We start from the raw sequence: 115,343 nt of genomic DNA, 5'->3' as shown, positions 1-115,343 counted from the left end.
AACGCTCTTTTTGGCGTAAGCTTATCGGTACTGCCGCGGGGATCTTTGCAGTTAGCGTAGTTGCTCAATTGGGTATTTGGATCCATCAATCATGGATCACGCAAGATTGGACCGCTTTAGGTACCGCATCAGCTGGTGGCTTGATTGTCATTGCAGGGGCTGGCTCTATCGTGGGTGAGTGGCGTCGCTTATATAAACTGCGTGAGCGTGCTGAAGAACGTGATTTTGCTCGTGAATTATTACATAGCCATGGAATGGGGAAGGGGAAAGACTTCTGTGAGAAATTGGCGAAACAGTCAGCGTTGTCTACGCAACATCCCGCAGTCCAACGTTGGCAAGGTATGCTACATGACTCGCATAATGATCGCGAAGTGGTTGAGTTATATAGCCAAATGGTTCAGCCAATCCTTGACGAACAAGCACGAAAAGAAATTAGCCGCTGTAGTGCTGAATCCGCCATAATGATCGCAGTAAGTCCGTTAGCCATTGTGGATATGGCATTTATTGCTTGGCGGAATATTCGTTTGATTAACCGTATTGCGGCAATTTATGGCATTGAGTTAGGTTATTATAGCCGCATTCGTTTATTTCGTATGGTATTGATAAATATTGCATTTGCGGGGGCTTCAGAGCTTATTCGTGAAGTTGGCATGGATTGGCTATCGCAGGATATTACTGCGAGGCTATCGACGCGTGCAGCACAAGGGATTGGGGCTGGATTATTAACGGCACGCTTAGGGATTAAGGCCATGGAACTGTGCCGCCCATTACCTTGGATTGACAATAAGCCGCGGTTGGCGGATTTTCGCCATCAGTTAATTGGCCAATTAAAGAACGTTATTCCAAATAAAAAAGCAAAAAGTTAAGGTATTTTTAATGGCAGGGTGAGTTGACAGTTTTTGCTCACCTTGCAGTATTATTTCTTAATATTACGATTTATCCCTCCTAAAATGAATGAAAAACAGTCTAAAGTTGTTGTTTTATTCGGGCAAACTTGTCTGGGTTACAGTGTGTCAACAATTTGTGACACAAACACTGTCTTCTCACCGCAATTAACGTTAAAATACGCCCATTAAATCGACTTCATTAATAAGGTTTTCCTCCATGCGCCTCGAAGTGACTTGCCAAGACCGAATTGGTTTAACGCGTGAATTGCTGGATCTTTTAGTTCTGCAAAATATTGATCTTAAAGGGATTGAAATATCCCCACAGCGTCGCATCTACCTTAATTTTACCCCTGTCGATTTTCAAGTATTTAGCTCTTTGATGGCTGAAATACGTCGAATTAATGGCGTAATTGATGTGCGCCGTATCTTTTTTATGCCATCAGAGCGTGAACACAAAGCAGTATGGGCATTACTGAATTCATTCCCTGAAGCTGTTTTATCCATTGATAATAAGCTAAATATTGAATTGGTTAACCCAATGACACTGCAATTATTTGGCTATGATGAAGCAAAGATACGGGAAAAAACGTTTGCTCAATTAGTTGGAAACAGTGGGTTAGTACGTTGGTTTGAGCGTGAATCCCCTGAGCTATACAGTGAAAAAGTGGTGATCAAAGGCCAAGATTATTTGATGCAGGTCACCCCGATTATTTTAGCTGATGAAACAGGCAAATCACATTGCACAGGTGCTGTTTTACTGCTCAAGTCGGCGGCGGTTTTGGATAAGCAACGTCAGCAAGTGACTGAGGTGGATAATAGCGGGTTTGAGCAAATCATCGCGGTTAGCCCTATGATGTCGAATGTGGTTGAGCGTGCAAAACGCATTGCAATGCTGGATGAACCGTTGCTATTGGTAGGTGAAACGGGAACGGGGAAAGATATTTTAGCCAAAGCGTGCCATTTACACAGTACAAGGGGCAAAGAGCCATTCTTAGGCTTAAACTGTGCCTCAATGCCTGATGATGTGGTTGAAAGTGAGTTATTTGGCTACGCTGCAGGGGCATACCCAAATGCGGTTGAAGGGAAAAAAGGATTTTTTGAACAAGCCAATGGTGGAACAGTATTACTAGATGAAATTGCCGAGATGTCACCACAAATGCAGATTAAGTTACTTCGTTTTTTAAATGATGGGACTTTTAGACGTGTTGGTGAAGAACGTGAAGTGAAAGTGAATGTGCGGGTTATTTGTGCCACACAGAAAAATCTCCCTGCGCTGGTTGCAGAAAAAAAATTCAGGGAAGATCTTTATTATCGCTTAAACGTATTAACTCTGACTATCCCCCCTCTGCGTGACCGAAAAGAAGACCTCCTACCATTAACGAAAACGTTTGTTGCCAGCTTCTCTAAAGAATTACATATCGCCGAACCGAAATTATCACCGTCATTAATTGAATATTTAAGTAGCTATTACTGGCCTGGAAATGTTCGCCAATTAAGGAATGTGTTATATCAAGGGTTAACACAACTTGAAGGCAACACTTTAGATACAGATAATATCCAATTGCCAGATGTGGTAAATGCGCCTACGCTTGCTTTAGATTCACTAAATGGTTCTCTGGATGAAATAACCAAACGCTATGAAGCGTCGGTGCTTTCGCGTTTATATCGTGATTATCCGAGCACGCGAAAATTAGCAAAACGTTTGGATATTTCGCATACGGCAATAGCCAATAAACTCCGAGAATATGGTCTTAATGCAAAAAAAGAGCAAGATTAAATAAAATGAATAAACGTTTAATGTTTACATTTGCAGCAGTCCTGTTTGGTGCGAGTGCTTTTAGTCAGGCAGATACAACCATCCCAAACGACGGGTTGAATAAATATTGCCAAGATGAAAACCAAACTATGGATGAAATCTATGAAAATGGAGCTCTGACTAAATGTTATTTTATGGGTAGCACTTTATCTGAGGCGTATAAACACTACCGTAGTGGGTTAACTGAAGATGGCCCGCTATTTTTAGCTGAAAAATTAGTCATCAAGAAAAATATGGCAATGCCTTGTCCAGTAGAAGGCTGTATTGCAATTAATTACCGTTGGGATGGCGATAAAAAATTAAATATTGTTCAGGAATTTGAGGGTGGAGAAACACACCTACAATTCACGCAAGAGAATAAAGGCACTGTGTTAGAAATAACTCAGCATATGGATTAATCATTTTCTGCAATAGCACAACAATGAATAAGCCGAAAAGGGCAAGTCATCTATTTTAAACCCTTTTCGACCTATCTTTGCAGTTTATCTATTCTTAACACCTTTCTATCTGAGTAAACATTAAGCAATTTGCTTGATTGTTTCCTGTTTTTCCTGCTATATAACATAGACAGCTGCTGCATTAGGTACTTATCATTATTTAATGAGGTTAAGCCTACAGGGGGTTGCCATGGATCAATTCACGATTAATTTTGTTGTTAATATTAAGCTACGCGAATATATGGACCAATGTCATTATAAGAATGATATGTTTGAGTCAGCGGCGTCAGCAGCAGAGCTTTATTTAATGAATAAAGCGGCGGTTAAATACTTAACGAAGAAAAATCGTTTTACGTGGGAAGCGTTGGTCAAAAATGGGCGCAAGCCTCGTGATTTAATCATTGATATTCTGACGTCTTGCTGCCCAGTTACGCAGGATCAAGCGCTAAAAATTTTAAGTACGTTATCTCATACATTGATTAGTTACATGAAAGGTAATCAATTATTTATCAATGTTGTTAATGCTAAAAATCATTACCCTCTTTATTGGGCGTATGTTGATTAATATGAAAACAATTTAAAAATAGGCTTAAGCCTTAAAATATAAAAAAGCAAAAAGCAAAAAGCGGGAGAGTATCCCGCTTTTTTATTAGAGCCCCAATAACCCAATAAGCTTATTTCAGGCTGTTTAATGCGCTATCGTAGTCAGGTTCTTCAGTGATTTCAGGAACTAATTGGCTATAAATGACTTGGTCATTTTCATCCAACACAACAACCGAGCGAGCGGTTAAGCCTTTTAATGGGCCACTTGCAATCGCCACACCATAATCATCAGCGAAAGACGGGCTGCGGAAAGTGGATAATGTGACAACATTATCAAGGCCTTCAGCACCACAAAAACGTGCTTGAGCGAAAGGTAAGTCAGCAGAAACACACAGAACAACGGTGTTATCAAGGTCGTTTGCAAGCTGGTTGAATTTACGAACAGAGGCTGCACAAACACCAGTGTCAACACTTGGGAAAATATTTAATACTTTACGTTTACCGACATACGTTTCTAATGTGGCTTCGCTAAGATCTTTTGCGACTAACGTAAAAGGTTTTGCTTTCGTACCAGATTGTAAGAAAACACCATTAACTGCGATATCATTGCCTTTTAATTTAACTGTTTGCGACATGAATTTTTCTCCCGTTTATAAGTTGTATCAGTGCTAATTTAGCCTGTTTTTTAAGGAAAATCTTTGCGATAAAAGGTTTTCATCAGGCTAAGTTAGACCTTTTGAGTTTTACATTCTATGGATGACCAAAACAAACTGTATACCAAAAAACCTAACTGTATACCTTAACGTACAAGCGGCACAAGGACGTTACTTGTATGGCTGATTAGTTTTTCACAGTCAGTGATTATATAACTGATAATCACGAGTAGAGTTTACGTTTTTTATTATATTGTCTTTTAAAATACACTATTGAGTGTAACAAAAGTAAGGCTATAAGTATCGGTTTCTTTAACAATCATCAGTTTATCAGAGGAGTTATCAGGGATGCATGAATGTTTTAGAGGGCTATAACAATTAGGGCAAGCCAACTATTGAAAATTCGTACCAAAGGTTAATTTGTTACTCCGGCGCTATATTCATAAATTAAACAGGATGTATGGATTTTTAAAACATGAAAGCATATGATGCGAAAAGGAAAATATCTTACTCTGTATGGATGTAACCACGATAAATTCGGTAGTGCTGTTAATGTGTTAGTCTTTTTTCAATACTGTGTCGCTAGATATTTAGCTGATTTCGTTTATATTAACAAGATAGAAAATAACATGCATAAACCTTCATTCTCTCCTTTAGCTATATTATTCACTTCATTTTTTCTTGCTACACCAGCTATTAGTGCAATTATTCCTGCTGGGGTTATTTTAGCCGAAAATCAAACAGTAACTCGGCATTTGAAAGATGAGCCAGCGTCATTAGATCCCATTAAATCAGTCGGGTTGACCGAAGCACAAGTCATGCGTGATTTATTCGAAGGCTTAGTGAATCAAGATAGCCATGGAAAACCTGTTCCTGGCGTTGCGCTCAAATGGGATACCGTAGATAACCGTGTTTGGACATTTACACTTAGGCCAGATGCACGTTGGTCCAATGGAGAGCCTGTCACCGCAAGTGACTTTGTTTATAGTTGGCAGCGTTTGGTTGCACCTGCAAATACATCACCGTTTGCATGGTTTGCTGCACTTGCCGGAATTAATAATGCGCAAGATATTATTGATGGCAAGTTGCCCGTGGAGCAATTAGGTGTGGAAGCGGTTGATGAACACACATTAAAAATAACATTGAATAAACCCGTGCCATATTTTCCCTCTTTAGCTGCAAATTTTAGTTTGTATCCAGTTCATCGTGGAACGATAGAAAAATTAGGAGCGGATTGGATAAAAGTAGGGAATTTAGTTGGAAATGGCGCTTTTACGTTAGCTGACCGTGTTGTGAATGAAAAAATTGTTTTAACACCGAACCCGTATTATTGGGATCATAAAAATACAGTGATTACTCAAGTCACATTTATTCCTATTAACCAAGAATCTCATGCGACAAACCGTTATTTAGCTGGGGATTTAGACATTACTGAATCCTTCCCGAAACAGCGCTATCAAAAGTTATTGCAAGATATTCCTAATGAGGTTTTCACACCAGACCAATTAGGAACCTATTACTACGCATTTAATACGCAACGTGCGCCAACGAACGATGTGAGGGTGAGAAAGGCATTATCGATGGCAATTGATCGCCAATTAATTGCCAGTAAAGTATTAGGCACTGGTGAAAAACCTGCTTATTACTTCACTCCTGATGTGACAGATGGCTTTAAACCTGAAAAAGGGCTTTATAACAGCTATTCACAAAAAGAATTAGATCAACAAGCGAAAACATTATTACAAGAAGCAGGTTTTGGGCCAAATCACCCATTAGAGCTTACCTTATTATATAACAGTTCAGAAAATCACCAAAAAATTGCTATCGCTATTGCATCAATGTGGAAGAAAAAATTAGGTGTGAATGTTAAGTTAGTGAACCAAGAATGGAAAACATACATCGATAGCCGCAATACAGGGGATTTTGATGTTATTCGTGCATCTTGGATTGGTGATTTTAATGAGCCTTCAACATTTTTATCACTGTTAACATCACAACATAGTGGCAATATTCCGAAGTTTAATAGCCAGCAATATGACCAAGTTATGGCATCTGCAAGTATTGAAACAAATGCACAATTGCGAAATCGTTATTACAATAGTGCAGAGGCTATTTTGGCAAAAGAAGCGCCAATTGCGCCTATTTACCAATATACCAATGCACGATTAATTAAACCTTGGCTTAAAGGCTATCCAATTGAAAACCCAGAAGATGTAGCGTATAGCCATAGTTTCTACATTATTAAGCATTAAGTGAAAGTATTCGATATAACTTGCGGTCTGTACTGTGTATAGGCCGTTTTTTATTGTGGATATTGAAAAAAACTCCTTCCACTGGAGAATGGGAAGGAGGACCAAAAAGGAATAAACACTACCTTTTTATGATAAAAAATTTATAAGTAAGTTTATTGCTCGTTTGTGTCAAATTAGTGATGTTTTTTAACAAAAATGGCTATCTGTTTTTATTAAAGCTTATTGGATTATTTTTTTGTATCTTATTGATCTCATTAGTTAGCTGCGAATAACTATGAATAGATACGTAAAGCGTATGATCAAACATTTCGTTGAAATCATTGCAATATTTCCTCTATTCTATTAAAAATAACTTATTATTTATAAAAGGGAGATATTGCATGGCGTTGGTTTATGGTTCGTTATTTGAAAACTCAAATCCAGTACATGCATTTCAATTAAATGGAGACGGGGGGTTACTCCCGATTGACGTTAATGCGAGTGCAACACAACAATCTCCATTTTGGTTTCATTTTGATTATAAAGACCCGCAAAGTTTTAATTGGATCCAACAGTCTGAGTTATTTAATGACCAAGTTAAATCAGCGTTATCAGGGCAATCAGGGCGCTGGCGGTTGATTCGAGTTGGTGATGGTATTTTATTGACACTACAAACTTTAAATACCAATGCAGGACAACGTCCAGAGCAACTTGTCGCATTTCGTGTATTCATTAATAACCGTATTATTATTTCAAGCCGTCACCGTAAAGTGAATTCATTAGACACTGTTATTGATGATCTGAAAGAAGGTGTCGGAGCGCAAAGTACAGGCGACTGGCTTGTTGAAGTGGCTGATTCGATTACAGATGAAATTAGTGATTTCACTGACTCTTTGCATGAGCGCTTAATTGAAATTGAAGATGTCATATTAAATGGCGAAATTCCTGAACGTGGTGAACTAGCTTTATTACGTAAGCAGATAATTGTTGTTCGCCGTTACATGGCACCCCAAAGAGATATGTTATCCCGTTTAACCACAGAAAAATTACTTTGGTTGGATGACATTGACCGTCGTAGGATTCAGGAAGTTTCGGACAGATTAGGCCGTTGCATTGAAGATTTAGATGGCTTTATTGCGCGTACCGCAATTATTTCTGATGAAATCACTAATATGATGACTGAAATGATGAATCGCCGTATTTATACGATGTCGTTAATGGCGATGATTTTTTTACCGACTACTTTTTTGACAGGATTATTTGGTGTCAACTTAGGCGGGATCCCTGGCAATGAATTTCGTTTTGCCTTTAGTGTATTTTGTGTATTACTTGCAGTATTAATCGGAACGGTACTGTGGTGGCTACGAAAAAGCCGCTGGCTCTAAATTCGATGACTTATTTTGTATAACCAGACCTAGTTTGAGATAAATCAATAAAACTAATGGAGTTTTAGGGCACTATTACTCCCGCAGGTGAATGCAACGTTGAGCGATGAACGTTGTGCTCCATAATTGTAGTTTTTCTCATATTGAGTTCTTATACAGAATAATTGACCACTGTAATGCCGATGTAATTTACATCGGCTTTTTTTTTGCTTAAAATCTGATAGCAAAAAATAACCTCCAGTCAGGAGGTTATTTAAACGTTTATTTCACTTCGACAATATCTAAGCGCTGCGCAGTAAAATCGGGAGCATCATCTTCATCAATGAATGGTTGCGTTGGCATCTCTTCTCTATCAAAAGCTAAATCACCACCACCAATGACGTCATCACCATGAGAAATATTTTTGAAATCAAAAAGTTCAGTGTCACATAAATGAGAAGGAACAACATTTTGTGTTGCACGGAACATAGTTTCAATTCTGCCTGGATAGCGCTTATCCCAATCACGTAGCATTTCTTTAATCACTTGGCGTTGTAAATTCGGCTGTGAACCACACAGATTGCAAGGAATTATTGGAAATTCTTTTGCTTGCGCAAAACGTTCAATATCTTTTTCACGACAATAAGCTAGAGGGCGGATAACAATATGCTTTCCATCATCACTCATCAGTTTTGGTGGCATGCCTTTTAATTTACCGCCATAAAACATATTTAAAAACATGGTTTGTAAAATATCATCACGATGATGGCCTAACGCAATTTTTGTTGCGCCTAACTCCGTTGCTGTACGGTATAGAATACCGCGACGTAAACGTGAGCATAAAGAACAAGTTGTCTTTCCTTCAGGAATTTTGTCTTTCACAATACCGTAAGTATTTTCTTCAACAATTTTATATTCAACGCCTAAATTATCGAGATAAGCCGGCAGAATATGTTCAGGAAAACCAGGCTGTTTTTGGTCAAGGTTAACGGCGATTAACGAAAACTGGATTGGTGCGCTTTTTTGTAAGCTTTGCAAAATGGAAAGTAAAGTATAGCTGTCTTTCCCACCAGATAAGCAGACCATAATGCGGTCACCATCTTCAATCATATTGAAGTCAGCAATAGCTTGCCCAACATCACGGCGAATTCGTTTTTGCAATTTATTTAAGTTGTACTGCTCTTTATTGGTTGTCATTCTATAAGATTCTATTGCGGGTTGTCATTTATGTTGCTGATAGATAATGGTTTTATAAAGCTTAATTAATATTTTTATTGTTTGTTTATAAATCGCTATTAGCAAAAATCTGTGAAAAGAGGTTCATAATAACAGAATCGAGGGTAGGAGTGATACTTGTTAGTAAAAAGACATCTGGAACATACGAAACTCATTTAGCGAAAGGGTTATATATCGTGTTTATCTGATTGAATAAATTGGAGTTGGCATTTAAGCTGAAATAAAATGGAGGAGATATGCCAGCAACGAACCCTGTAGATCTTATTGCGTTGACACTCGCAAATACGATAAAAATGGTTGTTACCCCGGTCGATTATGCTTTTCAGAGTGGGGCGGTCGGGGATTTATTTTACATTAGTTGGTTTCTATTCAACTAGCTATAGATAAAATGATTGTCTGCAAGTACCGTCTAAAAAGGGGAAGCATATTGCTTCCCTTACTTGTCAGTATGATTGAATAGCGCTATTAAAATAGTTCAATTAATCCGCTAATTCATTACATAACGTCTGTAATTCATTCACAAAACGACCTACATGAAACCCATCACAAACAGCATGATGGACTTGAACTGAAAGAGGTAAGAGTATTTTGTCACCTTCACGATAGAATTTTCCCATTGTAAAAATAGGCGTGAAATTGCTAGCGGTATTGGCAATATTCAAATTAAAACTTTCAAATGAAACCCAAGGCAATGAAGAAATATAAAAAATATTTTCTGCCTGGTTTGGTTGAGGCGTTAGTTTGGCATCATCTTTATGTAGTGTTAACTGATGATGATAATTCCCCATAAAAGTCTGGATGTTATCGGAATACTCGCACCACAAAGATGAGAACGTCTCCGTTTGATTATGGAAAATAGTAAAACTCGGGTGTACTTTTTCCCATAAAATAAGCTCACCATCTTTTTTCGATAATTTAAATTCATCGTGTCTATTCACCAACGAAGAAAGTAAGTAAATCATCGTAGGATAAAAGCGATAGTCACGTAGTGATATAAAATTGACTAACGATGTTATGTCAATTTTGGCTGTTAGGCTGAACCCACAGTTTACGTGTTCACTATAAAGATGGTAGTGTTCTTTTCGTTGCCATTTTTCAACGTTAAACCGAATGTAACTCATTGTTTTCCCCTTCTAATAATAAAAAAATAACGTTATTAGAAGGGGTATTTTTCTGCTTTTGAAAACAACATAAATTGCCTCGCGATAGTCATGGATAATCTTATATTAATAATCCCATGAATATTGTCGAGAATAATATTAGTTACGTTATAAAAAGAGCATTTTTGACGCGAATCTTGCGTTTTAATTAATGTGGTTTAGTTTTACCTTTCTGAGTTTAGGTAAATGTTAAATAATAAGTTTAAATCAATGTTAAATATTTTAGAAAACAAAACAAGATGGTCAATAAATATTGATAATGAGCCATCTTCATACTTCAGATAAGTAGTTTCAGTTATAGAGACCTTTTTCGCCATTTCTTGAGGTGTTATTTGGCATTCTAAGCGTTTTTTCTTAATGAAATGCCCTAAAGCAATATTACCCGATTTTTTATTTGTCATAATGATTTTTCTAAAGTTAAATTTCATCCGATTATCATGGATAAAAATGAATATTCAATAGGAATAAATCTGTAAATCAAATAGACGGGAAAAATTGATAATAAAGGTATAAACCTTTGTAAGTAATAAAAAATCATAGATTAGTTTTTAAAAGATTTTGATTTTAATCATTTAATGAAGTTAAAATATATAAATATAGTTTTTTATTCTAAAGTTAGACTTGGATATTTGGCAGGGTTTATGAAAAAAAATGAAAAATATCAGATACTACCTTGATTTTTTTTATTTAAAGATAGTATCTTCACATTTTTATATTATATCGATAATGCAAGTTCGACTGCTTTTTCTGCATGAATGGCAGTGGTATCAAAAACTTTTACAGTTGTATCATTGGAGCCAACCAGTAGTGTGATTTCAGTACATCCTAAAATGATACCTTCAGCACCTTGTTGAACAAGTGATGCCATAATTCGTTGGTATTCTTTTTGGGATGAATTGTGGATTTTCCCTAGGCACAATTCATTATAAATAATGTCATGGATAATTTTTCTATCGTCACTATTTGGTATCAGTACATCTAATCCATATTGTTCCACTAATCTATCTTTATAAAAAGATTGCTCCATGGTAAATGCAGTACCCAATAAACCAATTTTTTTTAATCCAGCTTGAATAATACGTTCACCAGTGGCATCGGCGATATGTAGTAATGGAAGTTGTGCGTGAGTTTCAATTTCATTAGCAACCTTATGCATTGTATTAGTACATAGGACGAGAAAGTCTGCTCCAGCAAGTTTTAAGCGCTTTCCTGCATCTGCTAAACACTGAGCTGCAAGATCCCACTGGTCATGAGCTTGATAGTGTTCAATTTCAGCAAAATCAACGCTATAGAGCGAAATTTTAGCGGAATGTAGACCACCCAAATTTTGCTTGATTGATTCGTTTATTTGTTGGTAATAAAGTAATGTGGATTCCCAACTCATTCCACCAATTAAGCCGATTGTTTTCATTTGAAGACTCCGAGTAAATGATTTAGCTGAAGCCCTCACTATACTGACAACGCTTATATAAGCACAAGATAAGAGTATAAATGAATGAATAGCTAAAGTTATAAAGGTGTAAGTTATTAGTTGGTTTTATTTGAATATTTAGGTTAGGAAGTGTTTATTTATGAATTTAACATTAATAAATGTATGGTCATTAGTGGGTATAGAAGTAAAATTATATATTTAACTAACAAAGTATATGTTATTTACGTTTTTAATGATGGATTTTAAGCAATATACAGCTATTATCATGAATGAATATACATTATATCTACAATTAATGGCGAAAATAGAATGAATTTTTTTAAAGTGATCATCGCGATACTTATTTTTGGCGCTGCATTTTTGCTCGGCGCATTGTACATGAAGCCAACACAGATAAGTTTGGTTGAGCAAGTTAAAAAAAATGTAAATGATGTTCTTGCTTACCCACAAGCTGCAAAATTTAAAAATATTGAATACCATTTTTCTCGCTACACTGCGGATAATGGTAAGGTTGGTTATGTTTGTGGTGAAGTCTTCCGTTACAAAGCTGATAAACCAGACGGATATAAGCGCTTTATTGTAAAAGTATATAGCCATGATGATGAGTCACGACTGGATATTTCTATCCCTTTTGTTGACGGTGGCCATGAAATTCTATTACCAGAACAAGTTAATCAAATTTGGAATGAAAAGTGTTCTAGTCCTGCATCCCCATTAGAGTAATCGCAGATATCATTATTATATTTTGTTTCAAGGTGAAACTAATAAATTTAATTACCTTAAATAACATCAGATAGGTGCTATACTAGTAAAGTTACATTTTGTTTTATATTTGATGTGAAACAAAAAAATGCCCTTGTGGTCAACGATGACTATATTTTTGATATTCATGAAATTAATGAATTTAAATTGACTAGTATAAGGAGTCGATAATGGTTAGTAATAATAGTGCACGTCGTTTATTAGGAATGCCTTATAAGCAAAGTCGTTCTAGAAAAGATATTCGTGTATCAATAGGTTCACAAGATAATAAAACTGTCGCAGTTCAAAAAAATAAAGCGACAGAAAAGAAAACATACCATTCAGTTACAGTGTTTTACCCTGAATATGTTGTGAGTTAACTGCGTGTATGTAGCCCTCTAGAGCTTTCTAGAGGGTTAAATATGACTGAGAACTGTAAATTAAATTTCCATCCTCTTTATCCTTCCTCAAGATATTTTGATCACATTTTGTGATCGCCACTTTCAATTTTAGTTTCTTCAAAAATAAGTGATAGTCATAAATAATTTTAAACGATAACATTAGTATTCAACTAAAAATGTAGAATAGAATATTGGATGCTTTCGAATGAAGTCTCAATTTTTGCTTTGGTTTGTATTTTGTTTTTTCCTTTCAGGGTGCTCAACTCAACTCAAATCTGATGAAGAAACCAATCGTTTAAAATTTAGTATTCAACATGCAAATACTGTACCGATTAAAGATACTATAGAACCGTTAGCGGTATCAGATATGTTACCTGGCGATGTTCTACTATCATCCGCTACAGGATTGAATTCTTGGGGAATTCGTTTGTTTAGTATCAGTGGCGTAAGCCATGCCTCTATCTATTTAGGGAATGGGGAGGTTGCCGAGTCAGTAGGTAGTGGTGTTAGGATCATTACATTGCAGCAAGCGGTTAAAGATTCAAATAACATGGTGGTATTGAGGCAGGCAGGGTTAACTTCGCTTCATGCGGATAAGTTACGTGAGTTTTCAATCAGTAATGATGGCAATAAATATAACTATAAAGGCATTGTTATGATTGCGCCTTGGATGATAACTAAAAGGGTGTGTGAACTGCCATTAATCGGGGAAACAATACGTAATTTCTGTCTTAAAACACTTGCTACAGTTCAATTAGGTGATGATGTAGACCAAGCGAATGGTTTCTTTTGTTCGCAGTTTGTCCTCGATGCTTATAAATATGCAGGTATTCCACTATTTGAGGGAAACTCATCCTGGATAACCCCTGCGGATATATTGCATATGCGCACAGGTGATGTACCGACATTTATACCGACTCAGCGCTTAGTTTATGTCGGCCATTTAAAATCATGGAGCTTTAGTAGTGCAATACGTAAACAATAACAACATACTGAAAAATCAATAAAAAAAAAGGCCAACAATTAAGTTGGCCTGCTAAACTGGAAGCAATGTGAGCAATGTCGTTTGTGACAAACCTGAGTAATTTACTCAAGTATTCACGAGGTAAAAGATAACCATTCTCATTTAATAAATCAACCCCTTTTTTTGTATTGCTACTAATGGCTTTTTCGTGACCGAATTGCATTTTATTTCAAATAAAACAATGCATTATGTTTTTGTTTGCTACCTTCTCGAATTTTTTGACAAAAAAATTTTTTAAAAAATCATAATAATGAGATTATTCCCGTCTAGATAAATCACTTAAGGGCGAAATTAAGATGGGTAAATTAAAGATTGGAGTTATAGGTCTAGGAGGAATTGCGCAAAAAGCCTATTTGCCTATTTTAACCAAAGAAGAGAATTGGCAACTCGTTGGTGCATTCTCGCCAAATCAAGCAAAAGCAAAAGTCATTTGCGATAGTTATCGATTTCCCTTATTCAACAGCATTGATGCACTTGCCGCTCAATGTGATGCTATCTTTGTTCACAGTGCGACTTCGAGCCACTTTGAGGTGATACAACGCTTATTACAGGCTAATGTTCATGTTTATGTAGATAAACCGCTGACTGAACAGATTGCGCAATCTGAGCAATTGATTGAATTAGCACATAAACAGCGAAGAACCTTAATGGTTGGCTTTAATCGCCGGTTTTCCCCTTTCTATGCAGCGCTAAAACAAAATACACAACGTTTTGCTTCTATTCGTATGGACAAACACCGCACTCATAGTGTTGGGCCTAAAGATACAGCATACACATTGTATGATGATTACTTACATGTGGTTGATACAGTTCTTTGGCTCGGGGGTTTTGAGGCTGTTTTGAAAAGTGGAAATATTCTACAAACCAATAATGGTGAATTATTATACGCAGAACATCATTTACAGGCAGGTAGTTGCTGGCTAACAACCTCAATGCACCGTAAAGCCGGTAGCCAACAAGAACAAATTATTGCTGTCGCTGAAGATGCGCTGCACCAAATCACTAATATGAATCATTGGCGTAGTGAAACCGCCGCAGGGATCAGTGAAAAACAACCTAGCAGCTGGGATTCTATTTTGGTACAACGTGGTTTTGATGGGGCTGTACGTCATTTTATCAACTCAGTAGCAAACCAGACGCCACCTGTCATTAGTGCAGAGCAGGGCATAATTGCTCAACGAATGGTTGAATCTATGCTGTTACAGTTACAAAATGGCTGAATTACACAAAGTTGCGTGCGTTAAAGGCGGGGATTTTATTCGCTATGGTTAATTGATTCGAAAATACATTATTGAGGTCACATCATGTTAGATTTACAAGATAGCTCGGATGTATTGTTTATTGCTGGATTTGGCCCAATAGTGGCTGATTTCGAAAAAAGCCAGCATTTTTATCTAGATGTTTTAGGACTGCCATTAAAACCGATAGAAAATGGTAGCCAATATTTAATTTGCGAGCCAGAACATCTTGATGGTGTTAAACATTTTGCACTTTGGCCGCTAACTCAAGCCGCGCAATCGTGTTTTAACAAAGATCAATGGCCTGCAGATACTCCTATTCCGCAAAGTTGGATGGAGTTTGAGGTTTCAGATATTGAAAAAGTGACCCAAACTTGTCAAGAACAGGGTTATGAATTGCTGGTAAATAACCAGATGGAACCATGGGGGCAAACGGTGACTCGCTTATTAAGCCCAGAAGGAATGCTAGTGGGTTTAACGGTCACACCATGGTTAAGGGAATAGTGTTTGAATTTGTCGCTGGAGATCTCATTTATCTTTTAGAATAAGAGACATTTATGAGTAATTGTTTATAATTTTGTTGTAGAACTTAATTTTAACGACTATTTCTTAGGAGGGGTTATGTACAAAATGATTCTAGTCCCTGTTGATCTAACAGAAGAAGAGTTAACCAGCAGCGCCGTTCATTATGCGGTTAGCCTTGCAAAAGAATCTGGCGCTAAAGTTCATTTAATTCATGTTTTACCTATTTCTTCCGCCATTATTAATGCTTATGCTTTGGGTTACATGGAAATAAAAGATCGTGCGACGGTAAAAGCGGAAGAAGACATGAAAATGTTGATGGATACAATTGACTTACCTCATGAAGATGTCAGTTATACCATTACCTTTGGCTCGCCACGTGATGAAGTCAATAATACTGCCAAAGACATTAGTGCCGATATTATTGTGGTTGGTTCTCGCCGCCCTAACATTACCACTCATCTGTTAGGCTCAACAGCAGCGGGTATTGTCCGCTACGCTGAAACATCAGTACTTGTTGTTCGTTAATAAATAGAAAAGGAGCCTACAAGTGTTGTAGGTTCTTTTTTATTTATATTGATTAAGTTATAGAGGTAACGGCGTTTAATTTTATATTTGATCAATTTAGCTAATAATAAGGTTCCGCTAGGTTTATATGGAAAAATTTTCGAAAGAATTACTGCGTATTGAGCATTTTATTCTCAGAGTAATACGTTTTTATTTACTCGCTCTTTTGGTTTTTTTCCTTGGATTATTGCCAGGTATTATCGGTTTTTATTTTATTGAAGGGCACTCCATTATGGAATCAATGTTAAATGCACTTTCAATGTTGAGTGGGCAAGCTATTGAACCTGCACCGATAACACAGGGTGGTCGTTTTTTTATTGCGATTTATGGATTATTTTTGCAAAGCGTCTTTATTATCAGTATTGGGTTGCTTGTGACCCCATTTATTCATCGTATTTTGCACAAATGGCATTTAGAGGAATAAACTTTTTGCAGTAAAAGCAGGAAGCTTCACAGCTTTTTAAGTGTAGCAATACTATACTTTTAACTGCTTAATGATAATTATTCACCCGCAATACCTAGCAATCAAATTGTGAAAATGAACAAAAATGCGATTTGATAAGTAGGTTAAATACAATCAATGAGGGGCATCATATGTATAAAAAAATTTTGGTTCCCGTGGATATATCTGAAGATGTATTAACAGATAATGCATTAAAACATGCCGTTTATTTGGCGAAAATTTCGAATGCAACAATTCACTTATTTCATTCAGCTCCTGATATTTCAAGATTTTCAGTAAGTTATAGCTATCACTATGATATATTGTCTTCTTTTGCGAAAAAAGCGATTGAACACTCAGAAGAGCAGCTCAAAGCGATTATTGAAAAAATTGATTATCCCTCTGATAAGATCTCATATAAAGTCGAAATTGGCCCACCTAGAGATAAAGTATTGTCCGAAGCTAAGAATATCGGTGCAGATTTAATTGTAATAGGGTCTCGTAATCCGAGTATTTCAACGCATTTATTAGGTTCGAACGCATCTGGTATTGTTTCTTATGCAAAAATATCGGTACTTGTTGTACGATAGAATAAAAAACAGCCTGGTTACAGGCTGTTTTTTTGAATGTATAGAAGGTCAGTTTATTTTGTTTTAACCGCTTCTTTGGCTTGTTCAATTGCTTGTAACGCTTGGCTACAAGCTTGCTCTTGGGCATCATCTGGGTAGCTAGCTAAGGCTTTTTTTGCCTCTTCTAATTGGGACTTCATCAACGCAATTTGCTCTCCCGCGTTGGCTTCATCTTTATATTGTTCTTCAGCTTGTTTAACAAGTTCATTCATTTCTTTAAAGTAGGAATCACACGTTGCACCTGCATTCGCATTAAAGGTAACAGCGGCCACAAATAACCCACATGCAATCGGAAGAATTTTTTTCATCATATTTTCGCTTTCAAAAGTCACAATATAATCAGGATAACATTCCATATTAAAAAACGCACCATTCAACCTTTATTAATGTTTTAAGCGATAATAATTTTAGTCATATTGAGATTATTCCTGCGCAACAAACGGTTGAATAGCATATTTTGCAAAATACAAATGATAATCATTCTTGACTGCTCTTAAGTGTAAAATGTACAATCAAGTACACTTTAGTAAAGATCAGTGAGATTGTTATGCAGAATAAAATTATGGTGAACACTAACGATTGGCCTGTTTGCGTCATGAATGCATTCCCATCCTCAATGGACGAAACGCGTTTATGGTTAGAGGAAATGGATTTACTTCTTGCGCGAAGGGAACAATTTAGCTTGGTATATCCACCGATTACCCCGAAAGAGAAACCATCTGCAGAAGATATCGAGGGTATGAAATATGTGCGTCGTTGGTTAAAGCATGCCAAAGAATCGATGGAGAAACATTGCCGTGCGATGGTCGTGACATTACTGCCAGATGGAAGTGATAAGGAAGAAAAAGAGCGCCTAGCACCGATGCTATCTGCGTTATATGGCCCAGAGGTGCTATTGGCTAAAGATATCCATACCGCGAAAGCACAAGCTCAAGCTATTTTAGTCTAAAGGGCAGGCTAAGCGCTTATTTTACGAATATAACTGGCGATGATATCAACAGAGAGCGCAATTTGCTGGTTGATAAATTCATCGCTGGGTTTGAAATTTTCGACACAAAACGTGGTGATGAACACATCGGCTTTGAGCATTTCCAAAAACCGTGATGAAATACTTAACAATGTTTTTTCATCGACGTTAACGTCCGGCAATGCAAGGAGTTTTTGGGTTAATAAGCGGTAGCTTTTTACAGGGCCTTGTTCGAAAAAGGCTTGGCTGATTTCAGGGAAGCGGTTGTACTCCCCGAGGATCAATCGGTATAAACTGATTGATTGTGGTTTAAGCACACTAAGTAAGAAGCGCGATCCATAAAAAGCCAGTACAGATTCAATGGTATTGAAATGATGAGTTTCTTCATCGGATTCTGAAAAAATTTCATCAATCATATCAGCAATAACCGCAGCAAATAACCCTTCTTTATCCCCAAAGTTTTTATAAAGTGTAGAACGAGACCCTCCTGCACGCTCAATCACCATGTCCAATGTTGCACCTTCGAAACCATATTGAAGAAATACATCCGCGGCTGCAGCAATAATGGCTTGATGGCGGCGTCGACCTTTTGGTGTTTTGGCGGCGAGTGAACTATTCATGAATGATTGATCCTACCATTTCGTTTGAACAATGAAATAAAGTGGTAATTTTACCAAAAAAGTTTAAATCAGATGCCCTGAATCGTAGATTTACCTGAAAGAGATCATGATTTAAGCTAATGGTTGGCTCTATGATATTTGTAAAGACTAACATGTTTAAGAGAATTTCTGAATGCTTGTCATAATCTTGGGGGCGCAATGGCGGGATGTACATTAGATAAACAACGTTTTATAGAGGGAGATTCTGTTGAGATGCAACGGGAAATCACTCGGTTATGCATCGAATGTGGCTTGTTATTGCTACAGCATGGTGCAGAAAGCATGTTAGTGGAACAATTAACAACTCGATTAGGTATTGCACTCGGTGCTAGCCAAGTAGACAGTGCAATTTCATCAAACTCTTTAGTGCTAACGACAATTATCGATGGCCGCTGCTTAACTTCAACACGACGAATTATCGACCGTGGTATTAATATGCATGTGGTGACAGAAGTGCAACATGCCGTGATATTAGTTGAACATCATTTATTGGACAGAAAACAATTACAAAAGAAATTGTCTTCCATAAAACCCTTGCGTTATCCACGTTGGTTGATGGTGCTAATGGTTGCATTATCCTGTGCGTGCTTTAGTAAGCTTAATGGTGGTGGTTGGGAAAGTGCTTTAATCACGTTCTTAGCCAGTGGCTGTGCGATGTACATCAGGCAGGTTTTAACCTCCCACCAAATGAATCCATTGATTAACTTTTGTATTACTGCTTTTGTGGCAACCTCTGTTTCGGGGTTATTACTTAAAATTCCTTATTTGGCGGTAACAGAAACCATTTCTATGGCAGCGAGTGTCTTGTTGCTTGTACCTGGCTTTCCGTTGATTAACGCTGTTGCAGACATGTTTAAAGGGCATGTGAATACAGGTTTAGCTCGCTGGACTATGGCCAGTTTACTCACACTAGCAACCTGTATTGGTGTGGTGTTGGCGATGACTATCTGGAATCTAAAAGAATGGGCATAGAGTTTCTGTTAACGTTGATTGAAAAAATGGTGTTAGCCGCTATTCCGGCGATTGGTTTTGCCATGGTGTTTAATGTCCCTGTGCGGGCACTGAAATATTGTGCTTTGCTCGGTGCGATTGGCTATGGGTCTAGAATGATTTTGATGGCGTTAGGGCTGCAAATTGAGTGGGCCAGTTTCCTTGCTGCAATTCTCATTGGTATTATTGGTATCCAATGGTCACGCTGGTGGTTGGCTCACCCAAAAGTGTTTACAGTTGCTGCGGTGATCCCCATGTTCCCCGGTATTAGTGCCTATGTGGCAATGATCTCGGTAGTAAAACTTTCCCAGTATGGTTATAGCCCTGAGTTAATAGAAGTTTTAGTGACAAATTTCTTGAAAGCCTCTTTTATTGTAGGGGCATTATCTATCGGTATTTCATTACCCGGATTGTGGTTGTACCGTAAACGCCCAAGTGTCTGATATTCAATAAAACCTAAGTGGTATTTTTTGCTTTATTAAGCAGACTCCCACTTAGCGTTATTAACGATAAAAACTAACATAAACTATTAAATTTGCAGAAAATCCGATAGCGTAATTATTTAATAAAAATAGGCAATCGCTGATACCATAAATGTTTTAATTTGATTAGAATATACGATATTTTCTATATACATTAGGGTGTTAGCAATAACACTAACGTATCTCTATTAATTTTTCGCTTATATTCTGATTAGTGGTGTTATTTTGAAACAGTCCAGTTTTTTGTATTTCTCCCGTTTTATTCTACCTTTCTTTCTGTTTTTACCATTTTCTTTCTCTTTTGCAGCACCTAGCTCATTTACACAAGCTAAGGTACTCAGCAAAACCCAAGTCTATTCTGACCAAAACAAACAAGGGGAAGGGTCGATTTACTGCGGCTGCCAGTGGGAATGGGTAGGCAAAAGTGGCGGGCAAGTGGATTTAGCCTCTTGCGGCTATCAGGTACGTAAGCAGCTAAGCCGTGCGGAACGCATTGAGTGGGAACATATTGTGCCTGCGTGGGTCTTTGGCCATCAGCGCCAATGTTGGCAAAATGGTGGGCGAAAAAACTGCGTTTCGACAGACCCAGTTTTTGGTCGTATGGAAGCCGATTTGCATAATCTGGCACCTTCCATTGGTGAAGTGAATGGGGATCGAAGCAATTTTAGCTTTGGGCAATTATCTACAAATGCGCCTTATCCTTATGGAATGTGTCGCAGCCGTGTTGATTTTAAGCAAAAGGTATTTGAGCCTCGTGATGAGGTAAAAGGGCAGGTTGCTCGTGTCTATTTTTATATGCATGACCGTTATAATTTATCTATGTCACGTCAGCAGCAGCAACTCTTGATGGCATGGGATAAAAAATTCCCACCAAACCAGTGGGAACGCACCCGTGACGAACGCATTGCCAAAGTCATGGGGCACCATAATCCCTTTGTGACAGGGCAAAAGCAGTGGAGTTTAAACCACAAGAATGGTGGAGAGGGAGTGAAATTTTCTTCAGCTTCAACTGTATCAATACCTCAACAGCCTGAAAAGCAAACTAACTTAGAAAATTTAGCTGAAGTTAAAGGTAATACAAATTCCAAAAAGTATCATTTCCCCCATTGTTCGGGCTTTAAGACATTATCAGATAAAAATGCAGTTATGTTTGCTAATGAAAATGCTGCCCAAGAAGCGGGTTATCACCTAGCGGGTAACTGTAAACCGCGTTAATAACAACTTAAGCGTCAATAATGGATTGATTATTGACGCTTTTTTGGGTGAAAGTTTGATGTGATAAATAAAAAACAAAAAATGTGTTAAAAAAATGTTGCCTTCTGAAAAAAATTAGCGCTATATTTAGGGTAAGTAAAAACTGCAATAAAAACAGCGCCTCATTGAGTCGCAAAAAATATTGCAGTTTGTCATATTAGTGTCATACAGATTCATTAGTTTAACGTTATCGCTATCACAGGAGAAACTAATGGGAAGTAAGTATTTGTTAACACGAACACAAGACCGGTTAGCCTCCATCATGAAATTGTCATGGTGAGATGACTAACCGGTTTTTTTATGGCCTGTTAAAAAGCAAGAGGATTGAACCACATTACACTGTTTTATCGTTAACCAAGAGCTTGAAGGGAGCTCCTCTCTGTTCTGAATAGTTAGTCATCTGAAATTGACATCACTGATACCTGGAAGGGTTAATACTATGAGTAGACAGAAAGCTGCAACAAAAGCACGTCGTGAAATGAAACGCTCATCACGTAAAGAACGTTCTGGTCGGTTTGACATGAATAACGTTGCGTCCTTCGCTGAACTGACAGGCATTGAGCCTATCGGTATGGCAAAAGAGCGTCGTGATGGCTCTCCAATCCTGCCACGAAATGAAGCTCAAAAGCTCTATATTAATTCGATTAAACACAAGCAGTTAATTTTTGCCAATGGTGAAGCGGGCTGTGGTAAAACCTTCATCAGTACTGCGCTAGCCGCAGATGCATTATTTAATAAAGATATCAGTAAGATCATCGTGACAAGGCCAGTTCTTCAGGCAGAAGAAGACCTCGGGTTTTTACCGGGGGATATGTCAGAAAAATTTGCGCCATATTTTCGACCTGTGTATGACGTTCTAGCGAAACGGTTAGGGAGTTCGTTCCTGCAATATTGTTTGCGGCCTGAAATTGCGAAGGTAGAGATCGCGCCATTTGCCTATATGCGAGGCCGAACTTTTGAAAATGCCGTTGTGATTTTAGATGAAGCGCAAAATGTCACGGTCACCCAAATGAAAATGTTTTTAACGCGTTTGGGGGAAAACGTCACGGTTATCGTGAATGGGGATGTGACCCAGTGCGATTTACCTGATGGGGTGCAGTCTGGTCTTGCGGATGCGTTACAACGTTTCAGTAGTGATGAAATGGTCTCAATGGTGAACTTTACCATTGATGATTGTGTAAGATCCCAATTGTGCCATAAAGCGTTATTGGCCTATAACGACTAATTGATTTACCTCAATAGCAACGAATATATGCCCCATAAGTGATTACTGGGGCATATTTTTTATCAATTACTGATGATTAATGGTACAGCATTTCGTGAACAATTTGCTCATCAGTTAATGAATACGGGTAATAGGTTGGCCAGTTTTCTAATTGCCCCAGTAATTTTTCTTGTGACTCATTACCCATATATAAGTGGAAATGTCCTGACGTTTGCGGCTCAATGATATGGTCGCTAAATTGAATGTATTTTGGCGCTTTAGACTTAGCATCTTGACATTCAAACAGGTAGCGAACGCCTTTTTTACCCGAAGTATAATGTAAAATTTTATAGCCTGAATAGGCATATTGGCAGCTATTGACGACACCGTTTTGGGTAAATTCAATCACGTTATTTTCGATGCCAATACTGTCAACATCTGTGGCGTAGCCTTTTTTATAATAAGCGCGGTATTCTTCAACGGTTTTATCTTTATTTTTCTGCGCTTTACTTTCTAAAACAGCATCCAACTTTCCATTTAATAATAAAGGATTAACTGACTCCCATACGCCTTGCCAATCACTTAACGAACGGTCTTTGACATCAGAATCTTCAAAAATGCCTTTTGAAGCTTGAAGGGCTTTTTCTGATTGCGGATGTGCGTGACTGTGTGAGCCGTGTGCAATAGCAGAAAAACTGCTAATGGCAAAAATGGCACTGAGCGCGGTATTTAATAATGTGTGTTTATGCACTGTCATTTCCTATTTTGATGATGTCTATTTTTATTATGTTATAACATAACATTTATCGCAATAAAAAAATGCGTAGGATAGGGGGATTCGATACAAATAAACGAAAAATGAGCAGAGGCAACGGGTAGGGAGACGCTTATCAGCGATAACGCAACTGATAAGCGTTGAGGGTAATTTAAACGGAATTAATCGTCAGGGTTGTCCATTACTGCATGACGTTCATGGTGATAACCTTCTTCATCATAACCATGTCTCCAATAGGGAATTGCATAGATGTCATCGCGGCCAAACCCTTTTTCACGGCGAACAAAACGACGTAAATCACGAATAATCTGGTCTTCACCTGCTATCCAAAATGCACAATCAGTGGCGGGAATATCCCATGATTTAAATGTGCTAATTAATTCAGCGGTTTTGCTGATATCGCCACAAATCCAGATGATTTCAACTTGAGCCGGTTTTTTAAGTGAGCGTACATCCGCTGGGTTATCCATGCGTAGCACCACTTTTCCTTGGGCATCTGCTGGCATTTTTTCGAGTAATGCGCCAATTGCAGGCAGAGAACTGGAGTCACCAGCCATAAAATAGTGTTTGCGATTTGGTAGTAACGGGTCTGGGCCGCCAGGGTTAGTGATCCCCATCCAATGACCGGGTTTAGCATCACGGGCAAATAAATAGGCAGGCCCTGTCGCTCCATCATGCATGGCAAATTCAATGTCGATTTCGCTAACATCAGGGCGAATTGCTCTTACGGTATAGGTGCGCACAAATGGGCGAGGTTTATCTTCAGGCCAGCTGCGACCTTCTTTACTCAGGATAGGCAGAGCGGGTTGGCTGGTTAAGTCAGGGGCTAAAAAGATTTTTAAATGCCCGCCTTCGCTATCGGTTGGGTAGTCCGCAAGCTTTTCACCTGTGAAAGTGATGCTTCGAATAGAAGGGCTAACATCAGTAATGGATTTAACTTGAATAAGCTGCGGTGGCGCCGGGCGGTAGATATTTTTTTCAACGGGTTGTTCAGTAGCCACGGACGGTCTCCTTCGTTAATGATAATTTTATTATTTGGTAATTATTATCATTATCATATCACGATTATTAATTATTTAACCATTTATATTCATCCTATCTGCCTCACATAAAACAAAAAAGTGCCTTAAGTATCAACATAAGGCACTTGAGTTATCTACTTCACTTTCATCCCAGCGGCGGTCATCATCAACTTAAACACGGAAGAGAAAGCAAATAGCGCTAACACACTTCCTAGCCAGATAATTGCCATCCAACCGAGTTTTTTCCACCAAGGGGATACCACTGCAGTATCAATGGTAGCCTTGGTCTGGGGTAATTTTTCCTCTGAAGACATAGTAACTCCAATAGGTATAAACCAAAATAACAGGAATAATGAATAACGCGCCCACTAACATAAAGCCTAAACTTTCAGAGGGACCCGCCGCGTCACGGAAGCTAATTGCGGGTGGAATGAGCGTCGGCCAAATGCTAATCCCAAGACCAGTAAAGCCGAGGAAGATCAACATCAATGCGGATAAAAATGGCACGCTGTCATGTTGCTGGCGCTTCGCACTTTTTAAGATTAACCATGTACAACCCAGAACCAATAATGGAACAGGCAAGAAGAAGAACAAGTTTGGCAGCGTGAACCAGCGGTCAAAAATCGCTGTATTAAGCATTGGGGTCCATAAGCTGATAACCGCAATCACTGCAACCATCAATAAGGTTAGTGGGCGAAGAATGCGGTACATCGTGCGGCGTAGGTGCCCCTCTGTTTTCATGATTAGCCAACCGCATGCCAGTAAGGCATATGCGACAACTAAACCAAAACCACAAAACAGTGGGAAAGGGGCAAACCAATCAAAGTAGCCGCCCATAAAGGTGCGATTTTCCACGTGGAAACCTTGGATAAAGGCACCCACGACAACACCTTGAACGAATGTGGCAAAAATAGAACCCCAAATGAACGCGTGATCCCAATGACGGCGGTGAGATTCGTCTGCTCTAAAGCGAAACTCAAATGCTACACCACGGAAAATCAAGGCTAATAGCATAAAGGTCAGAGGAATTGATAACGCATCTAACACAATGGCATAAGCGAGGGGGAATGCACCAAATAAGGCAGCACCACCGAGCACAAGCCACGTCTCATTACCATCCCATACGGGGGCAACACTGTTCATCATTAAGTCACGGTCTTGGCTATCTTTTAGGGCAGGATAGAGAATACCAATCCCTAAATCGAAGCCATCCATAACGATATACATCAACATACTAAATACGATGATGACAAACCAAATGAGAGGTAAATCAATGCCCATGAGCTGCGTCCTCCGCGATACCTTTACGAATTAATTTCATCATGTACATGTAGCCGATACCGAACACCCCACCGTAAACCACAAAGAAGGCGATTAAACTGATGCTCATGTGCATTTCACCGTGGGCACTGACGGCGTCTGAGGTGCGCTGCAAACCATACACCACCCAAGGCTGACGACCAATTTCCGTGGTAAACCAGCCCGCTAAAATGGCAATTAATCCAGATGGTGCCATGATGAACATAAAGCGCAGGAAGGTTTTGGATTCATACAGATTTTTACGGTAACGCAGCCATAATCCCCAAACCCCAGCGGCTATCATTAATAAGCCTAAACCGACCATCACGCGGAATGACCAAAACACCATGAATACATTCGGTCGGTCTTCTGGTGCGTATTCTTTTAACGCAGGTACTTGTTTATCAATGCTGTGGGTTAAAATCAGGCTCGCAAGATACGGAATTTCGATGGCATATTCGGTTTTTTCTTTCTCTTGGTTTGGAATACCAAACAAGATAAGCGGTGTCGCTTCACCCGGTTTGTTTTCCCAGTGGCCTTCCATCGCAGCGACTTTAACCGGTTGATGTTTCAGCGTATTTAAGCCATGCGCATCACCAATTAACGCTTGGAGAGGCGCTAACACTAAAATCAACCACAGCGACATGGAAAACATTTTTTTCATCGCGCTGGATTTGTTGCCTTTGAGTAAATGCCAAGCCGCAGAAGCACCAATAAAGAATGCCGCCGCAAGGAACGCTGCCGTGGTCATGTGCAATAAGCGGTATGGGAAAGATGGGTTGAAAATGACCGCTAACCAATCAACGGGGACGATACGGCCGTCGATGATTTCGAAGCCTTGTGGCGTTTGCATAAAACTGTTGGATGCCAAAATCCAGAAAGTGGAAATGATGGTACCCAATGCAACCATGCAGGTGGCAAAAAAGTGCAGTTTTTCACCCACGCGGTTCATGCCAAACAGCATGACGCCAAGGAAACCCGCTTCAAGGAAGAACGCGGTTAACACTTCATAAGTGAGTAATGGGCCCGTAATTCCGCCCGCAAAATCTGAAAAGAAACTCCAGTTGGTACCAAATTGGTATGCCATCACCAATCCAGATACCACACCCATTCCGAAATTAACCGCAAAAACTTTGGTCCAAAAATGGAACAGTTTTATATAGTCTTCGTCACGTGTTTTTAGCCATAAGCCTTGTAGCACCGCAAGAAAGCTTGCTAGCCCAATCGTAATGGCTGGGAAAATAATATGGAACGAGACCGTAAACGCGAATTGTATACGGGCAAGTTCCAGCGCAGTTAGTCCAAACATATTGACCCCTGAGTGGATATGTTAATGGCACGCTGCATTTAAAGCCTTGGTGGTCACAATCGAGGCGCTTATCCCTAGCAAAAAAATTGCGTACACCGGAATGCTAAGTATCGCAATCCGACTAAAAATGTTTTGTGCTTATAGTTAAAAAAAGTCAGGTGAATGTGTGGATAAGTAGAACATGAGACGATAAACTATAATAGTAACAATTATTGAGTTATTAACTATAACAGTTGAGGCGGCTATGACGAGATATGAACAGTTAGCAGCGCAAATTCGTCAACAAATTGAAGACAATATCTGGCAAGTTGGTGACAGATTACCTTCACTTAGGGAAAGCGTTAAGCAATCAGGTCTTAGCTTAATGACCGTGGTACAAGCTTACCAATTACTTGAAAGCCAAGGATGGGTCGCCGCACGTCCACAGTCTGGGTACTATGTGGCCAACCGAAATAACGCTTTTGCGGCAGCTAAAGGGGGAAAAGGACTCCATTTAAATGAAAATGTAGAGATTAACGCCTCTATATTTGGGGTATTACAAGCTTGCAAGGATCCGGATATTATCCCATTTGGCTCCGCATTTCCAGAACCTGCCTTATTGGATGACCCTAAATTAGCCAAATCATTGGCATCTGTCGCAAGGCGTTTATCCAAATTTAATACGCCCGCTAACTTGCCGCCGGGAAATGAGCAATTACGCCGAAATATTGCCCAGCGTTATGCAACGCAAGGCATTCATGTCGCCCCGGATGAAATTGTGATCACTGCAGGTGCGATGGAATCACTGGTGCTAAGCCTGCAATCTGTCACCCAGCCAGGGGATTGGGTGGTGATTGAATCTCCTGCATTTTATGGTTCATTACAGGCTATAGAACGGTTAAAACTCAAAGCGATCGCTATTAAAACCGATCCTTTATTTGGTATTGACCTTGATGCATTAGAAGATATTGCCAGCAAATACCCGATTAAAGCCTGCTGGTTAATGACGCATTACCAAAACCCGCTGGGCGGGACAATGCCACAAACCAATAAAAAACGTTTAGTGGATATTTTAAATAAACATCAAATTGCATTAATTGAAGATGATGTTTATGGGGAATTATATTTTGGTAATAAGCAGCCTATTCCAGCAAAAGCGTTAGATACGAAAGGGCACTTTTTCCATTGTTCATCATTTTCGAAATGTTTAGCTCCCGGCTATCGAGTGGGATGGGTCGCTGCGGGGCATCACGCCACGAAAATTCAGCACTTACAGATGATGAGCACAGTGTCAGCCAGTGTGCCTACACAGCTTGCTATTGCGGAATACCTCTCTTTAGGGGGGTATGATGCCCATCTGCGTAAACTGCGACTCACGATGGAACAGCGACAACACCAGATGTTAGGGGCAATAGCCAAATATATGCCGTCTTCCGTGAAGGTGAATATGCCGAAAGGTGGGTACTTTTTGTGGTTAGAATTCGAACCACCATTTAATGCAATTCGCTTGTATCAATTAGCGTTAAAAGAAGGGATTAGCATTGCACCTGGGAGTATGTTTTCAACAAGTGACCAGTTTAACCATGCATTCCGTTTAAATGTCTCTTTTACGTGGACTGAGCTTATTGAAGAAGCGATGAAAACATTAGGTCGGTTATGTCACTATTTAATTAAAGAGAAGCGCGATTAGTCACATTATCGTTGTAAATTCATTGCCTTGAAAGATTAACTTTGCGACTCTAGGTAGAAATCTAAAACAGTGAATAACAACGTTTTGGGAGGTAATGTGAAAATTAAATGTTTTGATATCACCGATTTGCCAAACCTCAAGTGGAATGATGGAGGCGGGGCTAGCCAAGAAGTTTTTTGCTGGCCTGTGGCTTCAGATTATTCATTACGTGCAAGCATCGCGACGATTAATCAAGATAGCTACCTTAAACGCTACGCCGAAGGTGAAAGGTTAGCTATCCTGCTCAATAACCAAAACATAACATTAACTGATAATAAAAATTTTATGCAGCAGTTGAGCCATGTTGGAGAGAGCGCCCAATTTTCGGCCCAGCAATACGCGGCGATAAATGTGAGCCAGCCGAATACACAGCTATTGAATTTTATTTTCCGAGCGGATCGCTGGGTAGCAAAAAGCACTTTAGTGAAAGAAACGTGTAAATTACCGAATAACCAAGCTGGCTTAGTTTTTGTGCTAAGTGGCGAATGGGCGGTGTCTGGCGGGAACTGTAACCGAATGGGAGTTGGACAAGGTGGTTGGTGGTTACCAGATATCGGCGAAGGTGAAGTGACTCCCCTTAGTGCCGATAGCCTGTTGATTTGGATTGAATTATTACCGCGTTAGCTTGCGGCTAACCCTATGGCTGCAAAGGTTAACAAGCCACCAGCCACACCTTCTGTAATGCGGCGTTTATTGTCGTTATAACCTTGTTTTTTATGCATGGATGCAAACAACACGCCAATGACCCCATAAATCACTACACAAGAAATAATAAAAGTGGCAGAAAGAATGAGCGATTGGATCGCAACACTTTCGCTCAACTGAATAAAATTAGGCAAAATTGCAAAATACACCAGTAAACCTTTTGGGTTTAAAAAACTGGTTAAAAATGCCTTACCAATCACGGCTTTATTCGATACCTTTTGGATTTTGACGTCACTGGCTTTCATCGCAGACATGATCATCCGTACGGCAAGGTATGCCACATAGGCAACACCAACCCATTTTATTGTGTGAAATACCATCGGTGATGCTGCAACAATCGCAGCAAGGCCAAGTGCTGCGAGTATTGCATGGGCAACATAGCCTAAAATAATGCCAAAATTAGCCTTCCAAGCGGCACTTGCCCCTCCTGAAAGTCCCTGCGCTGAAATAAATAAAATATCTGGGCCTGGTGTACAAATCAGTGGGATCACGGTAGCACTGAATAATGCTAATGTGTGTAACTCCATACGATGACCTCTTTGGTTTTATTGTTGATGAGGCAACTGGCCAGCTGCGTAAAAATTATAACGATAATGCTGTAGTATAGGGTTGTTTTATTGCTTGAAAATAACAATAAATTAGCATTGGATATTAACATCTATTAATAAATGAGCGTTGGATGCCAATTAAAATGAATATGATAAAACTTGATGCCATTGATAGACGTATTTTACAGGTGCTACAGCGGGATGGAAAAATACAGAATGTTGAACTGGCTAAGGAAGTTGGGCTTTCCCCATCTCCTTGTCTGCGTCGTGTAAAACTGCTCGAAGAAGCGGGGGTCATAAAGCGCTATGTAGCGGTGCTTGATGGTGCAAAAATTGGGGCTGGGTTGTCTCTATTTGCGCGCATTTGGTTTAAAACGCAGGATGCGAAAACCATCAACCAATTTGTTGAAGAGATTAAACAGATGCCTGAAGTCGTGGAATGTCACCTAATGGCGGGGGAGTGTGATGCGCTAATCCGTATAGTGACTCAAGACCTTGCCTCGTATCGCCGTTTTCACGCCGATCATTTAACACAAATAAACAGCATCCAAAGTATTAAAACTGAAGTTCCCATGGAAACTGTTAAAGTCACTTACGCGTTGCCGCTGTAGCTATTATGGCTGGATAAACTTGGCGGGAACATGCTCAGTTAACCAAACATGGTTATCTGATAAGTAAAATAGATAACCTGACTCCATCATTTTTTTGGTTTCAATGACCAGAACGATGGGTTTGCCGTGCCGTGCGCCTACCTGAGTAGCCGTTACTGTGTTGTCCGATAAATGCACATGATGGCGATTACCCGCTAATAACCCTTGTTGCCTAATTGAATCGACAAAACGAGTCGCTGTTCCATGGTAAAGAAACTCAGGGGGAATTTGTGCAATGTGATTAAGGCTAACTTGCTGGCTTGAATGCCCTTGCGCTGCGCGGATCTGGGTATGTTCGGTATTGAAGGTAAAGCGCTTTTTATTGTTATTTTCGACAACATACTCTAATAGTTCACGGGTGAGTTTTTTCCCATGGCGATTAGCGTGTAATAATAAATCATCGACACTAACCCAACCATCTTGGTCAAGTGTGAGTGAAATAGATTCAGGTTTGTGACGTAAAACGTAGCTTAAGAACTTGCTAATTTGAATTGTTTTGTCTTGCATATACTGCCTGTTAATAATATTTATTTCCTTTAAGTTTAATTTAATTAATGACTAAGCGTGATTAATTAGTGAAATCATAACGAAGTCACACAACAAAAACGATGTAAATAATCCTAAAATATTTTTATGCCAAAAAATTATTTTTTCTAATCGATTAAAGACTAACTTCTGATTATTTCGTTAGCAATTGCCCTGAATTAGTTAAAAATATTTTCTATTAAATTCAAATAATGAATGAAAAACTGCAATAGGTAGTGTTAATGATATTTGTTATCTATTGGTTTGAAATTTAGTGTTACATTTTGAAAAAAAATAATATATTTTGAATGTTAGAGAAAATATTATTTTCCTTGATGTTTCTTAACGTAATTATAATTCGAAATATAAATTAATATATAACCATTCTTAATTGGTATGATAGTGTGTGTTTTTTGTAATGCTTTGAGTATATGAGGTATTTTTGATTGATTAATGTGAGGTGAAGACGCTGATATAGAATTTTTTGTTGATCCTGCGCAATTTCATTTTGCTTCAATTATTTATACTGGGTTTATTAATATAGCAAATGATAGCTGATTTTAATTTTCAGATAAAATAATCCCAATCTCACCAAGGGTAAGGTGTATATACCTGTTACTCTGCTATTAATATCAGTCTTAATTAGGCTGTTATTTCATTGTTATATTCTATAACAACGTAGGTTAATAAAGTTTCAGCCCTATTAAAGGTAAATGAATGATCTATCCGATGACAGATAGCATGCTGTCCACACTCAAAAATGATAAATTTTCACGCTATGCTATGCGCTATTTAGCGATTGAGAAAAAGACACAATCTGCTATTTCAGAATATGGTTTAGATTTTGAAATTCTTTTTTCACGGCAAACTGAAATCCAACAACTGAAAACGGATTTAAAAGCGCTAGGGGCTATTTTTGCAAATAATGGCAAAAGCATCCATAGCCGTTGGCTCTCTAGCGCCTGTGTGCAATGCCGTACGGGGGAAGGGAGCCACACCACATTTTTATCCTTAAAATGCCATCGAGATTGTTATTTTTGCTTTAACCCGAATCAAGAAAATTATGACGGTTTTCAACGGGAAATGCGTGATGCAATAGGCGAGGTTGATGCGATTGCTGAGCAAAATTATCCATTATCCCACATTGCATTAACGGGGGGAGAGCCGCTGCTATTTCGTGAAGAAAGTATTCAATTCTTTCAACGTGTGCAACAAAAATTACCGCAGGTTCACAGCCGTTTATATACCGCAGGCGACCCGTTAGACCGCAATACGGCCCTTGCATTAGCCAAAGCAGGGCTACAAGAGGTGCGCTTTAGTATCAAGATTGATGATCCAAAAGAGCGTATTGAAAAGGTGTTGCACCGTATTGCGTTAGCGCGCGAAATTTTCCCTACGGTGATGGTGGAAATGCCTGTTATCCCTAATACTGAAGAACAAATGTATCAGTTACTGATGCAACTCGATGACATTGGTATTGATGGCATCAATTTATTGGAGTTTTGCTTTCCTCTCACAAATAGCCATGAATATAAAGCCCGCAATTTTGAGTTAAAAAACCCACCTTATGAGGTGTATTACAACTATTGGTATGCAGGTGGCCTTGCTGTTGCGGATAGTGAATTAGCCTGCTTACGAGTGCTGAAATTTGCATTGGAAAAAAATTTATCCATCGGTGTGCATTATTGCTCCTTAGAAAATAAACATACGGGGCAAGTGTACCAAAGTAACGCGTTTTTCCAGCACGATGAGCAAGCCATGGGCCCCCATTATCTTTTCTCTACTAAAGATTACTTTTTCAAAAGTGCCAAGGTGTTTGGGGATGATTGCGAGAAAGTAGCTCACTATTTAAAACAAGCCAATGTGCCTTTCGAACAAGAGTTACTCCACGGTTTTTTACAATTTAACCCTGAATCGATTTTGTCTTTGCAACCGCTGGCAAATCTCCCCATCGCACTGACTTCTCACATCGTTGAACCAGATGAAAACGGCGAGCCACTGATTAAAGAAGTGCGCATTGAGCTAACCACACCCACTGAATTTTTATTGACCGATATACAGGGAGGTTCCTGTGAAAAATGAAAACCCAACGTTAGATTTTTTGTATGCAAGGCAGTTTGCTTATGACGTATTGCGCCGCTTACTCATGGAAGAGCCGACACCTGAATTACTGCGATATCTGAGTGAGGCAGGATTGGCGCTATTTCCCTGCGAAGACAGTTTGCCTGTGATGGCGGATGCAGTGAGTGCGATGCAAACCGATTTGCAAGCTCGCAATTTACAAGCGGGTACTGACGGTTTTGAGGATCTGCATTGGGATTTCACGCGCTTATTTATTGGGCCTGATGCTCCAGCGGCGGCGCCATGGGAGTCGACTTATGTCTCGCGGGACAAACTGTTATTCCAAGAAAGCACCCTTGCCGTGAAATCATTCTACCAAAAATATGGATTTGAATTAGGGCACAAAGAGTTCGAAGCCGCAGACCATATTGGTTATGAATTAGATTTTATGTGGAATCTGAGTCAGAAAATTGTTGAATACACTGAATTAAAAGCTGAACTCACTGATGAATCAAAAGTGTTATTACAGGCATCAAGCTTATTTTTAAATAACCATCTCTTAGCATTTATTACCCCATTTTGCCGCGACCTACATAACCACGCCAATACCCCATTTTATCGCCAATTGAGTGCACTGTTAGAACCATTTTTACGAAATGATCAAAAGAAAATCAACGAATTAGTCAATTTATAATAATAAAACGAAAGGAAGAGGTAAGAGCAATGTCAGAAAGACAGAAAATAGCCTTAAGTCGTCGTTCATTTATAGCATGGACATCGGCAGCATCGGTGATGGCGACATTACCGATGAGCAAACGGCTTTATGCATCAACACCAGAAGAAGAAAAAGCCATTGGCCAAGCCACTGATGCCGTCACCAAAGGGAAGTGGAAGCCCGTTGCGTGCTGGCATAACTGCGGTGGGCGCTGTGTAAATAAAGCGTTGGTGGTTGACGGTGTGGTGGTTAGGCAAAAAACCGATGACGTGGTTGCCGACTCGCCTGATTTCCCACAACAACGGGGTTGCTTGCGTGGGCGCTCTCAACGTAAGCAAGTTTTTGGTGCTGACCGCTTAAAATACCCAATGAAGCGTAAAGGTTGGGCTCCAGGTGGTGGAGATAAAAGCTTACGTGGACGTGACCAATGGGTACGGATCAGTTGGGATGAAGCTCTTGATATTGTCGCCTCTGAGTCAAAACGTATTACAAAAAAATACGGTAAAGAATCTATTTGGATCACGGGTGGAAACGGCGTTGATATCCAAAATGTGTACGCTAAAGCAGGCGGCTTTGTGGGGGATTGGGGAACTACCTCATGGGGCGCTTGGTTTGAAACACCGGCTCACCTCGGTTTATTGGAAGGGTTTTATACTTTCGGCACCAATGACCGCTTTGATATGCGTAACTCGCAGCTTATTGTGATGTGGGGGGCTAACCCTGCATGGAGTAGTCCGGGTAGCCCAACCTATAACTATTATCAGGCCAAAAAAGCGGGTGCGCGTTTTATCAGTATTGACCCGAGTTATACCACGACGGCTGAATTAATGGATGCAGATTGGTACCCAATTAATCCGGGTACTGACCATGCGCTAGCACTGGGCATTATGTATGCGCTTTTGGAGATGGATAGCCCAGATAACCCGTTAATTGATTGGGAATTTTTACGCCGTTGTACGGTTGGCTTCGATGAAAAAAATATGCCAACAGGAGCCGACCCGAAAGGCAACTTCAAAGATTATTTATTAGGCACATATTCTGGTGAGCCAAAAACCCCTGAATGGGCAGCGAACATTTGTGGGTTATCCGAGGCAGACATTCGCACATTGGCACGTGAAATCGGCGGAACAAACCGTGTTGCGCTACTAACGGGTTGGGCGCCAGCACGTATTCATAATGGTGAAGGATGGGTTCAAGCATTCTCCACATTAGGTTTTATGACAGGGCATATGGGGCGTCCGGGACGTATGACTGGGGTGAGCTGCCACTTTGCCGCGGGCAATAATGGCACACGCTTAGTGATGGCTGGCGCAAGTGGTTTACCTTCAGTGCCTAACCCTGTGAGCTTGAAAATCAACCACAATGAGCTTAACCGAGCATTGCTGGAGAAAAAATTCCGCCAGCGTGGGGTGGGTGATGTGGATGCGAATATCCAAATGATCATTCACCCGTTCAATGCGACATTACAGACGCGGGCGAATATCACCCAAAGTATTGAAGCCTATAGAAAAGATGTTGAGCTAGTGGTGACAGCCGCTTACGTACCACATACCTGCGCAAAATATTCCGATATTGTTTTGCCTGTCACGACCGAGTGGGAACGCGATGGCACGATTTTAAACCCAAGTAACCGTGAAGTTATTATTGCTGCGGTGAATGTGACGCCACCGCTTTATGAAGCAAAAAGTGACCAATGGATTGCGAAAGAACTAGGAAAACGCCTTGGGATAAATGTGGATGAAGTCTTCCCTATTTCAGAAAAACAGCAGTTTTTCAATAAGCTCAATGGAGCAACCATTATCGGTGAAGATGGCCAGACTAAAGAACCGCTGCTCACTATTACCCAAACGGATATTGACGAATGGCAAGTTACAGGGAAACCACAGCAAGGCCGCTTGACGCTGAATGAGTTCTTAACCGTCGGTAAATACCAAGTACAGCGCACAGATGGAGATAATTACGGGTATATCGCGTATGAGGATTTTATTCGTGACCCACAAGGGAATCCACGCCCAACCCCAAGTGGTAAATTTGAAATTTATTGCCAAACATTAGTCGAAAAAGCCGATGAATGCGGTTGGACTAAATTACCACCAATCCCAGAATACATTCCTTCTGCAAGTGGCTATGAAGCCAGCTTCAAAGACTTCGCCAAAAAAGAGAAGGGGGATTATCCGTTCCAAATCTACAACCCACACTATTTACGCCGTTCACACAGCACCTTAGATAATGTGCCGTGGCTGCGTGAACAGTGGCCAAGCCCGATTTATATCAACGCATCTGATGCTAAACGCTTAGGGGTTAAGCACGGTGAAACGGTATTAATTACTAGCCCTCATGGGAAGATTGTTCGCCCAGCGCTTGTCACGCAAACCATGAAACCGGGGGTCGTGGCTTTACCTCATGGTAGCTGGACGGATGTCGATGAAAAATCAGGGATAGATATGGCGGGTGCAGATAATACGCTCACGATCCAAGTTCCGACAGGTTTAGGAACATCAGGGTGGAACACGATGTTATGTAACATCGAAAAATGGGACGGTGATCAGTTAGTTCCAGATGTTGCTATTCCACAGCGTATTATTTTTTAAGGGGCGATAAATAATGGATAAACAAGTCGGATTTTATATCAATGTTGCCGCCTGTATTGGGTGTAAAACCTGTGTTGTGGCGTGTAAAGACAAAAATGACCTTGAGGTTGGGCGTAATTTTCGCCGCGTATATGACATCGAAGTGGGGGAATACCCGCGTCCGCGCCGTTGGCATCTATCTATTGCATGTAATCACTGTGATGACCCGCAATGCGTTAGCCACTGCCCAACAACGGCAATGCACAAGCGGGAAGAAGATGGTGTTGTCTTGGTTGACCACGATAAATGCGTGGGTTGTCGCTATTGCACATGGGCTTGCCCATATGAAGCTCCGCAATTTGATGCCAGTATCGGCATGATGACCAAGTGTGATACCTGCATTGATTTACGTGAGCAAGGGGGGAACCCGATGTGTGTCGACTCCTGCCCAATGCGCGCAATTGAATTTGGGCTCATCAGCGAACTGCGTAAAAAATATGGCTCGAATGCAGATATTGATGGTTTGCCAAGTTCAAGTATCACCAAACCCAACCTCGTTGTTGGCACGAAAGGATAAGGAGAATTATCATGCATGAATTTCCATTGGTGATTTTCACCTTATTTATGCAGGCATCCGTTGGCTGCTTGGTGGTTTCACTGCTGTGCTCTTGCCGCATATTGGAAGGAAGTGAAAAAACACTGCTCCTTAAAAAGCCTGTTGTGGCGAGCTTTGTTTTAGGGTGCGTAGGGTTATTGGGTTCGTTATTCCATATGGGTAATCCATTACACATGTTTTACACCATGGTGCATGTTTCCAGCTCTTGGATGAGCCGTGAAGTGTGGGCAACTGCGATTTACATGGCACTATTATTTCTAAGTACCGCCTTGTTACTACTCAAAAATAAAGCGAATAATGCATTGCTAGTTATTAGTGCTATCGCGGGTTTAGTATACATGTATGCAATGTCGGCGCTGTACGCAAATACGCTGTTCAACCTGTGGGGCGGCCTATTTACTTACGCTAGTTTCTTTGGGGCAGTGTTATTGGTTGGTAGCGTCATAGCCGCTTCATTGTTAGTGGGCCCTTTGCGTTCTTTAGGTAAAGAAGAGCAACTTAAGCGTGTGGTAAAAACCTCATTGGGTGTGGGGGTGATGGGGATTTTATTGATGTTACTCGGTGCATTATCATTACTGAGCAATATCGGTGAGCCAATTTATATGGGTATGACTCCGCGTGAATTGCCTGATGGATTACTCAGCCTGAGCATTGCTCGTGTGGCGTTCATCGCGGTAGGCGTTCTGTTTGTTGGGCGCTTATTGTGCCAAAAATCAAGCCAATCAATGAATGCTACATTGGTAATGTCATTTGCTGCATTGTGTATTTTTGTCGGTGAAGGCGTTGGGCGCGTCGTATTTTTCTCTCTTGGAGGTTAGTTTTAACTTTTGAGTTATTGGGAATCCGAAGGCAACCCCTTCGGATTTTTATTATTCTTTTTTTAGGCTAAAAAAAGAATAATGGCTAATAATTTAATTTGTTAGATATTTTTGTTATAAAAAAAGAGTAAATATGATTGATTATTACTAATGATTATAATTATCATTATTGATCTTAATCTTCTTTCTTGACTCACCTTTTATGAACTTGAAAACACGCAAACTACTTTTGCCATTGGCAATTTCTGCTTCATTGATTTCTCACTACACTTTCGCGGCTGATAACGCGAAAAATGACCAAATCACCGTCACGGGTAACTGGCTTGAAAATACCGAAGACAGCGAAGTGGTATTTAATCATCCCGGTGCGCGAACCGTTAAAACACAACAACAAATTAAAGAAACGGGCAGTGAAACCATTGCGGATGCACTAAAAGGCATTCCTGGTGTTCAAGTGCGTGAAAGTAATGGAACAGGGGGAAGTGATGTTTCCTTAAACGTTGGTGTGCGCGGTTTAACCTCGCGTTTATCGCCACGTTCAACGATCCTACTTGATGGAATGCCGTTGGCAGCAGCGCCTTATGGTCAGCCACAACTTTCCATGTCGCCACTCTCGTTAGGCAGTATTGAATCCATTGATGTTATCCGTGGCGGAGCATCTGTACGTTATGGGCCACAAAACGTAGGTGGAGTGATTAACTTTGTGACCAAGCCAATTCCAAAGGCGTTTGGTGGTGGGGTGGCGGTACAAACCCAAGGGGCGAAAACAGGTGGGTTAAAGACCTTAGTGGATGCCTCATTAGGTGGCTCTAAAGCCGATGACTCAGCGGGTGCGATGATCCTGTATTCCGGTTTACATGGGCAAGGTTACCGCAAAAGTAACGATAATACCGATATTGATGATTTTATGTTGAAAACCCGTTATGCCATTACGGATAACGACGAGCTATTAGCGAATTTTCACTATTATCATGCCATGTCTGGAATGCCTGGCGGGTTAACTCAAGCTCAATATAATGCAGACCCATACCAATCAACGCGGCCATATGACCGTTTTGAGGGGAATCGCCAAGATATGTCATTGAAATATAAGCATGAAGAAGATGACAAACAATTTGAATTAATGACGTGGTTCAGCAAAAGCTATCGTGGTAGTTATATTGAAAGTGACCATAAAGACAAAGCCAACGAAAGGCGTCTGGTTTCTTACCCGCGCCACTATACCGCGTATGCTATTGAGCCAAGTTACTCGCAATTGTTCCGTTTTGATAACATGTCCCATGAAGTGACCGTGGGCTACCGTTATTTAAATGAAACTGCAGATGAAAAAGCCTATCGCTCAAATTGGTACCAAGCTGGCACACAAAACACACGTCCAAGCACCAATGACTACTACCAACACACCTCGGGCGGAACGGAAGCGCATGCGATTTACCTTGATGACACTATTGATGTCGGCAACTGGACTATCATTCCGGGTATTCGCTACGAAAATATCAATATTCACTTAAACGACAGTTTTAAAAATCAAAACCGTAGCAAGCGTTACAGTGAACCACTTCCTGCACTGGCGGTGATTTACCATATTGATGATGAGTGGAAATTATTTGCTAATGCCAGCACCTCATTTGGTAGCTTGCAATACTTCCAATTGAATACAAAAGGGGTTGGCAATTCACCGGCTAACGGGTTAAGTGCAGAAAAAGCCCATAACTATGAAGTGGGCACGAAATACGACAATACGGCGCTCTCTTTAGAAGCGACTTTATTCTATATCGACTTTGACGATCAACTTCTTTATGTTGAAAATACAACGGGTTGGACTAACTTAGGCGCGACGACACACCAAGGTGTTGAGCTAGCGGCAAGGTACAACTTAGCGGATCTCACGGATGCCCTTGATGGTGTTAGCGTGTATAGCACTTATACCTATACTAAGGCAGTCAGCAAGAAAGGGGATTTCGCCCATAAAGACTTACCGTTTTATTCACGCCAAGTGATCACCGCAGGTAGCCGTTATGAAACAGGCAATTGGGTATGGAACTTGAACACCTATGCGCAATCAACACAGGAATCACCAGGGACAACAAGTAATTATGTGACAGAACCAAGTGCAGACGGTCGTTATGGAACGATACCAGGCTATATGGTATGGGATGCGCGAGGGGAATACCACTTTGGTAAAAGTTTGTCTGATTTAACACTGTCAGCTGGTATTAAAAACTTATTTGATCAAACCTATTTCACTCGCTCGACGGATAACAACTATGGGATCTACGTTGGGCAACCGAGAACATATTATGTTCAAGCATCGGTGAAATTTTAATTAAGATAAGGCAGGATGATGATAAGTCGATTTATCAATAAGTATTGCTTATTTGGGTTATTGAGCCTGTTCGGTGCAGCGACGAGTTTCGCTGCACCGATTACAGTGACCGATATTGCGGGGCGGGAAGTTACCGTCAATGCGCCTGTTTCACGAGTGATGCTGGCGGATAGCCGTGTGCTGGTGGCGTTGAATATTTTGCATCCACAAAGCCCATTAAAAGGCATTATTGCTTGGGATGATGCACTTATTAAAAAAGCGCCTGATTTAAGCGCAGCGTACAGTAAAAAGTTTCCTGAATTAAGCAAAATCCCTGTTTTCCCAAACCCTTACACAACCGATTTTAGTGTTGAAAAAGCCTTGGTCGCTCAACCTGATTTATTGATCTTTGATATCGGTTTGCAAAGCAAGTTGACGGAAAGTGGCACACTATCTTTACTGGAAAAAAGCGGTTTACCCGTCATTTTCATTGATTTTCGCCAATACCCGCTGAAAAACACTATGCCGAGTATGACATTATTAGGCCAAGTGTTCGGTGAACCACAACAAGCGGAGGCATTTAACCAGTTTTATCAACAAAGATTGGATTTGATCCGCAGTAAAGTCGCGACACTCGATAAAGGCCAACGCCCGAGTGTGTTTATCGAAAGAGCCGCGGGGATTTCCGGTGAAGATTATTGCTGTAAAACCTTTGGAAATGGTAATTTTGGTGAATTTGTTGAAATAGCAGGAGGAAATAACCTCGGTTCACAGTGGTTCAGCACTGGAATGGGTGGTGAAATTAACGAAGAACAGTTAATTCACAGCAATCCCGACTATTACTTAATGACCGCCGCGGATTGGGATAGCACGCGTAAAGGCAGCTCTTCAGTACCTTTAGGGTATACGGGCGATAAAGCTAAATCGCAGGCAAGGCTAACCAAGCTGATGGAACGCCCTAAACTGCGCTCATTATCAGCGTACCAAAACAAACAGGTTTTAGCGTTATACCAGCAATATTACGATACCCCGTTTAATATTATTGCGGTGGAAGCGATAGCGAAGTTTTTACATCCAAATTTATTTACTGAACTCGACCCACAAGCGGATAGCGATTATCTGCACAAAACCTTTACGGCATTAGAGGGCGATGGTGTGTTCTGGGTTAAAGCGGAGTAAAAACGTGCCTTCTTTATTGGCCTGCTTGAGTGCAAGAGCAGGCCAATATATTTGAAAATATCAGTCTGAATTAATTATGCTTTTTTGACCACAGGTAACATAATTTTAGATGGGTATTTTTGGGAAATATGAATACTGTTACGTGCGACTTTCCATGTTCTATCCCCCGCGATAGTTTCACCTGTATTGGTGTTAAAATCATATTTGGGGAAATTGCTACTGGAAATATCTAACCGAATACGGTGTCCTTTTACAAAACGGTTAGCGCAAGCAAACGGTTTGATTTTAATTTCGACGACTTCATTAGGGGTTAATAAGGTTTTTTGCTCATACCCCTGATGAAAACGGCAACGGAAGATCCCATCAGTAATATTCATTGCATAACCTTGCGGGTAATCTTCACTCGGCGGGTAAACATCAATCAATTTTGCCGTAAAATCAGTATCTAGGGCATCACTACTCACCCACAACGACACTTCAATATCACCAGCCAAACAGATATCTTCTTGTAAAATCTCGGTTTCAAAAACTAAAACATCAGAGCGAGCGGAAAGCGGCAGGTTATTTTGTTGGCTGCCAAAAAAATCAGGCAGTTCACGTTGGTCGAACGCACCACCCCAAAAAATAGGCTGGCCTGATGTTAAGGCGCCACCGATGGTTGGAACAGGGTTTTTAGGGTCATAGCAATAGGATATTGTTGTTTGTTTGGGGCACTCTTCACTCTGGAGAGATTGATTTCCCCAAAGATAAAAAGGAATATTTTCAACATTGGGTAATGGCCACTCTTGATGGTGAACCCATTCACCGCCATGTTCTAAACGCCCCTCAGGATTGCGTTTACCACTACCGCCACCCATCATAAAAAAAGTGATATCTTGTTGCTGTTTTGGTGGATTAAGGCCTTTTAAATGTGTTTCGAACCATGCTAAGCGGCAGGCTAACCAATCTTCACTGACATTGTGGTCAAAGGCGGCAACTTCACCAAATTCAGCATTACCGCTATGGGTAATGTTTCGGTCGCCATGCAACCAAGGGCCCATGATTAATTTTTGTGGTGATTGCTTTGTTGTGGTGAATGCACGGTAGTTATCTAATGTCGAGCTCACATAGGCATCATACCAACTGGACATAAATAATACGGGGATATCGGGGATCTGGTCGTAATAGCCTTCTGCGTAGATACCGATTTTTTTCCAGTAATCGGTAAAACACTCTTCTTCCCATTGCTCGAATAAATAAGACTCATATTCAGGCACATGTTTTAGTAATGTATGCCCTTGGTGCCATGGCATAGCAGCAAACCAGTCGTGGATATTCTCTTGTGATAAAGCCGTTGAAACCGTGGAAGATTGTTGGGCTAGAGGGCTGAGTTTCGCTTGTTTATAGGCCCAAGTAGCTTGCTTAAGTTCAAAGGCTCCTCCTTGGCGAATACCACACTGAAATGCATTAGCAAAACCACCGGAATCTAACACCATGGTAGATAAACCTGGAGGGTTCAAACAGGCCATCGCTAATTGTGTGTGTGCAGCGTAAGATAACCCCATCGAGCCGATTTTTCCGTTACACCAAGGTTGCCCCATAATCCACTGTAATGTATCGAAGCCGTCTTCTGCCTCATTAATATATTTAGTGAATTTACCTTCAGACTCATAACGGCCTCGGCAGTCTTGATAGATAACAATAAAGCCTGCATTGGTGAAACAACGCGCCATCTCCTGACGCGTAATCTGGTGCCCTGCAACTGTCTTTTCAGAACGGGAAGGGGCGGTTTTATCATAAGGTGTGCGTTCAATAATCACGGGGCAAGGTGAGGCCTCTGCTTCCTGTGGAAAATAGACATCCGTTGAAAGGGTTATTCCATCACGCATAACAATGCGGAAATTCTTCATATCCATACGGCTAATATCCTATAGTGACTGCGATAGTCAGTAAGCCAATACCAACAGCCATAAAAATTAAAAATAGTGGGAAAATATATTTTGCCCATGTTGTCCAGCTGACACCTGCGGTGGCTAAAAAGATAAGCAACCCACTGGAGGTAGGAGTGATCATATTGGTCAGCCCATTACCCATTAAGAAAGCGAATACAGTTGTTTGTGGGGAAACGCCTGAAATTTCGCCCACAGGGCCTAAAATGGGCATGGTAACTGCGGCTTGCCCTGAAGTTGAAGGGATAGCGACATCTAGTAATAACTGGGAAATAAACATGCTGTATGAGGAAATATAAGCCCCATGATTGCCAACTAAACCAACCAGTTGGTGAATGATCGTATCGAGAATTTTCCCTTGGGAAAGAATGATTTCAACGGCGGTAGCTAGCCCGATAAGCACGCCCGCAATCAACACTTTTTTCATTCCGCTGACAAATGCATCTGCCGCCGCGCTGGCTGTTAGGCCACTGCAAAAAGTTAAAACCACGCTTAAAAATAAATAATAAGCGGATAAATCATTATTCTTCCAATGCCAGCGATTAGACGCATAGACTAAAAAAGCCACGCCAATGGCTAGCACGATTAACATTAACTTATGACGACTCGTCAGAGCGCTTGAATGGCTATTTTCTTCAACGACATAGCGGGTTAATGTCGTTTTACGGATACTGTAAAAGACGAATAATATCCCTAAGCTGATAAAAATAAAGTAGGCAGCAACACGCATGCTTAAACCGCTGAACACAGGTAGCCCAACCAGCGGCTGAGCGATGGATAAAGCATATGGGTTAGTAATTGATGCGAGGTAACCCACTTTAACGGCGATGGCAACAATCGCAAGGCCGATAAGTTCATTAAGCCCAACACGTTTCATCAACGCTATCACCATAGGGATCACCAAAAGGTACTCTTTGGCTAACCCCATAAAGGTGCTTCCCATGGAGAAAACTATCATCAAAAAAGGGATTAATAAGTAAATATTGCCCCGAGTAACATGCAATAGCCTTTCAAGTCCTGATTCGATTGCCCCAGTCTTATTGAGGATCCCAAACATCCCACCAATAAACAGCACCATATAAATGAGGGGCGACTGCTTAATGATCCCCTCTGGAATGGCTTTAAATAGCTGGATTAAACTGACGGGAGCCGCTTCATTTTCAGCGGGTTTTTCGGTTCCTAAGACTTGCTCAAAGTTCACTTCTTTGGAAATTGTTTGATAGGAGTCAGGAATGACTTTTTTACCGTCGCGTTCATATTGCCCAGACTCAACGAAATACGTCATTAAAAAGGCAATAATCACGATGGTTAACATCACTAAAACGGGGTTCATCTGCCAGCCTGGCGATGAACTTTGCTTAAGGGGTTGTGTTGTTTGCATGGTGCAGTCTCTTTTATTGGTTTAATTATTAGGGATAAAACCGAGTTGCCTCGAGATACGTAGTGCAGACTGAACAAGTTGCTCAGTCATTTCTTTTTCTTTTTCATCAGAAAAACGGCTAAGAGGTAGGCTGATACTAAGTGCGGCAATGCAATCCCCATTTTGCGTAAAAATCGGAGCTGCGATCGCACCAATTCCTGCTGTCAATTCCCCGCGTGTAATGGCAAAGCCTCGAGAATGTATATCTGTGAGTGTTTGGGAAAGAGAAGGGTTTTTTGTCGTAAAATGGGATTGCACATCTAAGGGGGAATAGGCGAGCAGGACTCTTCCTGATGCACCAGAACCGAGAGCACGACGATTACCTGCTTCACTGCGGACTTGCAGTGATTGCCCTGATGGCTTATGTAAAACTTGAAGTACTTCGTCATTATCACGAATACGCAGCTGAATGTTTTCATCGAAGCGTTGACGAAGCTGTTCCGCTTCAATTTCAGCCACTTGGATATAGTCAATTTGTTGACGTGCGCAATTACCTAAGCTTAATAATTGATGTCCTAAATGATAGGTAACAGGACTTTCATTTTTTTGTACAAAATGTCGGTTTTCTAATGTACAGAGTAAGCGGTAAACCTTCGATTTATTCATACCGGATAACCGAGCGAGTTCGCTTAACCCAAGGTTATTTTTTTCACCTAATAACATTAGGATCAAAAGGGCATCATCAACAGCCGTCACAATATTATCTTTCATGCTAACCTCAATCGGTTTATACAGTAAACCACTGGTTTATATAATAAAATTAGCATGGAGAATAACAAAAAATGATTCAAGGGAGTTGTTAATAAATTGTGAGGTGAGTTAGGGTTTTTAAAATGGAATTTGGTAGGTTATGGGACTAATAAAGTAATTATATTCAAATAAAACATATGGTTATTTTTTATTTGAATTAAAGGGCGATTTAATCGTAATTTGATAAAACCAAGGGTGGGTAATGGTCAAATCGCCCCAAAATACCCGTTATCTGGTTCGCCTAGTAAAATTGAGCATGGCACCCGCGATAATCAATGCGACACCAATTAATTGCAAATAGGCATTTTGGCTTTGTAATCCATTAACCATATCTATCACTAAGCTTGATATCATTTGGCCGCAAATGGCTAATACAGACGTTAACATCACCCCTAACAATGGCAAAACATAACTATTGATGACGACAAAAAATGCGCCAATTATCCCGCCAACAAAGGCAATTAACGGAATATCGTTAAGGTTAAATTGATATTGGTTTAGGGCTAATACCATGATCGTTAAAAATAAAAAGCCAATTACATGGTTAATTAGAGCGCTATAGAACGCATTGTGGTGCTGAGCGAGTTTGCCGTTGAGTGTTCGACTCGTCACGATGCACACACCATTGAATAACGCGATGAAAATATAGAGTGTCATTTTGATTATTTCCCAATAATTAACAAGCTACTACCACTAATTAATAACACACACATTAGAAGATCCTGCTGCGTAATTTTGCGCTTTGCCACACCAAACCAGCCAAAAGCATCCACCAATAAACTGAACAATATTTGCCCTGTGATCATTAAAATAATGCTGCCAGAGAGTGAAAGCGGGCTATTCACCGTAATTGCAGCAAGCAATACCGTAAAACCACCCGGGATCCCCCCGAGGTACCATAATATTTTCCCTTTTGTTATAGGAGTTTTGGGTTTCTGTTTTTTTACGTAAAACAGATAGATGATCAATGAAAATACTGAGCCAATAGCATGAGTGATCCATGAGGCAGTTAATGGCGTAGTAAAAAGTGATAAATAGCTATTTGCCATAATCATTAATGATAATAAAACGCCTGACGCTAGTGCCATTAATGACAAAATATACTTATTATTCATGATGATAAATCTTATAAAATTAATTTGTGTTTCTATGACGATAAGGTATTCTGTTTTTAGTTCTGCATCAAGAAAACACACTGTTTGCCTTTAGTTGACAATAAATGGATTTATCAATGGATAATATGAATGCATTCCCTATTTTAATTGCTGTGGCAGATGCTTTAAGCCTGACAAAAGCGGCAAATTCGTTGAACATGACCAAATCAGGAATTAGCAAGGCTATCAAAGAGGTTGAGGATGCATTAGGAATTAAATTGTTTCACCGCACCACCCGAACGGTGAGCTTAACGGAGGCAGGGGAAGCCTACATCGGCTATATTCGCCAGTCATACCAATTAGCCATAATGGCGAAGGATGTCGCATCACAATTTAGCAATAAAATAACGGGAACATTGCGAATTTCTGCACCGATGTCGTTTGGCACATTGCACCTCGCGAAAATGCTTCCTGCATTTATGCAGTTATACCCTGAACTTAATGTTGAACTGTTTTTTGATGATAAGGTGACGGATTTGATTGCTGATGGATATGATATCGCTGTACGTATTGGCGAACTACCTGATTCTTCCCTTGTTGCGCGTAAATTATCCCCTTGTACCAGCGGCTTATATGCATCAAAAGGCTATTTAGCGCGGTTTGGTACGCCAAACAAAGTGGCGGATTTACGTGACCACAATTGCTTGTCTTATTCATTTTATCAAGCAGGGCAAGAATGGGTGTTTTACCAAAAAGGTAAAAAATTTAGCCATATACCGAAAGGTTCATTTCGGGTAAACAATAGCCAAGCTTTAATTCAAGCCGTGAAAGCCGATATTGGGATAGCCCTGTTGCCGCATTTTATTACGGTTATTGATGATAATGAGTTGATTCCACTGCTAACGAATTACCAATTACCCGACCATAATATTTACGCAGTCTACCCCGAAAAAGAGTATTTACCCCGTAAAATCAATGTGTTTATTGATTTTTTACAGGCTCAGTTTGCAGAGGGTAGTGAATACCAGCAGCGAATTAAAAGTTAAACTGATGGAAAGTGAGTATTCATTGATTCTCTGCCCATGTATTGCTATTAATGGGCAAACAAATATTGGCTTTATTCGCGATAGGTAAAATAAATGAAACTTGCACTCGTTGGTTCAGGAAAAATAATTATGATGGCGCTTGATGCGCTAAAAACAATGCAAGGCATTGAATTAGTTGCAATATGCGTTAGGCCAGAAAGTGTCGAAAAAGGTGAAATACTGCGCCAGCAATTTGGTATTACTAAACTTTATACAGATTACCATGCCTTATTGCAGGATGACGGCATTGACACGGTTTATATCGGGCTGCCGAACCATTTACACTATCAGTATACAGAGCAAGCGCTGATGGCGGATAAGCATGTAATTTGTGAAAAGCCGTTTACGCCGCACTGGGAACAACTGCAAGAATTAATTTTATTATCACAGAAAAAACAACGCTTTTTATTTGAAGCGATTACCTCAATTCATACGCCAGAATTTGCGGTTATAAAACAAAATATCGGCAAAATAGGTGAAATAAAAGCCATTCAAGGCAATTATTCACAATATTCAAGCCGCTATAATGATTACTTGCAAGGGCGCATTCATGGCGCATTTGACCCAAAACAAGCAGGTGGGGCGCTGTATGATATTAATCTCTATAACATTTATTTATTAGCTGCATTAATGGGAAAACCAGATAGTAGCCAGTATATTTGCAATAAAGGGTTTAATGGCATTGATACGTCGGGGATATTCACTGCGCAGTATGCGACGGCAACAGCGTCTTGCGTGGGGGCAAAAGACTCCGCTAGTCCCGGTTTTTTCATTATTCAAGGAACAAAAGGGTATATTCAAGTTCAGGGAGCACCGAGCCTTTGCTTGAAAGTGGAAGTATGTATCAGTGGCGAAACATCAACAGTGATCCGCGATGAGTCTATCAACCATATGATTTATGAATTTGCTTATTTTCGTGATCAAATTGCCTCGCAAAATCGTCATCAAAGTGATGAATTATTGGCATTAGCATTAACGGTGTCTAAAGTGCTTACCCAATCGCGGGAAAATGTTGGGCTAGTGTTTGAATCATGAGTAAAAAATTGGCAGCTTAATGAAAAAAAGCTGCCAATCTTATCTGAAGACTAAAATGAATACAGTGAGCTCAAGGACTCACCTAGTTTTCTCGCCAACTCAGATGATGCATACCTGTCCATTACCACTTCAATATAAGCCGCATTATCAGAAGATTGCGCCGTGTTAATCGCAGCATCAAGTTCGTCACAACTGCTGACTCGCTGGCAATACCAATCTTCGCAACCTAATGCTTTAGGTAGTTGAGCATAATTCCATTGCGGTAAATTGTTGTAATAGGCTTCAGGATCTTTGCAAAGTATCCTCTCGATTAAATAGCCATCATTATTCAGCACAAAAATAATTGGTTTTAAATTAAAACGGGCAAATTGGCAGATCTCTTGTGCAGTCAGTTGATGTGAACCTTCTCCAGTGACCAGAATGACACGTCGATTAGGGGCTGCTAAGGCGGCGCCAAACGCGGCGGGTGTTGCCCAACCAATAGATCCCCATAAGGTTTGGTTATGAAACTGGGCATTTTTAGGCAGTAAAGCAAAACCTAAGCCCATTGATGCAGTACCTGTTTCAGCGATGATAATATCGTCCTCACGAAACAGGCCTTCAAGACGAGGATAAAGGTATTCGGCAGTAATTTTACCTTGCGCGTTTTGAATGGGTAAGCCTAACCCTTGGACTTGGATCCCTTTGTGGTTTAGTGCAGGAGCAAGTTTATTTAACTGGATAAGCACGTCTTTCATATAGACTTGCGGGTAAACTGCGGAGCCGATAAGAACGTGGTCTGATAGGATATTAATACGGTCTTCACTGCTTATTTTTGCGGTAAAACTACCCGAATTAAAGTCAGTTAATACCGCGCCAATGCCGATTAAACAGTCACAACTTTCAACAAATTTGGCGACTTTAGGGTTCATTAAGTGCCCATTATATAGCCCAATATAGGTTGGGTTGGATTCACTTAAAGTACCCTTGTCCATAAACATGGTAGTGTAAGGTAAACCTGTTTTATCAATCAAAGTTTGAACTTGCGATTTAAGGCCTAAACGCGCCGTTAATGCCCCAGGAACAAAGCACGCTTGAGTTGATGAGCTTAATTTCTCTAAGATAGCGCTTACAGCCGCAGATAATGATTCACTATTACTTTTAGGAATAACTGGCTTGTCAGTTTTTTTATCTGCTATAACGGGCATAATTGCATAATCAGAAGGAAAGCCGAAATAAACTGGGCGGCATTCTTGTAAGGCCGTTGCGATTAAGCGCTCCGTTTCCATAATGCAATTTTCAGGCGTGAAAATGGCGTGAGCACAGCTTAAATGCTGGCTCATTTGATAAAATACATTAAAATCGCCATTGCCCAATGTGTGGTGAACTAGTCGATGGTTTTTTTGCACACCACTGGCAGGCATGCCAACTAAATGAAAAATAGGCAAGTGTTCGGCATAAGCCCCCGCAATTCCATTTAAAGCACTTAATTCACCAACTCCAAATGTGGTGGAAAGTGCGGCTGCGCCTTTGATGCGAGCGTAGCCATCAGCGGCATAGGATGCATTGAGTTCATTGCAATTACCAATCCAGCGCATTGACTTATTTTCGCAGACAGCGTCTTCAATTGGGAAAGCGTAATCTCCTGCAACGCCAAAAACATCGTCGATACCGATTTCTTGTAGACGGCTCAAAACATATTCAATGACGGTCAAGTTCATTATATTGACTCCTATAAATCATATTAGATGATAATATTGCTGAACTTTATTTTTAGCGTGTATTTTTCTTAATTGGAAATCACTTATAATCATTCTAGCTATAATTAAAAATCATAGGTGGGGTATGGATATTCGTTCATTACGCTATTTTGTTAAGGTCATTCAGCACAATGGGTTTAGTCGTGCAGCAGAGCAATTGTTTGTCACCCAACCTGCCATTAGCCGTAGCATTAAAAAACTAGAGGATGAGCTGGGTTATACCTTGTTAATTCGAGAGAACGAAGGCGTCAGGTTAACGGATGAAGGGCGAATTTTGTTGGTTCATGCCAAGCAAATTTTGGCGCAATTTAACAGCATGGAACAGGCACTAAAAGAAAAATCCGGACCATTAACAGGCGTTTTACCTATTGGGTTACCCCCTGTGATTGCATCTACCTATTTTGCCGACATCATTATGGCATTTAGCCTACGTTACCCACTGGTTGAGCTAAAAATTCGCGAATTAGGAACGCGGAAAATGCGCGATGCAATGCTAAATGGTGAGGTAGAAACCGCTGCTGTGATGCTCCCATTTGATGATGACCGTTTTGATTTGCATATTTTTTCAACCGACCGACTAATGCTATTAGTCAATGAGCAACATCCTTTAGCAAAGCGGGGGCAGGTGAAGTTTGTTGAGCTTGTCAAAGAGCCATTTATCTTTTTTTCTGATGATTTTCTTATTAATGAACTTGTTATAAGTGCTTGTGGAATTTATGGATATAAGCCGATTATTTCGGGGCGTAGTAGCCATTTGGATTTAGTGACGGCGATGGTGAAAGCGGGGGTAGGGATCTCTTTATTACCAGAGAGTATGTGGCGAACAACCAGCGCGGAAGGCTTATCAATCATTCCTGTTATAGAGCCAATACTGGCGTATGATCTCGCGTTAGCGACGTTAAAAAATCAGCAACAGAGCCGCCGCGCACAAGCGTGGCATGACCTTGCTGTGGAGATGTTGAAGGAAAGAGCTCCGTAACGCTATAGCAGGTCACACCTGATTGATTTCAGAGTTATCTGCGAGTTTTATACGCGTATTTTGCGTATAAAGTGCGCTTAGAATAACGTGTTAATTTATAAAGGGTTGGTAGATGGCGTATTGGAAAGCAGGCAGCGTACCCGAGCTAAAAGGCTTAGAAAGCAAAGAACAAAAACGGTTGTTTAAACAATGTTTGAAAGAAGGTAAAACCCGCCTTGGCGCAAAGTATTGGTACTTAAATGGCTTAGTCATACTCTTGTGTATTGCCCTTGGATTTATATTATTTGCGTTTGAATTATATATCGGTGGCTTTTTAGGTGGCATGATAATTGGCGGGGGAATTGGCTTGCTGTTTGTATTCATTGTGCAAACACCAACAGTTGAAGCAGGACGAGCTTGGTTGCAAGAGCAGGGTTATCCAAAAGCGGAACAGTAACCTTGTGTGAGAAAGAATGGGCTTTTAATGCAATAAAAGCCCAGAGAAATTACCGCAATAATGTATTTTGATTAGCCTTCTTGCGGATGGCGTAATAACGTATAGCGATAGAGTAGTTGCTTGAAATGATTATCAATCCGTTGGTATTCTGACTCTGCGACTGTCCCTTGGGCTTGCAATGCCTCCAAACGCCTTAACTCCTCTTCTAACGGCATGCCTTGGTTAAAATATTGCCGCGCATTAAAAATAATCGTTTTGAGCTCAGAGCCGGTAATGTAGCTACGGGGTTTGCCGTCTAAACTATCGAGGCGAATACTCAACTTATTGAGCTGTTCCATTCCTTGTGCCCATTGATTTAGCTGAGTTTGGGGTAAGGCATTAATCTGGATGGTTTGCTGCCATTTATCATTGAAAGAGCTGACGTTGGCTTGTTCACTGTATTGGTCAGCTAAATAATTCACCATATTTAGCCCATACTGTTGAGCCCAAATGGGGGAAAGCGCCCCTAACTCCACCAAATAGCTATCAATAACATTGAGTTTATCGTTGGTAACCTCGGGGCTCTGGGTAAAATTGGGGTGTAGCTGTTGATCTAATAAAGCGGCAATATCAGGGGTGAATTCTGCAAGTTTAGGGAAAACCTGCGCCATTTCCTGTGAATTGTTCCATGGTGATAATGTATAAAAAACCGCGGCAGATGAAACGCCTGTTATCAGCACGCCGACAAAAAAACCGATACCAATGCCACGGCGAAAAGAAGGGGGTGCCGATTGGTTCGTCGGTTCAACTTTCGAAGAGAAGGTGGCGTTTGCTTTGATAGCAATCGGCGCGGCTGCGGTGCGTGCGTGAAAGGTAGACGGCGCTGTTTTTGGGATATGTAACGGGGTAGAAGGGATAAAGCCGTTTTCAGGCGTATCCGTACTCTCTAAATTGCGGGCTTGGTTGGTGAGCAAATCGTGCAGTTTATCGAGTTGCGTGAGGTGTTTTAATTCTAATGCTTGTAGCTGTTGTTCAATCTTACTTAATGCAGACTCAGCGTGGTACAACGCAGGCAAATCCGCATAAACAGGGGTATTCCCCCGTAACCCAGCAACTAACTGTTGGCTTAAAACCGATAAAATTTCAACGCGTGCATGGGTTTGTAGTGGCCATAAGGTCTGCCAGTGCTGGGCAAGCAAGTGTTGTAATAGCGCTAACCCTTCACTGAGCCCAGCCATTCCAGATTGGTGCTGGCGGATCAGCGTAAACCATGCCGCAGTTTGTAGGTCGGCACCGTTTTGGCTAAATAACGACAGGCATAACCCATGGGCTCTTGCCCAATCAATATCGGGGCGAGCAGGGTGGAAACGCTTGTTTAATTCATCTTTTAAGGCGGAAAAATCGCTCAGTGTTCGCGGGTCTCCCCCCACATTTAAGGTAGTTAAATCAGAATTCATAGTCACCCCAAAATCAGTCTTCAAGAAAATTAAATTTGGCTAAATTGTTTTTTTAAGTGATGAAGCACAATACGGCCGTCAGGAACAAACTCAGTGCCATAACGTATTAGCCCCTGTTGATGCAGTTCTACATCAAGGGTGTAACGTAACGAGCCAAAGGTTTCTTGTGGTAGTAACACCAGTGAGAGCGTTTTAATGCGCGGTTCATATTTCAGGAGCGTAGTGGATAAAATGTCCATAATATTGTGCGCAGTGCCGGGGAGGCCTTGGATCATCTTACTCATATCAGGTAAGCCATAATCGGGTAAATGGCGAATACTGCCAGCACGTGAATTTAAAATGCGCCGAATATTCTCCATGACAGAAATAATAACTTGCTCATTTTCATCCACTGTATCAATAGGTAATCCCCCCGAAAAATACCCCGTCAGCATTTCGTACAGCGACGGTTGGTTCATAGTTTATAGTTTCCTAGTGGGTTTAAGGTCATGCTTTGCTCGGTGAGTACTAATCGGCGTGGGTCATCAGGTAATAGGCGTTTTTTCGGGATCACGACGCGCCAGTCATCGGTAATTTTATCTGGGTTATTAAACATGGCGGCGATGGCGACAAATTCGGCACCTTCTTCCATTGGCATATCGACGGCAATGGATTCACCGGGGCGAATACGAATGTCTTTTTGTGCTACAAGAGAACTCTTTAAGATTTCACTGTCTCTATCAAACAAGGTTTCGTAATCACTGTTATCGAAGCTATCCGCATTTTTTAGTTGGTAAATACGGATGACCGTAGATAGCGAAGCTCCATTATCGTCGGTATTTAGCGCATCACGCGCTACAAAATCCAAATGAACCACTTTGATTTGTTTATAAAAAATAGATTTTGCAACGTTACTTGTGCCATCACTGACCATTTGAGTTAGCCCACATCCCGTTAAGCCGAAAGAAGCCGCTAACAAAATTGAAATACCTGTAGAGGTTAAAAAGCGATTATTTTTCATTGAATTACTCTTATTATTGAAATCGATAATTGGCATATTCTTGATGCTGTTGGTGCGGGAAATGGGGTGGTAGGCGCTGATAAATCCCTAACCCGATGGTGACATCGGGGGCAGTACGTTGCGTTGATGCCTGTTTTCTCATAACCGCGGTACGCCCCAGCTGGGCACCTTGCTGTGGTTTTGCATTTAACGTTGCATCAGGTAACAAGTCGCGGGGCAGCGTTAAGCACAAACGGGCATTTACCCGTGCACCAAGGTAAACATGCAGTAACGCCATCAGGTCTTGGTAGAGGTTGCCATCGGGTAACCAATCCCGCACCTCATTAAGATCGCGGGTATAGAGTTGGATCAGTATTTGGCTATTCACATCAAAGGCATATTGGCCTAACACGGGTTTATTACGCAGTGAAATCGGCTGCTGGCAAGACAGTGAGGTGCTAGAGGCTAATTCAATTCTACGCGGGTCATGGGGCTTGATTTTCACCTGCGTATGGGGGGCGAGTAGCTGAACTAACGAAATCACACCTTCCGCTGTGCGGTTGGGTAAACGCATGGTGCCTAATAAGGCTAAAAAGCGCGATAATGGCGTTTGTACGTGTTCGGCGCAACCAGGGATCCCCAGCCCAATCAACCCATACAAATATTGTGACGTTTCATCTTTTCCGCCCGCTTCATAGGTTGCGGGGTAAGAGTATTTACGCCAAATTCGGTAAAACTGTGTAGTAAGACGATGGTTAAAAATATCTAAAAAATCAGTCAGCGCCTGAGTACCATCACGATGTTGGGCGATATCATCCAAATAAGCCGTGGGTAATGGCGAGGTCACGCCATACAACCCTAAAAAGGTGGTACGAATACTGGGGGTGTTGCTATTTCGGTAATTGTCATCCTTATCGACTCCCTTGATTTCTGTAACAGGGAAGCCCATACCACGGTGCGGTCGAAAGCGGATTGGGTCAGTTTTCGGATCTTGTGTACTGCCTAGTGTAGAGGGGGCAACCAGCTGGCAAAAACGATAAAAGTTGATAGCGGGCAGGTTCTCACCTAATGCCTCGATTACCGCAGCAGCTGAGGCGCTTGGTTTTCTGTCCATTGTAAGCGTTGTCCTGTCGGTAAAATGTGAAGAGTCAGTTGGTTAAATAAATGCACGTCGGTATACAACTCAAAGAAGCGATTGAGTAATTCACCAAATAAGTGAATATCACCTTCACCATTGAAACCATTGCTATCAAGAGTAATATTGATGGCAATCCCGCGTTGTAAAAACCCTTTTTTAAAGCGTTCGATAAGCTGATGTTCAACCTGAACAATAGCGTCCAATTGGCGCTTGTTCATGTCATCATCGTTCCAGTCATAAAGGGCAAGCGTGCCACGTAGCACTTCTGCGTTATCCATCATATTTAAAAAGCTTGCCCCAAGGTGGCTAAGCACTCGCCAATGAAAACGGTCTTCAACCGGGGGGTAGCAAGGTAATGTTGGTTTGCAAAGATTACGCACGCTAACGGGCACTTGTAGGTTTCCTTCGGTTCTATCCAATAATGTGCTTTGTAATGATTTACGTGGTAATTGGCCATTAGTACCGGTTATTTGCAGGGAAAGTGTTTGTTTTTCATGCAATTTTTTAACATCGTGATCTTCCCCGCCTAAAATTAACCATGTATTGTGCAACCCTGTGACGCCGCGCTTCACTCGGGTGTGAAAATAGTGCGTCGGGGCAGTGTGGCGCAGCATCCCGCCACGGTGACGGAAACTGGTGAAAGGCACATAATGGACGTCTTGACCGCTAAGAATACCCTGCACCGTATCAACAGAATAGATTTCGGTATAACCGTCCTGTAATCGCTTAGGTTGCAAAAGATATTCGCTTTCTAACCCATTGACGGTTAAGGGGTCGGCTTCCATATTAAATAAGTTGACCACCGGAACGCAGTTCATTTTGATATTGTCAGTGGTCAGAGTTAAATCGCTGTCCCATTTTGAGTTCAGCACGATATCTAGCTCGAACTCAAGAGTGCCCGCAGGGAGCGTCATCTCGTTAAGCCCATGTAAATCGACAAATAAAAATTTTTGGCGAAAGGTAAAATATTCCAATAACAGCTGATAGCCGCTAAACGTCGTACCGCCTTTGGGCCATAAATGGTCGTCTGTCGCAAACCCGCCAGGTGAAAACCATAATGGCAGGGTGATGCGGTCTGCGGATTGCGGAAGCTTCAAATACGTGGCATTGATTTGCTTGGTGAATGCAAGGTGCAAGGCATAAGCGGTAGGGATATCACCAGCGAGGTAAAATGACAGTGCGCTCAGGTCGATTTGACGCCAATCAACGAGTTTGCTGCATTCAAATTTTAAGTGGATCACCGACAGGCCATTCGGTTCAGTGCCTAAACTCACATTGGTTAAGCTAATAGGTGCTAATTTCAGCTCCCTTGTTGTACGGTAGCGGCACACGGTTTTTTGCGGGCCGATAGGGCGTGAAAGTACTTCAAAATGCGCAGGGATATGACTGTTCATACTGACGTTGTCGAGGGGCGGAGTCAGCTCAACAACGGAAAGTGACGGTACTGTTTTCAGGTAATGGGGCCACAATAAGCTGACCAGCCCTTCGGTGAGCTCAGGTAAGTCATCATCAATTTTTTGGCGTAGCTGCCCCATTGAAAAGGCAAAACCCTCAAATAACCGTTCCACAAACGGGTCAGGAGTGCCCACTTTGTCTAAATCGAGCATCGCCGCTCTGTCTGGGTGTGCTTGCGCAAATTCTTTAGCGGCTTCCCGTAAGTAGCGCATTTCTGCATCGTAATAACGCAGGGTCAAATCATCCATTCTTCAATCTCATTTTTATTAGGGGTACAAAACCAGTGCGCGAACAGGGTCAAGGCGGGTGAGCTCGGCTAATAATTGGTTCATTTGCTGGTTTAAGGCTGTTTTATCCGCGCTATTGCGTTGGGCTTTGCTGCGCAATAAGTGTAATTGGCGGGCTTTTATCTCAAAAATATACTGCGGCTCCCAATGGGCTAATGGCATGTGTTCGGCTTGTTGGTCGAGCTCTTGCAACACATTTAGGGCAAGCTCATGGCGGGAAAATTGCTCAGCTACCCGTGCCATCACTAATTGTAATAACCACTTTTGCCGAGGGGTACGAATATCCGAGCGGTTCATCAACCACCCTAAGGCCTTTTCGATACCTTGGTTATCGGCTTGGGTTAACGCTTCTTGCTCAAGGGCTAAAATGGACTCTTGGTCAGCTTGTGGCGCATGGTCGGTGGGCATGCTATGCAGCGAGTGGATGTTTTCTTCAAATACCTGCTGTTTAATCCAATTGAGGGTGACATCATCCGCAAAAGGGGTGCCATCTTCCCACGCAAGCGCTTCTAACCCGGGTAAGCGTGTTAAAAACAATTTAAGATCTGCCACAATCACGTCAGCCCAGCCATCCCAAGGCGCAGGGGATTTGCTTAAGGCTTGGTAAAGGTACCACTGCACATCTAACCAAAAATGGTTAACACCTTCAGTAAACAAACGGTCGGTTTGTTCCGCTAACTCAATCCAATTTTGTTGCAGATACAAGCGTTTTAATTGTGCTCTGGCCTCTGAGCGTGGGGGGGCTAAGCGGGTGCAGCCTTGCTGATTTTGCGGCGGGGCTTGGTGCAGAGTATCCCAACGAACCGCTTTCATTAAGCGATGCCCAGATAACCAACCATTGGGCTGGTTTCGCAGGTAAGTGGCCAATATTTTGGCTTGGTCGAGCAACTCGCGGCCTGATTGCACAGGGGCTAGAGCACTGCTCGATGCGTTGACTGTGGTGGTATGGGCACTGCGTGACTCGTCAGAGCTACGAATATTTTGCGGTACTACACTGTTTGCCCCCCCTGATTGGGCGAGCCGTTTTTCAAGGGCTTTTAACAATGAAGCCAATTGAGGTTGGCTTGCTTCATCCCATGTCGAAAACGCATTCACTAGCGCACTTAACAGGGCGATAATGCGCGTGAACTCTTGTTGGTCAACTTCGGGGTAAAGGGACAGACTATCCAGAACACGTTGCCCTGCTAGCCATTCAATTGCCGATTTACGGCTATTGGGGCGAGCAGGAAGCAAGCTTTCTTGGTAGCGAGAAACTAACCCCGCCATTAGCCCTAATGCATCGGCAAAGCCAGATTCCCCTTCTTTGTGTAAGCGTGCCCAAACATAATATGTGACAACGCGTAGGTCTTTACACTCGGTGGTCAACAGCTTTTCAGCGAGCGTACAAATCAGGTCGGTATCTACGCCAGAAAGTTTATTCACTTCCTCACGCATAATTTCAAAGTCGTCATTGTAGCCGGGGTCTTCCCCAACAGGGGCATCAGGGGTAATTGGCAGCAACCAACGCTCCCAAAGCGTAATTTGTTGTTGCTCTAGCTGTTTGGCCTTTTCGGGATCTTCCGCAAAGCAAACGGCACGTAACGAAGTGAGTAGTGGCATAATGTTTTCCTAAGCAACTAATCCAAAAAGATTTTTTCAGGCAGCACAAAATTACGCAGGGTTAGCAGCGCAAGGGGGCCTTCCCCCATTTCGGTGCGCAGCATAAAGGGCAGGGTATTGCCGTTCTTAGTCTGCCACGACACGGTGTAACTGCTGGTGGTGCCTGCATACGGAGCGACTTGGGCGCTTTCCAATAAACGGATCACTCCCCACACGCCGCGGTGGTCTGCCAGTAAACGGGTGCCTGACGTGGTGCTCATCCAGCGCAGTGAGGCACCGGAGGCAATAGTGTCCCCCGGCCACACAAAGCGTTGCCACTCGGGGAATTGGTTGTCGTAGGTCAGCGTCTGTTTATCAATCACCAAAATGGTTTGCATCACATCACGGCTGGTGGACGGGCGAATTTCAAAGTACAGGCGCGCTTCCCCGTTGGCGAACGCCACATCCCCCAAATGGCTTAAGGTATCTAACGCCTTGAGGAACTCCGGGTTAAAGCGCAGCCCTTGGGCGGTGGTGTTGTTGGGTACCCAGCGATTACCTTCTTTGCGTAACACCCCTTTAAGGCGGGTTTCTAAAAAGCGCTGAATGCGGCCATTATCGGGGCGTAAATATTGCGCCATCAACGGTAGTGAGATTTCGCTCTGGGTATTTTTTAGCGGGTAGCGCCCGCCAAACGCGGTGTTCCATTCGTTGACGATGGCATTTTGCCATTCGGCATTGATGCCCTCGGCGGTCGGGGTAAGCAGTTGCTCCCACGCTTGGTTCATCGGTTGCACTAACAGGGATTCGCCAAAGCCGCTCCACTCTTGCCCAAGGCTGGCAGCGATGAGGCTGCCATAGTCACGAGTTTCGGATAAATCGACGGTTTTGCCCTCAAAAATACTCTGGGCAAGGGCTTGGGACATGGCTTGCGGGTCAGGGGCATTGGCGATTTGTTGCAGCTTTAACCGCACGCGGGTGACGCGGGTGAGGTAAGCCTGCAAACTGAGGTTGTCGCTGTTGTTGCTGCTAGCCTGCGAGTCGGTCAAGTTCAACACGGGGCCAAAGGTGGCTTCCAGTGGGCCGCTAAATTCGGCTTTTTGGCTGATAACGGGCTTTTTGTCTTTGTTGAGCAACTCCTTGGTGGAGTTGATAAACGAGTCCGTCAGTTTTTCTTGCTGGCGCCCCGTTTTGCCTTGGTACGACAAGGTATTCATCAGAGCAATCACAGGGGATTGGCGCACATCCCCCATCAGGGTTAACTGGTCGATGGTATCGGACAAGTTTTCCGTGTGGCGCCATTGCAAGCTGTTCATCAAGTTCAGCCAGCTGCCCGCAAAATCGGCGAAATAGCGCTCGGTGAGGCGCTGCTTCAGTTGCTCTGGGGAGATATCACTGTCGACGGGCTGTTGGTTGTCGCTCAACACCCAGTCAATCTCGTCGCGGCGCGCTTCCACGGCACGGTTAATGGCGGGCTCGATGGTGGTTTCCCACGCACGGCGGGTAAATACGCCAGGGATAAACTCATCGGTGGTGAACAAGAAACTGACGTCAGTGCTCTCCGTCATGTCATCCAGCGTCATCTCCGCATAGCTGTTTTTGGCTTGCAGAAGGATTTTTTGATACAAAGCAGACTCACCATTGCGTTGGCCGATTTGGCGCACCAATAAATTACGGCTGCTGCTAATCAGTGCGCGGTTTTTATTAATAGCCCAATCCGCATGTTGCGGCAGTTGGTCGGCATAAAACGCCAACAATTCACGGCCTAATGTCTGCCATTCCCCATTATTCACTCCCTCAATGGGCGAGAGGCTCTCCAGCACGGTTTGGGTGAAAAATTCGGGCTCCATGCGCTCGGGGGAGCTCATCATTAAATAAGCTTTTAACAAGGCGTAAGTGGCAGGCGTGGCGTCGGCGCGAGCGGGGCTATCAGGGGGGAGCTCGGCATACTGCTGTAATTTGGCTTCCAATTGCTGGCGAGTATTGTCGCGCAATAGCGGCAAAATGGTTTGGGTGTAGGTGGGCCATAACTGGTCGAGCAGGGCGTCATTGTGGTTTAAGCCAAAGCGCTGCCACACGGGGGTAAAGTGGGTGGCACGGTGGTCGAGTTTCCCCAACATTTGTTGGAAATCAAACTGGGCATTTAGGCGCTCGGCGGCGCTGCGCTGGTTATCCACGGCAGCAAACGCCAGCTGCTGGCTGTCATTCATCAATTGGCGGTTGGCAAAATACGACACCGCCAACCCCACGCCCCAAACCGCCATGCCGGTAGCGACCGCGTATTGCATCACGCGCTGCGGGTTGATGCCTAAGTGTGACGGTTGCAATGACGGGGCGATATCGCCTTGCACGGCAAGCAGGCTTTTCCAGCGGTTATCTTCTTGCCACGTATGGGGGTGAAGGGCCTCACTCGGTTGGGTGACGGCGGTGCTAAATGCTAACCCTGCAAAGGGCAGGCGACGAATACCTGAGGTCAATGGGGCTAAACGAACGGCTAACTCTTCGCTACCGCTCCCCCGTAAAAACTGCGCCAAAATCAGCCAATAAGTGTGCGTTAGGTTGACAGACAGGGCTTGGGTGCCATGCACTGACAACAGCGGAACCAACTCACGCAGCGCGGGGGTGAGCTGCTCGGGCTGGCCATAAGGCTCGGTTAAACACAACACCGCGGGCGCATCGGCACTGCAAAGCTCGGGGTTATCGCTAACATTCCACACCCACACAGGGGCCTGCCACTTAAGCGCTTTAAACAGGCCATAAATAAAGCGGCTCGCCATATCAGACGTCGCGGTATTGAGGTGGTGAACGTTGAGGGTGCTGTGCATCAATTGGTCTATTACGGTGTTTTCAGTCACCCAAATCAGCGCATCTACTGGCCGACGGCGGCGCAATTGTTTGAGCATCAACACATTTTCGTCATTGACGGTGGCCGCAACCTCGCCCCCATAAATCAACACAGTGCCATTGCTTTCCTGCCAAATTTCGTGGGACAACCGCGGCGCCAGTTTATCAACGGCGGAAGGGGAGCCGATAAGCAGTTGGATGGAGACTTTTCTACGCCAAAAAAGGCCGTAGTGGGATTGGAGGTAGTCTTTTAATTCAGCGGAAATTGTTGTGCGGTTATCAATCACCTTAGTTGATTTATTAATTGGCTGATTCAGCGGTTTATAGCCAATTTGCTGTATCTTTTGCTTGAGTCTATTTAGGTTGGGATAAAACATAATACTCACTAAAGCCACGGCAAAGAAAACAGATAAAATAGTCAGAAAGTAATTAATATTAAAAGCGTAGGATTGATGAATTATAAATGCGATAACCAATATTAACGCCATAAAACCAAATAGGAGTAAAAATAATGTCCATCGTGATAAATGATTAGATGATTGTTCCATATTAAGACCTGTCGCTAATATAAACAGCATATCCCGTATTATCGGGGGTTATGTGGACTAAAACTTGATCAGTTTTTGTCTTCTGAGCAATGTCAGAGACAAGGGATAAATAGGTAAAAAAGGCATTAGGGTGTGATTTAGCATAAGATAAATTGATAGAGTTAATGGGGCGAGCCCTATTAAAATCAATTTGGTTTTCGGCATAATCCAGTAAAACTATTTCTGTTTGTGGCTGGCTTATATTAGAAAGCCAAGTCTGAAAAAAGTTTTTTCGTGATATTCCGCTGTAATTAACAAATTTATTAAATTCAGTACCAAAGGCGTTGCTATCGAAAGTCATGACACGTTCTATCGCGATAAGCTGATTTGCTGATTGGCATATTTTATTGTCTTGGCTAAATAACTGAGCAGAAATAAAATGGCTATATGCGTCATCTTGCTGAATAGTGATCACTAAAAATGTATTTCTATTCTCATTATCATAATTTAAAAAAAGAGGCTCAAATGAAGATAATAGAATAGGTTTTAGGTGCCATTGATTGAAAACTAAGACATCAGGTGAATTGATGCCAGAATGGCAGATTAAATAAATGACAGATAATGTATTTCGGTAATTCTTACACTGCTTTTCAATTTTTTGATGTATTTCACTAAATAACTCTTCATCTATTTCCTGTAATAAAGACCGGGGCTTTTCTGGAAACATAGGGATGTCTTCTGAATGTGTTAAAAAAACATCAGTACCTTGTTTGTCAGGTGTATAAATCACATTAGCAATCGACATAATAGAAGACTGGCTCCATGCTTGCCATTGTGATTTCGTGACATCCTTTTCATTTTCCCAATTATCATAGGTCATTAATGAATGTTGATAGCGTATATATAAAAAAGCGAGAAGAATAAAACCAATCAGTAAAATAGCGGGAACAGTCAATAAAAGTAAGCGTGTTTTTTGTTCTGCTGAAAGCGTTAAACTGTATGTATAAATACCCCCTATAAGAAGCGTGAATGCGGCAATAATTGGCTTATATTTAGGTGAGGTTAATTTTGTTTTATTTGGAATAACGGGGATTTCCCAGCGCATAGCGTAATAACCTTTGATAAGTTAGACAATATTGGCAGTGGGCTCTGAACTGATAACATGGCAACCACAGGCACAAAGGCACTGGTCAACAACAATTGCGATATTATTTTCAAACGCAGAATCAGACCCTTGTATAATGGTATTATTACCGTGCTTTGAGCATGATATTAAGTCACCAACCAATGCAACTTGTTTGCCGTTAATAAATAGGGTTGATGAAGCAGAAATAACGTAGCCACCATGTGTGTTTCTATCACCAAGACAGACCATTCCTTTCATAGTAAACCAACTTAAATTAAATAGTTATGATTAATAAATATAAATTAATGACTATTCTATAAGCATTAAAATAGTCATCAGATAATTTTAAAGCCCTTGTTCTTTACAATCATTATCTGTTAATAAAGATAAGCGAATAGAAATATCTTTATCAGCAATTTCAGGTATGACTAAAGGGTGCCCGTCTTTATCTAAACGGCCATAATAATCTTTACCTTCCGCAGTGATTTTATAGCATTGTCCTTCATTAGAGTCGCCAAAAGGGCTTGCTATCGTAATGTTTTTATTTCGCTCGGTGGTCGCTGTTTTTGTCGCACAACCTGAAATGGCGGCAATGCTGATAACTAAAGAGGACAGTGTAAATAACTTTAAATAATTGTGCATAATAGTTCCTTGAAATAAACTAAGAAATAATTAAGGTGGTTCTAATTGTTGCTCTAGCCATAAAGCAGAGCAGGGGTTAGCGATTTAAATTATGTAATATAAAAATTATATTATTAAAATGGCCGATATAATATATTAGTGAGTTGCAGTATGATTGCTTGGGTGATAACGGTCTAATTATTATGTGGTAAAGACTAAAATGCATTGGGTTTATAACGCAGCGACTCAATAATACGATCCCAAATTTCAACCATTTGTGCTTCGCTGTAGCTTGTTTGTCGATATTCACTATTTAATACAATATTTAACCATGGTCTCTGATATGCCGACGTAGCTTCGTTTGCATAAAAATCAAACTTATATACTTTCATTTTCACGCCATCATAATTTTGTTCGCCGCCAAATAACCACGTTTCTGCAGGAATACCATTCGGCGATAATTTTTGTTTCTGAAGAGATTTAAAATAAGTGTAATTAAGTGACTCATTTATCGCACTACTTCGATTGAAAAGTGTGTCATCTGAACCAACTATAGTATTATCTGACTGTAAGCCAATAATAAAATCTGAGATATTATAAGCAAACCCGACCTTTTCTGAATGTTTTTCTCCGTTATCGAGAATAAAACCATTAGGGATACAGACTCCTTTTTCAGTCGGAATTTCATGATTCAAACGCCCATTTAAACGTGAAATCAATGATCGCATGGCCGCTAATTTATACGGTTTTTCATTCATGTCAAAATCAGAAAATCCAGCTTTTTCATACGTTTTTTTTCGAGCAGAATATTTGTGGTTTGATAAATCTAATATATCAACTGTAATAATAAAAGTGATATGGCCAGTATACACATGAGCCTCAAGTATACGGCTAAGATCATCTTTTCCTGATATATTTCTATCGAAAATAACGCCTTTACCATCAGGTAATTGAATTATTTCTTTAAGTGCTGGCGAGTTTTCTTTACTCGATTTTTGGTTTCTGAGTGCTTCTTCGCGTAACTCAATCCGTTGCTTAAATGCCGGCGGATAAATAAACTGACTTTCAATTTTAAAATCACTAATATACACACTGTCATGTAGTCGATTACTGAATGAATCAGGAACATCAATAACATAACGCCCAATACATTGGGGTTTGGTTTTTTCAAATAAATTTTCTATCACCACTTTTTCCTTGTCAGTCAGTTGAATGCGGGCTTGCTGTTCTGTAAAAAGAATAAGCCCCACCAGTATCATTATTACGGTAAGTGTTATTGCACCCCAATAGAGGTTTTTTTTAGTTAGCTGCACGGATATTAACCTCTAACATTATTTGACAGACTGATGGAAATAGGGTGTTTAATGCATTCATGGTGTTGCATTTATTATTATTTAAAGTAACCACGTATTGAATAACCAATAATAGGTGGCGGTTGTGTAACTGACTGACTAACAACCACCTAATTATCGCCTTTGCATGGATTAAAATGCATTGGGTTTATAGCGCAGAGACCCGACAATGCGATCCCAAATTTCAACCATTTGAGCATCATTGTAAGTCGTTTTTTTATTGTCGTTAAATAAGGTGATGCTTAAAAAGGGTTTGGAAAATGAAGAGGTACCTTGGTTCGCTTTTAACAGAAAATAATAGTAGGAAAAACCTGACTCTACTTTATTTTCTTTTTCATTATAAACGTCTTGCCGGCCTGCCATTAACCATTCTTGAACTGGAACATCATTAGGCTTTAACTCCCCTTTTTTAAAGGTGTGCATATTATTTAATATCATTGATTTTTTTATCTCTGATGACCGACTTAATAGGGTATCATCAGCCGCTGTTACATGGTCTTCCATAATGGCGGATAAGCCAAAATCATTATTTTCATATAAAAAATATAATCTTTCGTTAGGTTGATTTTCATCATCAAGTATAAATCCATTGGGGATACAGACGCCTTTCCCTTTTGGGATTTCATGATCTAATCGCCCGCTCAGCCGTGAAGTAAGAGATAGCATAGCAGAGAGTTTTATTGGCCGAGTATTTGTTTCTATTTCGCTAAATCCTGAAACTTCTATATATGATTTTTTTTCATCTGCGTATTTAGGAGCAGATAAATCCAAAATATCAGTTTCAATGATAAAGGCAATGTGATTTATATATATGTGTGCTTCTAATGTACGATAAGCATCGATAGATCCAGATTGATTCCTATCAAAAATAACGCCTTTACCGTTTGGCAATTGAATGATGTTTTTAAGTGCAGGGGCATTTTCTTCACTTGGTTCCCATTCTCTTAATTCTTTTTCCCGTAATTCAATTCGTTGCCTAAATGCTGGCGGATAAATAAACTGACTTTCAATTTTAAAATCACCAATAAAGGTCTTGTTTTTAAGCTTATTGTTAAATGATTCAGGAACATCTATCACATAGCGTCCAATACATTGTGGTTTTGCGTTTTCAAATAATAAGTCGATCACAATTTTATCCTTATCAGTTAATGGAGTGGGTAAACTCTCACGAGTTAACCAAAAAAACGCCACAATAATTATCGCAATCAACCCGATTGCCATTTTTTGTGTTTTAGTTAACCGCACGGATATTAACCTCTAACATTATTTTACTGACTGACGGAAATAGGGTGTTTAATGCATTCATGGTGTTGCATATATTATTATTTAAAGTAACCACGTATTGAATAACCAATAATAGGTGGCGGTTGTGTAACTAACTGACTAACAACCACCTAATTATCACCTTTGCATGGATTAAAATGCATTGGGTTTATAACGCAGAGACCCAACAATACGATCCCAAATTTCAACCATTTGTGCTTCACTATATGAGGTGAATTTATTTCTGTTATTCATAAGAATATGTAATTTAGGGATAATCAAAGAACCCGTTGCTTCATTAGAATAAAACGTAAAGAAATAATACGGTAAATTAGTGATCCTTTTGTTTTCTGATTTTGAGTAAACGTCTTGTTCGCCTTTTACCAGCCATTGTTGTGATGGAATATCACTGGGGGATAAATTTCCTTTTTTAATTGTTTCTCTGTTTTGTTGGCGTATGGCTGCATTTATTTCAGTACTTCGACTAAGTAAGGTATCATCAGAGCCTGCAAAGCGGTTATCCGATTCAACCGAGAAAATAAATTCACCTGTATCGTAAACAAAAGAAACTTGCTGCTTAGTTTTTTCATTGTCATCTAAAATAAAACCATTTGGAATGCAAACGCCTTTTTCCATCGGAATTTCGTGATCTAAACGGCCACTTAACCGCGAAATTAATGAATGCATAGCGATTAGCTTAGATGGTTTTTCATTTGACTGAATCTCAGTGAATCCTCTAGATAAAAAAGCTAATTTCTTTTTTTCATATTTTTTATCAGAAAAATCTCTGATATTTGTAGTAATGATAAAAGCGATATGATTAACATAAACATGAGCCTCTAACATTCGATATGCATCATCTGATGTTGGTTTGTTTCTATCAAAAATAACCCCTTTGCCATTAGGTAACTGAATAACTTGTTTCAGCATAGGGGCATTTTCAGCGCTGGTTTTCCATTCCCGTAATTCTGTTTCACGCAACGCAATACGTTGTCGAAATGCTGGGGGATAAATAAACTGACTTTCAATTTTAAAATCACCAATATACACACTGTCATGTAGTCGATTATTGAATGAATCAGGAACATCAATAACATAACGGCCAATACATTGGGGTTTGGTTTTTTCAAATAAATTTTCTATCACCACTTTTTCCTTGTCAGTCAGTTGAATGCGGGCTTGCTGTTCTGTAAAAAGAATAAGCCCCACCAGTATCATTATTACGGTAAGTGTTATTGCACCCCAATAGAGGTTTTTTTTAGTTAGCTGCACGGATATCTACCTCTTGTACCATCTTTACGATAGCTCTTAATGTAAACTGGATAGCATATCGATTTTTAATATCATCAAGGTTATCTACGGCATAGGCATTTTGATGATCCACATCAGTGGCAAAACTACTTTTTACACAAGCACTTTTTGTTATATTAGCTAAGGATTCTATTGGCACAGTGCCATCGCCAGACCCTTTAGATGACTCCAAAATAAATTGCTTATATGACAGACCACTTTCAGCCCCCATGGTTAATGCATTATTTGAATCTATTTCACCATAACGTACCACATAGCGATTATTTTCCTTTGGTTCTGGAAAATAGGGGCGGCCAGAGTACGGGTTCATATAAGATTTCCCCTCAACTTCTTTTTTCCATGTAAGGAAATTGTCTGACGCAATTTCTGTACCGTAAAAAATATAAGTATTTGGATGATATTTTCCTTTCTCTTGATGCTCCATAAAGCTTTTAACTGAGTCTTCTATAATGTCATTATAAATAAGCCAGTTGTTATTTATTAATAATGGATCTTTATCAAGAATATCTGGCTCATATAATCTCCACCACACATCTTCACGTAAATAAATTTCATCAAAAGGGTTAAATTTTCCGGTGGTTAAATTGTCTTTTGTGGGATAACTACCTTCATCTTCAATGGTTAACCATGATGCTTTATATTTAGGGTAAGGAAGAAGTTGTAGAGGGGCGGGGGCAAATGCAAGGACAGACATCAGTTCTTTCGCAGTAGAACCTAAGACTGCACCCGCGATACCCTCCTGCGCAGCTCCAACCTTCATTCTTCTGTAGGCGGCAGGTGAGCCTAAGTCTGGAATAACACCATGTACAACACCTAATACTTTATCTTGGCACCCTTGAAATGAACCCTCTGGTGGGTTCATGGCATAACGTGCAATGAGTCCCCCCATTGAATGGGTCAAAATAATGACTTTTTCTATGGCTAAACCATATCCATGTTCCTTTCTATAAGTACCTAAAACCTCATCAACATAGATTGCCAGATTTTTAGCGGAAATCGCATTATCTTCAAGCCAGTTATAGCCAAAGACATGAACAGAAAATAAGAAGTGTTTAAAATGTTCCAGCTCTTCCTTTGTTAATACAGTTTCATTTGTTCCACCAATAGGGCAGTCAACGAGTTGGCTTAACACACCTTTAGTATTAAAGTAATTTCGTATTTTTTCAGCGTTATCATTTTTTACCATGTTTAATACATCTTTTTGCCAATCATCCATTAACGAAGATTGCAATACTTCAAGAAAAGAACCGTAACTTAAAAATAGCGCTTCTCCCCAACGTCGTTCTTCTCTTTTAGGTAACATCTTTCCATCATCACCAAAAGGTGTAGATACATTCAGCAGATATCGGCCACTATCATCAACAAGAGTAGACTCAACATTTAATAACTCCCTCCTTTTTTTTCCATCTAAATTGGTAAGGTAGAGCGTGTCCATCCCCATAAACATATCCGCTCGCCAAACCGGCTCTCCATTTTTTGTATCTTTAAGATTCGTCCCCATTATCCCCGGAATAAAAATCACGGGGATCACTTTTGTTGGGGGTTTAATACAGTGAGCTTCAGCATTAAGGGATTTATGTTGTGCGGTGGCATCATCCCAAATAACTTCGCCATTTTCTGTCCATTTGGGTAAATGGTAGGAAATATTTTGACATTCACCTTGAGGGGAGGTGCCATCAGAATTGTTATTCATCTCTATTCCTTTTAAATTATCACGCATTAAATAGGGTAATACCTGCTATTTACTTAAGCTTAATGAAAACGTTGTCAGGCCCTAAATTGTCTTGTGAGGGAATGTTTCCCGAGGTGTCAGATGTTTTGCGTTCAGTTGTTTCGTTGGTCGTCATATCAACTGAATGTGAATTTTGTGAAACGTCATCAGGGTAACAAGTAACAACTTTCGGCTTAATAGCAAACTCAGAGCTTTCCCATGATTGCATTGCGACATTCATACTTTGCCCTCCGAATTTCTGCCAGACGGCACTGCGCTGGATGATTTTATCGGGTGCCGCACACTCCACGGTGCCATCTGCAATGCGAATATAACCGCCGCCACTGGTTAAAATAATTTCTTTTTTGGCTTTAATAATCACTTTGCCATCATGGCTGCTAATGCTTAAATCCTTTAGCGCATCTAAGGACATTTCATCGTGCTGCGCTTCAATGGCGATTTTGCCTTGATTCGCAAAAATTTTGATCCCAAGCCTTTGGGCAAACAGGCTAATAATTTCCCCTGCGGCAACGGTGAATTTTTTGGCAATACTAAAATCTGCGCTATTACGGGCGGTATTGATGATATTTTCCCCTGCGGAGGTTTGAATACTCTTAGGGGAGGTGTGTGCAATGCCCTCAGGGGATGAAATCAGCAGGGCGGCTTGCTTAAGTTCGTTAAGCGTTTCAGATAAAAGGTCTTTTTGTGTTTGTAAATCAGCAAGCTCAGCCTTTGCAACGTTAGCGGCTTCTTTTAATGACTCGGTAAGTTGTTGGGCTTGTTTTAACTGGGCAATGGCCTCTTCCATCGCCAGCACATTACCGCTGGCTTTCTCTTGCTTATCGGTGGAGATAAACAGCCCTTTACCCGCCCGAATGGCGCCCCAGCTGTCGGTGCGCAGCTCAAAGCCATCGCCACGTTTTTTCCCTTCACTATCAACCAAATGCCCCAAATTGAGCTGGGTTTTACCGCCGTATTCGGTGCTGACTTTAATGTGCTCTTCCCCGCGGCGGTCTTCCATGCGCAGTTTGTTATTGGCGGGGGTGCGAATAACGTTACGGGTGCGGTTGAGCTCCGTGATGTGGTCGGGGTGGACGGAATCGTGCAGGGCGTGGGCGATATACGGCCTGTCGGGGTCACCCTCGTGGAAGGCAATCGCCACCTCGGTGCCTTGAATTAACGGAAAATGCATCCCATAAGTTCTGCCCGCGTAAGGCTTGGCAAGGCGCACGGGCATGCTCTCAAACCCCGCGGGCTTGTCGTCACGGTCGGCGTCAAACTTAACCCAATAATGGCCGTTTTCGTTTTGGCGGGCGTAGATGTCGCTCTCAATCGGGCTGGTGACACGGGCGGTTAAGGTGCCTGAAATCACCGGGCGGGGTTTTAGCTCAGGGCGCCAGCAGATGGCTTCGGTGTACGGCACGGCATCAAATGCCACGATGAGCGCATTGGCGCGGCTGGCAGCAAAGCGCAAGCGGGTTAATAACACGGGGGATTGAAATACCGTCGGCAGGGTGGAAATCGGCGAATTATCAGTGATTTCCAGCACCATCAACGGCACCACATCGGGGGCGGTGGTTTTCCCGTTTAGTAAAGTTTGGCACGCCAGAAAGCGCTCGAGGTCTAAGTGTGCCCAAAAGTTCGCAGTTTCAGGCTCGGGCTGATATTTGTCCCCGCGAGTGAGGTGGCGTGCTTTGTAGTGGTAGACGTCACCGTATCTCGGCGTCTCATTTTCCCCGTGGCTTCTATCCACCACTCTGGAAACCAGTGGGTCATCGGCAATCAGCGGGTTGTAATCTTTGGTAAAAACACTGTTTTCAACCACTTGGTGGCGCAATGCTAAGCCCCAAACACTGTCGGCGTGGTTATCACTGAGCCCCGATGGGCTGTTTAATGGCAGGGATTTGCCATAAATATAACCGCGCTGGCTGTCGGTAAAGTTAATTACCTCGGTTTGGGTATCAGGTTGCAAGGTAAAGTGATAAAAAATCCCCACTTCGCTGAGCAAACGCTCAATAAACTGCTTGTCATTTTCGTTGATTTGGTTGATTTGCAGGCGCTTGGGGTATTTTTGTTTCAGGGTAAATTCAAACTGCCAGCCTTTAAAGTTGTGGTCACGCAGGACTTGCTCCACCACTTGGGGTATTGATTGGTTGATAAAAAAGCGGTGGGTGCGAAATTGGTGGCGCAACAGGGCAAAAAACGGTTCGATAACCAGTTGGTAGCGCGCTTCGTCCGCAGAGCCCGATAAGCGCTGAAAATCCGTTACGGTGCCGTGTACCCGCTTGGTGACGGTGCGTGTTGGCACTCCCAACATGGTGGTGGCAGGGGCGTTAAAGGTCAACGTAGCATAGCGTCGCAGCAGTTGCTCGGGTTGCAGGTCTTTATCGGTGCTGGTAAAGGTGATTTCGTAGCGATAGGTGTCGCTGACGGCTTCATGCCCCGTGAAGTGCTCCACATCCAACAAGCCTTGGTAGCCTTGCACGTCAAGTTGGTAGCGGTTTTGCCCGGGTAACAGGGCTTTGGCGATTTCAGTTATACTCATAATGTGACTCCCTGATCGTCAAAACTCAGGGTTATACCTTCTTCTTCATCATAACCAAGAGTGATGGATTGAGCGTTCTGCTGCGTGGATTGGCGCATCAGTAACTGCTGGCTAAGGACGGGCAAAATTTGCTGGTTGAGTAGGCTGTCAATATTACGGGCGCCAGTATCGGGTAGCAGGCAGGCACTGACTAACGTGTCGTACAGCGCTTCTTCAACGTGCCCCGTTAAACCGTAATGCAGTTGCAGGCGTTTGATGACACTACCTAGCTTCATTTCAACAATGGTGCGCAGGGCAGTTGGCCCTAATGGGCGGTAAATCAGGGTTTGGAAACGGGCTAATAAGGCAGGTTGGAAATGGTCGCGCAGTGTGGGGCGCAGCAATTCATGCAACTCGCTGTCGCTGGACTCAGGGAATTCCTCAAGTTGTTGCATCAACAAATCACTGCCTAAATTGGCGGTCATTAAAATCACCGTATTGCGAAAATCGATTTCACGCCCTTCACCGTCACGCATAAAACCGCGGTCAAACACTTGATAGAACAGGTTGATCACGTCGCGGTGGGCTTTTTCCACTTCATCAAGTAATACCACGCTGTAAGGGCGCTTGCGGACGGCCTCGGTTAGCACGCCGCCTTGCCCGTAACCCACGTAACCTGGTGGGGAACCTTTAAGTTGGCTGACCGTGTGGGCTTCTTGGTATTCCGACATATTAATGGTGACGAGGGCTTTTTCACCGCCAAAGAGTTGGTCAGCCAGTGCTAACGCGGTTTCTGTTTTCCCAACACCGCTTGGGCCGACCAATAAGAACACGCCTTGTGGCCCGTTTTCAGAGGCTAAGCCTGTACGGGCGGCACGTAGCCGCTGCCCTAAGGCGATAAGGGCACTTTCTTGCCCCACCACACGCTGGGCTAAGTTATTTTCGAGTTCAAGTAAGCCCGTTTGTTCATCTTTGAGCAGGCTTGAAAGGGGCACGCCAGTCCAGTCTGCTATCACCGTTGCGACAGTGCGCACGTCCACATCAGGGCAAATCAACGGTTTACCTTGTTGCAAATGGTCTAATTGCCCTTGTACCTCAGTGACGTCTTTTTCTTCGCTTCGCAAGGTCATTAATTGGCTAATTAAGCTTTTTTCTTGCTCAAAACGGTGTTTGATATCCGCCAGTTGCTGTTCAATGTCTTGTTCTTCTGCGGCCAGTTTATCAAGGGCGGGTTGGCTGGCAGTGTTACCAATGGCGATATCGTCATTAATAGCTTGCTGCTCCAGTGATAGCGCTTGTTGGCGTGATGTTAAGCGGGTGAGTTCTTCGGGTAACGTGTCTAAACTCATGCGAATACGGGCACTGGCGGTATCCAGCAAATCGACGGCTTTATCGGGCAGTTGGCGGCCAGTGAGGTAGCGACGTGACAACGTCACGGCTGCTTTGACTGCATTATCCGTAATATGCACACCATGGTATTTGGCGTAGCGGGACTTTAGGCCACGCAACATTAGGCAGGCTTTTTCGTCGTCAGGCTCGTCCACTTTGACCACTTGAAAACGGCGTTCTAATGCGGCATCGCGCTCAAAATACTGTTTATACTCAGACCATGTTGTGGCGGCGATAGTGCGCAATTCGCCACGAGCTAAGGCTGGTTTAAGCAAGTTGGCTGCATCGGCACCACCTGCTTGGTTGCCTGCGCCAATGATGGTGTGGGCTTCATCAATAAACAGCAAAATAGGGGTTGGGGATTGCTGCACGGCTTCAATCACATTTTTAAGGCGCTGTTCAAATTCCCCTTTAACCCCTGCGCCCGCTTGCAATAAGCCTAAATCGAGGGTGCGCAATGCGGTAGTTTGCAGGCTAACAGGGACGTTACCCTGAGCAATACGCAAGGCCAGCCCTTCGACCAATGCGGTTTTCCCGACACCCGGTTCACCCACTAAAATAGGGTTGTTTTTACGACGGCGGGAGAGAATATCCACCATCTGGCGAATTTCGTCATCGCGACCAAACACGGGGTCGATGGCACCCTCACGGGCTTTTTCGGTCACATCAAGGGTAAATTTGTTTAAAACGGCAAGTAAGGCGTCATTGAGTGGTGTACCTGCCACGCCAGACGTAGCCTGCGTGTTGTTATCGGTTTGGTTAGCAGGCTCTGCATGGGTAGGGCTGTTATGCACCGCCAATTGCTGTACTTCAGGGCGTTCATCGGACTGCGCATCCAACAAAGGGCGTAATCGCTGTAATTGGGTGGCACTCAAGGTCATCAGTGGCCATAAGTTTTCGTTAGGTAACAACGCTGGCTGTTTGATGATTGCGGCTAATAAATGGACGCTGCGAATATGTTCTACATCTTCATCTAAAGAGGCATTAATCCACGCTTGTTGGATTAACGTTAATAAGGGCTTAGCAAGTTGTGGTCGGCTATGTACAGAGCGGGGGAGCTGCTCAATGCTATCCAATAAGCTTTGCCATAATGCGGTCATGTCCCACTCATAGCGACGTGCTAACACCATAATATCGCTTTCACCAAGTTCGAGGAGTTTAAGTAACCAATGCTCAATCGTTATTTCTGCATGCGCACGGGTTTGGCATAAGGAAGCCGCAGCTTCTAATGCGTTGGCACAAAAAGGGTTTAAACGACGTAACAGCATAACGGGGGAGTTTTCCATGTTCTCTTCTTCCTACAAATTGGCTATTTGATATTTACCGTGAAAAGGGGGGCCGAGGTACGCTACCGCCCTTTCCCTTTCGCATAGGGGCATAAGCATTTGTGTTATTGGGTTTGTATGTGGGAAAAATAAAAAAAGCAGGCGACAAGCACCTGCAATGCGAAAATTAAGCGGTTGATCTCTCATTCCAAGAATCAGAATGAATGATGTTGCCGTCTTTAAAGGTCCACGTAATTTTTTCATAACGCAGCTCGATTTCTTCGAGGTGGTTATGTTTTTCTTTACTTGGCTCTTTAACGTCGTGCATTTTTGGCGCGACTTTGACGACTTTGACGTTTTCAAGGGTGGTGTTGAAATATTCAACTTCTTGGCCTGCATCATCAATGCGGTACCATTTGAACTCGGCTTTTTTCAGCGTTTGGCCAGTGGTGACCGCTTTGTATAAGTAAGGCGTAGAGGAATCAATTTCTTTAACGAAAATGAAAGGCGTATGAATACGCGTGCCAGTTAACTTACCGGTGTTGTTATCCGTTGGGATATACAAGTTATGGTCTTGAGCCACGATTTCGATGCTGCCTTCACGGTCTTGTACATTGACAGAACCTTTGATGTCCGCACCGCCATCATCTTTAAGCCATAGGTAAATAGGAATAGCCATAAATTACATCTCCATAATAGTGAAATGTGTGTCACTGTCCTTCAGGGACACGTTTTTACTCATTCGATGCCTGACAAGCATCCACTTGGGGCATTAAACGAATTTCGACCCGGCGATTTTTCGCGCGTCCTTCTGCGGTGTTGTTGCTGGCAATAGGGTTAGCTTGCCCGTTGCCTTGTACCGCAAAACACGAAGGTGCGATGTCGCTGGTTTGTATCATCCAATCACGCACAGATTCGGCGCGTTGCAGTGATAGTTTTTGGTTGTTTACTGGGTTACCTGTGTTGTCGGTATAGCCCGAGACCACAATTAGCCAACCAGATTTTGCGCGGATATGGATCAGTGCATCGATTAACACTTTGGTTGCGCTCGGTTTTAATGTGTATTGGCCGACATCGAACAGCGATAGGCTGTCGAGGCTCACCATCTCAGAGGCCTCTTGCACAATGACGGGGGCAGGTGGGGCGGGAGGAGCCCAACTGCTCAGTAAAACGTGCAAGTGTGGTAATAAATAACTACCTTGGTATAAGGCCAGTGAATAGCCTGTAGGCACACCTTCTCGTTGCCAATGGGATAGCTGAACAGCATCGGTTTGAAGTTGTTGATAAGTCACTAGCTTTGGTGCTAGCGGCGTATCCGAAAGTTGAATAAACCGCGCGGTGTCTTCCCCTACATGGCGAACTAACTGGCGGTTATTGTGGTAACTGCCGCTTAAGGCGCCCACTAAAAACAGACCGCAGATAATCCCAACGGCACCCATTAAACGTTCATAGCGGTTCAGGCTGATATCGTGGTGTAAGCGTGTGAGTAAAATATCGGGCAGGGGCAAAAGTGGCACATTCTGCGTCGATGTTAGCGGTGCTAAGCCTGTTCTTCGCGTAATAAATTGCTGCCATGAATTATTTTCTACGCTGGTAATGGGAATGAATTGTATCGCCCAAGCGGAAGGCACTAGCTTACGCACACCGGCTTGTTCCACGGTTAATTGCGGGGTAAATACCTGTTGCAACCAATCCAGCAAATAATCAAAGCTCAACATGGTGTGGAGTTGTTGGTGCTCACTGGTAAAAAATTGCTGAACCCACTCAGATAGCGGTTGAACTAAACTGCCATTTTGCTCGACTTGAAATTCACGTTGGTGATTGAGTAATGTCAGCCAAGGGCGCTCTTCGTGTCGGTATTTTGCATAAGGGTCAGTCTGCTGAATGGGGGATAAATACAGCGAAACCCAAAATGGCAGATGAACGCCCGCTTTGCTGCGACTTTCGCTGATGGCACGTCGCCAATTAAGCATCTCTTGGGTCAATGTTTCTTGTAAAACCAGTTGCTCTGGTAATACAGCAAATAACACAGAAAGTTGCCCAAGCTGGACTGGCGCGGTTTCCACCACGGTTTGCGTCACATCAAGTAACATGGCGGGGGAGGTAATAGATACATACCACGCTTGGGACGTTTCGCGGTGGGTTAACCCGTTAGGAAACAAGGCCTCTGATTGCCCGCACACCAATACGATAGCTTGTTGGTATGAAGCAGGTGGTAACATCGTACTAACTTGTTTTTCAAGGATTTTGGAGTGTTGTTGCTGTTTAAAACGCCAATACCATGCAACGCCTGCGATAACAATAGCCAACGCGCTGAGAAACAGGGAAACAGTGTTTCCTAACGGCCAGAATCCCCAGACTAACCACAAAAAAAGCAGGGTTGCCAATAAGATGACCACGAATTTAATCGAGTTTTGCATCACTGTCCTTGGGGCATCCATTGTTGCAGTAAATGCTCGAGTGAGTTTGAGAAACCCCACCACATAGCGAAGATCACTACCGCCCCCGCCATCCAGCTAAGCCAATATAAGCGGCGGCGGCTAAAGCGCAGTTTCGGTTTTATGACCAAAGGCAGTTTAGATATGGACTGAAAGCGAGGGAGCAAGGCATTGAGCTGAACCACAATTTGCTCGCGCTCAGGGTGGTCGAGGCGGCGAAATTTCCCAACAAAACCTAAAGTTAAAATACGGTAAAAACAGGTCAGGGCGGCTTGGTTGGGCGCGGCTTCGGAGAGTAACCCTCGCAAGCGATCCCAAATTTGTTCACCTGCATCTAACGTATTGAAATAACGTGCTTGTAAAGGTGACTGAACCCATGCTTGGTAACCAAAATCATCTTTTTTGCGTTTCAAGACGCTTTCATCAAGTAAGGCGCATTGGGCATAGAGCATATGCTCTATGGTGCGCTCATCATACCCATGTTGAGTGAGCAATTGACGTGTATGATCAATAAGTTCACAAGCATGATGATAAAGATCATCACCGTTGTTGATCTGCACACCTTGCTGCAATTGGCACACCATTAGCCATGTATCGGCAAAAATATTGTCGAGGGTTTGTGTTGCTGTATTTTTACTCATGAATGAACCACCGCGAATAATTCAAGTTGGATATCCCCGAGCGTACTTGGGACATAAAACGAACAATTTCCTGACTCCAACATGGCAATACCCGCAGGGCTTGATAAATCAAGGGCGAAATATTGGTTTTCGAGTCGCAGTGGTAAGGCTGTCGGGACGTGGCTCAATGCACGCAGAGGAATACCATTTAGCGCAACATTCACCACATCGGCAACGTCATCAGCACTTCCAGCCTTACATAGCAATGGAAATTGTGTGGCTAACAAGTGTGTCGGTAGCGATGATCGAACAGACAAATAGAAATCCGCGCTATCTCGTAAACGACCATCATGCAGCTTGCCTTTCCAGAAAGGTTCTTGTTTGACAAGATCAATGGTGACAATGCGTGAGGGTAAGCTGGCCTCTAACAAGGTGTTGAGCAACATAAACAGCGGCGGAAAAACCGCTTCTGGTTTTGCATGTTGATATTCAGGAATGCTTTCAATGTGATGGTCGAGGGAAAATGTGAGTAACCCACCCGCCAAACGCACCAGTTCCCGATATAACATTTCAGGGTGGCGATTCAACGATGAACGTAGCTCATTAAGCACAGGCTCGGCGCTATTTAACGCATTGAGCAACCAAAACAGAGACACATCAGCCACCGCAAAATCTGCCATTTTTTCATTACTTTCACGGCGTAATGTCATTAAACGACGGCGTTTTGCCACTAAGCGATGCATAAACTCAGTGAGTAGGGCGACGAGTTCTTGGTTACCTTGGCAGCTTAACAGCGGCGGAATGAAGGTGGTGTCAAACACCCAACCACCTTGAGCATTGCGAACTAACCGTGCGACAGGGCAAGTGATGTAATGGCTGTTTTCATCATGCGCAAATCGTAGACTGACCGCATGGCGCAATACCGCAATATCGGTTTGCTCGTGGCCCACTAAATCCTGAACGTTGACCCACTCTTGTGCAAAACGACGCGGGCGATCTGCGTTCGCCTCGGATAATAAATTTCCGCCATTCGCTAGTAAAAGGGGAAGCGCGATAACAATATCTAACACTTGTTTATCAGCATGTTCACTGAGATCGACGACAGGCGGAAGGTTATCAGAAAGCGTGCTGTCAATCAGCGTACCATCTGGTAGGCGTACTACCATTTTCTGCGCACTGAGCCGTGAAATGGTTAACGCACTTTCGTCGAACTCGGTGCTGATCACCCCCCAAGGGGAGGCGATCGTCATACCGGCAACAACATCAGTAATGTGGCTATCCCAGCGGGCTTGCTGCTGAAATTGCTGAGGTGTCAAAAATGCACCATCAGTCCACAGAGGACGGTAGATTTTCACCAGACAGTCCTCTTACGCTTTTGCTTTTGGCATTTGTGAAACTAAAGAGAGATCAACATCCATGCCTTCAACTTGGAAGTGTGGAACGGCGTACAGTTTCACACGGAAGAAACCCGGGTTATCTTCAATATCTTCCACAACCACTTTGGCGTCACGCAGTGGGTGAGAGGCTTGTAAATCATCACTCGGGTCGGTCATTTCAGTGACTAGCCCACGAACCCAATTGTTTAACTCAAGCTCGAGTAAACGACGGTCTTTGGTGGTACCGATGTTTTCGCGCTGAATTAATTTTAAGTAATGGGCGATGCGTGATAACAAGAATATATACGGTAAGCGCGAGTTAATACGGCTGTTCGCGGTAGCATCGGCGGTATCGTAAAGCGCTGGTTTTTGCGTTGAGTTTGCGGAGAAAAAGCATGAGTAATCACGGTTTTTGTAGTAAGACAGCGGGATAAAACCGAGGTTAGAGAACTCAAACTCACGGGTCTCAGGGATCATTACCTCAGAGGGGATTTTTACCTGACTGCCAGTGCCTAAATCAAACAGATGAATAGGGAGGTCTTTAACCGCACCGCCTGCTTGTGGGCCACGGATCTGCACACACCAGCCATTGTTAACAAAGCTTTTGACCATATTTGCGGCAAAAGCAAAGGTTGCATTCGTCCACAAATATTTTTCGTGATCAGGGCCTTTGACTTCTTCAACATAGTTAAAACTGCGTACCGGTACAGTATCTGGGCCATAAGGTAGACGGCCTAACACGCGCGGCATGGTTAAGCCGATGTAACGCGCATCGTCAGAGTCACGGAACGCTTTCCATTTCAGGTATTCTGCACGGTCAAAATAGTTGCCAATATCTTTGATAGCCGCGACTTCTTCCATGGTGTCTTTTCCAAAGAATTTCGGGCCAACAGAGCCGATAAAAGGCATGTGGGCAGAGGCTGAAACTTTGGAAATACTGCGTAATAGGGCGATATCTTGCGCACTTCTGTCAAACTCATAGTTTGAAATCATCGCGGCGATTGGCTCACCACCTGGGGTGTCATATTCCGCAATGTAAGTGTGCTGATACAAACCGCTTTGAATGACCTCAGGGCTATCTTCAAAATCCTGACGTAAGTCGTCTTTTGAGACATCAAGGAGTTCAATTTTCACATTTTGGCGAAAATCGGTGCGGTCCACTAAGAATTTTAAGCCACGCCATGTGGATTCAACTTGTTGAAATTCAGTATGGTGCATGACTTCATCGAGTTGCTGGCTAATTTGTTTATCGAGCTCTGCAATATGGTGGTCGAGCAGGTTACGGTCTAAGCGCTCAACCTGTTGACCCGATGATTTTAAGCGGTCAAGAAACACTTGAACGGCAACTGTGACGCGCTCATCTGCGGTTGTATCAGCCAGTGCTGCGTTATCTTGGAACGCATTGATATCACTGATTTGTGTTACAGGGGTGAGGTTGATTTTTTCAAATAAAGAGGCGTAGATACCGTGGTTAGTTGTATCGTCCAGTACAGTTGTGGTGTTATTTGAGGTTGTTTCGTTATTCACTGACATCAGCATAATCCTGTGTTATATCCAAATTAGTCTTTTTTCGGGGCCAGTTGAGCCAGTTCTTCGCGTAATTCATCGCTTAACGTTGGGTCTTTAAGGATGTTTTCGAGTTCACGACGGAAAGTAACGTTATCGAGCAGATTGGATTTGAGGTCACGTAACAGGTTACGCATAGCCAACATGGCGCGAAGTTGAGGAATTTGGCGAGCCACTTGTTCAGGCTCAAAATCTTTCATATTTTTGAATGAGAGGGCGATACTTTCTTCTGTTCCATCCCCTGCAAGTGTATTTTTAACCGTGAGGTTGACGGTTGGATTATGTTCCGCTAATACGCTGTCAAAGTTATTTTTATTGATATTCACCTTTTCACGTTCAGATAAAGCGCGCGTATCTTGTCCGTGGCTATAATCGCCAACCGCTAATAACTTTAGCGGTAATTCAACTTTCTTTTGTGCTCCACCCGTGTGTAAATCTAATTTAATATTGACCCTTGCTTTTGGTACTTCATTTTGAAAACTGTCTGACATAAGAGAAATTCCTTTACTGATTCATGTATATTATCTGTTTAATATTGGTAAATTGTTGAGTTTAAATTATGTAAATTTGGCTTAGTTCGTTTTTATACTTATATGGCGATTGAAAATATAAATCAACTTTTCTTATCAATTTTCAGATAGTGATAAGAAAGGATTTTTTCGGATTAATAACGAAAGAGGGTGGATGAATGTCTTTATTTAACAAATGGTTGGTTGTATTTGTATATATAATATAATTGTCGAATAATTATTTTAATTAATTTGTAACATTAGATTTCAAGTGGTTTTAGAATAATAGATTAGAAAATTTACTCGTATAAAGGGTGTTTATAGGTTCCTTTATATGAAAAGAGAATGACTTAGCAAATATCTCTTATTAATTGTGAATCGATAAGTCTTTCGAGTAAGTAGAAAGGTAACAATACTCGGTATTATTTTTTAGTGTGAAAATTAAACAAAAGATAATATTAATTGTTTTGTTGTTTATTTTTTGCGCGGAAATATAAGGTGTAAAATTGGTCGTTACGCTTTATTGAAATATTTATAGATTTTTAATCTATAAATAATGTTATTTAAAATATAATTATTATGATTTTGGCGTAATAGTTGATGTTATTTATTTGCTCAGGCTAATACACTATTTATATATAAAAAACGATATAAAGTATATTTTAGATTTACCTATAGGTTTATTTATAGAGTGGTAGTAGATGGCTTTAATGGATACCCTGAAGATAAATTTTTGTCGGGGATCTTCGTTATATTTGGCATGGTTTTTCAAACTATCAATAAAAATGTCACTATTTTTACTGAAAAGTCTTACTTTCTTTGATAAGCGAATGAATAACTCGCTTGGTGAGTAAAAATGAATAGGTGTGCCGAATAGTAGAAATGAGGGATAGGCTTGAATGAGAAAAACATAAAGCTCACAGAGTGATGAGCTTTATGCTTGTTTTTGCGCTAAAAATCAGGCTTACACATTAAACCTTAATTGATGGCGTAATTGTTTGACTTATAATAATTTAATTCTAGGTTATTAGTTTTGTACTCATCGGTGTACTCATTTAGAACAAGGTGCCTGATAAAATAGTACGTATAAGATTATCAAAGTAAAACTACATTAGTATAAAATACTAATCTATTGCATAGAGTATAACATAATCTGACAGGCAGTTTGGTGCCATAAGCGGAAGTAGTTAACAAACATCAGTGTTGTTCAACGGGGAAAGGGTCACTTGATTTTTCTGCCCTCAGGAAATGAAAAAAGCGCGCCGGATCACGTCTGCTTCACGCGAGTGCGTTAATCCCGTAGCTGGGACGTTTTAACACCATTATGATGGCGGATATACTTGCTGTATGAAGGTTCCGCCAGTGATACCCGCCCAATAACTGCCTCGGGCGTTTCTTTTGTCAATTAGTGGTAATGAGTAGTGAATCGTTAACAGTTAAGCATTTGGACAATAGAGACATTAACGCCATCGTGAATCTAATTCGAGGATGGAAGGAGCCAAAACTGTCCTGGCCAGCAATTTGTGAGGAGGCAGAACCATTGGTCGGAAAGTTGCCGTCAAGACAGTCCCTTAATGCACATGAGGCAATAGTGACTGCCTATCAAACGAAAACAGAAGCGCTTAAAGGGCGGGGGGATCAAAAATCCGCGTCCAGCTAGTTTGAATATTGCTGCTGCCTGGATTGTCAATCTGGAAAGCGGAGTCGAAGAGCTTAAGGAAGAGAACCGGAGGTACAAACAGCAGTTTGCGATCTGGCAATACAATGCATACAAACATGGAATGACAGAACATCAACTTAATGGACAGCTGACAAAGATTGACCGTGAGCGTTCTGATGGAGAAAAAAGATAGTTATGGAGCGTGATGATCAAAATTATTTCTCTGCTAGTATGACGTGTCTATGCAAAGGTAATATAAATGAATCATTGTCATCAATTTATCACTATAGAACCGATGGTGAAAAACGTAAAGATAGATGGAAATGCAAACCGCATGAGTAGACTAGCTATTCATGACTTCTATATGGGTAAAACTTGAAACTAAGACCTAAAGCAGGGGGCGATAGAGGCTACAAGATTTGCAATCTATTCGAGAGTCAATAAAAATTAGGAAAAGCAGGCAGGAATAAGGTTTAAATGAGTATAGTAACCATGTGCAATTATAAGCGCGATAACTTTTTTCATAAGAGAGATATCTGTGGATAACAAAAATAAGAAAAAACTCAATAAGCAAAAAAATAGATTCCGTGGTTTAATTTCGGTTATTCGTTCTCGAAAATTTGAGAAAGCTGATGGAGTGGATAAATTAACTCTTTTTAGGAGAGGCGTTACCGAACATTACCTTGAGGTTCGTGAGGCGCTGGAACAATCTCAATATGAAGAGTATATAAATTGGGTTAACCATCAAATTAAGGAGAACCTCAAATCTTTCAATGATAAAGATATTGGGTTTACTGATCTTAAAGGTGTTTTTACTAAATCACCTAAAACAACCTTAATAAAAGAAGTGCAATGGATTACTGCTAGAGTTAAAGCGGCATCATCCGATATTAATTATTTTCGAATATTAGCAGATAGGATTGAAGATAAATTTATTAAAGGTGACTATGACTCATGCATTCTTATTCTGGATGATATAAATAAAAAAAATGGCTTTTCTTTATGGTCCATTCAGTTAAGAATAGCTCTTGAAAATTTAAGAGGAGGACTAGAAGCTCAAAAAAAATATACTTCAGAAGTTCGCTCTAAATTTAGACAAGGATTACTTAATTTTATTTCCTATCATACTAGTGTTCGTAATGAAGAGAAGACCACAACTCAAAAGTTTAAAGATGACATAATCAAAAGAATTGAGAATCATAAATATTTTGAAGGTTTTGTAAAAACTTATACTAAATATAAATTAACGTCAGAAATTCCATTGGATCATTCTTCACTTTCGGAAATACTGTGGGTATCTCAGAGCCATTCCCTTATAGATGTTTATGAGACGTTTATTGAAGTATTGCAGGCGTTGATAACGACTAATCTTTCCCATGAACTAAGAGAGGTTCTTTTTTCTGCGGTATCAAATTTAGATAATGTAATTGATTTTCGTCTTGATAAAATAAGGCTTCACCTAAATATAAAAGCTGGTTTTGAAGCATTAATACGGAGAGATACAAATTATCTTGATTTTCTGATAGATGAAAGACCAGATAATACAATAAGGAAATATATTAGAGCTGTATCTAAAGACAGTGAGTCAAAGTTGGATGTATGGGCTGTTATATATACAGCGGTAGCCTATGCGTGTTATGACAGTGAATTCCATTATAATGACAAAGATTTACTGCTACCAAGATTTTTAGGTAAGTTGCTTCAACGAGAATATAACTCAACAGAGGCATATCTTTTCCTCGAGAAGATGTCGATAAACATACTTGGCCTTCCAATAGGGCGAGGATTAAAGGATTTTATTAAGCAAATAAAAAGAAGTAAAATAGATCAACTATATCAACCTTGGATTATTGGTCTTAATAGCCAGTTCATAGGGTGTGAGGATTTCAAAGATAAGAGTTATTTTAACTTTTTTAGTGCTGAGCAGAATAATACATATATAGCATATTCATATCTTAATGGGGTATTACCAGAAAATAGTTCAAATAAAGTGGCTTTGAATTTTTTCAAAGCGATAAATAATGTTTCTTCAGGCAAATATGATACTGTGGAAGAGTATGTTAACTCTCTTAAATCTGGTGGATATATTAACTCTCTTGGTGCATTCACGTCCGCACTGGAGGTAAGCTATAGTCATCATATTGGCAATAAAAGAAAACTTATAGAGGTACTATCAAGAGAAGCTTGTAAATCTTCTTGTGCGAAAACATTATTACCAATTAGTGATGCAATATCTGGAATGAACTATGATGATTTTTCAGCATTAGATTATTCCATTTCTTCCGTAAATTGTTTGCATTTTCTTTGGCTTGAAGGATATAACGAAGAAAGAGAAGCTGAAGTTAGATTTGCTATTGAAATGTTATTAAAAAAATACGAGTGCGAGAAACCATCAAATCTAGTAGATATAGATTATAATTTTAATAAAGATGAGTTGGTTTATTTTTTAAAAGAAGTATGCAAGCCTTTCTTCATGGATAGCTTGAGGAGAGTGTTAAAAGACAATACAGAGGTGTTATCAGAACGACAAGAAATCTGTGCATCATTACGATTTATTGATGTAAGGAACTCTAGTATATATGCAGATGAAGTTATGGCCATAACTAATCAACAAGCAATGGAAGAAGGGCGATGGATAGTCGATACGTCTAGGATTTATGTAGATTTAGATGGATTAAATCGTTGGGCAAATGATGAGTTATCTGAAGATTATGCTCGCTTTAGAGATTTACTGGATGTCAATCTGGATATTGAAAAACACTTCGATGCGCTTTTAAATGATATTATTAATGACAACTCTTTTGGTAAGAATAATATATTATCTCAGGATGAGTCCGATGTAGTTTTACTTGATATATTTTCCCGGCTTTCTGATGAGTTCTTGAATAATCCAGTTTTTGGATTGGATTTTTATCTTAGTAAAAGGATCCGGCATCAGTCATTTATAGGTCTAATTAGAGGGCCTTTAGAGTTCTCACATGTTATTACTATGCAAGAGAATGATGTTTATCAAAATAATACATATTGGATGAGCAAGCTTTCATTCAATGATTATAAATCGCAACAAGAGGCATTAGCTTTATTTATTTCCTTCTCCGAAAATTTTGATAACTTACTTCTTAATGCAAAGGATAGAAAATTTCATATTCTTAGTAAAGAGTATCCTGAGGGATTGATTTACCCAACGTATAATGAAAATTTGTTCGAGATGATGAGGATAGTACCAAGGATAGAAGAGTCAGATCTATTAGATGATTTTCTTTTGTTAGCCTATCCTTTGCTGTGGGGTTCATTGGAACCTTCCCTTTTTAGTGCTAGAGCATATATCGATAGTGTGTTAAAAGATAATATATCTAGACTTATAGATGAACTAAAATATAAAATTCAGGAGTTAACTATAAGTAATGCTGAGCAGAGGGAGTTTATAGCTACTTTAAACTCTGCATCATCTGAAGTTCAATTATCTTTAGAGGAAGCTAAAAATTGGTTTAAAAGAAAAAATGATTCTGAGCTGACTAAGAAATTATTTGCACTCGAGCAAGTAGTTAAGATTGCCACAGAAAGTGCTTTGAAATGCCAGAAATCATTTGAACCAGTGATAGCAAATGATATTCATGATGGGGATGTATTGTTAACTGCTAGCGCGTTAGTTTTTGTTCATGATGTATTATTTGTAGCTTTGGATAATGCTAGAGCTCACTCTGGATTACAGAAACCTAAAGTAAAAATAGATGCACGCATAGAAGTGGACAATAAAAAATTAAGCCTTAAGATAGTAACTAGTACTGAGCGTTTTTCTAAACAAAGTAATCTAAAGAAAATTCAAGAAATTAAAACTGCAATAAATAATAATTCTTATGGTTCTAACTCCAAAAAAGAAGGCCGAAGTGGCTTTATTAAAATTGCAGCTGTAGTTAAGCAATCTAATAAGGGAAGTATAGATTTTTATTATGATGATAATTCGAATTTTGTACTAGAGGTGACATACTCCTTACTTGTAGAACGGGTACAAAAGGATGAGGTTGAATATGTGTAATAAGAAAATATTGATTGCTGAAGATGAAAAACCAAAAAAAGATCATGTGTCAAAATTTCTTACTGATAATTTTTACGCTGATCATTTATATTCATCGTCTGTAAACTCTACAATTATTGTTATCGAGGATGAAGAACCTGATTTTATTATATTGGATATGTCATTGCCAACTTTTGACCTTAGCGATAGGGCTAATGGAGGAAGACCACAAGGTTTTGGTGGTAAAGCAGTTCTAAGGCATATGAAATTAGCTAGAATAAAAATTCCAGTGATTATTTTGACTGGGTATGAAGTATTTAAATTAGATGAAGGCAATAAATTGGTGTCTGAGCATATGGATTTAGCGCAGCTTAAAGAAGAGTTGGTTTGTTTATTTCATGATAATTTTATCGATATAATACATTTTAGTTCAACTAATAATAATTGGCAAAAATCACTGCATTCAATGTTGAAAATTTATATACCAGAGGTTATTAAATGAAAATATTGATAGTAGATGATGCCTCATCACGTTATTCATTATTCATGGAGAAGGCTAAGGAGCTTGGTCTGGGGGATAATGATATTCATTTTTGCAGCTGTGTAAAGGATGCTAGAGAAAAGCTTGCTAAAGAATATTATGATCTATTAGTTTTAGACCTGCTTGTTCCTTATGAGTGTTATGAGATCGCTGATAACTCAAGGCATACTATTTCTTTATTAATGGCGTTGCAGCACGGCAGTGATTTAAAAAAACCAGGGCATATTATCGGAATCACATCTGATAAAGATGAAGCTATAAAGTCTGCTAGCCGTTTTGAGACTTATACATGGATGCTAATTGAATATTCACCTATAAACTTGTCATGGATGACAACTTTATTAAATTATATTCGCTATTTATTAGAAACTAGTAGCACAACTAACGTTCCATCGAAAGACAGTGTTGATGTAGTGATTGTATGTGCATTAAAATCACCTGAGTTTGAGGCGTTAATGCAATTGCCTTGGCATTGGGAAGAGTTCATGCCAATAAGTGAAGTTATTTTTATTAGACGTGGGTCTTTCTATTCTAACGGCCAAAAGATTACAGTAGCTGCCGCTCATGTAACTCGGATGGGGATGGTTTCGACAGCTATAACAGCATCTTATTTAATTAGCCATTTTCAACCTAAAATAATAGCTATGTGCGGTATTTGTGCGGGTGTTAAAGGGAAGGTAAATATTGGCGATATAGTATTTGCAGATCCTGCATGGGATTATCAAAGCGGTAAATTTATAAAGGAAGATGGAGCTGCTAAATTTTCCATCTCACCACATCAATTAGGACCGTCTCAAATGCTACGTTCATTTGCTGATGTTTTCTCGTCAGACAACGAGCTACTTATAAATTTGAAAAATAATATTGATGAATTAAATAACAGAGATGTCATACTTAAAATAGGTCCAATGGCCTCAGGTTCTGCAGTATTAGCAGATAGTGAAATTCTCGAAGCTATAAAATCTCAGCACAGGGATTTAGTAGCTGTTGAGATGGAGACTTATGGTCTCTTCTCTGCAGCATCATTTGCGATCCGTCCGCAGCCATTGTATTTTTCAATGAAATCGGTTTGCGATTTTGCGGATTCTGATAAAAATGATAATTTTCAATTTATTGCTGCGCGTACAAGTGCAAGGTGTCTCGGGCTTTTTCTTGAAAAATTTGGTAATAAAATATTAGGTGAGCATAATGCTTGATCAAGAATCACGTAATTTGGCTTTAGCTGAGGTAACTCATTTTTCATCCAAGGCAGATCATAATAAAAATGAGTCTTTGTTTTTTTTTAGCACTGCTTTATTCGGGTCATTATTAACTCCAATCTTTTTTACATTGGGTGATTCAGCTCTGTACTCTAAAATAATCCCTTCGTTGTTATCGGCGCTTTCAGCTTTTTCTATAAGTTGGTTGCAGTTACGGAAACCTCAACAACTGTGGTATTTATATAGGAGTTGTCAGAGAGATATTGAAAACCTTATTTTGAAATATGATTATGGAATAGTGCCATTTGATAATGCTGATTGCAAAAATGCCCAGAACTTTATTGCGCGATTAATTATCGTTAAAGAAAGGTCGCATACACACTGGTCTAAGTTAACTCCTTCTCTAGAATCAATAACCTCTAGTGATAATGGCGGAAAATAGTGGGCAATGTCTTAAGTCTCTTTAAGTGGAGCCTTAAGTTGATTAATGTTGACAATATTGAACTTAATCGGTGCAACGTAATTTAGCTCTGCGTTCTTGACTGTTCTCTCCATGATTTCTTCGTTTGTTTCCACAGAGATAACATGAACAATTGCATGGGGTATTATATATTTTCCCAACAACGCAGGGCGTTTTAATAAGTGCAGTCCGGTAGGATTTTCTCTTAATTTTCAATCGAACTATATGGTGACGTCGCCTGTCTCTATTTCTAACCATTTTATCTTTCTCCAGTTGTTGAACGCGGCGTCAAACCGCGCCTGTATCAATGAATGGAGATTGATTTCTGCTTTCTTCTTCATGTTCAATTCACGGTATCCATAAAATTAGCCCCTTGTCTCAAGTTTGGTGAACAGTTGAACTTTTCATAAACTCAAGATCAGCAGGTTTGTTCCTATATTTCTAATGCGACAGTGAGCTATATACTAACATCGTAGCTCTACCCGGATAAACCGTACTTTCGTTGATGCCGAAGCAGCTGAGCTGCTGCATCAGGCGTTCCTTGTTTCTAATCACCAGTTTTCTGACGTTCAGCGTACTTAGCCCCGTTTCTGGCAGGTTCACGTTTTCGCCAAATAAGAGGAACGCTCCAGACTGAGAGGAAATGCGGGCGTTGCTGAGCCTCCCTTTAACCAGAACGATTTTACTCAGATGTGCCGGATCGATAATGTTTTTGAAATAGGACTTCTCATCACGGATCAGATGAAGCAAATGCCCGCACTCTTCGGTGGCATTAAATTCCTGAGTCGCCAAGCTGGTATTCAGGTTGCTTTTGATACGTGATGGAAGCCGGGAAAGATTGGCTATACAACTTACGGTATCGGAGTCGAAAAACTTAATTTCACTTTTGGGTGCCGTTAATATAATGACGTTGCCATCAGTTTCATTTCCATCTTCATCTCATTTGATTTTGGAACACGCGAAATAGAGTGCGATAAGCGGGTTAGTTGAGACGTCAAGCAGGCGCGTGGGTAAGCCATAATGTTGCATGCGTACAAGCTTATCCAGCATATAGCGGTCATCTCTAAACTCAGCGGGTTGAACCGTCAGCAGCTCGGTAATCATATCCGATTCGTGATGTCGGTAGCGATAGTTACCCTGCGTATTTTTACGGAACAGCGAAGATTCTAACTGATAGCTGATGTCGGAGTGACCCCGGTAAAACACCTCTTCATTATTATCCTGAGGATGATTCAATATGATTTCCAGATATTGATTGATATCCGAAATTACCTCAAGGTCTTCATTATTGTCAGGTGCTTCAGTTTTAACCGAAGCGGAAGCTTCAGGGGCTAACACACTGAGACCTAATATACCGAAAAACTCTTTAACGTCTATATCCTTGACTGCTCAGAAATTTCTGCTCAGCCCGAAGCTGCCCAGCTCCAGCTTTCTGATGTATTCTTTTTCACTGGTTAAGAACTCTTTGCCGATGATACCGGTTAACTCATAGTTAAAAGCCAGAACTTTTTCCCGGTTTATAGTTGTTGCTCTGATGTTACTTATTCTTCCAATGCGGATATTGCTGTAATAACCGCCTGTATTGTCTTCCTCATCAACTTCAAACTCCGGCTCGTCATAAAAAAACCAGCAGTTCCTGAAAAAGCTGATAGGTTTTGCTGGTCAGGGGGGCAGTTTATTTCTGAGTGAGTCAGGGGTGGATTCAAAAAGCCGGGAAACCGGAAAAGACGCTTAACCGTTATTGTCAGAGAAAAAACTGTGATAATCGGGATTACCAACCACGATAAGATTCAACATGTATGTCATCCTTGCATGAATTACATTGCAATTTCATTATGCCAGAGCTGGTGGATTTTTAAACATTGCGTGACCTGTGCCCCGCTGGTTCACATAAAACGCTGTTAGCAATGTCTGCTTCTCGCTCAAACCAGACTGTCAGATTTAATTGTGCTAACAGCTTAACCGCTAGCACAATTCTGAATAACGTGAGGCTAAAGCTGGCTTTTACAATAAATCAAGTACCGCAAATAATCGCCACCATCCTCTTGTAGCCCATGGATCAACGGTTTCATGCTTTTATGGGGTAAATCAAGCTACTTGCCAATCCCTCTTGGCTGATGAATATTTTCCTCGTATAGGCTTTCCCATCCAGCCTCATTCGGCACCCATAAACCTTGCCATTCTTCTTGTGATATACGGGCAGCTTCCAACAAGGCTGATAACTAATTAGTCCATGTTGTCGTAGCACATCCAATGGGGTTTCAGGGAGAAGTGTGGCAAGAAAACGGTAAGAACTGGCGTTGTTGCGGAGTTTGTCCTGATAAATGTCATCGCTGTGGGTATCAATCAGGAATTAGAAAGGGGATACAAATTGGGTGTACCGCCCTTAATTCAAATTTTTTCTACCTAATATACCTAGACAAATAATATGCCACCATAAAATAGAAGCGAATATTATTGTTTATACACCCCATCCATAGCACCTTCCGCACCCATACCACATTGGCCTGAGCAGCCAAAATTTGTTTTAACTGTTATTTTGCCAACCTTATCCTTTGCAAATTCCATCTTACAATATTGCTCACCAAAATTACTATCCGTATTAACTAAAGCAGTTGCATTCCATGTATTTAAAGCACTATTCCTTTCCGTAATATAAGCCGTGCCTTCTGCTTCACAGGCATACATCTCAATACTGGCGTTAATATTAAAGTTGAATTTTGCCGCATCATTTTGGCTTGGTGTAATTTCTAACACGCCATGCTTACTATGATATTCGCTCGCAACTTGAAAGGGGGCATTAGCAGCATAGGCTGATGAGAGCGATATGACAGAAACGGTGATCAATAATGGGAATAATTTCATCAAATGTCCTTTTTATTCAAATGGTTTTGTTATCTGCTTGATAGATTATCAATTAAATGGAATTAAAACGTTGATCTTAATTCAGGATCAAAATATTGCTGTCGTCAGGTTGCTCCTGCAAAGGGTTGCATTCGCTAAATTAGCATTGGTTAATACCGCATTGTGTAAGTTTGCCTGCGATAAATTCGCGTTGCTGAGGTTGGTTCCCATTAAATTAGCTTCTGTGAAATTAGCGTGAGAAAGGTCAGCAGCAAACAAAATTGCACCCTGTAAATTAGCCCCTGTTAGATCGGCCTTCGTGAGGTTGCAGTGAGTTAAGTCTGCATAGCGTAAATCAGCATATTGCAATGTGGCATGTTTTAGGTTCGCGCCTGATAAACAGGCGTGTTGCAGTTGGGTATGTGACAAGTTAGCTTCCACAAAATCTGCAATACTCATGTTTGCATAATTTAAGGCGGCGTGGCTGAAATTAGCTTGCGAAGCCTTTGCTTTCCATAGGTTGGCATGAAATAGGTCACTATAAGATAGGTCAGTACGGAACAGGGTCGCTTGCCATAAATCGGCATGACGTAAAGTGTGTTGTGTCAGTACCGAATGAGACAAGTCACATTGACTAAAGTTTTTGGGTTTATGCAGGAAGTCACCAATTGCCGGTAGGTTTTCTTTCATTGGGTCACTGTACGGGAAAATAAAATCGTTGCCTTGAAGCGTAAGGGGCTGTTGAGGACGTTTTATTTCATGTTCCTGATGTGCTTTGACCTCATCAAGCTTTTGCACCTCCAGTAATGTTGAATAGAGTTGATAGAGTATTTCCCGTGAAGTCTGGGATAGCGGGGGCTTAAGTTGAAGGTAAAGTGCCTGAAAGTAGCACATTAAATCACTATCATCGAATTGGCTGCTGATAGCCAGAGGGGCATTTGGCACTGTCTTGTCCTCCATAAAAATTAAGAGTGGGGTTAATGAATATATCTCGTTTAGCCATTCAATTAACCCTGACAGTATATATCTCGTATCAGGAAATTAAAATCACTTCCCTTTGTTGCTCATGTACTCACTGACTTCTTTGAGAACCCAATTAAGCATATCTTGTTGCTTTTCTTCGGGAACGCTGAGATAAAGCTGCTTCCACAGATTATAGTGTTCTCCGTGTTCCGTTTGTTGAGGTTTCTCTTGCGTTGGCGCTTCAGGAAGTGGCTTATCTTTTAAACTGATGTGATAGAGAAAGCCCTTCCGCTGAGGGTTCTTCTTACTCAGTTCGGGATAACTTTGGGTCAAGCGTTGCAGTCGCATGCGTGCACCTCGCGCCGTGGTGGGAAAGTTATCACCTAGCTTCGCAAATTGCTCCGGCGTGAGCCATTCTTCATCGTACCCGCCATTTAGTTCTGAAAAGGGGGCTTGCGGGTTTATTGAAACGTCTTTTGACATGCTGTTATCCATCCTATTGAACAATAAAGTAAATAACAGAATGGTTAATAAATACTTACAACACCACAAAAGGAAGTTCTTGATAGTTCCTTTGTGTTGAGTTATAAGTATCACTGTCATGTGTTAACCAATGGAGTTATTACTTTGTCTAACCTTGTAGCATCTCAAAAAAAACGCCGAAAAGGAAGTGTCACTGATTGGCACCGTGCGGATATCGTGGCGGCTTTGCATAAGAAAGGTGTCACATTAGCACAATTATCTCGTGAGCATGGCCTTTCTTCTCGGACGCTAAATAATGCGCTAGAGCGAGCGTACCCAAGAGCTGAGCAAATTATTGCGGATGTGATTGGCACGACACCGGAAAAAATCTGGCCGAGCCGTTACCAACCGAAAAGAATCAGGTTATTAGGGGTGGAAAATGGCAACGACAATTAAAGATGTCATTGATACATTTGAATATTTTTTTCATTCGCTTTATCGGCAAGAATTTACCAAAACGCTTCCTCTAAATACATATAGTGAACGCGAATTATTGCCGTTAGTTCGTTGTTATTTATTAGGGTGCTTTGCTGATGATGTTTCTCCTGAAGTGCAAAGTGCATTACCCGGGACGTTGTCCGGTCAGGGGTACATTGACTTCGTTATTGATGATGTTGCCGTCGAATTTGCTGTCCGTAAGCCAACCGCCGCTCGCTCGAATGTCTCGGCAACAGTGAATACAACGGAAATAAAGAAGCTCATGAAGTTTCAAGGTAAAGCGCTGTTAGTGTTATTTGATTTTTCAGCAACACCTTATAACGAAGCACAAATAGACGCATTTAGGGCATGGCCTTCATTGGGGAGAGGAAATCATAAGAAATCTGCATTTAATGTTGCTTATTTTTATCTCTCACCAAAGAGGCCAAGAACAATTGAAAAAATTGTTAAAAACATTCGTATTTCATAATGGATAAATAGTAAGGTAATCACCATGTCTTCAGAAGAAGAAAAAATCAATCAAACTAAGCCGCTCACACAAGAAGAGCAAATTAACGATTACAAGAGAATGGTTAAGCATCGCTTGATGACGGGGTATTATGGATTAGCCAAAACCTTTTGGCTGTTTTGGTTTCTGCCTATTTTTTTGCTGAATATTTGGGAAGCGATGAGTAGCAGTACGGGCACAATATTACGTATTGATATAGCCACCTTAGTATGGAGTGCATTTTGTTTATTTTGTGCCAGCAAAACACAAGGTAGGCAGGTTTGGAAGGTAATAGCGTTGATTGTGATTGCGTGTGATGTCATCTTATCTGCACTTGCTTTGATAGCATTTTTCCTATAGGTAACCACAAGATGCTAAAACGAAGAGTTTTACCGATAACGTTGTGTATGCTGTTTGGTTTGCTGGTGGGATGTGACACGAAAACACCGAATTGCAGCAGCGAAGAAACGCGAGCACTTGTTCAGCAAGTTGCATTGAGGGAGTTAGCGAGAGTACCACAGGATAGCTTGGATTCATTGCAGATCCGTTTGAATGCAATACGGACTCAATCTCATGATCAAGAACAGGACAGTTACTCCTGTGCGGCAGACCTAACATTTACACGTTTTGATCGAATTTATTCAAAACCCATTGTCTATACTGTTCAGATGGTTGATAACGAGCAGCAATTTTATGTTCAGGTCTACGGGCTTTAATTCACCTAAATAAGCTTCAAAAGGGATAGGGGAGCACTCTCCTATCTCTTTCCTCGTTGCATCTTTCCACGTTATTGCATGTACATTCTCCTGTTATCGAATTCCATTACTGATTTAATGTAAGGCATTGATTAATAATGCATTGTTGTTGATTTTGTTCTGTTTTAAGTGTATAATGGTTACAGTGGCGAGCTAACCCCATTTTTAGCGACATTTGGCTCGATGATCACCATTCACTCTCCATATTCACTTATTTATCAAGGAATTATCATGACAATTATTCAGTCAGGGCTTCGCTTGCCCATTAATCCAGCATTAGTGACACTGTTATTACAGGAAATTCAGCAATCGCCTCCACCTAAACCCGTCTTCAATGCCATTGTTCTCAACTTTCGAGATCCCGGTTATTCACCGGAAAGTGGTGGGTTCCACCCAGTTGAAATCAGGCTCGTTCAACTCGATAATATTTGGCATTACGATTACATCACCGATTTTGCCTACATGGGGGCTATTTACCCTGAACTCGAAAAAGAGTTTGATGTGTGTTGGCCGCAAGGGTATCTCTACCATTTTGCGTTGGGCGATGTTGATGAGCAAGCCGGGGCTGAATTTTTCACTTTATGGCAGCGAAACTTTATTGAGTATTATCACATGGGTTGTTACAAGGTGAGCACCGAATGGCAACAAGACTGAAGCCTTTGAACTGAACGATACGTTTGATGCATTAACACACGAATAAACACCGAAATTTCTTCCACCAGCGCTGGTGTGTTTATTTATCATCACAAGTAACAACATTAAAGTGACGATGAGATATGACACAACCTGACCTCCTTCCTGCCAAGCAAGGCCAGCTCGATGGCTTATGTGGTATCTACAGCATTGTGAATGCCCTTAACTGGCTGTATGGCAAAGGCATACGCCGCCGCAGACTCTTTCGCTACCTACTTGAACAATATCACCAACATTGGTCTGTACTTGACTGTATCACTGACGGTATTTGTGAAATCGAGATGGATTACTTGCTGAGTACCGTGAAACGCTATAACACAAAAACAAAATCGTTGAATATCAGTATGCCCTTTCGTTATCAGCGAGGCCTTAGCAGTCACCGAATATTGCAGATCTGTCAGCAGTTTCTTGATGCACCGGCAAGTCAACGGTCGATTATTTTGTGTGACCCGCATCATTGGTCAGTCATTACCCACATGACGAATACTGAGGTGCATTACTTTGATAGCTGCGACCAACAGGCGGTAGCCCGTGACCAATTTATGGTAAAGGCACATGCACGGCGCACTCAATTAATCCCCTCGGCAATTTATTGGTTAGATAGTAGTGAACGATAAAAATAGGGGGCATGGGCTTGCCCCTAGAAAAATAAGTGATAATACTGGGAACCGACCTCTTTATTATGCTCGTAGGATAAGCAAACACACAAGTAGGTACCATACTTTTCATAGTTAAAGCCTATTACAATAATATTTATTTTTCCATTTTGTCTATTTTATCGATAACAGTTTTGGTATCCAATAAATTTAAAATATCTTTCGATGTCCACGTATTTTTATCTCTTTTATCAAAATAGTTATTTAATAAATATGCCGGAATAAGATGGTTTCTATTTGTCATTTTATTCGCAATTAAATCTAATTTTTTTTCTAATTTTTTTTTTATTTTCACCATCTTTGAGTGATTCAAAATCCTTTCTAAGAATAAATATTTTATTTTTGGAAACACACTCTTTCCAAACGGCTTTAAATGCTTTTATTAATAATTTTGTATTTTCTTTTTTAGGTGTAATGATCGCAGTAATATAATAATAATCAATTATATTCATAATTGTCTGGCTGAATATTCTTCCTGTTTTTTGTTCTCTTGTCATCATATCACTATGACCGAAATTAACGCTTATTTCTCTTAATCTATTTTTCACATAGTCATGCATATTAATACTAAATTCTTTACCGAGACTTTCTTCTTTATTAGCTCTACTCATTTGTTTGGGCGTTTTTTCTTTATGACCTTTAGTTGAAGCTATATTTGATGTTTTTTTGATACTAGTTTTAGTTGTTTTCATTTTCCCTCCTTATGACTGTCATAGGTTTTTTAACTATCATACCGCATAAAAAAATTAACTCAATTATGACCGTCATAAAATTCAATGAATACAGTTTTTTTGACAGTCATTGAAGGGGTGTTAACTATGACTGTCACTGTTTTACCAGTAACGTTTTCTTTGCTCTATGACTGTCATGTTGGGGTGTTTTTATAGTGTTGTAAATACTTTCCGCATCATGTGATGTGCAAACCATGAAGGAAAGCATAATGGAAAACAAACAATTTTTAACGCTGGCTGAAGTCTTAATAATTTGTTCAATTTCGCGGGCAACACTTTATCGTTGGATTAAATTAGGTGAATTTCCTGCTCAATACCTGTTAACCCCATCAGGACGCACAGCTAGGTGGAAAACTAGCGAAATAGAGCAATGGTGTGCTCTATGCATGAAGAAAGGGGGGCGTTAATCATGTCTTTCTATAAGCCTGCTACAACCCCTCCAAATGAGCCAATATGGGTACAGAACAATATAGCAATGATAAGTAATGGAGGTAGCTATGACTATCTCTAAAATACAATTGGATAATTTGAATAAATCCATTCTAGTCAGCAAGGTTAATGATAATTATCAGATGAAGCACAGGTTCGACAAGTTAAGTGTGGTCGGTAATATTCAAAGTAACGAATTGGCTATTTTTTATAATAGATTAAATCAATTAAAAAGTGATGAGGATTATATTATTAAACGGGATAAATCTAAAGGTGATGGTATAAAGAGCTTATATTCCCAGCAAGTTTCAATAAGAAGTCTGTATAATAAAAAACAGGTGTTAGTGATTAATTATATTCCCACAAAAATGGATTTAACAAAGACAGATGAATATAAAGGACGGGGGGCAATAAGAGTAGAGGTGAGTCCTCAACATTATTCAGCTGAGGACATGACTAAATTAATTGTTTATTTAGGGAAAAATAAACGACTTGGTAAATATGTTTATCAATTATTAAAGACAGCATGGGTGACCCGTATTGATTATGCATTAGATATCTATAATATGCGCCTCTCCGATTATCATATTGGTTTTCTGGCGGCACGTTCAGGTGAGCGTTATCCCAATGAGGGGGAGCTGCAGGGACAGAAATTGGGTAGTGATGAATCAGAACATCATTTGTCTTGTTATGAAAAGCTTGACGTAGGAGAAGACCTCGTTTCGTTAAACGCTTTACCTGATGATGAATTGCAGCTCAATGTCGCTAATTGGCGTGACATTCGGCATTATCGCCAATTCTTACGTCTAGAAGTTCGGTATAAGCCCAGAAAGAAAAAGCTTTTGTTACGGAACCTTCACAGTCTTCATAACCTACTGGAACGGGTACGGTTTTACAACAAGCCACTGCTTGCCAAGAACGGAGACTTAGAGTGGGAGGCATTGCTATCGGTCATGACATTGCCCGAGTTACGTAAATATATCAAGAAACTGTATCCTAAAAAAGAAGCAGATAGGCTAATTGACTGCTTTGTTGATAGTTTGGAAAGCAATCAGGTGGATATCTTCAATAAAGATGATCTTTGGTGCGATCTGCATTTATTGATTGATAAATTGGGTATTTTAGGTAAGCCGCAATATTGGCAGTTAAAGCATCGACAAAGGTGGCTTAAAAGTCAAAAAGTACGGGTTAGGCCAAGAATAAGGCGCAGACGCATAATCATGTAATCCACGGGCAGGGGCACTTCAGCACGACGGAGTGCCCTTTATTGTACCACTTGTTAGGGTGGGGCAGGATGAAAAACAACGTCAGATTGCAGTAGGTGTGGTTATTCCGTCAACCGATGGCAAGGTAACTCGTTTTGGCAAACAGATATGCAACGGTGCCTCGGTATAAGTATACACACATAGGTACATCTATATAGGTATACATTGAATATAGAATATGTACGAGCATCCTATGCTCAATGTGATGATAATGTAACGTTGGATGATGAGCATCATGTATATATAATGCTATGACCAGTTATAGCTATAGTGTTGGAAAAAAAGTTCCAGCCCGCTCCTGTAGTGGCTTGATAGGGACATCCTCATGTGTCTGATGACACGGCAACGTGTGTTTCTAGCCCTCAATCATCCCTTGAGATTGATGTAAATATTTGGGTGTAGCAGGCTAATCCCCACTTTTTGTACGGAAGTAATTCAGTTTAACCAACAATATGGAGAAACTGAATGAAATCGTATTGTACGAAAGATAATATTCTTGTAACCGCACAAACGCTGGAATGCTTCAAGCGCACTATCTTTTCTATCCCTTTTGATAAGACGGCAAATGGGTATCACAAACAACGGTACTACCGAAGCATTGCGCTGTTTATTCAACATCTCATCTGTTCGACCACTGTAAGCCGGAATAGCCAAAAGAAAGCGAAGTTTAAAGGGAGTAAAAAATGGACGTATTCGGTGCCATTTCCTTATCAGCTAGGTGAAAAAGTGTGTCCCGAGGTGTTTAAGGCATCTAAAGATCTCGGGTTTAAGCGGGCATTAGAGAAATTAATTGAAGCCAAGCTCATTAAAGTTGTTCCTTACAATCGGTATCAGCACCGATGTCGAGAATATGCCTTATCAAAAGCGTTTTTAACACAGCTTTTTCCAAAGGACAGAGCGGGCTACCTCAAACGAGATGACCGTTATACTTACTTAACCAATCTGTATGGCAAACGAAAAATCGAAGGCATACTAGAACAACTACTGAGTCAGCAGGTTAAGGGAGCAGCGAGTCCTAAGCATGCAACAACTAAGCGGAACATCCCATCAGAAGGGTTACGCAATGTCGTTCAGGCGGTCTATCGGCAACTAGAACCTTTACACATCAATATCGATAACTTAATGGCATATTGTCAACGGTATCCGACAATCAAGAATATGGGATACTACACGCGCTTTATTTCACACTTATGTGAGGTGGGTGTGGAGGTTAAATCGACTACACCGCTGGTGGTTACATACCGACAAGCCTACAAAGTTGCGAATATTGGCAGCCGTTCATTTGAAATCGGCACCGGATTTCAGTATTTACCGAGTCAAATGAAATGGGCATGCCTTGATCGCGGGTTTAACTATGATATTAAAGGGTGTCAATTAGAGATACTCAGGCAGGAATTTATACGCCATAAGATAAGTACAAAAGCATTGTCCGTACTTGAGACGGGTTATATTAAACGTAAGCTTAATATTGATGATGAGCTAGTGAAAACCGTCCGCTTTAGCACGATTTTCAATGCGGGTTCCGTAAGTTGCTCTCCTCGTAGTTCGTTATATAAAAAACTCACTAAGTTCTATCAAGATAAGCAGGTTAAATTTTTGCTTAAACGTTGGAAAAAGGCGACAAGAGTACTAAAAAGGAGCCTTGAAAAACTTGTAAAATGTTACTTGAATAGCGGTACGACTAATCGCCACGGAGTATGTGTTAGAAATTCAGTTGGGCAACCATTTAATACGACGAGGCGAAAATTACCAAGTGGTGAGTGGAAAATATGGGGGAGCGGTAGCAATGCGATGAAACGCAAATTGCTCGCCCATATGATCCAAGGATTGGAGAGCCGTGCAGTCTATGATTATGTAAGCTTGCACAGCGGTGTTTGTGCGCTAGAACATGATGGATTTGTGAGTTTGCATGAGCTACCTGATGGTGATTGGCAGCACCCATATTTGGATATAGTGTTGAAGCATAGCAGTTAGTAAAGTAGTAATATTATATGAGTTGATCTCACTATATTACAGTAGAGAATTATACATAATTTGTCAGTCAACTCAGGCCACATCAATATAATGTTGGATTAACATCAAATAAGTGTGAGTAATTATATTGGGCACTATCCTTCAGGGAAGGTGGTGATTATACCTGTGAGACTATAGTCATTAAACATGGAAGTTTAATGACGCTAAGTACTTGCAAAGTCGGTGATGTGTTAGTATGGATATTAGATTGTTAGTAGTTCTTATAACTAATTACTATCAGCTTTACCTCACCATGGATGGAGTAGATAAATATTTTATTCAATGATAAAACCAAGTTCTTTTAATGATTCAGCTTCATCAACTTTCAATTTTTTGACACACCAAATTAGTCGATATCTAGGTCTTGAGCTCGCGACATATGCAAATCTAGCCGATTCTGAATTAGGATCATTTATCCATTGCTTCCAATGTGAGCCATTATTTCCTGTATTTGAAGGAGATGATAGTAGAATTGTCACATCGTGGGTTTCACCTTTAATGCTATGAATTGTAGCATATTTATAATTTTCGTTATTCCTTTCATTTATTGTAGTGAATTCTGATACATTAAATTTGGCAAGTCCTGACGGTGATTTTATTGGTAAGGAAAATACGTCTTCAGCTATCGATTTTAATCCATCAATAATGAATGATTGCTGGTGAATAATGGGAAGAACTGTATTAGCATTTTTACACCATTTGCTCCATGTTACTGTAAAGTCATTGAGGTTATTCTCGATGAGATATTTTAATGTATTGAAAAGAAACATTCGCCATTGTACAGATGATTCTATTTCATTAGGGCAGTTATACGTAGATTCTTTTATTGGATGGTTTAATTTTGAGCGTATTACTGTCGAAAATAACTGTAAGGCATTTTTAATATTTTGAGTTCCTTGAAATGAGAAAAGATTTACTGCGTTAACAAGATTTTTTACTTGATTATTTTCAATGCCATTAAATGTAAACTTTTCCAAAATTGAATGTCCACGAGCTACTATTACGTTGTTGCTGTAACCGAGACATGATTTTTCAATCTTGTCGATTAGCTCTAATGGCGTTTCATTATATTGCAATACAATACATGGTGATTCCACAGAGCTAAACTGGCCACTGATACCACCATTTGATATTAATTTTGAACAAAGATTAATTATTTGCTGACAACTTCGATAATTGGTTTTTAGTGGCATTTTTTTAAAGTTGTTATCCGCAATGAATTTTATTGTATCAGCTGGATTTACAGCACGGAAACCATAAATAGATTGGTCTAAATCACCAACAAAATGAAGTGCAACACCTAAGTCATGAAGGCTTTGCAATATAAATAAGTGCTCGAATGCTAAATCTTGGCATTCATCAATAATTATAAGTGGGAATCTTTGTGAAAGTAATGACGCATATGTTTTATATTTCTGGTCACTAAAAATTTCTTCAGCTAGATATAACGAGTCATCATGATTCATGAACCCGGATTTAAATAGTCTGTATTTTGTGTCGATTAAATCGTCAAGTTGCCAGTCTTCTAATTTTATAGATTTTCTCATTCTATCAAGTTCAGAATTATTAGAGTTGAAACGTATACGATTATTTTTTCTATCGAAACTAAAATGATGTGCTTTAATCTTTCCTCGTTTATTGTATGCATATTTTGTTTGAATGAATAATGGCGATGTGGCTTCTATGATTTTTAATGTGTTGTTATTATCCTCACCCTCAAATTTCGTTAGGTCTTTAGCGTTAGGGCTAATTAAAAATTTAAATATAAAGCTATCAAAAGTCCCAATAAAATGCGGGAATCTACAGAAGGTTTCTGGAGAGTATTTTTGAACTCTTGAGATAAGTTCTTCTGTAGCGCTATTAGAAAAAGATAATAAGGCAAGACCTCCAGGGGAATGTCCCCAATTATGTATTTCTTTTGCCACTTTTGCTGCAATAATTTCAGTTTTCCCGCTGCCGGGACAAGCCTCGAGATAAATACTTGAGTTGATGGGGGATTCAAGATAATCTATTTGTTGGGAGTTAAAGTATTCCATTTTTATTCATCTCCCTCTTGACATGCCCAGAGAATAGCATTTTTAATATATTCTGGTGTCTCAAAAATAACTAGATTTGTAGATATTTTGTCTGACAAGCTTTGTGCGAAGTATCCTTTTCCTAACTCATTGTGCTCAATGTACTGTAGTAAATCATGCGCAACTACCGCCCGCTCTTTTGAATCTTTACTAGACCAATCGTCTTGTACATCTGCAATTATTTTTATTTTCTTTTTTATTTCCCCATTTGTTGGCCAAATGTCATAGAGTACAGCTGACATAACTGCAATATTATTTCCTTCCATTGCTAAATCGTATTCAAGCGTTTTGTATTTGCTTACATATAGTCTTGCATATTTTGAACAGTTTATCTCTTCTACGAGCTTGATTGCATGGTTGGTGCCTTCATACATATTGCCATCATGGGGAATAATTGTTTTTTCGATAAATTTATCTTCTCCAACACTCTCTGTTATTTTTTTTTGTGGATCAAGGTCTGTCAATCCTGCACACCTTACAGGAATGTTATCCCCATCATGCTTTGTTTTTTCGCTTGGAATAGTAAAGTTACAATATATTCCCATGAAGTGTCTGAAATAGATTCCGTTGAGATTTATAACAGAAACACCTAAATCTGATAAAGTATTCTTTCCTGCACCTCGATCCGCTAATATCCTATTTGCTAAAATAGGTAATAACATTTGCTCGGCTATGCCTTCAACAAGAATTACCCCACTTGCGAAAAGTAAGTTGGATTTAGTCACATCCATCCACCTATTAATGAACTCTTTACTTTTTTTTGCTAATCCACAGTCTTTTATACGTGTAGCTACTGGAGAAGTTGATCTGGATAAGTGAATTATAGAATCAACGTTGACTGACGATGCAAGAGTTGTTGAGTGTGTTGTAACAATTACTTGAACATTATTTTCTTTATCTTCAGATACTTTTTTTAAATGATCAAGTAATCTTATTTGAAGTTGAGGGTGTAGATGGGCTTCAGGTTCTTCTATTAATAATATTCTACAAGTAGATGAATCTTGTTCATTACCGAGAGTTAACTCGGCTAATATAGAGGCAATATAAAGAAGGTTGTTATAACCTAAACTGTTTTGCTCTAAGCTTCTGAAAAGTTTGGTATCTTTTTCATTTAAATTAGGGAAAAATATTAATCTTAAACTCTCTACAATTCTAGTAAAATCACTTTCTGCAAATTGAATGGCTGTATTTTGACCAAAATTAAATCCTATTGCATTTTGTAGATGGTTTTTAATTAATTGATTTGCGGTTTTTATACTATATAAATCACTGTTTGATAACTCATCATTAAAAGTATTTACTTTATCTACAAGAGGATGCACTTCTCCATTTCTTTTTAATACTTTTAGATCTTTTCTGTTTATGGCTTTTAAAAGCTTTGATAATCTGGATTGGCGGCCGTTGGTTAATTTTGATTCAGCATCTCTTAATGGAGGAAGATATATGCAATAGATTAGGTCTAATAATTCATAATCAAATTGAGAGCTTTGCGAATCACCGCCCCACAGTGATTTTTTATATCTACCTCTTATCTCCTTGTTCTCAATGTGTAAATTTAATTTAGCTACATCAGAGTTTCCCGTCCAAGGAAGTAAAGCAACTTTCTCTTTTACATCTAAATTAGAAAATTCCGCATTAATTGTAAATGAATCACTTACCTTGGGGGGATTGCTAAATGGGCTATGAAAATCATTCTCAGTTATATTGTATCGTTCTGATTCCGAATCGATAAATAACTGTCTTATTGAATTTATAATAGCAGATTTTCCTGCTCCATTCTCTCCTACAATAACACTAAGGCCTTCATTTAAAGAAATGTTAAATTCATCATCAAAACATCTGAAACCTTTAATTTTTAATTTACTTAGAAACATGTGAGTGTCCGTCCTGATAATATTCGAAAATTTCTTACGTCAAGTTAAAGCTTTAGATAAACGTTCTAACTAAAAACTAACATAGTTTCAATATATTAAAGAAAAAACTGAAGCCTCCTACCTTGATTTGTGGAAAAACTCTCATAAATAGGAGTGAAAATATTCGTTTTTCGAGTTTGAATATAGGTTTTATTTCTTTTTAGAGTATTATGACTTAAAGAGAACAGGAAAGCTGTATTGCCATATAAAATAACGGTGATAAAATGCACTATCGCCCGTTTGAAGTGAGACTACCATGAAAAAAAGTAAATTAATTCAAGCAACAAAACCAACGCGTACTCAACTTATTCGCTCGGTAGCAACCTCTACAGCGATTGAAACAGGGCAGGAGTCCCGTCGCCTTGAAGAAGAAATGAAAGCGAAACGTGAGAAGTTTGGACATTTGAAACTGGCGATTTAACTTTCTTTCAAGGCTTCATTAACCCAATATTTCATGGGTTCATAGTTAAGGTTTAACCCTGCGTGGATTGCTGCAATGTACTGCTCGGGGTGTTGAGTCCAACTTTCATAGTCTAACGGCTGGAAACCAGCTTGTACTGCCATCACATCTGCGAGTAAACGCGATAAGCGCCCATTTCCTTCCCTAAATGGATGTATCAGAATTAATTCCACATGTACTGTTGCTATAGCTTCTATGACTTGTTCTCGGCTCATATTGGTGCAGGGTGTGTACTTCGCTAGAAACTCTTTTTCAAATTGAGCAAGTAACTTTGCAATTCGACCCGCAGGGGCAAACATAAAGCCACCCTTGCTAATATTCACAGTACGTAACTGACCAGCCCACTCGTAAACATTCCCTAACCATTGGCGGTGCCAACGCTGAATAAGTGATACGGTAATTTGTTCAGTGGGAAATTGTTCTTCAAAAATGACTTGATACAGTTTTTCTAACAGGACAAGCTCTGCATCATTGATATCATCAACGTTTGAAAGCCCTAGCTTATTAGCTAGCACTTCTTCTTCAGAACTATCAGCAAATTTTCCTTCGCTGTTAAACACATCGTATTTATTCATATAAGCGTGTTCTTGTGGTGTGGGTATGAATTTTGTACGTTATAATGCTAAAAACATCAAATAAATAATAACTACCTATAAATCAACGGATTAATTAAGTGTAGGTTAAATTATAGGTTTTTCTGGAAAATTAATAAATATCGTTATATTTCAAAGCTAACACACCCATGCATCATGATTTTGATTCAAGGTTGGCCCGTTTTACCCAAATATCAAGTTTATCAGCCCAATCTTGCATCATGATTTTGCGCTCTTCAAGATAAGTTGCATGGTTATATGAACGTCTAACGCTATTTGAGTCCATATGGGCTAATTGTGCTTCTATAGCATCAGGTCTATATCCAAGCTCATTTAATCGTGTGCTGCCTGTTGTGCGTGTCGCATGAGGGCTATATATACCACACCAACCTCTCGTTTTAAGAAATTGCCTTAGTGAGTTAGTAGACATCGGTTTATGGCAAGAGTCACGACCGGGAAATAAATGTTTACGGTTACCAGTAAAGCCATAAAGAGATTTTAGAATCGCAATAGCTTGTGTTGGTAGAGGAACAATATGTTCTCTTCGTGCTTTCATACGCTCAGCTGGAATAGTCCAAAGTGCATTATCAAGATCAAATTCAGACCATTCCGCCTCAGCGACTTCAGATGGACGAGAAAGCGTCCACCACATTAACCACATACAATAGTTCAGTTGAAAGGTACCACGGCTATTATCAAAGTTGTTGAGTAATTGACCTATTTGATCCGTAGTGAGGGCTTTTTTATGTTGTGTTTTATTTGCAGGGAGAGCTTTTCTTATTGCCCATACAGGATCACTATCAGCTCTTAATGTAGCAACAGCAAATTCAAAAATTGAGGATATCGTCCGTTTAGCTTCAGCAGCAACCGTTGGAGCACCTCTTTGAACTTCACGCTGCAATATTTTTAGAATATGGTGAGATGCAATTTCTCTTATTGGTAATGTACCGATAGAAGGAAACACAATGCGCTCCAACATATCAAGGCGACGGTATTTTGTCACATTAGCCCAATCTTTCATTTGCAGCCATTCTTTTGCGATAATTTGAAATGTATTTGCAGATTCGTTCGCTTTTCTGATCTTATCTAGTTGCTTAGCTTGTGTTGGATTAATCCCTTCTGATACGAGTTTTCTGGCATCATCACATTTAGATCTGGCTTCAGCTAGTGTTACCAATGGGTAGCTACCCAATGCAAGCATGCTTGATTTTCCATTTATTTGAAAACGGAATCGCCATGCTTTTTTACCATTAGGTTTCACTTCAAGGTATAAACCGTTGAAGTCATTGATACGATAAAGTTTTTCTTTAGGTTTTGCAGTTCTGCATTTTGTATCAGTAAGCATAATAAGTTCAACTAGTTATGTAAGTTGATATTATTATACTCACTTAAAAAGGGAAGATAAATAAGTTGTACTCAGTCATATACTCATTTAGTCACGAGCTTTTATGAAACTGAATGAGACATAAAACAGCATAAAATCCAGTTAATATTATGAATTTTATGCTGTTTTATTATGAAGTGATACGTTGTGAAACAGTATGAGACTAGAGTATAAGTTTACACATTAAACAAGAAGTTCAGGACATCACCGTCTTTAACGATGTAGTCTTTTCCTTCTGCGCGCATTTTACCTGCCTCTTTTGCACCTTGTTCACCGCGGTACTGAATGAAATCAGCAAATGCGATGGTTTGAGCACGGATAAAGCCTTTTTCGAAGTCAGTATGGATTTTACCAGCCGCTTGTGGCGCAGTTGCACCGACAGGGATTGTCCATGCACGAACTTCTTTAACACCCGCGGTGAAGTAAGTTTGCAGGTTTAGTAATTCATAACCAGCACGAATAACGCGGTTTAAGCCAGGCTCTTCGATGCCTAAATCAGCCATAAATTCGTCGCGTTCTTCATCATCTAACTCAGCGATGTCGGACTCGATAGCGGCACACACAGGCACAACCACAGAACCTTCGGCTTGCGCAATTTCATACACTTTGTCTAAGAAAGGGTTATTTTCAAAACCATCTTCGTTGACGTTCGCGATATACATGGTTGGTTTTAACGTTAAAAAGCTTAAATAGCGGATTGCGGCTTTATCTTCAGTGGTTAAATCCAATGTACGCAGCATGCCTGCTTGCTCTAAATGTGGCAGGCATTTTTCTAACGCTTCTAATTCTGCTTTCGCGTCTTTATCGCCACCTTTAGCACGTTTTTGTACGCGGTGAATAGCACGTTCACAGGTATCAAGGTCAGCTAAAGCTAGTTCGGTATTGATAACATCAATATCTTCAGCGGGGTTAACTTGGCCAGCAACGTGGATAATATTGTCATCTTCAAAACAACGTACAACGTGGCCGATAGCTTCGGTTTCACGGATGTTAGTTAAGAATTGGTTACCGAGACCTTCACCTTTTGATGCGCCTTTAACCAAACCTGCAATATCCACGAATTCCATGGTGGTTGGTAAAATACGCTGTGGCTTCACGATTTCAGCTAATTGATCAAGACGTGGGTCTGGCATTGGCACAACACCCGTGTTTGGTTCAATTGTACAGAAAGGGAAGTTGGCTGCTTCGATGCCGGCTTTGGTCAATGCATTAAATAATGTGGATTTACCCACGTTTGGCAGACCAACGATACCGCATTTAAAACCCATATGTTTCTCACCTTAAATAGCGAGGGGCAGGCGAGTGCTGCACCCAATGTTTAGAAATTGGCGCTGATTATACACAAAAAGTCGATTTTGATGAAATGAACTCTTATGCAGTCGCTTTAAAGCTATGTAAACGGTTAATCGCTTTGTCCATTCCATCAGATAACAGAATGTCTGTGCACCTTACCGCTTCATCAATCGCGTCATCAATCAGTTTTTGCTCAGACATAGGTGGCTTACCTAAAACAAAACCGACAACCTTGTTTTTATCACCCGGATGGCCGATACCAATGCGTAAACGATAAAAATTTGGGTTATTGGCAAACTTGCTCTGAATGTCTTTTAACCCGTTATGGCCACCATTACTACCACCAAGCTTCATTTTTGCCACACCCGGCGGGATATCAAGCTCATCGTGGGCGACTAAAATTTCATCGAGGTTAATACGATAAAAATTTGCGATGGCCGCGACGGCTTTCCCACTGAGGTTCATAAAGGTGGTTGGTACTAATAAGCGAATATCATTACCACCAAGGTTAATGCGTGCGGTATAGCCGAAAAATTTCGGTTCTTCTTTTAAGGGTTGATTGTGGCGTTTAGCTAACAAGTCAACATACCATGCCCCTGCATTATGGCGGGTTTGCGCATATTCAGCTCCCGGATTTGCAAGGCCAACAATTAATTTAATTTTGCTCACGACGACTATTTCACTGTCAGTTTATGGAATTAATCGCCTAGTTTACCTTGTGATGTGGAGGATGTACAAAAATCCGATAAAAACATCATGCTAATTATAATTGCCATAGAAACTATTCGTTTTTTCTGCATTTTTGATAAAAAGCACTTTATGGGTAGATATTATGGATAACTTTGTACCTTGTGATGCCTATCGCAAAAAATTTTACTTAATGCACTATAATCCTTACATAAATATAAAGAATCACCGAATTTATTTACAGATGCTTGCTTATCAGTCCACTGATACTGGAGGTAGATATGAAACGGAAAAGTGCTCATTTAATTGGTAATGTTCTCATGGGATTAGGGATGGTCATGATGATTGGGAGCATTGGGGTTAACCTATTTGCCCATGTGATCAACTTTGGTTTATCTGAACTGGTTACCAACGGTTCACTCTTCGGAATTTTCGTGGGTGCAATGGTTTGGTTAGCAGGGGCGAGGGTTGGAGGACGTGAAAAAGTCGCGGATCGCTACTGGATGTTAAAACATTACGGTCGTAAAGATAATCACCGTTACCCATAATTATTTAGCGTATTAACAAGTCAGCGATAATTTTAGGTGATAGTTAGGTGATAGATTGCTGGGTGATAGTCGATGTTTTTAATGTCAAAGTCGCCTAGCTAAATAAGGTTTGTGTTTTTTAAACGACTCTTGCAAAGAAGTTGGTTATTTTTATGGCGTATAGGCTGTATGAATAGAAAACAGCCATAGAAATAGGTATCTGCAGTTTTATAACCCGCAAAAATCATAAAGCCCCTACAGATATCTGTAGGGGCTTAATTTTTGGCTGTGATTTGATTCCATCACCGTAAGAACAGGAATAACCCGAAGGGAAATTAGTGCTCGAACATTGCTGAGATTGACTCTTCGTTGCTAATGCGACGAATAGCTTCAGCCAGCATACCTGACAGCGTCAAGGTACGAACGTTAGGTAGCGCCTTGATTTCAGGAGACAGTGGAATAGTGTCACAAACAATGACTTCATCAATCACTGAATTTTTGATGTTGTCTACAGCATTGCCTGAGAAAATCGGGTGAGTTGCGTATGCGAACACACGTTTTGCACCACGTTCTTTCAGCGCTTCAGCCGCTTTACACAGGGTACCACCGGTATCAATCATATCGTCAACTAAGATGCAGTCACGACCTGAAACATCACCGATAATGTGCATAACTTGAGAAACGTTTGCGCGAGGGCGGCGTTTATCAATGATTGCCATGTCGGTGTCATTCAGGAGTTTTGCGATAGCTCTAGCACGTACCACGCCGCCGATGTCTGGAGATACAACGATTGGGTTTTCCAAGTTTTTCTGGAGCATATCTTCCAGAAGAATTGGGCTACCGAATACATTATCAACAGGAACATCAAAGAAGCCCTGGATCTGCTCTGCGTGAAGGTCAACAGTGAGAACACGGTCAACGCCAACACTGGACAGAAAATCGGCAACAACTTTAGCGGTGATTGGTACACGGGCAGAACGTACGCGACGATCCTGTCTTGCATAACCGAAGTAAGGGATAACAGCGGTAATACGACCAGCAGATGCACGGCGCAGGGCATCGACCATAACAACCAGTTCCATTAAGTTGTCATTAGTTGGTGCACAAGTTGACTGGATGATAAAAATATCACCACCGCGAACATTTTCATTAATTTGAACACTGACTTCGCCGTCGCTAAAACGACCAACAGCCGCGTCTCCAAGATTAGTGTAAAGGCGGTTAGCAACACGTTGTGCTAGTTCCGGTGTAGCGTTACCAGCAAAAAGCTTCATATCGGGCACGAGAAAAACCTCAGGCTTGCGTCCAGAGAGATATTGTTGACCAATAGCAATGAGTGTTGTTTCATTACTTATTGGTGCAATACACGGGTTATCCCAGCGCGGAAATTGTGCAGTGGGGATACGTTAACGCCTTGAGCGACGAACCCTTGCACCCACGATGGGGCTTTATTTAACACCTTAAGGGCATCCGCTTGTGTTTCAAATTCAGAAAAAACACACGCGCCTGTTCCTGTTAGGCGAGACAGAGCATATTCTAACAGCCAAGAAACAAGCTGTTCAACCTCACGAAAACGTTTTCTTGCGATCGGTTCGCAATCATTTGCGTACGGAGCCAGTAATAATGCGGCTAGGGAGCGTTTTGGAGAATTTCGATTTAATTGCGGATCTGTGAAGATAGTCGGGGTTGATATTTCAATTCCGGGGTGAGCAACCAAATACCATTTCTCTTTAGGGTAAGCTTTGGTTAATATTTCACCAATTCCTTCCGCGAACGCTGCATGGCCACGAACAAAGACGGGGACATCCGCGCCGAGACTTTTACCTAAATCTGCAAGGATCTCATCGGACACTTGTGTACCCCAGTGTTCATTAAGGGCAATCAATGTAGTTGCCGCATTAGACGAACCACCGCCAATACCGCCACCCATCGGGAGAATTTTATCAATCGAGATATCAGCACCAAGAGGCTGAGACCAGTTGAGCGTTTCATGGCAATAGCGTTGCAGCAATGTAGCAGCCCGCAAAATTAAGTTCTTTTCGGGAGGAACCCCTGCCATTTCAGTTACTAAATTCAGTTGGTCATCATGGCGTGTGGTAATCGTGATTTCATCGCCATAATCTAAAAACTGGAACAGTGTTTGTAATTCATGATAGCCATCAGGGCGCTGACCCGTGATATACAAGAATAAATTTAATTTAGCGGGGGAAGGCCAAGTTAAGGTCATTTTTTCAGTGTCCAGCTGTCCATTTTCAATTTAATTAATCGTTCGCCTTGGCGTAGTTTAAGGTAATTTGGCAGCATTGGCGAGGTTTTGGTGTCGTAGGAAATATAATCTAACACCCATTTTTCCCCGTTTTGTTCAAATGTCACGCTTTTTAATAAGTGGTTTTCATCTAAGGTGAAATCCGTCGCCCGTCCTGGAGAGCCAACTAACCAAGCTGTTAAATCATCCAGTGGAATTTCCATGCCAGTAAGTTGATAGATTAACTCGCTAGGGACATCACTCATATGAGTTTGTCCATCTTTGGTGGTTAAACGCGCCAAATCAGGCTCAACGGTGAGTTCTAATTCACGACTACCCAGCGGGTTTGTCAGCAATAAACGATACTTTTCAGGTGTATATTGCTGCCAAAAGAATTTTGCGTAAGTCTTGGTTTCGCCGCCATTATAAACGAAGGATCCACGTGTTTGATAATCACGCAGTTGATTCAATTCTTGCTGGTGGGCTTTCCATTGTGCGTCAGACGCTGAACCTGTGCCTTTGGTGGTATTTTGTGACGTAGTGACACAAGCGGTTAATAAAAGGCAGGAAAGAGGCAAAAGCCGCCAAAAGCCTTTTACAGGGTGAGTGAACGACAAAACTTGGGTTAATTGCATAGTCAATCTCAACGTTTTAGGGCACAGATAACATCATAAATTAAAGCGAATTACGCTAGGTTATACATAAGGTAGCGTATTGATGGGCAAAATTGTGCGCTAATCTGCTGATTGAATCAATCAGAATAGGGTTATTTACCTTAAAGTTAATTAAAGCAATAGGGCATCACCATTTGCTTTCTGTGCGAAATAATTGCATTCTTTATACATGTTATTGTAGTCGTTAGCGTTGTATTTAATAATTTGCTAACAATAAAATTAAAGGAACGATAGGTTTCAATCATGAAAAATAATCGTTAACACTTTTTTTTTCGTTTATTTTTTGGGATTGGTCATCTTTCTGAATGATAGAACCTTGCAAAGCATAGAAAGCGTCGCGAGGATCATCTACAATAGTCGAATATAAATAACAGTAATGTTCTATTCATTAATGAGCATAACGTTACTGAAAAAATAATTAGCAATGTGAGCAAAGTCGTAAAGCGCAATGACCTTATTAGCCTTAGGCATCAATCATAAAACAGCACCAGTCGCCCTGCGTGAGCGGGTAACTTTCGGTCCTGAAAAAATCGACCATGCACTTGAGGACCTTCTTAAACAACCTCAAGTGAATGGCGGCGTTGTGCTGTCTACGTGTAATAGAACGGAGCTGTATCTGAGCCTCGAGTCGCAAGACAAAGCGCAAGAACAGCTGATTAAATGGCTATGTGATTTTCACGGAATCACTCCAAAGGATTTGCAGCCTAGCCTGTATTGGCACCAAGATGACCACGCCGTTAGCCACTTAATGCGAGTGGCAAGTGGCCTCGACTCCTTGGTATTAGGGGAGCCGCAAATTTTAGGGCAGGTGAAAAAAGCATTTGCACTTTCACAAGATAGCCATTCGTTATCCAGTGAATTGGAGCGTTTATTCCAAAAATCATTTTCTGTCGCCAAACGCGTGCGAACAGAAACGGATATTGGCGCTAATGCAGTTTCTGTTGCGTTTGCTGCTTGTACTCTGGCTCGTCAAATCTTTGAGTCACTCAAACATTTGAATATTTTGTTAGTCGGAGCAGGGGAAACGATAGAGCTTGTTGCTCGCCATTTGCGTGAGCACGGCGTGCAAAAAATGATGATAGCGAACCGAACCCGTGAGCGTGCTGAACTGTTAGCCAATGAAGTTAACGCACAAGTGATTTCATTAGCGGATATCGATAGCCGCTTGGCTGAAGCTGACATTGTTATCAGCTCGACAGCCAGCCCTCTGCCAATTATTGGTAAAGGTATGGTTGAGCGTGCAATGAAAGCTCGCCGTAGTAAGCCAATGTTATTAATCGATATTGCTGTACCGCGGGATATTGAACAAGATGTTGAAAAACTTCGCGATGTGTATCTGTATACCGTTGATGACCTTGAGTCCATCATTGCGCAAAATTTAGCACAGCGTAAAGCAGCAGCGGTTGAAGCGGAGTTTATTGTTGAACAAGAAAGTAGCCATTTTATGGATTGGTTGCGTTCACAAGCCGCAGTGTCTACAATTCGCGATTACCGAGAGCACGCTGAGGTTATCCGAGCTAATATGGCCGAAAAAGCGTTAGCGGCTGTTCGACAAGGCGCTGACCCTGAGCAAGTGATTATGCAGTTATCGCAGCAACTTACCAACCGCCTTATTCACGCTCCGACCAAATCGCTGCAACAAGCAGCGGGAAATGGCGATGTTGAGCGTCTAAATCTACTTAGGGACAGCTTAGGGCTGGACCATCAATAACCACTTTTTAATCATAGGTCTTATATAACGAATGAAGCCTTCTATTGTCGCAAAACTAGAAGCATTACAAGAACGCTACGAAGAAATCGAAGCGCACCTTGCAGATGCAGGTGTGATTGCCGATCAAGACCGTTTTCGTGCTTTATCAAAAGAATATGCCCAATTATCAGATGTGGCGAAATGCTTTAGTGCATGGCGCACGGTTCAGGATGATATCGAAACAGCAGAAATGCTATTAGACGATCCTGAAATGAAAGAAATGGCTCAAGAAGAGTTAAAAGAAGCCAAAGCGCGTAATGAAGAGCTTGAACAACAATTACAATTATTGTTACTTCCTAAAGACCCCGATGATGAATATAACTGTTTCGTAGAAATTCGCGCAGGTGCAGGTGGTGATGAAGCTGCGATTTTTGCTGGTGACTTATTCCGTATGTACAGCCGTTATGCAGAAAATAACCGCTGGCGTGTTGAGTTAATGAGCACTAGCGATGGTGAGCATGGCGGCTACAAAGAAGTTATCGCAAAAATTTCCGGTGATAGCGTTTATGGGCGTTTAAAATTTGAATCCGGTGGGCACCGTGTGCAGCGTGTTCCTGAGACTGAATCTCAAGGCCGCATTCACACTTCTGCGTGTACTATCGCGAT

107 protein-coding genes (2 of these 107 only partly in view) are annotated in these 115,343 nt (G+C 40.9%); 50 read left to right on the top strand and 57 right to left on the bottom strand.

Annotated features, from left to right (window positions below; all coding sequences use genetic code 11):
* The 4 genes from J6836_RS08910 to J6836_RS08895 form a co-directional block, all read left to right on the top strand.
* A protein-coding gene (locus J6836_RS08910; RefSeq protein ID WP_219248632.1) for a YcjF family protein crosses the window boundary here: on the top strand, positions 1–866 show its 3' portion. Its footprint begins 190 nt before the window's first position; only the last 866 of its 1,056 coding nucleotides appear in the window; its start codon lies off the left edge, out of view; it ends in the stop codon at positions 864–866.
* A 238-nt stretch (positions 867–1,104) separates the two neighbouring features.
* A complete protein-coding gene (gene tyrR, locus J6836_RS08905; RefSeq protein ID WP_219248630.1) occupies positions 1,105–2,664 on the top strand; it encodes a transcriptional regulator TyrR in 1,560 nt (519 codons plus the stop codon).
* 5 nt (positions 2,665–2,669) lie between these two features.
* Positions 2,670–3,101, top strand: a complete 432-nt coding sequence (locus J6836_RS08900) for a hypothetical protein (RefSeq protein WP_219248628.1) — start codon at positions 2,670–2,672, stop codon at positions 3,099–3,101.
* A gap of 229 nt (positions 3,102–3,330) precedes the next feature.
* Positions 3,331–3,705, top strand: a complete 375-nt coding sequence (locus J6836_RS08895; RefSeq protein ID WP_219248626.1) for an ATP-binding protein — start codon at positions 3,331–3,333, stop codon at positions 3,703–3,705.
* 109 nt (positions 3,706–3,814) lie between these two features.
* Here J6836_RS08895 and tpx read toward each other — a convergent pair whose 3' ends face one another.
* Positions 3,815–4,318 carry a thiol peroxidase gene (gene tpx, locus J6836_RS08890; RefSeq protein ID WP_219248624.1) on the bottom strand — a complete coding sequence of 168 codons (504 nt, stop codon included), beginning with the start codon at positions 4,316–4,318 and terminating at the stop codon, positions 3,815–3,817.
* A gap of 647 nt (positions 4,319–4,965) precedes the next feature.
* Between tpx and J6836_RS08885 the strand changes: the two genes are divergently transcribed.
* Together J6836_RS08885 and zntB are read left to right on the top strand one after the other, a co-directional pair.
* Entirely contained in the window at positions 4,966–6,588 is a 1,623-nt protein-coding gene (locus tag J6836_RS08885; protein WP_219248622.1) for a peptide ABC transporter substrate-binding protein, read from the top strand.
* A gap of 380 nt (positions 6,589–6,968) precedes the next feature.
* Positions 6,969–7,952: a zinc transporter ZntB gene (gene zntB, locus J6836_RS08880; RefSeq protein WP_219248620.1), complete on the top strand. Its 984-nt coding sequence runs from the start codon at positions 6,969–6,971 to the stop codon at positions 7,950–7,952.
* Between the two features lie 261 nt (positions 7,953–8,213).
* Here zntB and ttcA read toward each other — a convergent pair whose 3' ends face one another.
* The 4 genes from ttcA to J6836_RS08860 form a co-directional block, all read right to left on the bottom strand.
* Complete coding sequence (gene ttcA, locus J6836_RS08875; protein WP_219248618.1) at positions 8,214–9,128, bottom strand: tRNA 2-thiocytidine(32) synthetase TtcA; 915 nt, start codon at positions 9,126–9,128, stop codon at positions 8,214–8,216.
* Between the two features lie 518 nt (positions 9,129–9,646).
* Positions 9,647–10,288, bottom strand: a complete 642-nt coding sequence (catA, locus tag J6836_RS08870) for a type A chloramphenicol O-acetyltransferase (protein WP_219248616.1) — start codon at positions 10,286–10,288, stop codon at positions 9,647–9,649.
* A gap of 203 nt (positions 10,289–10,491) precedes the next feature.
* Entirely contained in the window at positions 10,492–10,728 is a 237-nt protein-coding gene (locus J6836_RS08865) for a helix-turn-helix domain-containing protein (RefSeq protein WP_219248614.1), read from the bottom strand.
* Positions 10,729–11,042: 314 nt separating this feature from the next.
* Positions 11,043–11,738 carry an aspartate/glutamate racemase family protein gene (locus J6836_RS08860; protein WP_219248612.1) on the bottom strand — a complete coding sequence of 232 codons (696 nt, stop codon included), beginning with the start codon at positions 11,736–11,738 and terminating at the stop codon, positions 11,043–11,045.
* Between the two features lie 330 nt (positions 11,739–12,068).
* On the opposite strand from J6836_RS08860, the gene J6836_RS08855 reads away from it, so the two are divergent.
* The 8 genes from J6836_RS08855 (at position 12,069) to J6836_RS08820 (ending at position 17,284) form a co-directional block, all read left to right on the top strand.
* Positions 12,069–12,482, top strand: coding sequence for a hypothetical protein (locus J6836_RS08855; RefSeq protein ID WP_219248610.1), 414 nt, complete (start codon positions 12,069–12,071; stop codon positions 12,480–12,482).
* A 209-nt stretch (positions 12,483–12,691) separates the two neighbouring features.
* Positions 12,692–12,880 (top strand): stationary-phase-induced ribosome-associated protein, encoded by a 189-nt coding sequence (gene sra, locus J6836_RS08850; protein ID WP_219248607.1) that lies wholly within the window; start codon positions 12,692–12,694, stop codon positions 12,878–12,880.
* A 226-nt stretch (positions 12,881–13,106) separates the two neighbouring features.
* Positions 13,107–13,886: a YaeF family permuted papain-like enzyme gene (locus tag J6836_RS08845; protein WP_219248605.1), complete on the top strand. Its 780-nt coding sequence runs from the start codon at positions 13,107–13,109 to the stop codon at positions 13,884–13,886.
* A 335-nt stretch (positions 13,887–14,221) separates the two neighbouring features.
* Complete coding sequence (locus J6836_RS08840; protein WP_219248603.1) at positions 14,222–15,145, top strand: Gfo/Idh/MocA family protein; 924 nt, start codon at positions 14,222–14,224, stop codon at positions 15,143–15,145.
* An 84-nt stretch (positions 15,146–15,229) separates the two neighbouring features.
* Positions 15,230–15,667, top strand: a complete 438-nt coding sequence (locus J6836_RS08835) for a VOC family protein (RefSeq protein WP_219248601.1) — start codon at positions 15,230–15,232, stop codon at positions 15,665–15,667.
* A gap of 117 nt (positions 15,668–15,784) precedes the next feature.
* A complete protein-coding gene (locus J6836_RS08830) occupies positions 15,785–16,213 on the top strand; it encodes a universal stress protein (RefSeq protein WP_219248599.1) in 429 nt (142 codons plus the stop codon).
* Positions 16,214–16,340: 127 nt separating this feature from the next.
* Positions 16,341–16,676, top strand: a complete 336-nt coding sequence (locus tag J6836_RS08825) for a hypothetical protein (RefSeq protein WP_219248597.1) — start codon at positions 16,341–16,343, stop codon at positions 16,674–16,676.
* Between the two features lie 170 nt (positions 16,677–16,846).
* Positions 16,847–17,284 (top strand): universal stress protein, encoded by a 438-nt coding sequence (locus J6836_RS08820; protein ID WP_219248595.1) that lies wholly within the window; start codon positions 16,847–16,849, stop codon positions 17,282–17,284.
* A gap of 53 nt (positions 17,285–17,337) precedes the next feature.
* On the opposite strand, the gene J6836_RS08815 is transcribed toward J6836_RS08820, so the two are convergent.
* A complete protein-coding gene (locus tag J6836_RS08815; protein ID WP_219249454.1) occupies positions 17,338–17,631 on the bottom strand; it encodes a DUF5339 family protein in 294 nt (97 codons plus the stop codon).
* Positions 17,632–17,870: 239 nt separating this feature from the next.
* Here J6836_RS08815 and J6836_RS08810 point away from each other — a divergent pair, with 239 nt between their 5' ends.
* Positions 17,871–18,272, top strand: a complete 402-nt coding sequence (locus J6836_RS08810) for a hypothetical protein (protein ID WP_219248594.1) — start codon at positions 17,871–17,873, stop codon at positions 18,270–18,272.
* A gap of 8 nt (positions 18,273–18,280) precedes the next feature.
* Here the strand turns inward: J6836_RS08810 and J6836_RS08805 are convergent, their stop codons facing one another.
* A complete protein-coding gene (locus J6836_RS08805) occupies positions 18,281–18,910 on the bottom strand; it encodes a TetR/AcrR family transcriptional regulator (protein ID WP_219248592.1) in 630 nt (209 codons plus the stop codon).
* 198 nt (positions 18,911–19,108) lie between these two features.
* Here J6836_RS08805 and J6836_RS08800 point away from each other — a divergent pair, with 198 nt between their 5' ends.
* The 4 genes from J6836_RS08800 (at position 19,109) to phoH (ending at position 22,900) form a co-directional block, all read left to right on the top strand.
* Positions 19,109–19,921 (top strand): threonine/serine ThrE exporter family protein, encoded by an 813-nt coding sequence (locus tag J6836_RS08800; protein WP_219248590.1) that lies wholly within the window; start codon positions 19,109–19,111, stop codon positions 19,919–19,921.
* The gene (locus tag J6836_RS08795; protein ID WP_219248588.1) at positions 19,912–20,382 is read left to right on the top strand and encodes a threonine/serine exporter; all 471 of its coding nucleotides are present in this window, start codon (positions 19,912–19,914) and stop codon (positions 20,380–20,382) included. Before J6836_RS08800 ends, J6836_RS08795 begins: the two co-directional genes overlap by 10 nt.
* A gap of 282 nt (positions 20,383–20,664) precedes the next feature.
* Entirely contained in the window at positions 20,665–21,636 is a 972-nt protein-coding gene (locus J6836_RS08790) for an endonuclease (protein WP_219249452.1), read from the top strand.
* A gap of 478 nt (positions 21,637–22,114) precedes the next feature.
* Complete coding sequence (phoH, locus tag J6836_RS08785; RefSeq protein WP_219248586.1) at positions 22,115–22,900, top strand: phosphate starvation-inducible protein PhoH; 786 nt, start codon at positions 22,115–22,117, stop codon at positions 22,898–22,900.
* Between the two features lie 76 nt (positions 22,901–22,976).
* On the opposite strand, the gene zinT is transcribed toward phoH, so the two are convergent.
* The 5 genes from zinT to J6836_RS08760 all read right to left on the bottom strand — a co-directional run bounded on the left by zinT (position 22,977) and on the right by J6836_RS08760 (position 27,284).
* The gene (zinT, locus tag J6836_RS08780; protein WP_219248584.1) at positions 22,977–23,636 is read right to left on the bottom strand and encodes a metal-binding protein ZinT; all 660 of its coding nucleotides are present in this window, start codon (positions 23,634–23,636) and stop codon (positions 22,977–22,979) included.
* 179 nt (positions 23,637–23,815) lie between these two features.
* Positions 23,816–24,655 (bottom strand): siderophore-interacting protein, encoded by an 840-nt coding sequence (locus tag J6836_RS08775; protein WP_219248582.1) that lies wholly within the window; start codon positions 24,653–24,655, stop codon positions 23,816–23,818.
* Between the two features lie 155 nt (positions 24,656–24,810).
* Entirely contained in the window at positions 24,811–24,990 is a 180-nt protein-coding gene (locus J6836_RS08770) for a DUF2474 domain-containing protein (RefSeq protein ID WP_219248581.1), read from the bottom strand.
* On the bottom strand, positions 24,947–25,957 hold the full coding sequence (gene cydB, locus J6836_RS08765; RefSeq protein ID WP_219248579.1) for a cytochrome d ubiquinol oxidase subunit II: 1,011 nt from the start codon (positions 25,955–25,957) through the stop codon (positions 24,947–24,949). Before cydB ends, J6836_RS08770 begins: the two co-directional genes overlap by 44 nt.
* Positions 25,947–27,284, bottom strand: a complete 1,338-nt coding sequence (locus tag J6836_RS08760) for a cytochrome ubiquinol oxidase subunit I (RefSeq protein ID WP_219248577.1) — start codon at positions 27,282–27,284, stop codon at positions 25,947–25,949. The genes cydB and J6836_RS08760 overlap by 11 nt, the downstream gene beginning before the upstream one ends.
* A 244-nt stretch (positions 27,285–27,528) precedes the next feature.
* Between J6836_RS08760 and J6836_RS08755 the strand changes: the two genes are divergently transcribed.
* Positions 27,529–28,953 (top strand): aminotransferase-like domain-containing protein, encoded by a 1,425-nt coding sequence (locus J6836_RS08755; RefSeq protein WP_219248575.1) that lies wholly within the window; start codon positions 27,529–27,531, stop codon positions 28,951–28,953.
* A gap of 96 nt (positions 28,954–29,049) precedes the next feature.
* Positions 29,050–29,616 carry a HutD/Ves family protein gene (locus J6836_RS08750; RefSeq protein WP_219248573.1) on the top strand — a complete coding sequence of 189 codons (567 nt, stop codon included), beginning with the start codon at positions 29,050–29,052 and terminating at the stop codon, positions 29,614–29,616.
* On the opposite strand, the gene J6836_RS08745 is transcribed toward J6836_RS08750, so the two are convergent.
* Positions 29,613–30,224 carry a LysE family translocator gene (locus J6836_RS08745; RefSeq protein ID WP_219248571.1) on the bottom strand — a complete coding sequence of 204 codons (612 nt, stop codon included), beginning with the start codon at positions 30,222–30,224 and terminating at the stop codon, positions 29,613–29,615. The two genes, J6836_RS08750 and J6836_RS08745, sit on opposite strands and share 4 nt — an antisense overlap.
* Before the next feature lie 164 nt (positions 30,225–30,388).
* On the opposite strand from J6836_RS08745, the gene J6836_RS08740 reads away from it, so the two are divergent.
* Positions 30,389–30,856 carry an Lrp/AsnC family transcriptional regulator gene (locus tag J6836_RS08740; protein ID WP_255586363.1) on the top strand — a complete coding sequence of 156 codons (468 nt, stop codon included), beginning with the start codon at positions 30,389–30,391 and terminating at the stop codon, positions 30,854–30,856.
* Between the two features lie 3 nt (positions 30,857–30,859).
* Here the strand turns inward: J6836_RS08740 and J6836_RS08735 are convergent, their stop codons facing one another.
* Complete coding sequence (locus tag J6836_RS08735) at positions 30,860–31,402, bottom strand: RNA 2'-phosphotransferase (protein ID WP_219248567.1); 543 nt, start codon at positions 31,400–31,402, stop codon at positions 30,860–30,862.
* Positions 31,403–32,137: 735 nt separating this feature from the next.
* Here J6836_RS08735 and J6836_RS08730 point away from each other — a divergent pair.
* The 7 genes from J6836_RS08730 (at position 32,138) to J6836_RS08700 (ending at position 41,684) form a co-directional block, all read left to right on the top strand.
* Positions 32,138–33,502 (top strand): radical SAM protein, encoded by a 1,365-nt coding sequence (locus J6836_RS08730; protein ID WP_219248565.1) that lies wholly within the window; start codon positions 32,138–32,140, stop codon positions 33,500–33,502.
* Positions 33,492–34,175, top strand: coding sequence for a TorD/DmsD family molecular chaperone (locus J6836_RS08725; RefSeq protein WP_219248563.1), 684 nt, complete (start codon positions 33,492–33,494; stop codon positions 34,173–34,175). The genes J6836_RS08730 and J6836_RS08725 overlap by 11 nt, the downstream gene beginning before the upstream one ends.
* 29 nt (positions 34,176–34,204) lie before the next feature.
* Positions 34,205–36,787 carry a molybdopterin-dependent oxidoreductase gene (locus tag J6836_RS08720; RefSeq protein ID WP_219248561.1) on the top strand — a complete coding sequence of 861 codons (2,583 nt, stop codon included), beginning with the start codon at positions 34,205–34,207 and terminating at the stop codon, positions 36,785–36,787.
* A gap of 13 nt (positions 36,788–36,800) precedes the next feature.
* Positions 36,801–37,343 carry a DMSO/selenate family reductase complex B subunit gene (locus tag J6836_RS08715; RefSeq protein WP_219248558.1) on the top strand — a complete coding sequence of 181 codons (543 nt, stop codon included), beginning with the start codon at positions 36,801–36,803 and terminating at the stop codon, positions 37,341–37,343.
* 11 nt (positions 37,344–37,354) lie between these two features.
* Entirely contained in the window at positions 37,355–38,200 is an 846-nt protein-coding gene (locus J6836_RS08710) for a dimethyl sulfoxide reductase anchor subunit family protein (protein ID WP_219248556.1), read from the top strand.
* Between the two features lie 202 nt (positions 38,201–38,402).
* Positions 38,403–40,526, top strand: coding sequence for a TonB-dependent receptor family protein (locus J6836_RS08705; RefSeq protein WP_219248553.1), 2,124 nt, complete (start codon positions 38,403–38,405; stop codon positions 40,524–40,526).
* Positions 40,527–40,541: 15 nt separating this feature from the next.
* Complete coding sequence (locus J6836_RS08700; RefSeq protein ID WP_219248551.1) at positions 40,542–41,684, top strand: ABC transporter substrate-binding protein; 1,143 nt, start codon at positions 40,542–40,544, stop codon at positions 41,682–41,684.
* Positions 41,685–41,758: 74 nt separating this feature from the next.
* Here the strand turns inward: J6836_RS08700 and J6836_RS08695 are convergent, their stop codons facing one another.
* The 5 genes from J6836_RS08695 to J6836_RS08675 form a co-directional block, all read right to left on the bottom strand.
* The gene (locus J6836_RS08695) at positions 41,759–43,579 is read right to left on the bottom strand and encodes a CocE/NonD family hydrolase (protein WP_219248549.1); all 1,821 of its coding nucleotides are present in this window, start codon (positions 43,577–43,579) and stop codon (positions 41,759–41,761) included.
* A gap of 4 nt (positions 43,580–43,583) precedes the next feature.
* A complete protein-coding gene (locus J6836_RS08690; RefSeq protein WP_255586362.1) occupies positions 43,584–44,993 on the bottom strand; it encodes a YfcC family protein in 1,410 nt (469 codons plus the stop codon).
* A 21-nt stretch (positions 44,994–45,014) separates the two neighbouring features.
* Positions 45,015–45,743 carry an IclR family transcriptional regulator gene (locus tag J6836_RS08685; RefSeq protein WP_219248548.1) on the bottom strand — a complete coding sequence of 243 codons (729 nt, stop codon included), beginning with the start codon at positions 45,741–45,743 and terminating at the stop codon, positions 45,015–45,017.
* Positions 45,744–46,010: 267 nt separating this feature from the next.
* Positions 46,011–46,439: a DMT family transporter gene (locus J6836_RS08680; RefSeq protein WP_219248546.1), complete on the bottom strand. Its 429-nt coding sequence runs from the start codon at positions 46,437–46,439 to the stop codon at positions 46,011–46,013.
* Positions 46,440–46,444: 5 nt separating this feature from the next.
* Complete coding sequence (locus J6836_RS08675; RefSeq protein WP_219248544.1) at positions 46,445–46,897, bottom strand: DMT family transporter; 453 nt, start codon at positions 46,895–46,897, stop codon at positions 46,445–46,447.
* A 116-nt stretch (positions 46,898–47,013) separates the two neighbouring features.
* On the opposite strand from J6836_RS08675, the gene J6836_RS08670 reads away from it, so the two are divergent.
* Both J6836_RS08670 and J6836_RS08665 read left to right on the top strand, forming a co-directional pair.
* Complete coding sequence (locus J6836_RS08670) at positions 47,014–47,922, top strand: LysR family transcriptional regulator (protein WP_219248542.1); 909 nt, start codon at positions 47,014–47,016, stop codon at positions 47,920–47,922.
* Between the two features lie 93 nt (positions 47,923–48,015).
* Positions 48,016–48,996, top strand: a complete 981-nt coding sequence (locus J6836_RS08665) for a Gfo/Idh/MocA family protein (protein ID WP_219248540.1) — start codon at positions 48,016–48,018, stop codon at positions 48,994–48,996.
* Between the two features lie 50 nt (positions 48,997–49,046).
* Here the strand turns inward: J6836_RS08665 and J6836_RS08660 are convergent, their stop codons facing one another.
* Positions 49,047–50,696, bottom strand: coding sequence for an alpha-keto acid decarboxylase family protein (locus J6836_RS08660; RefSeq protein WP_219248538.1), 1,650 nt, complete (start codon positions 50,694–50,696; stop codon positions 49,047–49,049).
* 124 nt (positions 50,697–50,820) lie between these two features.
* Between J6836_RS08660 and J6836_RS08655 the strand changes: the two genes are divergently transcribed.
* Together J6836_RS08655 and J6836_RS08650 are read left to right on the top strand one after the other, a co-directional pair.
* Complete coding sequence (locus J6836_RS08655; RefSeq protein WP_219248536.1) at positions 50,821–51,714, top strand: LysR family transcriptional regulator; 894 nt, start codon at positions 50,821–50,823, stop codon at positions 51,712–51,714.
* Between the two features lie 112 nt (positions 51,715–51,826).
* Entirely contained in the window at positions 51,827–52,150 is a 324-nt protein-coding gene (locus J6836_RS08650; protein WP_219248534.1) for a hypothetical protein, read from the top strand.
* Positions 52,151–52,221: 71 nt separating this feature from the next.
* Here the strand turns inward: J6836_RS08650 and J6836_RS08645 are convergent, their stop codons facing one another.
* The 22 genes from J6836_RS08645 to tssB form a co-directional block, all read right to left on the bottom strand.
* The gene (locus J6836_RS08645; RefSeq protein WP_219248531.1) at positions 52,222–53,586 is read right to left on the bottom strand and encodes a VasL domain-containing protein; all 1,365 of its coding nucleotides are present in this window, start codon (positions 53,584–53,586) and stop codon (positions 52,222–52,224) included.
* A gap of 29 nt (positions 53,587–53,615) precedes the next feature.
* Complete coding sequence (gene tssE, locus J6836_RS08640; protein ID WP_219248529.1) at positions 53,616–54,044, bottom strand: type VI secretion system baseplate subunit TssE; 429 nt, start codon at positions 54,042–54,044, stop codon at positions 53,616–53,618.
* Complete coding sequence (gene tssJ / locus J6836_RS08635) at positions 54,041–54,586, bottom strand: type VI secretion system lipoprotein TssJ (protein ID WP_219248527.1); 546 nt, start codon at positions 54,584–54,586, stop codon at positions 54,041–54,043. Before tssJ ends, tssE begins: the two co-directional genes overlap by 4 nt.
* Positions 54,587–54,599: 13 nt before the next feature.
* Entirely contained in the window at positions 54,600–55,679 is a 1,080-nt protein-coding gene (gene tssG / locus J6836_RS08630; RefSeq protein WP_219248526.1) for a type VI secretion system baseplate subunit TssG, read from the bottom strand.
* Complete coding sequence (gene tssF / locus J6836_RS08625; protein WP_219248525.1) at positions 55,643–57,406, bottom strand: type VI secretion system baseplate subunit TssF; 1,764 nt, start codon at positions 57,404–57,406, stop codon at positions 55,643–55,645. Before tssF ends, tssG begins: the two co-directional genes overlap by 37 nt.
* Positions 57,407–57,424: 18 nt before the next feature.
* Positions 57,425–59,044, bottom strand: coding sequence for a type VI secretion system protein TssA (tssA, locus tag J6836_RS08620; protein WP_219248524.1), 1,620 nt, complete (start codon positions 59,042–59,044; stop codon positions 57,425–57,427).
* Between the two features lie 17 nt (positions 59,045–59,061).
* Positions 59,062–62,445 carry an ImcF-related family protein gene (locus J6836_RS08615; protein WP_255586361.1) on the bottom strand — a complete coding sequence of 1,128 codons (3,384 nt, stop codon included), beginning with the start codon at positions 62,443–62,445 and terminating at the stop codon, positions 59,062–59,064.
* Entirely contained in the window at positions 62,417–63,499 is a 1,083-nt protein-coding gene (locus J6836_RS08610; RefSeq protein ID WP_219248523.1) for a hypothetical protein, read from the bottom strand. Before J6836_RS08610 ends, J6836_RS08615 begins: the two co-directional genes overlap by 29 nt.
* 21 nt (positions 63,500–63,520) lie before the next feature.
* Positions 63,521–63,778: a PAAR domain-containing protein gene (locus J6836_RS08605; protein ID WP_219248521.1), complete on the bottom strand. Its 258-nt coding sequence runs from the start codon at positions 63,776–63,778 to the stop codon at positions 63,521–63,523.
* Between the two features lie 87 nt (positions 63,779–63,865).
* Positions 63,866–64,162 (bottom strand): hypothetical protein, encoded by a 297-nt coding sequence (locus tag J6836_RS08600; RefSeq protein WP_219248519.1) that lies wholly within the window; start codon positions 64,160–64,162, stop codon positions 63,866–63,868.
* A 194-nt stretch (positions 64,163–64,356) separates the two neighbouring features.
* On the bottom strand, positions 64,357–65,454 hold the full coding sequence (locus tag J6836_RS08595; protein ID WP_255586360.1) for a T6SS immunity protein Tli4 family protein: 1,098 nt from the start codon (positions 65,452–65,454) through the stop codon (positions 64,357–64,359).
* A 171-nt stretch (positions 65,455–65,625) separates the two neighbouring features.
* Positions 65,626–66,738, bottom strand: coding sequence for a T6SS immunity protein Tli4 family protein (locus tag J6836_RS08590; RefSeq protein WP_336432753.1), 1,113 nt, complete (start codon positions 66,736–66,738; stop codon positions 65,626–65,628).
* 171 nt (positions 66,739–66,909) lie between these two features.
* Positions 66,910–67,974, bottom strand: a complete 1,065-nt coding sequence (locus J6836_RS08585) for a T6SS immunity protein Tli4 family protein (protein ID WP_219249447.1) — start codon at positions 67,972–67,974, stop codon at positions 66,910–66,912.
* 40 nt (positions 67,975–68,014) lie between these two features.
* Positions 68,015–69,760 (bottom strand): lipase family alpha/beta hydrolase, encoded by a 1,746-nt coding sequence (locus tag J6836_RS08580; RefSeq protein WP_219248517.1) that lies wholly within the window; start codon positions 69,758–69,760, stop codon positions 68,015–68,017.
* Between the two features lie 49 nt (positions 69,761–69,809).
* Complete coding sequence (locus tag J6836_RS08575) at positions 69,810–72,323, bottom strand: type VI secretion system Vgr family protein (RefSeq protein ID WP_219248515.1); 2,514 nt, start codon at positions 72,321–72,323, stop codon at positions 69,810–69,812.
* On the bottom strand, positions 72,320–74,977 hold the full coding sequence (tssH, locus tag J6836_RS08570) for a type VI secretion system ATPase TssH (RefSeq protein WP_219248513.1): 2,658 nt from the start codon (positions 74,975–74,977) through the stop codon (positions 72,320–72,322). Before tssH ends, J6836_RS08575 begins: the two co-directional genes overlap by 4 nt.
* 166 nt (positions 74,978–75,143) lie before the next feature.
* Positions 75,144–75,635, bottom strand: a complete 492-nt coding sequence (locus J6836_RS08565) for an Hcp family type VI secretion system effector (RefSeq protein ID WP_219248511.1) — start codon at positions 75,633–75,635, stop codon at positions 75,144–75,146.
* A 55-nt stretch (positions 75,636–75,690) separates the two neighbouring features.
* On the bottom strand, positions 75,691–77,376 hold the full coding sequence (locus J6836_RS08560) for an OmpA family protein (protein WP_255586359.1): 1,686 nt from the start codon (positions 77,374–77,376) through the stop codon (positions 75,691–75,693).
* Positions 77,376–78,035, bottom strand: a complete 660-nt coding sequence (tssL, locus tag J6836_RS08555) for a type VI secretion system protein TssL, short form (protein WP_219248507.1) — start codon at positions 78,033–78,035, stop codon at positions 77,376–77,378. The genes J6836_RS08560 and tssL overlap by 1 nt, the downstream gene beginning before the upstream one ends.
* Positions 78,032–79,369, bottom strand: coding sequence for a type VI secretion system baseplate subunit TssK (tssK, locus tag J6836_RS08550; protein ID WP_219248505.1), 1,338 nt, complete (start codon positions 79,367–79,369; stop codon positions 78,032–78,034). Before tssK ends, tssL begins: the two co-directional genes overlap by 4 nt.
* Positions 79,370–79,381: 12 nt before the next feature.
* Entirely contained in the window at positions 79,382–80,929 is a 1,548-nt protein-coding gene (tssC, locus tag J6836_RS08545) for a type VI secretion system contractile sheath large subunit (protein ID WP_219248503.1), read from the bottom strand.
* 20 nt (positions 80,930–80,949) lie between these two features.
* Complete coding sequence (gene tssB / locus J6836_RS08540; protein ID WP_219248501.1) at positions 80,950–81,447, bottom strand: type VI secretion system contractile sheath small subunit; 498 nt, start codon at positions 81,445–81,447, stop codon at positions 80,950–80,952.
* 2,216 nt (positions 81,448–83,663) lie between these two features.
* Here tssB and J6836_RS08535 point away from each other — a divergent pair.
* The 4 genes from J6836_RS08535 to J6836_RS08520 are packed head-to-tail and all read left to right on the top strand — an operon-like array spanning position 83,664 to position 89,322.
* Entirely contained in the window at positions 83,664–87,161 is a 3,498-nt protein-coding gene (locus J6836_RS08535; protein ID WP_219248499.1) for a hypothetical protein, read from the top strand.
* Positions 87,154–87,642, top strand: a complete 489-nt coding sequence (locus tag J6836_RS08530) for a hypothetical protein (protein ID WP_219248497.1) — start codon at positions 87,154–87,156, stop codon at positions 87,640–87,642. The genes J6836_RS08535 and J6836_RS08530 overlap by 8 nt, the downstream gene beginning before the upstream one ends.
* A complete protein-coding gene (locus tag J6836_RS08525; RefSeq protein ID WP_219248495.1) occupies positions 87,639–88,877 on the top strand; it encodes a 5'-methylthioadenosine/S-adenosylhomocysteine nucleosidase family protein in 1,239 nt (412 codons plus the stop codon). Before J6836_RS08530 ends, J6836_RS08525 begins: the two co-directional genes overlap by 4 nt.
* Positions 88,870–89,322 (top strand): DUF4231 domain-containing protein, encoded by a 453-nt coding sequence (locus J6836_RS08520; protein WP_219248493.1) that lies wholly within the window; start codon positions 88,870–88,872, stop codon positions 89,320–89,322. The genes J6836_RS08525 and J6836_RS08520 overlap by 8 nt, the downstream gene beginning before the upstream one ends.
* 459 nt (positions 89,323–89,781) lie before the next feature.
* Here J6836_RS08520 and J6836_RS23165 read toward each other — a convergent pair whose 3' ends face one another.
* The 5 genes from J6836_RS23165 to J6836_RS08500 form a co-directional block, all read right to left on the bottom strand.
* The gene (locus J6836_RS23165; protein ID WP_255586358.1) at positions 89,782–90,132 is read right to left on the bottom strand and encodes a hypothetical protein; all 351 of its coding nucleotides are present in this window, start codon (positions 90,130–90,132) and stop codon (positions 89,782–89,784) included.
* A 147-nt stretch (positions 90,133–90,279) separates the two neighbouring features.
* Positions 90,280–90,678, bottom strand: a complete 399-nt coding sequence (locus J6836_RS22725; protein WP_255586357.1) for an FRG domain-containing protein — start codon at positions 90,676–90,678, stop codon at positions 90,280–90,282.
* 1,116 nt (positions 90,679–91,794) lie between these two features.
* A complete protein-coding gene (locus tag J6836_RS08510) occupies positions 91,795–92,205 on the bottom strand; it encodes a hypothetical protein (protein ID WP_219248491.1) in 411 nt (136 codons plus the stop codon).
* A gap of 87 nt (positions 92,206–92,292) precedes the next feature.
* The gene (locus J6836_RS08505) at positions 92,293–93,129 is read right to left on the bottom strand and encodes a pentapeptide repeat-containing protein (protein ID WP_219248490.1); all 837 of its coding nucleotides are present in this window, start codon (positions 93,127–93,129) and stop codon (positions 92,293–92,295) included.
* Positions 93,130–93,231: 102 nt separating this feature from the next.
* Positions 93,232–93,630 carry a hypothetical protein gene (locus tag J6836_RS08500; RefSeq protein WP_219248488.1) on the bottom strand — a complete coding sequence of 133 codons (399 nt, stop codon included), beginning with the start codon at positions 93,628–93,630 and terminating at the stop codon, positions 93,232–93,234.
* Positions 93,631–93,774: 144 nt separating this feature from the next.
* Between J6836_RS08500 and J6836_RS08495 the strand changes: the two genes are divergently transcribed.
* From J6836_RS08495 to J6836_RS08470, 6 genes are all read left to right on the top strand, one after another.
* Positions 93,775–94,065 carry a helix-turn-helix domain-containing protein gene (locus J6836_RS08495; RefSeq protein WP_219248486.1) on the top strand — a complete coding sequence of 97 codons (291 nt, stop codon included), beginning with the start codon at positions 93,775–93,777 and terminating at the stop codon, positions 94,063–94,065.
* Positions 94,049–94,576, top strand: a complete 528-nt coding sequence (locus tag J6836_RS08490; RefSeq protein ID WP_219248484.1) for a hypothetical protein — start codon at positions 94,049–94,051, stop codon at positions 94,574–94,576. The genes J6836_RS08495 and J6836_RS08490 overlap by 17 nt, the downstream gene beginning before the upstream one ends.
* A 24-nt stretch (positions 94,577–94,600) precedes the next feature.
* Positions 94,601–94,954, top strand: coding sequence for a hypothetical protein (locus J6836_RS08485; RefSeq protein ID WP_219248482.1), 354 nt, complete (start codon positions 94,601–94,603; stop codon positions 94,952–94,954).
* An 11-nt stretch (positions 94,955–94,965) separates the two neighbouring features.
* The gene (locus J6836_RS08480) at positions 94,966–95,310 is read left to right on the top strand and encodes a hypothetical protein (RefSeq protein WP_219248480.1); all 345 of its coding nucleotides are present in this window, start codon (positions 94,966–94,968) and stop codon (positions 95,308–95,310) included.
* 270 nt (positions 95,311–95,580) lie between these two features.
* Positions 95,581–96,003 (top strand): DUF2787 family protein, encoded by a 423-nt coding sequence (locus J6836_RS08475; RefSeq protein WP_219248478.1) that lies wholly within the window; start codon positions 95,581–95,583, stop codon positions 96,001–96,003.
* 122 nt (positions 96,004–96,125) lie between these two features.
* A complete protein-coding gene (locus J6836_RS08470) occupies positions 96,126–96,659 on the top strand; it encodes a hypothetical protein (protein WP_219248476.1) in 534 nt (177 codons plus the stop codon).
* 284 nt (positions 96,660–96,943) lie between these two features.
* On the opposite strand, the gene J6836_RS08465 is transcribed toward J6836_RS08470, so the two are convergent.
* The gene (locus J6836_RS08465) at positions 96,944–97,390 is read right to left on the bottom strand and encodes a hypothetical protein (protein WP_219248474.1); all 447 of its coding nucleotides are present in this window, start codon (positions 97,388–97,390) and stop codon (positions 96,944–96,946) included.
* 248 nt (positions 97,391–97,638) lie between these two features.
* Between J6836_RS08465 and J6836_RS08460 the strand changes: the two genes are divergently transcribed.
* From J6836_RS08460 to J6836_RS22720, 3 genes are all read left to right on the top strand, one after another.
* On the top strand, positions 97,639–97,836 hold the full coding sequence (locus J6836_RS08460) for a helix-turn-helix transcriptional regulator (RefSeq protein ID WP_219248472.1): 198 nt from the start codon (positions 97,639–97,641) through the stop codon (positions 97,834–97,836).
* Positions 97,837–97,926: 90 nt separating this feature from the next.
* Entirely contained in the window at positions 97,927–99,084 is a 1,158-nt protein-coding gene (locus tag J6836_RS08455; protein WP_219248470.1) for a hypothetical protein, read from the top strand.
* Between the two features lie 504 nt (positions 99,085–99,588).
* Positions 99,589–101,097 (top strand): hypothetical protein, encoded by a 1,509-nt coding sequence (locus J6836_RS22720; protein WP_255586356.1) that lies wholly within the window; start codon positions 99,589–99,591, stop codon positions 101,095–101,097.
* Positions 101,098–101,411: 314 nt separating this feature from the next.
* On the opposite strand, the gene J6836_RS08445 is transcribed toward J6836_RS22720, so the two are convergent.
* Positions 101,412–103,172: an ATP-dependent helicase gene (locus tag J6836_RS08445; RefSeq protein ID WP_219248468.1), complete on the bottom strand. Its 1,761-nt coding sequence runs from the start codon at positions 103,170–103,172 to the stop codon at positions 101,412–101,414.
* 2 nt (positions 103,173–103,174) lie between these two features.
* Complete coding sequence (locus J6836_RS08440; protein ID WP_219248466.1) at positions 103,175–105,085, bottom strand: ATP-dependent nuclease; 1,911 nt, start codon at positions 105,083–105,085, stop codon at positions 103,175–103,177.
* Positions 105,086–105,380: 295 nt separating this feature from the next.
* On the opposite strand from J6836_RS08440, the gene J6836_RS08435 reads away from it, so the two are divergent.
* Positions 105,381–105,545 carry a hypothetical protein gene (locus tag J6836_RS08435; RefSeq protein WP_219248464.1) on the top strand — a complete coding sequence of 55 codons (165 nt, stop codon included), beginning with the start codon at positions 105,381–105,383 and terminating at the stop codon, positions 105,543–105,545.
* On the opposite strand, the gene J6836_RS08430 is transcribed toward J6836_RS08435, so the two are convergent.
* From J6836_RS08430 to pth, 4 genes are all read right to left on the bottom strand, one after another.
* Complete coding sequence (locus J6836_RS08430) at positions 105,542–106,159, bottom strand: Fic/DOC family protein (RefSeq protein ID WP_219248462.1); 618 nt, start codon at positions 106,157–106,159, stop codon at positions 105,542–105,544. The genes J6836_RS08435 and J6836_RS08430 overlap by 4 nt on opposite strands.
* Before the next feature lie 172 nt (positions 106,160–106,331).
* A complete protein-coding gene (locus J6836_RS08425; protein WP_219248459.1) occupies positions 106,332–107,522 on the bottom strand; it encodes a tyrosine-type recombinase/integrase in 1,191 nt (396 codons plus the stop codon).
* A 215-nt stretch (positions 107,523–107,737) separates the two neighbouring features.
* Positions 107,738–108,829 carry a redox-regulated ATPase YchF gene (gene ychF, locus J6836_RS08420; protein ID WP_219248458.1) on the bottom strand — a complete coding sequence of 364 codons (1,092 nt, stop codon included), beginning with the start codon at positions 108,827–108,829 and terminating at the stop codon, positions 107,738–107,740.
* Between the two features lie 103 nt (positions 108,830–108,932).
* The gene (gene pth / locus J6836_RS08415) at positions 108,933–109,523 is read right to left on the bottom strand and encodes an aminoacyl-tRNA hydrolase (protein ID WP_219248455.1); all 591 of its coding nucleotides are present in this window, start codon (positions 109,521–109,523) and stop codon (positions 108,933–108,935) included.
* A gap of 299 nt (positions 109,524–109,822) precedes the next feature.
* Between pth and ychH the strand changes: the two genes are divergently transcribed.
* Positions 109,823–110,089: a stress-induced protein YchH gene (gene ychH, locus J6836_RS08410; protein ID WP_219248454.1), complete on the top strand. Its 267-nt coding sequence runs from the start codon at positions 109,823–109,825 to the stop codon at positions 110,087–110,089.
* Positions 110,090–110,403: 314 nt separating this feature from the next.
* On the opposite strand, the gene prs is transcribed toward ychH, so the two are convergent.
* From prs to lolB, 3 genes are all read right to left on the bottom strand, one after another.
* Positions 110,404–111,351: a ribose-phosphate diphosphokinase gene (gene prs / locus J6836_RS08405; protein ID WP_219248451.1), complete on the bottom strand. Its 948-nt coding sequence runs from the start codon at positions 111,349–111,351 to the stop codon at positions 110,404–110,406.
* 68 nt (positions 111,352–111,419) lie between these two features.
* Positions 111,420–112,295: a 4-(cytidine 5'-diphospho)-2-C-methyl-D-erythritol kinase gene (ispE, locus tag J6836_RS08400; RefSeq protein WP_219248450.1), complete on the bottom strand. Its 876-nt coding sequence runs from the start codon at positions 112,293–112,295 to the stop codon at positions 111,420–111,422.
* Positions 112,292–112,948: a lipoprotein insertase outer membrane protein LolB gene (lolB, locus tag J6836_RS08395; RefSeq protein ID WP_219248448.1), complete on the bottom strand. Its 657-nt coding sequence runs from the start codon at positions 112,946–112,948 to the stop codon at positions 112,292–112,294. Before lolB ends, ispE begins: the two co-directional genes overlap by 4 nt.
* Positions 112,949–113,435: 487 nt before the next feature.
* On the opposite strand from lolB, the gene hemA reads away from it, so the two are divergent.
* Both hemA and prfA read left to right on the top strand, forming a co-directional pair.
* Complete coding sequence (hemA, locus tag J6836_RS08390; protein WP_219248447.1) at positions 113,436–114,698, top strand: glutamyl-tRNA reductase; 1,263 nt, start codon at positions 113,436–113,438, stop codon at positions 114,696–114,698.
* Between the two features lie 31 nt (positions 114,699–114,729).
* Positions 114,730–115,343, top strand: partial view of a peptide chain release factor 1 gene (prfA, locus tag J6836_RS08385; protein ID WP_219248445.1) — the 5' portion only. Its footprint extends 469 nt past the window's final position; 614 of the gene's 1,083 nt are visible here — the first part of the coding sequence; it begins with the start codon at positions 114,730–114,732; the stop codon falls past the right edge of the window.

Source organism: Providencia sp. R33, from assembly GCF_019343475.1.
GTDB lineage: Bacteria > Pseudomonadota > Gammaproteobacteria > Enterobacterales > Enterobacteriaceae > Providencia.
Note: the sequence above shows the minus strand (reverse complement) of the source record. Positions and strands in the feature narration are given on the sequence as shown.

What these genes read in the sequence shown, in the direction of transcription:
- J6836_RS08445 (WP_219248468.1), bottom strand. Translation starts at nt 103,172, where the DNA reads ATGGAATACTTTAACTCCCAACAAATAGATTATCTTGAATCCCCCATC.
- J6836_RS08480 (WP_219248480.1), top strand. Translation starts at nt 94,966, where the DNA reads ATGCTAAAACGAAGAGTTTTACCGATAACGTTGTGTATGCTGTTTGGT.
- J6836_RS08840 (WP_219248603.1), top strand. Translation starts at nt 14,222, where the DNA reads ATGGGTAAATTAAAGATTGGAGTTATAGGTCTAGGAGGAATTGCGCAA.
- J6836_RS08510 (WP_219248491.1), bottom strand. Translation starts at nt 92,205, where the DNA reads ATGAAATTATTCCCATTATTGATCACCGTTTCTGTCATATCGCTCTCA.
- J6836_RS08740 (WP_255586363.1), top strand. Translation starts at nt 30,389, where the DNA reads ATGAATATGATAAAACTTGATGCCATTGATAGACGTATTTTACAGGTG.
- tssG (WP_219248526.1), bottom strand. Translation starts at nt 55,679, where the DNA reads ATGGACAGAAAACCAAGCGCCTCAGCTGCTGCGGTAATCGAGGCATTA.
- J6836_RS08825 (WP_219248597.1), top strand. Translation starts at nt 16,341, where the DNA reads ATGGAAAAATTTTCGAAAGAATTACTGCGTATTGAGCATTTTATTCTC.
- J6836_RS08600 (WP_219248519.1), bottom strand. Translation starts at nt 64,162, where the DNA reads ATGCACAATTATTTAAAGTTATTTACACTGTCCTCTTTAGTTATCAGC.
- J6836_RS08820 (WP_219248595.1), top strand. Translation starts at nt 16,847, where the DNA reads ATGTATAAAAAAATTTTGGTTCCCGTGGATATATCTGAAGATGTATTA.
- J6836_RS08705 (WP_219248553.1), top strand. Translation starts at nt 38,403, where the DNA reads ATGAACTTGAAAACACGCAAACTACTTTTGCCATTGGCAATTTCTGCT.
- tpx (WP_219248624.1), bottom strand. Translation starts at nt 4,318, where the DNA reads ATGTCGCAAACAGTTAAATTAAAAGGCAATGATATCGCAGTTAATGGT.
- J6836_RS08815 (WP_219249454.1), bottom strand. Translation starts at nt 17,631, where the DNA reads ATGAAAAAAATTCTTCCGATTGCATGTGGGTTATTTGTGGCCGCTGTT.
- J6836_RS08795 (WP_219248588.1), top strand. Translation starts at nt 19,912, where the DNA reads ATGGGCATAGAGTTTCTGTTAACGTTGATTGAAAAAATGGTGTTAGCC.
- J6836_RS08520 (WP_219248493.1), top strand. Translation starts at nt 88,870, where the DNA reads ATGCTTGATCAAGAATCACGTAATTTGGCTTTAGCTGAGGTAACTCAT.
- tssE (WP_219248529.1), bottom strand. Translation starts at nt 54,044, where the DNA reads ATGAACCAACCGTCGCTGTACGAAATGCTGACGGGGTATTTTTCGGGG.
- J6836_RS08565 (WP_219248511.1), bottom strand. Translation starts at nt 75,635, where the DNA reads ATGGCTATTCCTATTTACCTATGGCTTAAAGATGATGGCGGTGCGGAC.
- J6836_RS08530 (WP_219248497.1), top strand. Translation starts at nt 87,154, where the DNA reads ATGTGTAATAAGAAAATATTGATTGCTGAAGATGAAAAACCAAAAAAA.
- J6836_RS08675 (WP_219248544.1), bottom strand. Translation starts at nt 46,897, where the DNA reads ATGAATAATAAGTATATTTTGTCATTAATGGCACTAGCGTCAGGCGTT.
- J6836_RS08760 (WP_219248577.1), bottom strand. Translation starts at nt 27,284, where the DNA reads ATGTTTGGACTAACTGCGCTGGAACTTGCCCGTATACAATTCGCGTTT.
- hemA (WP_219248447.1), top strand. Translation starts at nt 113,436, where the DNA reads ATGACCTTATTAGCCTTAGGCATCAATCATAAAACAGCACCAGTCGCC.
- J6836_RS08745 (WP_219248571.1), bottom strand. Translation starts at nt 30,224, where the DNA reads ATGGAGTTACACACATTAGCATTATTCAGTGCTACCGTGATCCCACTG.
- J6836_RS08805 (WP_219248592.1), bottom strand. Translation starts at nt 18,910, where the DNA reads ATGAATAGTTCACTCGCCGCCAAAACACCAAAAGGTCGACGCCGCCAT.
- cydB (WP_219248579.1), bottom strand. Translation starts at nt 25,957, where the DNA reads ATGGGCATTGATTTACCTCTCATTTGGTTTGTCATCATCGTATTTAGT.
- tssB (WP_219248501.1), bottom strand. Translation starts at nt 81,447, where the DNA reads ATGTCAGACAGTTTTCAAAATGAAGTACCAAAAGCAAGGGTCAATATT.
- J6836_RS08435 (WP_219248464.1), top strand. Translation starts at nt 105,381, where the DNA reads ATGAAAAAAAGTAAATTAATTCAAGCAACAAAACCAACGCGTACTCAA.
- J6836_RS08735 (WP_219248567.1), bottom strand. Translation starts at nt 31,402, where the DNA reads ATGCAAGACAAAACAATTCAAATTAGCAAGTTCTTAAGCTACGTTTTA.
- J6836_RS08580 (WP_219248517.1), bottom strand. Translation starts at nt 69,760, where the DNA reads ATGAATAACAATTCTGATGGCACCTCCCCTCAAGGTGAATGTCAAAAT.
- J6836_RS08860 (WP_219248612.1), bottom strand. Translation starts at nt 11,738, where the DNA reads ATGAAAACAATCGGCTTAATTGGTGGAATGAGTTGGGAATCCACATTA.
- J6836_RS08430 (WP_219248462.1), bottom strand. Translation starts at nt 106,159, where the DNA reads ATGAATAAATACGATGTGTTTAACAGCGAAGGAAAATTTGCTGATAGT.
- J6836_RS08855 (WP_219248610.1), top strand. Translation starts at nt 12,069, where the DNA reads ATGAATTTTTTTAAAGTGATCATCGCGATACTTATTTTTGGCGCTGCA.
- tssC (WP_219248503.1), bottom strand. Translation starts at nt 80,929, where the DNA reads ATGCTGATGTCAGTGAATAACGAAACAACCTCAAATAACACCACAACT.
- tssF (WP_219248525.1), bottom strand. Translation starts at nt 57,406, where the DNA reads ATGGATGATTTGACCCTGCGTTATTACGATGCAGAAATGCGCTACTTA.
- J6836_RS08665 (WP_219248540.1), top strand. Translation starts at nt 48,016, where the DNA reads ATGAAACTTGCACTCGTTGGTTCAGGAAAAATAATTATGATGGCGCTT.
- phoH (WP_219248586.1), top strand. Translation starts at nt 22,115, where the DNA reads ATGAGTAGACAGAAAGCTGCAACAAAAGCACGTCGTGAAATGAAACGC.
- J6836_RS08670 (WP_219248542.1), top strand. Translation starts at nt 47,014, where the DNA reads ATGGATAATATGAATGCATTCCCTATTTTAATTGCTGTGGCAGATGCT.
- J6836_RS08770 (WP_219248581.1), bottom strand. Translation starts at nt 24,990, where the DNA reads ATGTCTTCAGAGGAAAAATTACCCCAGACCAAGGCTACCATTGATACT.
- zntB (WP_219248620.1), top strand. Translation starts at nt 6,969, where the DNA reads ATGGCGTTGGTTTATGGTTCGTTATTTGAAAACTCAAATCCAGTACAT.
- lolB (WP_219248448.1), bottom strand. Translation starts at nt 112,948, where the DNA reads ATGCAATTAACCCAAGTTTTGTCGTTCACTCACCCTGTAAAAGGCTTT.
- tssH (WP_219248513.1), bottom strand. Translation starts at nt 74,977, where the DNA reads ATGGAAAACTCCCCCGTTATGCTGTTACGTCGTTTAAACCCTTTTTGT.
- J6836_RS08650 (WP_219248534.1), top strand. Translation starts at nt 51,827, where the DNA reads ATGGCGTATTGGAAAGCAGGCAGCGTACCCGAGCTAAAAGGCTTAGAA.
- J6836_RS08810 (WP_219248594.1), top strand. Translation starts at nt 17,871, where the DNA reads ATGCAGAATAAAATTATGGTGAACACTAACGATTGGCCTGTTTGCGTC.
- J6836_RS08585 (WP_219249447.1), bottom strand. Translation starts at nt 67,974, where the DNA reads ATGATACTGGTGGGGCTTATTCTTTTTACAGAACAGCAAGCCCGCATT.
- catA (WP_219248616.1), bottom strand. Translation starts at nt 10,288, where the DNA reads ATGAGTTACATTCGGTTTAACGTTGAAAAATGGCAACGAAAAGAACAC.
- J6836_RS08615 (WP_255586361.1), bottom strand. Translation starts at nt 62,445, where the DNA reads ATGCTGTTTATATTAGCGACAGGTCTTAATATGGAACAATCATCTAAT.
- ttcA (WP_219248618.1), bottom strand. Translation starts at nt 9,128, where the DNA reads ATGACAACCAATAAAGAGCAGTACAACTTAAATAAATTGCAAAAACGA.
- J6836_RS08560 (WP_255586359.1), bottom strand. Translation starts at nt 77,376, where the DNA reads ATGCAAAACTCGATTAAATTCGTGGTCATCTTATTGGCAACCCTGCTT.
- J6836_RS08830 (WP_219248599.1), top strand. Translation starts at nt 15,785, where the DNA reads ATGTACAAAATGATTCTAGTCCCTGTTGATCTAACAGAAGAAGAGTTA.
- J6836_RS08835 (WP_219248601.1), top strand. Translation starts at nt 15,230, where the DNA reads ATGTTAGATTTACAAGATAGCTCGGATGTATTGTTTATTGCTGGATTT.
- J6836_RS08605 (WP_219248521.1), bottom strand. Translation starts at nt 63,778, where the DNA reads ATGAAAGGAATGGTCTGTCTTGGTGATAGAAACACACATGGTGGCTAC.
- J6836_RS08730 (WP_219248565.1), top strand. Translation starts at nt 32,138, where the DNA reads ATGATCTATCCGATGACAGATAGCATGCTGTCCACACTCAAAAATGAT.
- J6836_RS08885 (WP_219248622.1), top strand. Translation starts at nt 4,966, where the DNA reads ATGCATAAACCTTCATTCTCTCCTTTAGCTATATTATTCACTTCATTT.
- J6836_RS08900 (WP_219248628.1), top strand. Translation starts at nt 2,670, where the DNA reads ATGAATAAACGTTTAATGTTTACATTTGCAGCAGTCCTGTTTGGTGCG.
- J6836_RS08660 (WP_219248538.1), bottom strand. Translation starts at nt 50,696, where the DNA reads ATGAACTTGACCGTCATTGAATATGTTTTGAGCCGTCTACAAGAAATC.
- J6836_RS08695 (WP_219248549.1), bottom strand. Translation starts at nt 43,579, where the DNA reads ATGGATATGAAGAATTTCCGCATTGTTATGCGTGATGGAATAACCCTT.
- ispE (WP_219248450.1), bottom strand. Translation starts at nt 112,295, where the DNA reads ATGACCTTAACTTGGCCTTCCCCCGCTAAATTAAATTTATTCTTGTAT.
- J6836_RS08490 (WP_219248484.1), top strand. Translation starts at nt 94,049, where the DNA reads ATGGCAACGACAATTAAAGATGTCATTGATACATTTGAATATTTTTTT.
- J6836_RS08690 (WP_255586362.1), bottom strand. Translation starts at nt 44,993, where the DNA reads ATGCAAACAACACAACCCCTTAAGCAAAGTTCATCGCCAGGCTGGCAG.
- J6836_RS22720 (WP_255586356.1), top strand. Translation starts at nt 99,589, where the DNA reads ATGAAATCGTATTGTACGAAAGATAATATTCTTGTAACCGCACAAACG.
- J6836_RS08525 (WP_219248495.1), top strand. Translation starts at nt 87,639, where the DNA reads ATGAAAATATTGATAGTAGATGATGCCTCATCACGTTATTCATTATTC.
- J6836_RS08575 (WP_219248515.1), bottom strand. Translation starts at nt 72,323, where the DNA reads ATGAGTATAACTGAAATCGCCAAAGCCCTGTTACCCGGGCAAAACCGC.
- J6836_RS08865 (WP_219248614.1), bottom strand. Translation starts at nt 10,728, where the DNA reads ATGACAAATAAAAAATCGGGTAATATTGCTTTAGGGCATTTCATTAAG.
- J6836_RS08610 (WP_219248523.1), bottom strand. Translation starts at nt 63,499, where the DNA reads ATGCGCTGGGAAATCCCCGTTATTCCAAATAAAACAAAATTAACCTCA.
- ychH (WP_219248454.1), top strand. Translation starts at nt 109,823, where the DNA reads ATGAAACGGAAAAGTGCTCATTTAATTGGTAATGTTCTCATGGGATTA.
- zinT (WP_219248584.1), bottom strand. Translation starts at nt 23,636, where the DNA reads ATGACAGTGCATAAACACACATTATTAAATACCGCGCTCAGTGCCATT.
- J6836_RS08715 (WP_219248558.1), top strand. Translation starts at nt 36,801, where the DNA reads ATGGATAAACAAGTCGGATTTTATATCAATGTTGCCGCCTGTATTGGG.
- J6836_RS08800 (WP_219248590.1), top strand. Translation starts at nt 19,109, where the DNA reads ATGGCGGGATGTACATTAGATAAACAACGTTTTATAGAGGGAGATTCT.
- J6836_RS08500 (WP_219248488.1), bottom strand. Translation starts at nt 93,630, where the DNA reads ATGTCAAAAGACGTTTCAATAAACCCGCAAGCCCCCTTTTCAGAACTA.
- tyrR (WP_219248630.1), top strand. Translation starts at nt 1,105, where the DNA reads ATGCGCCTCGAAGTGACTTGCCAAGACCGAATTGGTTTAACGCGTGAA.
- J6836_RS08655 (WP_219248536.1), top strand. Translation starts at nt 50,821, where the DNA reads ATGGATATTCGTTCATTACGCTATTTTGTTAAGGTCATTCAGCACAAT.
- J6836_RS08710 (WP_219248556.1), top strand. Translation starts at nt 37,355, where the DNA reads ATGCATGAATTTCCATTGGTGATTTTCACCTTATTTATGCAGGCATCC.
- J6836_RS08720 (WP_219248561.1), top strand. Translation starts at nt 34,205, where the DNA reads ATGTCAGAAAGACAGAAAATAGCCTTAAGTCGTCGTTCATTTATAGCA.
- J6836_RS08475 (WP_219248478.1), top strand. Translation starts at nt 95,581, where the DNA reads ATGACAATTATTCAGTCAGGGCTTCGCTTGCCCATTAATCCAGCATTA.
- J6836_RS08460 (WP_219248472.1), top strand. Translation starts at nt 97,639, where the DNA reads ATGGAAAACAAACAATTTTTAACGCTGGCTGAAGTCTTAATAATTTGT.
- J6836_RS08645 (WP_219248531.1), bottom strand. Translation starts at nt 53,586, where the DNA reads ATGAATTCTGATTTAACTACCTTAAATGTGGGGGGAGACCCGCGAACA.
- J6836_RS08470 (WP_219248476.1), top strand. Translation starts at nt 96,126, where the DNA reads ATGACACAACCTGACCTCCTTCCTGCCAAGCAAGGCCAGCTCGATGGC.
- ychF (WP_219248458.1), bottom strand. Translation starts at nt 108,829, where the DNA reads ATGGGTTTTAAATGCGGTATCGTTGGTCTGCCAAACGTGGGTAAATCC.
- J6836_RS08485 (WP_219248482.1), top strand. Translation starts at nt 94,601, where the DNA reads ATGTCTTCAGAAGAAGAAAAAATCAATCAAACTAAGCCGCTCACACAA.
- J6836_RS08465 (WP_219248474.1), bottom strand. Translation starts at nt 97,390, where the DNA reads ATGAAAACAACTAAAACTAGTATCAAAAAAACATCAAATATAGCTTCA.
- J6836_RS08425 (WP_219248459.1), bottom strand. Translation starts at nt 107,522, where the DNA reads ATGCTTACTGATACAAAATGCAGAACTGCAAAACCTAAAGAAAAACTT.
- tssL (WP_219248507.1), bottom strand. Translation starts at nt 78,035, where the DNA reads ATGAGTAAAAATACAGCAACACAAACCCTCGACAATATTTTTGCCGAT.
- J6836_RS08700 (WP_219248551.1), top strand. Translation starts at nt 40,542, where the DNA reads ATGATGATAAGTCGATTTATCAATAAGTATTGCTTATTTGGGTTATTG.
- J6836_RS08440 (WP_219248466.1), bottom strand. Translation starts at nt 105,085, where the DNA reads ATGTTTCTAAGTAAATTAAAAATTAAAGGTTTCAGATGTTTTGATGAT.
- J6836_RS08845 (WP_219248605.1), top strand. Translation starts at nt 13,107, where the DNA reads ATGAAGTCTCAATTTTTGCTTTGGTTTGTATTTTGTTTTTTCCTTTCA.
- tssA (WP_219248524.1), bottom strand. Translation starts at nt 59,044, where the DNA reads ATGCCACTACTCACTTCGTTACGTGCCGTTTGCTTTGCGGAAGATCCC.
- J6836_RS08455 (WP_219248470.1), top strand. Translation starts at nt 97,927, where the DNA reads ATGACTATCTCTAAAATACAATTGGATAATTTGAATAAATCCATTCTA.
- sra (WP_219248607.1), top strand. Translation starts at nt 12,692, where the DNA reads ATGGTTAGTAATAATAGTGCACGTCGTTTATTAGGAATGCCTTATAAG.
- J6836_RS08685 (WP_219248548.1), bottom strand. Translation starts at nt 45,743, where the DNA reads ATGAAAGATAATATTGTGACGGCTGTTGATGATGCCCTTTTGATCCTA.
- J6836_RS08895 (WP_219248626.1), top strand. Translation starts at nt 3,331, where the DNA reads ATGGATCAATTCACGATTAATTTTGTTGTTAATATTAAGCTACGCGAA.
- J6836_RS08755 (WP_219248575.1), top strand. Translation starts at nt 27,529, where the DNA reads ATGACGAGATATGAACAGTTAGCAGCGCAAATTCGTCAACAAATTGAA.
- tssJ (WP_219248527.1), bottom strand. Translation starts at nt 54,586, where the DNA reads ATGAAAAATAATCGCTTTTTAACCTCTACAGGTATTTCAATTTTGTTA.
- J6836_RS08680 (WP_219248546.1), bottom strand. Translation starts at nt 46,439, where the DNA reads ATGACACTCTATATTTTCATCGCGTTATTCAATGGTGTGTGCATCGTG.